Genomic DNA, 94,539 nt, shown 5'->3' with positions numbered 1-94,539 from the left:
ACAAGCACGCTCCCACACTTTTCGCCTGTTCAAGAATTCTCGCTTTGTCGAGCGGAGCCAAAGCAGGATTGTCACAACAACCGGAAGCGTTTTGCTGATCTGAAACATCCGCATGAACGCCCCCGTCACCATTTCCATCTGCATCGTCACCGCCATCGTTACACAGATCGCCCTGACCAAGCCCGCCGTCCTGCAACGACTCCTTTTCAAGCCAGAAGAGATTCTTCGAAAAAAGGAGTACGACAGACTCTTCTCAAGCGCCTTGATCCATGCGGACTGGATGCATGCAGGTTTCAACCTATTCGCCCTCTACTCGTTCGGTAGCGCGATCGAAGACATCTACGGCTGGAAAACGCTATTCGTCATCTACGCCTTCTCCGTTCTAGGTGGCTCTCTCCTCTCGCTCTACTTGCACCGCCACCACAACTACGCCGCGCTCGGAGCCTCCGGAGGGGTAAGCGGAGTCATTTTCGCCACCATTTTCCTGGTACCCGGCACCGGAGTTAGCCTGTTCTTCATTCCAATCGCCATTCCAGGAAACATCTTCGCCCTCATCTACCTGATCGGATCCTTCTGGGGGCTACGAAAAAAAGTCGGAAACATCGGGCACGACGCGCACTTCGGCGGAGCGATCGCCGGGCTAGTATTCGCCTACTCGATACGACCCCAGTTCTGCCTAGCAGACCCGCTCTACTTCTGGGGATCAGTCGCCGTTTCAATCATTTGCCTAGTCGTCCTTTACCTCGATCCGCAGAATCAAAGCGGTTCCCTATTCCCCAGCAAAAAGAGCGACTAGGACTTGAGCCTATCATAGAACGCCTCAGGCATTCGCACCGGTTTACCTGTTTGGTAATCCACCGCAGCCATCTCCGTTTTCGCGAGCACCAGCAGATCTCCCGCCGAATCAAATCCACGATAGAGCAGATCAAATCGAGTGGGACGCCTATTCGCCACCGCTATCTCCAACTTCATCGTGTCCGGATAAAAGGCTTGCTTGGTGAACTTAATCGCGAGCTCTGAAAGAATGAGAGAAGCACCCTCCACATCCATCTCCGTGTAGCCGAGGCTTTCGAGAAACTGGAAACGCCCTTCATGCAAATATTCCACAAACACATTGTTCGCCACATGATTGCCGTAGTTGTGGTCCGTAATCCGAAAACGGATACTCGCCGTGAAGTCGATACGCTCTAAGCTCTTGATCTCTTTAAACATACTCAAAGGCCGACAATCTACCCCCTGGCAGACAAGCAATTCAACTCAAGAGATTGCCTTGAGCCACTTAAACTGGCCGCTGGACAAAACGGCGCCACTCCCCTAGTCCTCCCGCAAATGCCATCTAGGGGACGACATCAAAGCACATCAAAGGAATGCCAGAGGGCGATCGAGAAGATCGAAGCGCTCGAGGGTGTGGTGGGCGTGATCATTGGCAGGTCCTACGGAGGCAAGTCCCTGGGAGGAAGCCGAACCGGAGCGATCAAAATCCAAAGACAACAACCGGGAGGATTCAAAGCCGTCACCCAGACAGCGAAAGGGCTTCAGGAGCTTTTCATCCGCATCGAAACCGGCTGCGAGGAACAAGTGGCCGACTCGATCGAAAAGTTAAAGTAGCTGGCGAGACAGGAGCTATCGCACAGGCTTTCAGTCCTCATCCCTGCCTAAGAGCCAATTCCAGACCTCCGGCCAGGTCATGCCACGAGCCTCCTCCGCAAGCGTCTCGCCTTTTACGACATCCTCGACCCGCATGATCCCAACCGGACCTGAATAGATGCCGCCCGCTCCAGCCGAATCGTGCACTCGAACAGCCAGCAGATTCTCCTCCCTCAACAAATGGGTCGGGAACTCGTAGACTCTGTTCCGACGCCAAAACTCGCTGTTTCGCTCTCGGTCCTTACCATCGAGCTTACCTGTTTGGCCAATGCGTTCCCCATTCAGGAACACCTCGTCCGTATCGTCGATTTTCCCCAAGACCAAAGCCAAGCGCTCCTCGTCTCCAACCGTCACCGCTCCAAAGCGTTTCTGATACCACGCGTAGCCGTCATAGTCCTCGAATCCGTTCGCTTCCCAGACCAGAGGAACTTGCACCTCCGTAAATCCTTCACCCATCTCCGACGCCCAACGCGAGTCGTCACCCGTACGAAACTGCCACAGCCCCGCGAGATCCAGCAACGGCTGCGGCAACTCCGAGGCATAGATTCCGACAGGCCCCTGCACAATGCCTCCGCTGAGCTGGTCGTCAAAAACACGTACCGCGATCACGTTCTCCTCGTCCGCCTTCAAAAGAAGCGGAGGCACCCGATAGATCCGGTTTTGATTCCAAGCCGTCAAATACTCAGGGTGCATTTTGCCGCGCCCATCGATACGAGTCCCGTTCACAAACACCTCGTCTACGTCGTCCACCCTCCCAAGAAACAAAAAGAGCGGGCGATACGTATCCTTCGCTTCAATACGAAACGCCTTCCGATACCAAGCGAAGCCGTCATAAGACTCGTACCCTTGTTCGTTCCAATCGCCCGGCACCGAAATCTGCTCCCAGCCCGAATCGTCAAACTCAGACGCAGCCCAGCTCGCATCATCCCCAAGGTTGAACTTCCACTCGCCTTTCAAACCGACGACCCGTTCCCGAGTATCCTTAGTGATGAACTGATGCGTTGCAGGAACGACTAAGCCCGCCTGCCCGCGATTCGAATGTTCATCACCAAAAATCCCGAACCAGCTCAACAATCCCGTGCTGGATGCCAGCGTGACGATGCCAGCGATTATCGCGGTCGAAGAATTTTCCTTTTTGCTCGAGGACTCCTCGCTCCTATTTTCTTGAGATTCAAACATACAAGCAGTGGTTAGGATTCATCGACTGTTGACGACTGAGTGTTCGACTTCCCCTTTCGCTTGCGCACCGCCTCGCGGAGGAGAAACTCGATCTGTCCATTTACGCTTCGGAAGTCCTGATGGGCCCACGCTTCAATCTCCTTAAACAAGGAGGGATCTATTCGCAACGCGAAGGACTTTCGATTGGGACAAGCCATGGCCTCTTTTAACGTATTACTTAAGGAGCTTAATGCCCACGCCGCTTTACGACCGTTTGCACAAACGAATTACTCGTCACAGCCACGCCGCCCAAAGGCTCCCACCCCTTGCGAATAGCATCGTTAACTCTATCGACCAGTCTTGTCTTCGCCTTCTTCTGAGAAAAAGCGAACCCCTCAGAGATTAGTTTGTACTCCATGATCTTACCCTCCTGCTTTACGTGTACAAAGTGCCTGTATTCACAACTGGATGCACTTCCTGATCACCACAGAGAACAACAAGAAGATTGCTCACCATCGTAGCCTTACGTTCGGAGTCCAGATCCACAACGTTGTGTTCGTCCAACTCCTTAAGAGCCATATCAACCATTCCCACAGCTCCCTGGACGATTTTAGAACGGGCCGCAACAATCGCTTCCGCCTGCTGGCGACGGAGCATCACTTGAGCGATCTCCGGAGCGTACGCCAAGTGGGTCAATCGAGCCTCCTCAATTTGCACGCCCGCTTTCGCCAAACGCTCTTGAAGTTCCTCCTGCAAGGCCAGATTCACCGCGTCCGCGGAAGAACGCAATGTCAGCTCCTCACCCTCTCCTTGATCATAGGCGTAGCTGCTCGCCAAATGACGAACCGCCGACTCACTCTGGACAGAGACGTAGTGCTCGTAGTTGTCCACATCGAAGCTCGCTTGGGCAGTGTCATCCACCTTCCAAACCACGACCGCAGCGATCTCGATGGGATTGCCGCGCATATCGTTCACCTTGAGCTTGTCCCCGTTCAAGTTGCGAGCCCGAAGAGAGACTTTCTTCTTAACCATCAGAGGGTTACGCCACAAAAACCCGCTTTCACGAACCGTACCTTTGTAGGAACCGAAAAGGATGAGAACGGCTGAGGTGTTTGGCTGGAGAGTGAAAACGCCACTCGCGACAAAAATAGCTGAGAGAATGGTCGGAATCGCCAAGATCCCGTAGAGCGGAACATGGCGGACAATAGAGGAAACGATCAATAGAACGCCTGCGATCAAAAGGAAGATGGCCAGACTGATCATAGTCCAACCACTCGCGGCGGAGGTGAGTTTCTCAGCGTTCGCTGAGCTTGGGGCTTTTTCGTTTTTCATGCTTGGATACCTTTCGTTGAATGATCTCAAAGTGATATCACTTTGAGATCATGTCAAGGGGATTGGAAAAACCAGGGATTTGTCGCGAAACTGGATTTCTGCCTTTAAACCCTTCCTCTCTTAAGCCAGCAAAGGGTATCAAACTATTTAAGACAGCCACCCCTGCCGTAGTTGGCATTCTCATCGTAAACGTTCTTCTTTTCGCCTGGAAGATGCTGAGCGAGCCTGCGAACCCACGCGTTGAAGCGAATCCCGTCGACGAGCTTCTTGCCCTGCACTTCCCCTACAATGACCGCCTGGGGTTTTGGCAATACGTCACGCACATCTTCATGCACGGACATCTGGCTCACATCGCCTTCAACATGTTCGGCGTCTTCACCTTCGGTTCCATCCTTGAACGCGTATGGGGCACCAAACGATTCCTCATCTTCTATTTCGCAGCTGGGATCGGGGCAGCCGTCATACACACCGGAGTCAATATCTACGAATTCGGGACATACGTGGACTATCTCGCAACAAAAGGAGTATCCGCCGAGTCAATACAAATGTTCCTCGATTTCAAAATCAACCTCCCGTACCTAACCGTCGAAGAGGCGAAAGCCTTCAGGGGAATCTACTGGGGCAGCATGCTTGGAGCATCTGGCGCGCTCTACGGCGTGCTCGTAGCCTTCGCTCTTCTATTCCCCAACGCGAAACTTGCCCTGATCTTCCTGCCGGTTCCGGTTGCCGCCAAATACTTCGTCCCCGTCCTTATCCTAATCGACCTGCTTTCAATCAAAACCGGTTTCTCGCTTTTTGGAGGCGGCATCGCTCACGTTGCCCACGTGGGAGGAGCCTTGATCGGCTTCCTTCTGATGCTGTACTGGAAAAAGTCCCTCCCCAGATACCGATACGAATAGAGACCAGGCAGATCGCGATCCGCTAAAACGAAGCGTACAAAGTCGCAAGACGACTGCGAAACTGCTTCAAGCGTTTGTGCGTCACAGGCTCAATCTCTATTGAGGCCCCATCCATCTTAACGCCTACAAAGAGAGCAAAAAGCGAGTTACCCACCGCAGCGGGCAATACAATAAGCGATTTAACGTCGCCCTTTTCATGTATCCAATCGGGAATCACAGATGCGATCTTTCCTGCTCCTGTATCCTGAATCAAAATGTCTTCTTTCCGATTAAGGCAAATCGCGAACAAGTCCTTGTTACGCGAGGAGATGATAGGCCGGTTCTTGATTCGCTCGTACAAAGCGCCTGTACCATGGCGAGCCGAGAACCGAAGATCCTGAGAGTTCTCGGTATCCTGCAAAAACGTCATGCAGCCTTCGAGTTTGAGTTCGTCGCTGATCGCCTTGTTCAAACTCGTGTAAACCTCGCCAAGTTGCCCGTCGCTCATTCCGCCGGAACCCCCTTCCATAAGCTCAAGCAACTCCGCCAGCGATTGAGCTCCCTCGATCTTCGGCTTCCCGATGCCGATCGATTCCCTCGCTTCACTAGTCGACTTTTTCGGACGCGTGACAGGACGCCCATTCAATCGGGCCCGCAAAGCGCGATTCGCATGAGAGTGCGACGCCTTTATCCCGACCACTTCATTCAGTTGACTCATAGCGGAGTCCACCTCTTCGAGTCCACCGACCACCATATCAATATCAACCGGCAAGCTGTCTCCAAACATGTGCACGATCGAGCGAAGTTCATTCTGGAAATCATCCGGACTCAAACTCTCGTCGAAGGCCAGCTCGCAAACCCGCACACAAAATTCCGACGCGATCAGGATCTCCTCGGACTCGGATTGAGCCGAACGATTCAGTTTCTCTTTTGGCACGCGTTCAAGCGACGCCATGATCAACTCCGGCAAATTCGTCCCGAGCAAGAGCGTGTGCCCCAGCTCTAGCGGAGTCATCCCGAAAACCTCATGGTAGGCCGAATCGCCCCCTCCTTGCTGGGCCAGCGAACGAGCTGCCAAGTACTCGTCCACAAAGAACGTAGACATCAGCAGCTTCCCATAATTTCGCAGCGAACCGCTCACGAAAGCAATATCCGGATCGGCCGAAAAGAGCTCGGAGCCTCCCACCAAATTTTGGGCCAGCATCCCGCTGCACACGGAGAGAGACGCCATTTCGCGCTGTTGCTCGTTGTCTATTCCCTTCCCGGCGTTTTGAGCCAGCATCACTGACAAGGTGAGGTTCCGTATACGTTCGAAGCCAACCGTATGGATCGCCTGTGAAATCGTCCCGATCTCCACCCCAGACGGATTATAGCCAAAGGTATTCGCCGCGCTGATCACCTTTTCCGTCACGCTCGGATCTCGCTCGATAATCTCAGACAAATCTTGGACTGAAACCGAGGCGATTTGCCCCGAAAGCTTGCGCACCGTCTGAACGATCTCCGGCATAGCTCCCGTTTGACCGCTCTCGAGAGCGTCGTTGAGACGTCGCAAGGTCCTTTTGGCGAGGGGGTTAAGTGTATCTGTGGAGGAGTCGGGCACGGGTGGGAACGGTCGATAGAGGGGAGCGCGAAGCAAGCACCCTAGCAAATAGCTGGAGATGAGCTCAGTCAGATATCGGCAAAACGCCCCAGCAAGTTTAGGGAATCGAAGAGAATCCACCTAGGAGGAACCGAATTAATCTTACGTTAAGGTTCCAAGCCGACCTAGGACCACCCCAGGAGTAAATCACCTAGCCCACCGTCAGCTGCCAATCGCACGCTTTACCACGATTGCCTACAACCCCAAGTACCGCCTAACAGGTTCTAGATCGAGATGAGATTCGATGCTCTCAGCCATCGAATCGTAAACGCCGAGCCGCTTACTCCGCCAATCCGCTCTAGACACCACAACACCCCCGATCCCAGCCTCTTCCAAAAGTCGCTCCCGAACAGACGGACTATCAAAGAGCCCATGCTGGTAACTCCCCCAAACCTTGCCAACCTTGAGCCCATCAGACTTCAACTTGCCGCTACCCATCGGGCCAGCTTCAAAGAGCGACTCAAATTCGGCTCCCTCATTGAGGCGACTCTGCCCAGTGTGAATCTCGAAAGTCTCCCACCGTTCGTCAGCCAGAACGGACTCGTTGCGAACCACCTGTTTCGCCTCGCAAAACTCGGTGTCAAAGGGCAATAGCCCCAAACCATCCGCCGTCTCTTTGCTTACCGGATCAAACAATCGCCTCCCAAGCATCTGCTTGCCCCCGCAAATGCCAACAACCGTAACGCCCTTGCTAGCGACCTCTATCACAGCCCTCCCCAAGCCGCGCTCTCGCAGCCAAGCCAGGTCCGAAAGAGTGTTCTTAGTCCCCGGCAAAACGATCGCCGCAGCGCCCCTCACAACTTCCGGATCCACCGTCCAAATATTTTGAATACCTTTATCCTGCAGCCACGGCTGCATGTCTTGAGAATTCGCGACCTGCGGATATTTGACCCAAGCGACATAGGGTCGATCCTTGGCCGGCAACCTGACAACCGAATTCAAACTGTCCTCGTCATCGATTCCCAATGTCGAATCAAACGGCAGGCACCCCAGATACGGCAGCTCCATCCTCTCCTCAAACTCATTGCGAGCGCCATCAAACAAGCTCAAATCCCCCCTGAATCGATTAACAATCGCCCCGAGCCCCCTTCGCTGCATCGCCGACGGCAACAACCCCCATGTGCCGAACACCTGAGCAAAAACGCCACCGTACTCAATATTGGATACAAGCACCCACCTGCCATCCGTGTATTCGATCGGTCGCAGATTCACGATATCCCGCGACATCAGGTTAAGCTCCACCGGACTCCCCGCCCCTTCCATCACCAAGACATCACACTCGCCACGCCATCGATCCAGCGTCTCGGCCACGATCCCCCAAGACTCCTCGATCGTCTCGTAATAGTCGCGAGCTAGCACAGTCTCCCCCGCCACGCCTAGCCTCACAATCTGAGAGCCGTTAGCCCCGTTTGGCTTGAGCAGGATCGGATTCATTTCAACAGCTGGAATCAAACCGCACGCTTCCGCCTGTACCGCCTGAGCCACTCCGATCTCCCCGCCCGTCAAAGTCGCAAAGGCATTGTTCGCCATGTTCTGAGCCTTAAAGGGAGCGACCTTCACTCCTTGCTTACGCAACCAAGCGCACACAGCCGTCGCCATCCAGCTCTTGCCAGCATTCGAAGAGGTACCAAGCAGCGAGATCGTTTTCATAGCTTCGAAGCCTCCATCGGAAGCGATAAAGCACCGCTGTCCCCGCTGGACCAGGAATGAACGATCCTCTCCCCCATCGCCTAGCTCTTGCTACGCTCCGGTTTAAACAAACGCCAACGCTCCTCAGTAAGCCCCTTGCGATGCGTTTCTTGACGAGCCAGTTTAAAGGCGAGATCCGACAAACGGTTCACAAATTTCAATACGCTCGGATTTACAGGATCGATCTTGTTCAAGGTCACCAAGCGACGTTCCGCTCTACGAGCCACCGTCCGCACCATATGACATTGAGCGCAAATCTGATTTCCTCCGGGCAACAAGAAATGTTCAGTCGTATCCGCAAGGCTTTCCTCGATCGCCTTCATCCACTCCTCCATCCAAATCGACGACTCTTCGGGTAGCGGAATCGTCGGCTGCTTCTTCGCGTACGAAGGAGTCGCGACATGCCCCATCAGATTCATCATCTCCGTTTGGATACGCTGCAGTCCCGATTCCCAATCGTGCTCCGCCGGCAAAACGCTCCGCAAAACACCGATCACACTATTTGTCTCGTCAAGGTCACCAAGCGCCTCGATACGAGCGTCGTCCTTATCGACGCGCTCACCACCACCGCCACCAATGGCCGTCTTTCCCTTGTCTCCTCCTCGTGTCGAAATAACACCTTTTCCCATATTACTAACTCTTTCTAGTGCTCTCTGTAGGGCGGGGCGTTGACCCGCCATTCTGTTGAAACCGATTGTCGCCTCAACGCGGCGACCTACAAACAAATAAGATCCTTCCAGACTAATCTTCGAAGCGGCCTTCCCACTTCAGCTCATAACCCACGACGAAACACCGTCGCACCAGCTCAACGAAACTTGCAGACTCCACACTAAGCTCAAGATCGCCTAACCGTTCCTGCAATGCGTCACGATCAATTGCCTTATTCGCAACCGCAGATGCCAACACCGCAGCATGCCCAAGCATGATTTCGTGGATACAATTAACTGGCGAGACCCCCCAAACAAACTGATCACGCACGTGCACAAGGGCCTGTACCGCAGCCACCGTCACCGGATCATGGTTAGCTGACAAAAAGTTAGCCTCAAAAAGAGCTCCCTGAGCCTCCGGCAACCTGGCCTTCACCTCAGCGGTAAAGCGCTCCTGCGTCTCTCCAAAACGCAATAGCTGGGCAACGCTAGACCGGCGGGCGTCAGGAGTCAGTCCCGATTGGAGATTCAACGCTTCTTGCAAGGATCGCCGCACAGCCTTACCAATCAACTCGCCTAGCTTCGAGTGCTTATTCGCATCCGTATGCCGGATACGAGTTCCCAGTTGGCAAGCGATTCCAATCTGATCCGTACCAGTACCTGTCGCAATCCCTTCCGAATACTTGGAAGGCGCCATCAACTCCTGCAGCACACTGGACTTCGCCTCGGTCATAACGGTGCTAGCAGACACCAACGCTCCCTGAGTCATCTCCTCGCTCACCAAAAGAATCGTGTTAATCGTACCTGCCTGCGGCGGCTTCCGACCGATGATCACAGTCCCCTCTTCCGACTGATAGTACGAAGCTGGGTCGCCCGCTCTTCCACCATTTCCGCCTACACCAGCAGTAGTTATAGCAATCACTTCAAGCCCCTCGAAATTTTCTCTGGCAACAACAGCGTTATTCACATTCGCCGCGGTTCCGAGAGAAGCGCTTTTCTCGTAATCGATCCCTGCCTTGTTCGCGATCCGTTTTTGATAGCGTTCGGGCTCCTTCGTCGCCACATGGCACAAGTCAATTCCGGAATGAGCACGCGGTTCACAGGATTGGTGATTATAAAGAAACTCCAAATCCTCCCGCATGCCTCCATTGAACCGACAAGTAGAGAGCACTCGGTGCGGCTTCAAAAAGCGAGCGAAGACAATCTTCTCCTCCCGGTGCAATTCTACAGCTTCGTAATATTGACCAATTTTCATCTTACACATTCGAGCCGAGCAATCGCTCCACTAGCTCCGATAAGCTACGGCACTCAAAGTTCTCCCCTTCAAAACTGACCCTCCAACAATTCTCAATAACCTGTATCGACAATTTGGATTCTTCTTCGTTGTCAACGACCTCGTAACCGATTCGCGACAACGCCCTACAGGTCCAGACACGCTCAGCACCCGTTCCGCCGACATAGACCTTAGCGCAAGCGTTGCGGTGCATTCTGAACGCACCTTGCTCCGGATCCCAGTCAACCTCGCCCGAAGCGAAAGTCGCCGCGATCTCCCCCTCCAGAGCAAGCTGCTCAGGCATACCAGTTTTCAAAGTCCCGTCTGAAGCGAGCAACCAAAGCTTGTCAGCGCTCCTCAAGGCCAGATCCAGATCATGCGTCGACAGTAAAATACAGAGTCCTTCCCTCCGAGCCAGATCCCTCAAGGTGCGCATAAGCTCCACCCGCCTCGGCAAATCCAGAAACGCGGTCGGCTCGTCCAGCAGCATGATCTGCGTCTCTTGCGCCAAAGCGCGGGCGATCATGATCTTTTGCCGTTCACCATCGCTCAACTCCGAAATTTGACGATGAGCCAGATGCCCAGCGCCAACAGCTTCCAGCACCCAGGAAATTCTCTCCTTGTCCTCAGCACCCAATCCCCCCGTCCAACTGGTATGAGGATGCCGCCCTAGAGCAACGACTGAATAGCCATCGAACATACCAACCGGCAAACTATCGGTAAGCACCACACTGACCGACCGCGCCTTCTCTTTCGGAGACATACTCGAGACATCTGTTCCCGAAATGTGGATACTCCCTCCTAAAGCTGCCTGCATCCCCGAAAGGCTCCGAATCAACGTCGACTTACCCACTCCGTTTGGTCCCAACAAGCAAACGAATTCACCCGGTACCAACTCAAGATCCAACCCCGAGGCAACGGTACGTGGCTCTTGCCCCTTGATCTTGTATCCGACTCGCAACGACTCGGTCTGCAAAGGCTTCACACTCATCCAAAAGCCTTTCGCAAATTCCTCTGCCGAATCAAAGCAGCTATTATCACAGGAGCCCCCACCAAAGCAGTCACTGCATTCAGAGGCAATGCTCCGTCGAACCCAGGAGCTTTCGCCACTAGATCTGCAGCCAAAGCGATCGCCGCTCCGCCTAGCAACGAAGCCGGAATCAGAACTCTGTGTTGGGCCGTCTTGAAAAGATAGCGGCAGAGATGAGGAGCCGCTATCCCAAGAAATCCGATCGGTCCGCAAAACCCCGTCACCGTTCCGGCCATCAAACTCGCTAATCCGAGCGCGAAAATCCGAACCGCCTTCACGTTCGTCCCCAAAGATTCAGCGAAACGCTCGCCCATCAGCATCGCATCAAGCGGCTTGCACAGGAACAAGCTGGCCACCGCTCCCGAAACGATACAAGTCCCAAACACCCTCATATGGCTCCACGCCACGTTGCCAAACGTCCCGTACGACCAAGCGAAAAACGACTGTATCCGCTCCGCCATACTATAAAACATCAAGATGCTGACAACCGCTCCTACCGCATAGCTCAGCATCAATCCAAGAATCAGCAGCGACATGACATCCACCCTTTGAGCAAACGACAGGACAATCGCCAATACGACCGCCGCCCCTCCTGTCGCGGCGATAACCGTCAAAAGGTGCCCACTCAACTCCAGCCCTTGCGTAAGCGTCACGCCCGCAGGAGCCAATACCAGCAACACGATTGCAACCCCCAAACTCGCCCCAGAGTTCACTCCGAGTACAAACGGGTCAGCCAACGGATTCCGAAATATCGTCTGCATCAGCAAGCCTGCCACCGCCAAAGCGCTTCCAGCCAACAAAGCGGTCAAAGCCCTCGGTAAACGGAAATCCAATACGATTTGACGCATCACCGACTCATCCGAGGAATCGCCAAAAAAAGCGCCCCAAACATCAGCGAGAGAGATCGTGGCCGAGCCTAAGCAAATATTCGCCAACAACAGAGCCAGCACTCCCGCCCCTAAAAGGGCGAAGAGCAAAACGGAGCGCGAACTGGAGGCTGGCTGGGTCATTGATTAAAGAGTCTCGGACATTCAAATAGGATTCCGATTCTTCAGCGCGTTCGACGGTTTGAAAACACCTATTTTAACCTCTCGTAAAATATGAACTCATGATCCGGTACGAGCTCTGGGTGAAAGATCTTGATCAAGTCCGCTAGCACTTCGTCAGGATGTGAAACGCCACGCTCGAAGATATCGTTCCCTCCATGCTCGTTTACCCGTACCGTGTTGTTGAATACACGCCCGTCTCTCAACGCTCGAAACCCCACGAATCGCTCATCCAAAGCCAGCAGTTCTCGACGAGTGGAAAAGTGGCTTGGATTCACCCAAAAGTCCGCTTCCGCTGCCCGTTGCAAAATCACCTCCACATCGAGAGGCACTCCCCCACGAGATTCGTTCCCCTTCCAGAGATAGTCCGCGCCCGCATGACGCAAAGCGGTAGCGGTATAGCTCTTTCCTCCGGGCACATGCCACGTGCCTGCAAATGGAGCGCTCGCGAAAACCGTTGGCCGATTTGCGACAGTCCTGGTAAGCGCCTCCAGATTCTCATAACGCTCCGCGATCCCATCAAAGATCCTTTCCGCCTCATCATCCTTGCCGTAAAACGCGGCCACAAACTTGATCCACTCCGTACGCGCCAGCGGATGCTCTTCCATATAGCTCGCAGTCACCACCACCGGCAAGCCCGCCCTTTGCATTTGTGGATGCACGTCGAAAGTCGGATTTCCAGTCGTACTCGTCAGAATAAGGTCGGGCTGCAGCATAAGCATAGCCTCCACGTCCATCGCCGCTCCTGATTGAATTTCCTTAGCAGCACCGCTCTCAACCAGTTCATGAGCCCGGAGGTCGTTAGCGAACTTCAAGTACGCGATCCCTACCAACGAGTCGTACAAATCGAGATCGCGCACAGGACCGAGAAAAACGGTGGCCATAACCGCAAGCCGCTTAACCGGGGTACGCACCACAATCGCCCCCTCCTCAAGCTGAGGAATATCAGACTCCCGCGGCACCAAAGCATAAACTTGCTCATGATCGCCCGCGCCCGCCCAGGTGTTGCGTACCACGATCTCCTTATGCGACTCGAAATCCTGAATCTCGAAATTTTTGGCATAACGGAGCTCCGCGGCCAACTCAAGGCAAGCCCAGCAGCATACAGCGACAAGTCCAACAATACGTTTCATCAAAAACAGAAAAAAACAGGGACAGGGCACTCGTCGATAAACGAATTCCCCGTCCCTGGTAACCTTTTTAGAAATTCATACGAACGCCGGCGTTCACATTCGCCCCAGCAGTTTGATAGCCTGCGATCTCCTCGTATTCAGTATCGAATACATTTCCGATTCGGATCCACAAAGAGTGAAGATCGTTCAGCTCGTAGTTAGCAGCGAGATTCATAACCTCATACCCTTCGAGCTTGGTTCCAGCGAAACGAGAGCCACCATCACTGTACTGGCTTGAAACGGCTAGAACATTGGCATTCAGAGCCAATCTCCCATCCAGCATCTGGTAGTTCACGCCCAGGGAAGTTACGTTGCGCGGCACACGCAGCGCCTCAACAGTGCCGTTTTCCTCCGCGTCGCTGTAGGTGTAGGCAACCTTGAAACGGAGGTCGTCAGTGGGATAGTAACGGATAGCGTTTTCGATTCCCACACTCTCGTACTTGCTTACATTTTTATAAACGCCATCCCAGTCGATCTTGTCATCGACCTTGTTGCCAAAAAGAGTCGAAGCGACTTGTACCTTGCCACCCGCGAAGTTCTTTTCGATCCCCAGGTCCCAACCTTCACCGGACTCGGGCTTTAGATCCGGGTTGCCGTACGTACCATTGAAGAGCTGATAAAAAGAGGGAGCTTGAAACGATGTCCCAAACGATCCTCTCACTCGAGCATCCACATCATCGATACGGTAGCTAAAAGTCGCACGGTAGGTCGTTTCGGAACCGTAAGCGCTGTTGTCGTCGTAGCGAGCGCCGAGAGTCACGTCAAGGTCCTCGCTCAGAGCCAGCACATTCTCCATAAAAATGGAGGTATCAGTTCGTGAACCTACATCGCTGATGTTATCCTCATCTTCGTATTCAACTCCTCCCACAAACGTCCAAGCATCATTCGCTTTAACAGTGTTCACCCAGTCATACTTGAAGCGTTCACCGATCGCATTGTATGGCCATCCATTCGTATAGGACATCATATCGACGTCCGAATAAGCGATATTGGCTGTGCTCGTCCAATTGTCTTGAATACGAAATTCGCTCCCTGCCCTCAGAAAGAGTTGTTCAGAAGTTGAATAACGATCTCCACCGTCGTTCGCGTTCCATGGCGATGGCACACCAGGATCAAACTCCGAATAGGTGTCCAAATACAAGGCCGACGCATAGAAGCTCGTCGTCTCGTCTAATTCGAAACGGACCGCACCACTAAGCGTCGTATTATCATAAGTGTCGTCGTCTGCCCACGCCCAGCCGTACTCTGGCGACTGAGCTGAAAAACCTTCCGACTCGTGACGCATCGCATCCACGGACCAACTGAAGCTACCCTGCGATCCTGAGTGACCCAAAGCGTAGTCATAAGTGTCATACGATCCGTAACCGAGCAACAAACGCCCCCCAGGAAGCGAGCCAGCTCCCAACGTATCCACAGAAATGACACCCGCCAAAGCGTCCGCTCCGTACAAGGAGCTTTGAGGGCCGCGCAACACTTCCACGCGTGACGCCGCGCCAGTAAAGAGATTGCCGAGGTTCATCACCTGCCCGTTGGATGGATTGCTAACTTCGATGCCGTTGACCAACACCGTCGGGCGATTCGAACTCATCCCTCGAGTCGTAATGCCAAAGGTTCCACCGGGACCTCCGTTGTTTCTCATCAACAAGCCGGGCACCTCACGAAGGGCATCGACTAAAAATAGCTCTTGGCCGTCCCTCAGGTCGTAGCTGTCCAGCACATCGACCGTGCTGCCCACTTGCTGCACGGGAATTTCTAGGCGAGACGCGGAAATGGAAAACGCGTCGAGTTCATATACGCCGTCGCTATTGGCATCCTGAGAGCGCGCAGGAGCCGCCAAGCAGGCGAGACCGAGTCCAGTCGCAACGAGCAAGCGACGGGTCGTGTTTGGTTTGTATTCAGTTTTATGGTTCATTTATCGGTGTGTAGTACGCCGCTCTCGAAAAGGCGCTACACACCGAACAAGCCTAGAGAGAGCCTCCCGTTTAATCAAAAATACAGGATGCTTCTGCTCTGTGCCTCCGGAGCATTTGCGTTACCCTCTTGCTCAAGCGACAAGTTGATTGCCCCTACGCGAAACGCAGCGGCGGGTACTATCCGTAGGCAGTGGTCGGACTCCAAGTTTGCATCTCGCTGATTGTCAGAGAGAAACCTTACCCTACTTTGCGACTGCGAAGCTTGAGCCATTACCAGAGACTCAAATGGGCTTGTGACTTGTTACCGTAGCGCGACTGTCGCCGATTCTAACGGCGTTTCCTGTCGACGGATTGTTAAAGAGTTTGAAAAGAACCCCCTCCTTAAGCCGCACTCGAATTTCCTTAGCAAGCCTAATTAAAGAGAAAACTGTAATTAGATTAGAGGCTGGCCAAAACTCCCCATGCCACCGCTATCAAAACTAGGCATTTCGCGTAGGCAGTCCCCATCAGCCGAGTCGCTCCAGCAATATCCGCACGAGTTGGCTGAGGCCTTCCCTCATTCATCTCCGCAGTCTGAACGAGTTGCCCGCGTTCGTACATCCGCCCCCCAATCACTACGCCTAATCGCTTCGCCATCGCGGCCTCCGGCCAGCCGGCATTAAAGCTTGGGTGCTTTTTCGCGTCCTTCCGAAGTTCCCTCCAATTCGGGGCTTCCCGAAAGGTCAAAAGCAACACGCAGCAAAGCCTAGCTGGAATGAAATTCAACACGTCGTCGACACGGGCGGAAACTTTGCCGAGCTTCTCAAAGCGCTCGGTCCGATGCCCCACCATCGCATCCAGCGTGTTCGATATCCTAAAAAGCAGTCCACCGATCGGGCCCAACACCGCGATCCAAAACAAGGGAGCGATCACCGCGTCATTCAGATTTTCCGCTCCACTCTCGATGGCAGCTCGACACACATCATCCTCCTCCATTCGATCCGTGTCGCGACCAACGATCCAAGAAACGCGCTTACGCCCCTGCTCGATCCCCTGCTCAAGCCCGCTCTTAACCGCCAGCACATGCTTAACCAAATCACGGTAGGCGATACATTGGAAAACCAAGATCCCGTCGAAAACCACTTTCGCCCAACTTCCGACCATCTCGAGCAACAGCGCCACCGCCCAATACCCGCCCAAACAAATCCCAACGATTCCCAGCCAGAGTATCATCCCGGCGAATACTCTTCTTCCGATTGACGAAACTAAAAGCGACTCCCCCTTAACAGCGAGAGCGCCCACGAAGCGAACCAAGTGCGGCATCTTCCGTGGGTCCCCGAAAACAAAATCAAGGGCGACGCCCAATCCTAACGCGATGGCGAAATCTACAATCACGCTTCGAGCATAAGCCAAAACCAATCCCAGAAGTCGAGCCTGAGACGCGCAACAACTTGTCTCATTCTACGAAAACCTGCCAATTGAACGGGTTTCGAAATCAGCAAATGGACACAATCCCCTCTCGCGATAAGCTACCTCCAATCCATCGCGCAAAACAGCCACACCAGAGCCATGCCTTTCCCAACCAAACTCTTTCTCATATCACTATTGGCCCCGCTTTCACTCCAAGCGGCCGAAGACCCCCTTTTTCAACTCTTCGAGGATCCACCCTCGGAGTATCGCCCCTTCGTGCGGTGGTGGTGGAATGGCGCTCGCATTGACGAACAAGAAGCGATCCGTCAGTTGGACGTACTTAAGGATGCAGGGTTTGGAGGAGTTGAAATCAATACCATCGCCATGCCCCACGAGGCCGACCCAAGTACCTTTGAGCACGCCCCTGCCATGACTTGGCTCGGCCCCGACTGGTGCAACACCGTTGAAGCGGTCGCCCTCGCAGCCAAACAACGCGATCTGACTCCAGACATAATTATCGGCTCCGGTTGGCCCTTCGGCGGAGAGTTCCTCGAAACCGATCACCAGATCCAGCGACTCCGCATAACCAAGACTCCACTACAAGGCCCCCTCGCAACAAGCATCGAACTAACCAAACTCGCTAACGCTAACTCGGGTAGCGAAGACCACGAATCCATTCACGACACCACCCCTTCTCGATCCGAGTACACGTTCCTGCGGCTAGTGAACGAAGATGCGTACGAAAACGAAGCTTCTGGGCAACTAGGAACCGAACTCCTCCACCAAACCTCCGACGGCAGCATAGACATAAAAATCCCCGAGGGAAACTTCACCCTCATTCTAGGAATCGTCGAAACTGGCTATACTCAAGTGAAGCTCGGCGCTCCCGGAGCAAAAGGTCGCATCCTAGACCACTTCAACGGTACAGCCGTATCCAAATACTTAGACTATATGTCTACGGAAATGGAGCGAAACATCGGCGAGAACTGGGGAGACCTCTTTCGAGCAACCTTTGTCGACAGCCTCGAGCTGGCCCACTGCAACTGGACGCACGACTTCCCCTCCCAATTCGAAAAACGCCGCGGATACTCCGCCACACCTTTTCTCCCATTCATTCTAGATCCCGAACGCCAAGACAAAACAACCCGCCGAGCTCGCTACGACTACTCGAAAACCATCATCGAGCTCTTCGATGAACGCTTCGCGACCACCTACGTCGAGTGGTGCGAGCGAAACAACCTAGGCTCACGCATCCAAGCTTATGGTCGGGAAACCCACCCTCTACACGGAAGCATGCGCCCCACCCACCCGGAGGGCGAATCTTGGCTGTGGCACGATGAAAGAGATCGCCCCAGAATCTTCGCCGACTCTTCCGCAATCAACAAATACGCGTCATCGGCCGCCCACCTCAGCGGCAAACGTACCGTCAGCTTCGAAGCAATGACCAACGCCGTCCCGGTTTTTCGAGAGACTCTCGGAGACTTCAAACGTACCTTCGACCTAACAGCCCAATCCGGGCCGAACCACCCAATCATCCACGGCTTCAACTACACGCCGCTCGAGGCCGGCTTCCCCGGCTGGGTTCGCTTTGGCTGCTATCTCAACGAACGGAACCCATTCTGGCAGCATATGCACCAGTTCAACGACTATGCAGCGAGAGTAGGAACCATTCTTAGAAACTCCGACTATCAAGCTCAAATCGCCGTTCTCGCCCCCCGACCAGAGGAATGGGAGCGATACGGCCTCCTCTACCAACCTTTCCCTGAAAAAGTGTACCCTTGGTACCAATACAGACTGCCAATCGCTCTCCAAAAACTAGGCTTCGGGGTCGACTTTGTCAGCGAGGAGATCATCGCCGAATCCACCATCGAAAACGGCATAATCAATTACAACGGAAGAAAGTACCAAGCCCTCGTCCTTGAGGAGGTTGCCGCGATCTCTCAATCAGCCGCCGAAAAAGTAGCTCAATTCTCGAACCAGAGCGGAAAGCTGGTAATCATCGGAGACCGCCCGAGCAGAAACTCCGGCCTTAGCCCGAACTGGGAGACAAACTCGGCATACATCAAGGAGATCTTCTCAACACTCCGAAATCACAATACGCTCGACGTTCCTCCTCCCGCACCGCCGGAAGGTTATACGAGCGAAACAGCCTCTGGAAAAAGAGGAGAACCATTCGACGATTCTCAGCTGATCCGTTCCCTCGCCCACATTTTCCAGAAGCTAGATCTGCAGCAGCCAGCCAAACTGAACGCCCCATCTCCATGGATTTCTCTCGTACACCATAAATCAGACGACGACAGAGATTTCCTTTTCCTCTCGAACTCCAACAACACCGAGTCCGTCGAATTCGAACTAACGCCCCAGATGCTAGCTCCCCACGCAGAACTCTGGTCACCTCACGACGGCTCTCGAATCCCCATCGCCCTAAGTCCTAAAGGAACCCTTAAATACACGCTCCAGCCAGCTGACTCCATTCTACTAGCATTCGCCAACACATCCAAGCCGCAAGCTACCCCAATCCCTCCGCCAACAAGGAGAACAGAAAGCACGACTCTTTCTGGCCAATGGACACTCCTCTTCCAACCCGCCGACGGAAGTCCAAGCTTCGAGCGCCAATCAAAAAAACTCGCCGACATCAGCCTATCAAGCGATCCAGCATTGGCCAGCTTCTCGGGAAAGATAACCTACCAAAAAGAGATAGAGCTCCCAGAGGCCATATCCGACGCGCTCCTCGACCTCGGAATCGTAAACGGAACGAGCACTCTAAAACTGAACGGCAAGACAATCGCCTGCAAATGGTATGGGGCACACGAATACAAATTGGGCGACATTCCAAGCGGCAGACATTCAATCGAGATCGAAGTTACGACCACCCTCGGAAATTACCTCAAGTCCCTAAAAGACAACAAAACCGCCCAACGCTGGACGCACTGGTACCGCCCCATCGAGTCGGGAATACTCCAACCGGTCGAACTTGTGTACTCCCCAAACTAGCTTTCGCTCCGTATCGACTCCATCGGCGATTCGCTCGCGATGCCAAGACTGTTAAGCATTCCAGTTAACCAGGTCATTCCAGCTACCACAAAAACCGTGGCAATCGTGACACCCCAAGGAATATAGAGCTCAACCTTGAGAGCATACTTGGTCACCGCCCAACCAGACGCCAGCGAGAGAGCGACGCCCGCGAGGCCGGCGATAACTCCGATCAACGCGTACTCTACCCCCATGATCCCACGTATTTGTTTCGCGGATGCGCCAATCGTTCGCAACAACGCACTCTCTCGTGCCCGCTGATATCGGCTTGTAATCACTGACGCCATCAACGCAATCAAACCGGTCACGATCGTAAACGAAGCCATAAAACGGATCACAAAGCTGATCTTATCGAAAATCTCTCCCAGCGTCTCTAGCAACATTGTCAGATTAACCGCCGACACATTGGGAAAACGCTTCACCACCCGACTTTGCAGGGCGACCATCGTCTCTTGATTTTCGGCATGAACAGCCGTCACAAAAAACGCAGGTGCGGCCTCAAGAACCCCTGCCGGAAAAACCACAAAGAAGTTAGGCTTCATTTCGCGCCAATCCACTTTTCGGATACTTTCCACAACCGTCTCAATCGGCAGGCCTTGCACATCCCACACGATCTTATCACCGAGCTCTAGCTTGAGAGCCTCCACGATTCGCTCCTCCACAGAAATCGGAATCGCCTCGCCACTATCTAAAGAAGCATTCGAGGTGAAGCTTCCCGCTATCAGCTCTTCATCCTCCCGGAGAAAGTCGCGGTACGTCGATCGATATTCACGCTGAGCCGCCCATCGTTCGATCTTTCGATTCGGGTCCTTCTTCAGCTCCTCAGCCGTCATACCGTTCAGGCTCTGCAGTCGCATCGTTACGATTGGAGCAGGATGGAGAGACTCCACTTCAAGCTCTTCCATAATCTCATTCACTCCCGCCAACTGGTCCGGCTGGATATCGAACATAATCACGTTTGGCTGGCCTTCGTCATCAGCCAACTCCCCCTGACGCAACATGCTTTGCTCGCTGATATAAATCGTGTAGATCAGGAACGCCCCCATCCCTAAGGTCACTACCAGCATGCCTGTCCGATTGTTAGGTCGATGCAAATTCGCCAAGCCCTGCCTCCAAACATACGGCAGCCCAGCTAGACTCATTCGTTTCAAGACAAAACGAAGCAGCCAGCCGATACTCGCGAGCAGGATGATCGCCGCTACGATCCCTCCAAAAAATCCAAACGCCTGACCAAGCGTCCTCGTCTGGGTAACCGTAAAAAAAGCGGCCAGCCCCACCAGCCCCGCATTCACGAGGAGAAAAGCAGGATCCTTCCAAGCCGAACCTCCCGTCTCTACCGACGCCCGGATCGCTCGCAGAGGCGTGATTCTCCGAAGAGGCAGCAACGGGAGAAAAGCAAACAGAGTCGTAAACAACCACCCAAACAGCAAACTGGAAAAAACGCTCCCCCAAGAGATTTCGACCTGCAGCTCCAGTGGCAAAAACGACTCCATCAACTTTGGTAGAAAAGACTGAATCGACATGCCAAGCGCCGCCCCGGCGACACATCCCACAAATCCAACCACTGAAATTTGGATACAATAGATCAAGGTTGCCTGAGAGGAACTAGCTCCCACACATCTTAAAGTAGCCACCGCATCCGTCTTCCCCTTGAGATAAACCTGAACCGCCCCGGCAATCGCGACACCTCCCAGGAGCAAAGCGACAAAGCCAACCATGCTCAGAAAGCTGTTCATGCCCTCCAATGTCCGACCGATCTGACGCCGCTGATCCGCAACCGTATCGACATCCACCTCGAGATTCTCCAGCTCTTCCCTGACCGCCTTCAAGGCCGCCAAACTGGACTCCGCAGAACTCTCCTCAAACTTCTGGTACTCAAAATAATGAAGGCGACTGCCATACTGAGCCAGCCCGGTAGCTTCCAGAAAACGCATCGGAATCAGAATTCTCGGAGCAAAGGACCCCGTAAACGAGCCTTCCCCTGGAATTCTCAAGACAGAGCCGAGGACCTCGAAAACCTGCTCCCCGATCTTCACCGGATCACCGACTTCCAGGTCAAACTGGATCATCAAACTCTCCTCCAAGAGCGCAACAGGCTCGTCGCTATCCGCCACTCTCAAGTCTTCAGGGACTGTATCCAGCTTTCCATACCACGGAAAACCACCTTCCATCGCATGAGCTCTGACGATACGCGTATCATCCATCGTCGGGAAATAAGCCATCGTAGCGAACTTCACCTCACGGGCTCGATCGAGCGCAGGCACCTTCTCGATGAGAGCATTTACCTCATCATTGAAAGGAACCTTCGCGTCATACTCGACATCGGCACCCAGCAAGCTTCGAGACTGCCGATCCATCTCGCTCTCAAGATTGTCTCTAAACGAGTTGATTGCCACCAACGCAGCGACCCCAGAAACAACCGCCAACGCAAAGAGCCCCAAACGCCTCTTGGCCCGCCGCATATCACGCCAAGCCATGAGCAATATCCAAGAAAAGCCTGCCTTACTCATTCGCGTCCGAAGAAGAAATCTCCCGCAATTGCCCGTGATCGATGCGCAACAATCGATCCGTCGTCTGAGCAAGCTCCAGATCGTGAGTCACCAACACCAAAGTCGTTCCCTCGGTCTTGTTGAGTCCAAAAAGCAAATCCACGATCGGCTCGCTCGTATCCGCATCGAGGTTACCCGTAGGTTCGTCGGCAAACAAAATACGAGGCTTGTTCACGAACGCTCTCGCCAGAGCGACACGCTGCTGCTCGCCCCCCGAAAGTTGAATCGGGTAGTGAGTCGTCCGATCCCCTAGACCGACCTTCTCCAACAGCTCCTTGGCTCGCGCCTTCGCCCCTCTCTCCCCACGCAGTTCGAGCGGCACCATCACGTTCTCCAGGGCAGTCAAAGTCGGAATCAGCTGAAAATTCTGAAAAACGAAGCCAACGCTTTCGCTTCGCACTGCAGCACGCTCATCCTCTCCCAAGCCCGAAATGTCCTGCCCGCACAGGGCCACTTCCCCCGAGCTCGGCTGGTCCAGACCGGCGCAAATCCCTAGCAAAGTAGTCTTACCACTTCCCGAAGGGCCAATAATCGAAACCGTTTCTCCCTCGTTCACCGAGAAAGAGATCCCTTTGAGAACCTCCAAGTCCTCTCTGCCGCTGTGGTAAGTCTTTTTCACCCCAGCCAATTTCAGGACCGCAAGTTTCTCACTCGTTTCTGTCATGCGGTCCGACCCAATAATCGTTTCTTGTAACATGCAACTCGTTAAGCTCTTCTAATCATTCATGAAGCCAACGCATCTGGTTACACTTTTGATTGCCGCCATATTCGCGACCTCGAGCCTGGTCGCGGAAACCGCCGCAAAACGAATTCTCTTCCTAGGCGACAGCCTCACCGCCGGGTACGGTATCGACCCGCAACTCGCCTACCCCTCTCTCATCCAAAAAAAGCTCCAAGCGGGCGACTACAATTTCGATGTGACCCCGGCCGGCCTCAGCGGCGAAACCAGCGCTGGCGGACTTCGCCGAGCGAGTTGGGTTCTGCAAAAGCCGGTTGATATCCTTGTCATCGCCCTCGGAGCGAATGACGGGCTCCGAGGTATCGACCTTTCAGATACAAAGAAGAATCTCCAAGGCATCATCGACCTAGCCCGCAAGAAGTACCCTGAAATTCAAATCGTGATCGCCGGCATGCAAATGCCACCAAACCTAGGCGAAGCATACACCACTCAGTTCCGCTCCATGTACCCCGAACTCGCTCAGGAAAACGAAGCCACTCTCATTCCATTCCTCCTCGAGGACGTAGGCGGACAACCGGAATTGAACATCGCCGACGGTATTCACCCGAACCCAGCGGGTCACGAGATCATAGCCGAAACTGTTTGGAGCGCCCTCAAACCGCTACTCTAGCCGGCTAGCGAGCATCAAATACTTCCAGCGACGCAGACCCGATGCTGCCTGAGAGGCTTTCCAAGATAACAACGTAACGCCCAGATCCGAGCATCAAAAGGATCCGAGCCTCCTCCCCGTTTCCGGCCAACTGCGCCGTCGCTCCCGTCTGAGACACAGCATCTTCGACTGTCACACTCGTTTCAGTCGGCCAATCCTGCCAATTATCGTTGGATGCGAGCACGAACGGCGCCCCTGACTCCGGCACTTCATACAGCGTCACTTGGAGGTTCTCAGCAGTCGGAGAAACGCCCTTGCGTTCCAACGTTTCCCCAACCCCTTGAATTAAGACCGGGATCTCGATCTCGCCCTCTATGTCAAATCCTACCGAAATAACCGAATCTCCAGCCAACAACTGCCCAAGCGCTCGGCCTCCCCGGGGATACGCCCTCCCTCCTGAGATTGACTTTGCAGCGTAGCGGACATTCTCCGAGTTCTCATCAAACCCATTCGCACCCAAGACCTCGGCGAGAGAAAAATGCGTATCCCAATCCATCTCTGGAACCTCCCCGATTGACGAAAACTGACTCGTATCTGAATCCAAATCGTAGCGAGCGCTTGGATACCTTCTTCCGAAGTTCAACTTTTCGAACTCCGTCCCCGCCCCTTCCAGCTGCAGGACGATCTCGCCATCACCGGCCAAAGAGATGCCAGCGCAAAACGCCTTGGTGAATCTCTCAGCCTCAACTCGCAGAGCGAAACTCGTCATATTTGATTCCGGTATCAAATCAGTAGTCGTCTTCACTTCATCCGACTCTCCAATCCCGTCAAAAGCCACCAGAGCGTACTCCACTCGCGTCCCTCTCGGGGCATCACGATCGAAGAAACGAGTGCTGCCCGCATCAAGCTCCGCCACCTCAACACTCCTCTCAGAGCCTACCACCTTGCGGCGAATCCGGAACCCAAGCTCATCATCCGACTGATCGAGCCACACGAGCTCGACCCCCAAATTCCCCACCGTAGCTCGAACCCACTCAGGTTCCATCACATCAGACTCAAGCGGTGGATCTTGAGTAATAGTAATCGCCTTGTCATTGACCAAAAGGTCCGTGCTCCGCACCTCACCCGTACCGTTTTCTTCAACCGAAAAGCTAACCGATCCATCACCGTTTCCAGAAGTGGTTTCACCCAAAGTAATCCACGAAACGGATACACTCGCAGTCCAATCTACATTGCTCGAAACACTCAAAGTCCCAGAGCCCCCCATCGAATCGAAGCGACTCTGATCGAGCTCCAAATCAAGCGTGGGAACCTTCCCAGCCTGCTCAATCGTATGAGCACGGGAGTCGAATGCGGGAGAGTTGATTGATAGCTCAGCGATCCGAGAATCGAACGCCTCGTTTGCATCGTAATTCACCACAACCGAGCCATGCCCGGATCCCGTTTCTCCTGAGCTAATTTCGATCCAATCCGAACTCTCGCTAGCGGACCAGTCCACATTCGACTCAATATCTATAATCGCCGTCCCAGCTTCCGCATCGACCTCAGTCAGCGACGGGCTCACATTCAAAAATGGAGGAGACCCTTCCTGCACCACCGTGTGCACCATTCCGCCCACAATGATCTCACCGGTCCGATCTTCTTGCGATTCGTTCAATCGAGATCGGTACACCACGCCTTCGTTCCCAGATCCTTTGCCATCGCTCGGGCCGGTAACGATCAGCCAATCAACTTCAGAAATGGCTTCCCAATCTTCAGTCGAAGTGACCGAAATGGTGTAACCACTCTGAGCTTCCGGATCAATCGTGCGAGAGGCGGGCGTGATCGTATCCACTGGGTTCGTACCTGTGATCGCTACCACAGAATTGCTGTAAGCCGACGATCCCGACTCGTTGTATGCCTGCAGCCGATAGGCATAGGTTGCTTGAGCATCCACCGATCGATCCAGATAGGTCGTCACGTTCTTATCGACGGCTGCCACCGTGCTCCAGACCGCTCCGAACTCGTCTTTCCGACGTACAATCAGAAAGCCGTCCTCAACAGCAGAACGATCCGACCAACGAAGCTCAACCCGATTGTAGTGCTCCTCTACCACGTTCAAGTTAACCGGCCCCTGCGGCACGTCGTCAAACGACTCGATCACCGCGTCATTCGACCAGAGCGAAGCATTCTCGTTTCGTTTGGCTCGAACACGATAGATGTAAGTGGTCGATGACTCCAAAGTCTCATCATCGTACTGTGATTGATTTTCAACTACGGTTGCCAGATTCGAAAATTCGCCTCCTGGCGAACGTCTTTGCACTTCAAAATTCGTCTCGTTGTCGCTCTCGTCGCTCCAAACCAGTCGGGCGGAATTGCTGGAAATGTCCAATGCGGTCAGGTCCAAAGGGGCGTTCACGACCACAGGAGGCAAAACCGTAAGATCCACCGCAGGACTTGTAAGCACTCCCCCCGGATTGCTCACCCGAATACTAAAGGTGCTGCCATCGTCTCCACTAGAGATATTGGGAAGCGTCAACACCGGCAAAGTCTCGCCTCCCATTGGCACCCCATCCCGCAACCATTGATAGCTCAAGTCAACGCCCTGAGCCAAGGCGTAGAAGGCAACATCCTCTCCCTCCTCGATCGATTGATCAGCCGGCTGCACAACTAGCTCCGGCGGATCTACGAGCACCTCCCGACGAAACGTCACTACCGAGCTCCCACTGAAACTCGCTCCCACGTACACATGCTCACCATCCGGACTCGTTCCGATCGCCAACGGCGCATTCATGCTCCACTCATCCCCTACCTCCGGGTGGATGCTCTGATAGTAAGTAGCCTGGCCAGTCTCGGAATTTCGCTCGAACGAGGTCACCGAGTCGCTGCCAAACGCAGCCACGTAAATGTAAGCTCCATCCGAACTCATCGAAATCGCATGCGGCCCATCCAGATCCGAAACGCCCCCATTCCCATCGGAGATATTTCCGTCCAAGGTCAACGCTCCCGTTTCAGCATCCCTGGAAAAAACGCTCATCGCGTCGTTATTGACCGACACGACATAGGCGAACTTACCGTCCGGACTAAACGTCAAATCCCTCGGCGACTCATCCTTCGACTCGCCCGTGAGGTAGGCGACTTTCGAGAGATAACTCAGTAGACCGGTAGAACTGTCACGGCTGAAAACCACGATTTCGTTGCTCCAAAGGGCCACATACAAGTGCTTCCCGTCAGGACTCAGAGCCAACACATGCGGATCCGTCAGTTCCTCCACCCCTTGATCGCCTTCTTCATAGACACCCAGAAAGCTCGCCACGCCCGTTGTCGTATTGCGGCTAAAAACGCTCAGCTTGTTATCGTCAAAGGCCGCAGCGTAGAGATTTTTGCCGTCAGGGGAAACAACCACCGAACGCGCCCCGTCAAGACCATCCACACCACCATCCGTATCATAAATCGCGTGCACAAAGCTCAACTCCCCCGTGGTGAGGTTTCTCGAAAACGAAGCCAAACTGTCAGAGAGCTGAGACACACCGTAAACAAACTCGCCATCCGGACTTACCGCCAAGGACTTCACGCCACGCAGGGCATCCTCGCCGATGGACTCCTCATTGGCCAATCCCACGTAACTCAACTCCCCATCCACCTCATTCCGAGAGAAATACGAAATCGCATGCCTAGAAAATGAAGCGACGTAAACATGCCCGCCATCCGGGGCAACCTCCACGTCATACGGAGCATTCAGCCCCTCCATGATCCCCACTTCCTCGAAGTGCTGCTCGATGAAAACCAACTGTTTGATCACTTCGACCTCAGGCTCTTCCTCCTCTTCGCCTCCCTCGCCCTCCTGGGCACTAGCAAGCCCCCCTGCGATCACCGCAAAAAGCAGACAGATCGCCGAGCGAAACCAAAATGGGCAAATAGGAAAAATTAGTCTCATCGAGTCGTGCGCGCATACAAAGCACCCCACATGCCCGAGGCATTGATTTCACATTTCATTTACCAAACTTCACCGTCTTCCCTCCCCCCCATTAGAAAGAACGCCACGAAGCGACCAAACCTAGTCCTCAGTCGCCCAAGCTTGGCTTCTCTCCACAGCTTTGGCCCACTTGCGCAGTCGCTTTTCACGCTCGTGAACAGGCATCCCAGGACCATAACGCCGGTCCGCCCTGACAAGCTCCTTCAAAACCTCCTTCGACTCCCAAAAGCCAACACCAAGTCCCGCCAAAAAAGCGGCCCCCATGGCCGTCGTCTCCAAAATCTTCGGGCAAGCCACTTCCGCTCCCGTTAGATCGGCCTGCGTCTGCATTAGCAACGCGTTCGCCGAAGCGCCGCCATCAGCTCGAATTTCCCCCAGTTCCCGCCCAGCATCGCTCGCCATTGCCGAAGCGACATCGCACACCTGATAGGCGATCCCATCCAAGGTCGCACGGGCGATATGCGCGGCGGTGCTGCCTCTCGTTAAGCCGAAAATCGTACCACGAGCATAGGGATCCCAGTAAGGAGCTCCCAACCCCGTGAACGCAGGAACCAGCATCACGCCATCCGAATCATCAACCGACCGAGCCAAGGCCTCGATTTCAGCGGCGGACTTGATCAAGCCCAGCTCATCCCGCAGCCACTGCACCGCGGAGCCCCCCACAAATACGCTACCTTCCAAGGCATATTCGGTCGTGCCCGCCATCCGCCAAGCGACCGTCCCCAGAAGCTTGTTTCGAGAAACCGCCGGACCTCGCCCCACATTCATCAGGATAAAACAGCCCGTGCCATAGGTGCACTTAACCATCCCTGGTTCGAAACACAGCTGTCCAAACAACGCCGCCTGCTGGTCTCCCGCGATTCCGGAAACCGCTATTTCACAGCCCCCCGTCACCTCGCCCGCGGTTTCAGCCAACGCTCCGCTCGAATCTACGATCCGTGCCAAGCACGAACTCGGCACGCCAAATACTCCCAGCAAGTCCCCATCCCACTCGCAGCTGCGCAAATCCATGAGCAAGGTACGGCTCGCATTGGAAACGTCCGTCACGAACGAACGCCCATTGCTCAGCTTCCAAATCAGCCAAGAATCCACCGTACCAAATCGGAGTTCTCCCTTGTCAGCGAGCACCTTCGCCTCAGGCCGATTCTCCAAAATCCAACGCATTTTGCTGGCCGAAAAATAGGGATCTAGCAACAGCCCCGTCCTCTCCTGTATCCAGGATTCCTTACCTTCTGCCTTCAAGCGATCGCAGTACCCTGCAGTCCTTCGATCCTGCCAAACAATAGCCTTCCCAACAGGTTCCCCAGTCTTGGCGTCCCAAGCGACAATCGTCTCGCGCTGATTTGTGATACCAATCCCAGCGATCGACTCCCAACTGCAGCCTGCCTTCTTCAAGGCCCCTTCTATCGCCCTTAATTGGGACTCCCAAATCTCGCTCGCATCGTGCTCCACCCACCCCGCCTTGGGGAAATACTGGGCAAACTCATGCTGATCGCTCGCAATAACCTTGGCATCCTTGTCAAAAAGGATCGCTCGCGAGCTGGTTGTCCCTTGATCGATCGCAAGTATGAATTCCACACCACAAAACTAGCGCAAAATCCCCAGCTGAAAAGTCAGAAAATCACAAGAAAAGTATCCAACGCCTGGGCACGATCAAGGCAACCATTCCGCTAAAGGTGTTTAACAACACATCCTGCAAGCTCGAATCTCGATGAACCAGATAGCCCTGCCCCCACTCGATCAGCATGCTCAAGCAGAACGAGGCCAGCCCCACCAGAACCAATTGAGCCACCAAGGAACTGACTCTTCTCCTCGTCGCCGCAGCGAAGCAAATCCCAACCGGAATAAATCCCAAGGCGTTGACCAACACATCGCTCTTATAGCTTTCCTTCTCGAAATTCGCTGAATCGATCGATCCAAAGAAATTTCGCTTCCCGAGCTCGTAGCGGTCGGGAATGGAAAGACCTTGCGGGTAAGTCCCCGGCCGAAAGTCAAAATCGTAAACCGGCGCCGCCGCAGCTAAGCCTGCCGACCCCGCTCGGTAAAACTGGGAATAGATTTTCAAGCGACGAATCTCGCCTGTGAATGGACGCGTTCCATCCGCACTGTTCCCGATCGCCAAACGCCCGAGAAACCGGTTGTCCGGGCCCAACAACGGGAAATCGCTGCGAGAAGAAACGATCTTCCCATCGACGTACACATGGGTGCGCTTTCCTTCAGAAGCGATTAAGAGCTCCACAAAACCACCTCTCGAAAAAATCTCCTTGTGCCCAATCTCTGAATACCCTCTCTCCACTTCTTCCGCCAAACGCTCGCTCCGCAAAGCCAGGTGCTGCTGCCATTGGGAAACCATCAAGGTCGGCAAGCCCTCGTCCCCCTCTTCGAAGAACTCCAAAAAGACGCCCAAACCACTCTTCCTCGGGCGTCCTCTCAATTCCAACTTTATCGTAACCCCCTCCCAAGCGCGAGTATCCAAAAGCTCCTCGCTGTAAGCGACTCCTCGGGACGAAAAATCACCTCTCTCGTGCAAGCCGTTGAAGCGGAGAGCCTGCTCCTGGGTCGCATAGCTCACGTCGTTTTCCGGTAGAAAACTGTAGGGCCACCACCCAAAAGACAGGGTCACCAGCACGAGCACGAAAAGGACGCTACGCCGAAATGTCGGTTGCAGACTCATCAGCTCCGCCCGAGCGATACGCCTCCCGCAAATTGCCTTTTCTCGTGTAGCTCCTTCATTTGGAACCGGCACGAAAACAGGTCACCCCCCGACGCGCAACCCTTCAAACAGAGTATTCCTCGCCCCCGATCCTCACCCCAGCCCACTCTCGCCGGGCAATGATTAACCCCAAAAAGAAGGCTAACAGCTCTTGCCGCTAGCCTTCCTCGTTAGGAAAGAACGAAGCCTAAAAGACTTCCTCCATCAAATTCTTCAAGCAGGGCTTACCGCTATAATCGAATTCGTGGTTCTCCGCGTCATGATTCACCGGATCATAGACCCAGTAGCGGCGCATCTTGAGCAAATCTTCCAAGGTCAGCTTCACTTCGACACTCGAGCTCGACCAATCAAGCGTTAACACCTGCTCCATATCCACCAGATACTTGCGTGACGGGATTCCATGCCTCGTATCCAAGACAAGATACGCGATCTTCCATTCGTCCACATCAAGAATGAGATCACCAATGATACCTAGATTTTCATCTTGGCCCACCACATGGTAGCCGATCACCGCTTTGGCGGAATGCAGATGTTCGCCCGCGATCTTGCCCATCTTGTCGAGATGCTCGCGGATCTCTTCCTCCGAATGATCGTACGCAGAAACGGAAGGCAAATAACCCGCGTATCCAAAACTTCCAAACAGCGGCCGCTCGTCATAGATCGCATGACGGAAGAACCGACGAAACTCCATTTCGTACATCTCTTCGGCTGGCAAGTGAGAGCCAAAGCCTTCGCAAGCCCCGACCTCATCCTTACTCAAAGTCGTAGGAATGATGCGGCGATCCACACCGCAGCTCGGCGCTTCCAGATCTTCAGCCTTTACCAAACGTCGGGTGACAATGGTTTTATCGTCTTCCGTTTCGCTGAGATATCTCAAATTCAGATGCAATCCGCGGCGGGTTTCCACGTCGAGGTAGCGCATTCTCCAGTGCCGGTCTCCGAACAACAAGTCCTTAACCTTACCGGCCTTTCCATCGTTGGCCATGACCGGGTATCCAAACAGGTCTTTTATACTGCGTAACATGATGAATCTCTCCTTTCCGAACGTTTCGTTTGGGACCAGGTTTCCCTAGTCCTCGCACACGCTTAAACTTATTGCTATCAGTTGCTTTCTCAAATGAGCACGCACGCTATTCGCGAAACTTATCGCTCGATTAGATTCGCTAAAGCATCGACCTCGCCTCGCCAATCCAGCAAGCTCTCCGCATGCCTCGCCTCAGCTTCACCCAAAACCTCAGGCGCCACGTTACCTGTCCTGAAATGCAGGTCGCAGGCTCAACCGTAAAAGACGCTCTAGAGCACGCATTTGCCGACTCCCCCAGGCTTCGCAGCTACATCCTCGACGATCAAGGAGGCTTGCATACCCACGTCGCCATCATGGTAAACGGCGAGGCCATAGTAGACCGAACGACGCTGGCTCATCCCCTTTCCGAACAGGATGAAGTCTACGTCATGCAAGCCCTCTCCGGCGGCTAGCCCTCCCCAACTCGAAATTCCAATGAACCAACTCCTGATCACCACCCGCAAAGGGCTTTTCATCTACACCCCCGCCGCCGACGGCAGCTATCAAGTCTCCCAAACCGCATTTCTCGGCGATCCCGTCACCCTGGCCCTATACGACAAACGCTCCGGCTACCTCTACGCGGCCCTCAAGCACGGACACTTCGGCTGCAAACTACATCGCTCCAAAGACAACGGAGCGTCCTGGGAGGAAATCGCCACCCCCGCCTACCCCGCTTTTCCCGAAGGACGCGCCCCCGATCGCTGCCCCATGCGTCAAATCGAGATCCCTTGGAAACTCGAACTCATCTGGGCCCTCACCCCAGGCGGCGACGACCAAGTCGGACGAATCTGGTGCGGTACCATTCCGGGCGGACTCTTCAAATCCGACGACCATGGAGACTCCTGGGAACTAGTGGAGTCGCTCTGGAACAACCCAGCCCGCCAAAAATGGTTCGGTGGCGGATACGATTTTCCGGGCATACACTCGGTTTGCGTCGATCCGCGCGACTCGGAGCACGTCACCCTCGGCATCTCCTGTGGAGGAGTCTGGAAAAGCAAAGACGACGGGACCACCTGGCAACAAGCCGGGCAAGGCCTCCGAGCCGCCTACCTCCCGCCAGACCAAGCTCACGACCCCGAAGCTCAAGACCCGCACCTCCTTACGCAGTGCAAAGCCGAGCCGGATAATCTGTGGACCCAACACCACAACGGCATCTTCAAGTCACAAGACGGCGGTCAAAATTTCACCGAAATCGAGGAAGCCGGACCAAGTACTTTCGGATTCGCCGTAGCCGTACACCCCAGCGATCCAGAAACAGCCTGGTTCGCCCCTGCAATCAAGGACGAGCAACGCTACCCGGTGGACGGAAAATTCGTCATAACCCGAACCCGCGACGGAGGAAAGAGCTTCGAAACGCTCCGCAAAGGACTACCGCAAGAACACTCCTACGACCTCATCTACCGCCACGCCCTCGCCGTCGATGATAGCGGCGAAAACCTCCTCACTGGCAGCACCACCGGAAACCTCTGGCTAAGCCCTGACCAGGGCGACACCTGGCAAACCATCAGCAATACGCTCCCCCCCATCTACAGCGTCGCCTTCATCTAAAACGCCAGCCATCATGGTAGCGTCCGCCATCAAGGTAGCGTCCGCCATCAAGGTAGCATCCGCCATCAAGGTAGCGTCCGCTGTCCCCGGCGGACACAAAACCGGGCCCCACCTTCTAAGCACAAAAAAAGCGGACGAGTCACACCTCGCCCGCTTTCTTGGAAACCACTCGGATTCGCTTACGCGAACCAAGCGCGTGTACCGCCCATCGGACGGGTTTCAAAAATCTTCGCTTCGATTCCGAACTTCTCTTGGTACTTCTCTTCAATCAGAGCAGTGAGCTCGGCCACGTTTTCGCCGCGAACCAGAGCAATGGCAGAACCGCCAAAACCGCCGCCAGTCATACGGCAACCCGCGACACCTTCCTGCCCCTGAGCGAGCTCAGCGATAAAATCGAGCTCCGGACAGCTAACGCGGTAATCGTCACGCAACGAAGCGTGGCTCGCATTGAGCAACTCGCCCGCCTTCGCGTAATCCCTGTTTCCAAGGGCCTCCACCGCATCAAGCGTGCGAACGATCTCAGTCACCGCGTGACGTACATAGCGAACCATGTCTTCCGTAAACTCCGGATTCTGCAGAACCTCGTCGAGCTTGCTTGGATCCACTTCACGAAGCGTTTCCACACCAAGAATCTTCGCCGCCGCGTGACACCCGTCACGACGCACCGCATAACCGCCATCGGAAAGCTCGTGGCTAACACAAGAATTGATAATCAAGAGGCTCCAGTCAGGATCCTCAAAAGAAGCGTGCTGGAAGCTGTCGTCCACGCAGTCGAGCATGAGAAGCTTGCCTTCCTCGCAGAGGATCACTGCAGCCTGGTCCATCAAGCCACAAGGAACTCCCGCAAAATCATGTTCGGCCTTCTGACAGAGACGCGCGAGATCGATATCCGTCATCGCTTCCGCCTTGCCTGTTACCGTCAAAAGCGTCTTGCCAAACACCGCCTCAAGAGCCGCGCTACTGCTAAGCCCGCCACCAACGGGTACCGTCGACGTCACCGCGGCATCGAAACCAGGAACGTCGAAGCCAGCCTTCAAAAGACCGACAACCACACCCTTGATGTAGTTGCCCCAGCTCTTCTCCTCCGGCTTGAGGTCCTCTGATATTTCAAACTCAGCCACGTTTCCGGGAGCCTGAGCGGAAACCAGACGCACCTTATTGTCCTCGCGACGACGCAGAGCGATGTGAACATAGCGGTCAATCGCAGCTGGGAGCACCAAACCACCGTTGTAGTCGATGTGCTCGCCAATCACATTTACACGTCCAGGAGCCGCACCGAAAATCTCAGGAGTGCCGAAACCGGCGTCCGAGAAAAGAGCCTTCAGCTCTTCCTGTACGTCTTCTTGCTCGAGGGAGTTGTCTAGTGTTTTCATTCTTAAAATATCTGATCGACAGGTTTACGGTATGTTAGCACGGGTTTTTGACTTGAACAACGATACCACAGGTCAATCTTTGTAGAAATCCGGTCATACCGTTAATGCCTAGTAAAAGCATAGCCATCCTCGTCGAAACCTCGCTCAACTCGGGCCGCCAGATCGTGCGCGGCATCTCCCGCTTCGCCCGAGAGCGCAACGACTGGTCCATCTACTATCATACCGGGCAGCTCGGAGCCATGGCCCCCGGATCGCTCGGAAACTGGCGCGGAGACGGTATCATCGCCCGAATCGCCAACGAGGAAACGCAACGCTACGTCCTCGCCGGACAGGTCCCAGTGGTGGACGTTCTCGGCAACGTCTCTTCAGCTGACTACCCGATGGTAACCTGCGACGAACGCGCCATATCCGACCTCGTGGGCAAACACTTCAGCAACCGCGGCTATCGCAACATCGCCTTTTTCGGCCTAGGCGACGAACATTGGTCCCTCAGCCGCCGCCACGCTCTTTCACAATTTTGCCAGCAAGAACTCGGCACCGAGCTAGCCAGTCTCGAAGTCAGCCACCGAGAGCGCGACTCGCACACTTGGCTCAACTACATCGCCCGCCTGCAAAACTGGGTGGAATCCCTTCCCAAGCCCGTTGGAATCATGGTCGCCAGCGATCAGTTCGGCCCCGACATTCTCACCGCCTGCCAAGAAGCCGGGCTCAGCGTCCCCGACCAGGTGAGTCTCGTGGGCGTCGACAACGACCTTCCATTCTGCGAGATTTGCCAGCCTCGCCTCAGCAGCGTGGAACCCAATCACGAACTCGTCGGCTACGAGGCAGCACGCATTCTCGACGGCATCTTAAGCGGAGAGGATCCAGCAAGCGGCCATCTACAAGTTCCGCCGCGCCTCCTCCACGTCCGCCAATCCAGCGACGCCACCGCCCTCGCAGACCCGGCCCTCGTCAAAGCCCTTCGCTACATCCGCAGCAATGCCTGCGACCCAATCAGCGTCGACGAAATAGCCCGAGCGGCCGGCGTATCACGCAGCGTGCTACAACGCCGCTTCAAGACCTCCCTCAACCAAACGGTACTGGAATCGATCCTCACCGTCCGCATTAATCGAGCAAAAGAGATGCTCTCCACCACTGACCTGCCATTACCAGACGTTGCGGAGCGATCTGGCTTCAAACACCAGGAATACCTCGGTTATGTATTCAAAAAACGGATAGGCTGCACACCAGGCCAGTACAGGACACAGAACGCGACCCCGATCTGAATCCAAACGCTGCCCCCTCACGTATTCCCTTTCAGGCCCTGTTACCCTCCCCCATGAAATACCTCTCCCTCATAGCGCTTGCAGGCTGTTTGTGTAGCGTTTGCTTCGCCGCCAACTCCAACTTCAAATCCCTCGCGAAATCCCTGTTCGCCCAACCCTCCGTTTCAGACGTACGAATAACGCCCGGCAATCGCGGCCTTAGCTACATAGCCAACAAGAACGGACGCTCCAAACTCTGCGTCCTCGACTTCGAGTCTCGCCGAACCTACGACACCTTCATCGAGGGAACTCCAGACGTCTACGACTACTACTGGATCGATCGGGACAACGTCATCATTTTCGTCCAGCAGCTCGGCAACCCGATCGGCGCTTTCACCGCCAGCTACAAACTGGGACGAATCGCTCCCACCGATTTCTATCGAGTCTACGACACCCTGCCCGACAAAAAGCGCATCTACATCGCCAAAGACGAGGACTTCGACAGCAAGTTCAACGACCTCTACCAGGTAAACGCCATCTCCGGTTCCCGGAAGAGAATCGAAAAAAACGATGGCTCCGTTATCGCCTGGCTGACCGACAAAGACGGCGTCACCCGGATCCGCTACACCATCGACGAAAACGAGAACGATCGCTACGCCTACCGCTCCGGTCCCGAAGACGCTTGGCGCGACATCCCCATCCATGGACACCCCTTGCTCGTCCTCTTCCTCAACGAGCCCGAGCAATTCGTGATCCTCATCCGACGCAAAGGCACCGACACGTTTTCCGTATACAAATACGACGCAGCATCCGAGCAATACACCGACACCCTTCTCGAACACGAAACCTACGACATTCTCTACACCGAGATCATGCACGATCCCGAAACCGAAGAAACGTATGGATTTGCCTACGATCTCGCCAAGCCCGCAACCTTCTGGTTCGACCCAACCTTCGCCGAAATCGAATCCCAAATCGATTCACTCCACCCCGAAGCCGAAAACCAGATTCTAGGCTACAACCACGACCGTAACGCCCTCGTGTATCATTCTTTTAGCGACACACGCCCCAGCCAGTGGCGGCTCTTTTCTCCAGCAAACTCAACCGACGAACTCTTGCTCGAGCACACGATCGATTTCGACACAAGCCAAACCCAAGCGTGCGAACCGATCACCTTTCCAAACCGAGACGGCACGCTCATCCACGGCTACCTGACTCGAACCCCAAATAGGGGCGAACCCCACGCAAAGACGCTCCTCATGATACACGGAGGCCCTCGGGCCCGCGACCGATGGGGTTGGGATGCCGAAGCTCAGTATTTCGCTGCCCTCGGCTACAACGTATTAAAAATCAACTACAGAGGCTCAGACGGATACGGCGTCGACTACAGTCCCTACTCCCACTTTAGCTCGATGCAAACCAGCGTGCGAGATACCATAGACGGAGCCAAGTGGCTCATCGAACAAGGCATCGCCACCAAGGGAAAAATCGGAATCTACGGCTCCAGCTTTGGAGGCCATGTCGCGCTCTCCTGCGCCGCAGAAGCGCCAGAGCTCTTTTTCGCATCCATCGGGTATGCTGGAGTCTACGACTGGCCGAAGCACCTAGACGCCGAGTTCAAAGAATATCCCGTCTTCGCTAAACTTAAGTTCAACACCTACTACCCGGGCTATGAGCAGGAAAAGGAGAAATGGCTCGCGAACTCCGCCATCGCCCGCGTCGATCAAATAACTTGCCCCGTCTACCTCCTCCACGGCGGGTCAGACGACAATGTCTCCCAAACGCAAAGCCGCCGCATGCACAAAGCCCTCAAAAAAGCGGGCAAGAATTCCCAACTCAAGATCTTCAGCTTTAACGGACACGGGCTGGTCCTCGAAAACAACCGCGTCAGCTTCTACTCAACCTTGGCTCAATTCCTAGCCAAGAACGCAAATTAACGCTTCAGCGCAACCACCTACCCGCATGGTCCGTCCCTAGTGCGTGAGTAGTCCAAAACTGATCAAGGCCATCTTCCCAGCAATCTGCCTCGCTCTCACGAGCACGCAACTCGCTTTCGCTTCTCTGAGCCTATCAGCTCCACCAGGAACCTTTGAGCAGGACAGCCAAGTCACACTTGCACGTCACCTCGTCGAGAAACGCACCACCACACAAATTCTCAAAGCGACCACAAACTCCGATGGCTCGCTCTCGCTCAACTACGATGGCGAACCTGGCATCCTTCTTTTAAAAATATCAGGAGAACCTGACCTCACTCTCGCTACGGCTGAAGGCGAATCGATCGCTCTCCAAAAAGCTGGTGACTCTCTCAAAACCGCTGGCTCCCCCGGAACCCTGATTCTAAACCAATACGAAAAGCTGCGAAAAGAGTCGCTCGCCCGTCTCGTGTATCCAACGCGCAACGACATCAGAAAAGCGAAAACCAATTCAGCGAACGACGAGGAAATCGCTCGTCTCACCCAGCTAGAAGTGGATGCCTACCTCGAGCACCTGCGCGAACTGAACGACTTCGTAATCGAGAATGCAGGCAACACCATGGCCCTGTACGGCAGTTCCCTCCGGTGGAACTTCGACTACCGAAATGACGAACTTGCAAAGCTCGTCTCCGAATTCGCTTCCATTCATGGAAACATAAACGCAAGCCAAAGCCTCATTGACCGTCTCGCTATAGCGAATTCAGTAAAACTCGGCTCCACCGCTCCAAACCTCTCAGCCGAGAACCTGAAAGGAGAAAGCGAGTCGCTCGAAAACTATCGTGGGCGGTACGTCCTGCTAGACTTTTGGGCGAGTTGGTGCCCTCCTTGCCGTGTTGAGAACAAGCATTATCAGAAATTGGCCGGTAAGGTTTCGCCGGAGACATTCACTATTTTCGCAGTCAATCTCGACACCCGCAAACAGCTCTGGTCCCAAGCAGTGTCACGGGACAAGGCCACCTGGGTAAACGTATCGGACCTCAAAGGCTGGCACTCTGATCTAGCGGCGACTTATGGCGTCAGCGCCCTGCCGAGCAGTTTTCTACTCGATCCTGAAGGCAAGGTAATCGCCAAAAACCTCAGAGGCCCAGTCCTCGACGCGAAACTCAAGGAACTAGGTCTCCTAAAGTAAGTCGGCCCCAGCCTAGCCGCCAAACGCCTCAAGAGCCTTCTTCGCTCCTTGGTGCTCTGGATTCAATTCCAGCGCCTTTTCGTAGGACGCTTTAGCCTCCATCATCTTCCCAGACGCTTGCTGTTGCTTGGCTAACTCAAAGTGAACCCACCCTTGCTTCGGATCGAGGGCTATCGCAGCCGCGTACTCAGCTTCCACATCCGCAAAACGGTTTTCCTTCTTGGCAATTTCAGCTGATTCGATGTGGCCTCGAAACGGATTAATGCGAGCCACTTCCGCGGCATGTTCCTTCGCTTTCACCATGCTGCCTCCGCCTATCGCAGGTGCGTTCATGTAGTAACGAGCCAGACCGATGTGAGCGCCCATATGATCCGGATTCACTTCGACCGCAGCCTTGTACTGGTCCATCGCTCGCAGGAACGTCGGCCCTGCTTGAAACATGTTCATCTCCTGGCCTCGCATAATCAAAGCGTATCCATAATCCGCTAGATAATCAGCATTGCCAGAAACAAGCTCATTCGCCCGCTTCAGCGCGACAACCGCCGCTTCGTTTTCCTTTAAACCAACCAGCGACTTTCCCAACAAGTAGAACGCTTCACCGTTTTCGGTTTCAGTCGCGGTCAGAGCTTCACCGATCGATTTGCCGCTCCCCCAGTCCGACTTTTCGACAGCAGAACGCAACTCCTCCATTTCTCCAGCAAAGCTGAAAAAAGGAAGAACCAAGGTCGCCACAGCAACCGCAACTGATTTAGGTAGCATTTTCATAACGTAGTCTTTTTTTGGATTCACAATTAAATTGATCTCAAAACCTCCTGAGGATTCGAACGGGTAATTCGATCTGACACGAACCAAGTAGTCGCTACGCTCGCCAGAACGATCACCGAGATGAGCAAGAAACTCGCTCCAAAGAACAAGATGTCCAATTCCCCGCCGAGGCGTCCGTGGAACTTGAAGCTCGCCGCGAACAAACCGATCCCCAGCAAGCAGCCAACCGAAAGCGGCACGACGAGGCGACGGATCACCAGCGCGTTCAATTGGCCGATTTTCGCCCCGAGGGCTAAGCGGATACCCCATTCCCTTGAGCGCTCAGACACATTGAACGCCATTTGAGAACCGATACCGAAAAGTGACAACAAAAGCGTAGCCGTGCCAAAGCCGACAAAAACGAGGTACATGAGAGTTTGGATAGAAAGCTGCCGTTCCAACACCGAATCAATCGACTCCATACTAATCCCCACTTCCGGGTAGCGTTGCTTCATTTCTGTTTCAAACTGAAGAGCATTGAACGTATCCAAGTTTCTAACACTCGTTACATAGGTTACAAATACCCATGGACTTTGCTCGTAAGGAACCAGAATCATTGGCTTGGGATCATCCGTCACATTAGTCTGCGCGTACTCTCCCACCACACCCACGATTTGACGGAAGTCGGGCACAAGCCACGGCATGATCTGCACCTGCTGACTCATCGGATCCTCTCCGGCTGTTAGGAATTTGTCTACGAACGCCTGATTTACCATCGCGACCTTCTGCGACTCGCGATTATCCCACTCATTGAAGCTCCGGCCTGCGACCAGCTTAATATCAAGCTTATCCAGGTAGTCGTTGCTCACCGTATTGTAGACAGCAGTAATGGCTTCCTCTCTTTCCGCCGCCAAATCCCGACCGTTCATCTGAAAACCGAACTCAAGGTCGAACCCCGCAAGAGGAGGACTTGAAGCGAGGACAGTACTACTGACTTCCGAGCGATTCTCCAGCCAATCATCCACCTCAGAGTAAAACGCCGCCAAGCCCGGCAAATCAAACATCCGCGCCTCACCGGGAGAAACAGTGATCATCATCAACTTCTCCTCGTTGAATCCCAAATCAAGATCTCGCAAGCGACGGTACTCGTGAACAACGAGCAACGCCGCCTGCAAGATGGCTACTGCTACCGCTATTTGACCGACCAGCAACGCAGTCCGACTCCGGCCACTTTCACGACTCAAGCCGTGGCGGTTTTCGCCACTCTTGATGATGTCGTTCGTGTTAGAGTGGATAACCTGCAAAGCTGGTAGTAGACCAAAACTGACACTGGAGAGCAACGCGATGACCCCAATCGTCCATCCCAGAGATCCCGACAGACCGATCTCATGCAAACGCGGCAAAAACAAGGCAGGCATGATCGAGTCCATATTGACGATGAACGCCCAAGACAGGAGCCAGCCAAGCCCGCACCCCACAAAACAAATCGCGCACGACTCCATGAAAGCTCGGGCCATCGCTTGCTTCGGGCTCTCTCCAATCGCTTGCCGAACCCCGTTTTCGCTACGGCGTTGAAGACCACTGATAAGTTGGATATTTGCCAGATTCAGACAAGTGGCGAACATAACCAAACTCACCGCCACCAAGATCAAAAGCAATGGCGTTGAGTAATCGCCAACAATAATCGTTTGCAACGTATCCATTGTGGCACCACGGCGACGGTTGGTCCCCGGAAATTGCTCCTCAAGATCGTTAGCGATCTGCCCAAGCTCTTGCTTGGCCGCAGTCTCCGTCACTCCCGGCGCTAATCGCGCCACCACATTCCAATAACGCGCGTCACGCACGAAATACTCTCCCGTCACGTCAGGGAACGGCGTCCATAAGTCGACAAACGACGGCTCGTTAAACGCCTTAGGCATGACTCCAACAACCTGATACGCAGCTTCGTCGAGCCAGATCGATTGCCCGATAGCGCTCGGATCGCTGTTGAATTCCTCTCTCCACAAGCGGTTGCTGATAACGACAGAACGCGCAGCTTCCGATGCGAAATCGTCATCGCTAAAGAAGTTTCCAAATTCAGTGTGGACCTTCAGCACATCCGCGAAATCGCGGGTCACTCGAGAGCCGAGTAGCTGGCGAGTATTGTCCGACTTGTCCTTGAAATTCAGGAACTGCATTCGGTAGCCAAACATCCCCGTGAACGATTGTTGACGCTCCCGAAAGTCACGAAAGTCAGCAAGAGCCATGAAGTTTACCACCTTACCAGTCTTCTCATCTACCGACTGGATTCCGTACAACTTATCGCTCTCCGGGAACGGGAGCGGTTGCCTCACCACCGTATCCGTGATCGTCCAAAGAACAGCTACCGCGGCAGAGCCAAAAGCAAGCAGGACAATTGAGAGAAGCGCTTGGAAGGGTTTACGTTTCCAATAGCGAGCCGAGTCGCGAACAAGAAGAGAGGGATAGATCGACATGATGGGAACAGAATAACAGGAGTTGCGAAATATGTGATGTGCCATTGGTCATGCGAATTCGAAGAAATCAGTCATGACGATTGTCACACTACTCCCTTACCCAGGGGGAGACTCAAGGTTGCGAGGAATCACGCGATGCCTCATGCAACACCGCGCTTTCAGATGAGCCCCAAATCCCGAGCCATCAAAGCCGCCTGCGTGCGGTCGAGTACACCGAGCTTTCCCAGAACGTTTGACACGTGATTCTTCACCGTACCCTCAGCAAGCGAGAGATTCGCTGCGATCTCCTTATTGCTACACCCTCGAGAAAGCCAAATAAGCACCTCTTCTTCGCGTTGGGAAAGCGGTTCTTGCAGACGAACTACAGGCCGCTGCGGAGTCGATGCCGCAGGAGTAGAGATACGATTAAACTCGGCGAGCACCTTCGACGCGATCGACGGCTGCAGAAAAGACTGACCCGAGCTCACCGCCTTGATCGCTTCCACGAGCTGTTGCGAGGGAGTATCTTTTAAAAGATAGCCAGATGCCCCCGCTTTCAGAGCTTCAAAAACGCGCTCGTCATCATCGAAAGTCGTCAAGGTCAGCACGTTCACTTCCGGCAGCTCCTCCTTGATGGCACGCGTCGCGGCCACTCCATCCATAATCGGCATGTTCAGGTCCATCAAGACGATGTCCGGACGTTGACCGCGACACGCCTCCAAAGCCTGCTGACCATCATGGCATTCGGCCACGATCTCCAGCGTTTCCTCAAGGGAAAGAAGCGTCTTAAGGCCCTCAAGAAACAAGGATTGATCATCTGCTAGAATTACTCGGATACGATCGCTCATCGTGGAATCGAAACACTGAGACGAAATCCTTCTCCTGGCGAGGTCGAAAACGTAACCGTCCCATCCAAAAGTTGGATACGCTCCCGAATCCCCATAATCCCAAACCCTCCAGCAACCTCGGAGCAGCCCTTGCCATCATCTGCCACAGACAGCGTCACCTTCCCTTCGTTGGCATAACTAAGCTCCAGCCCAACGCTCTTCGCCTCCGCATGCTTGCGCACATTGGTCAAAGCTTCCTGGGCCGAACGATAGAGAGCGGCTTCCTTGGCCGTGGGGAGCTTCTCCGGATCGCCTCTCAACTCGAAGCGAGTCTCCAAGCCTCCACTCTGGTTCGTCTCCAAAAGCTCTTCCACCGTATCCGCCAGGGTACGACCATCTAGCGGTGAAGAGCGAAGCGAAGCCACTGAGGAGCGAATATCCGACAAGCCTTTCTTCGTAACCTCCTGCGCTTTTTCCAAAAACTCAGAAGCCTTCGAGCTATCCTTCTCCATCAAAGCCCGTGCCGTCTCGATTTGCATGTTAACGACGGTGAGCGAGTGCCCGATCGTATCGTGGATCTCTCGGGCAATACGGTTTCGCTCCTGCGTCGCCGCCAATTCCTCAGCTTGACGATACGTCGCACGAAGCCGCTCGTTCGCCTCATCCAACTTCGACGAAAGCGCGAACGCCCTAGCTCGCGACCTACGCTCGCGCCGGAAGATATAAAACATCATGGCCGAAAACAAGTAGCCCGAAAACATGGTCACCGAATCGACGACTTCCCACCAGCCACCCCACATGAAATAGGCCAGCACCACCCAAGCCGCGCATTGGTAGACAAGGTAGAGAATCGCCGTCCCCAAATTGAAAATCAGAGTCGCAAAACCGGCTACGATGAAGAGCAGCACATAGTTAAACCCGAAATAGCCCGTATTGAGATGGGTCACGTAGATATAGGCGAAACAAACTGGACCAAAACCCAGCAGGTAAAAAACGATTTCCCCCAACTGTCCCCTGTCTTTCTCTTTATAAGGATCCTCCGGACCAAACCCAACTCCAGACTTCCCCAACAGAAATCCCTGATAGACCCAAGCTCCGGCAAACCCAAGCCAGAGAATAACCTGCAACACCGAAAGCTTCCCGCTCAGCTCACGCTCCGCCAAAGCAAACGGAAGAATAAGAGCCACAACAAGCAACAGCCCCCCGAACAGGGCGAACACCAGAGAGCTGTTTCGCTCTACGTTTCGCGCCTGCGTGGTCGGCCTTAAATCCGATCCAACTACCTCATCTTGAAGCACATTGCTCATTCGCCTGAAAGCTAGCGCAAATCCTTCCCCGCTGTCATGTGCCAAAAGTCACGCCTCAGACTCAGAACGGCGGATTTTTTCCAAAAGCAGTGAATAGGAGGCTGCCCGGCCACGTCTTAACCCGCGAACACACGAATTTAACCTCAAACGGACACGCATTTATGAAAACAATCGCAACCCTTACCCTCCTCGCGGCAATCGCCGCGTTCATGTCACCCCAACAAGCGGTCGCTGGAGACAAGGAGAAAGCCCTGATCGGCGGTCTCATCGGAGGCATCATTATCGGATCCGCCCTTGCCGACGACCACACCCACGTTTCAACAACCGTTTCCTATCATCATGGAAATCACGGCCACCACAGAAGCCATTGCAACCACGGACACTGGAAGTGGACCAGCACCAAACACTGGGTTCCAGGCCACTATAAATACAGCCGAGACTGCCACGGCCACTCCGTCAAAATCTGGGTTTCCGGATACTACGACTACCACAAAGAGAAAGTATGGGTAAAGGACTGCCGTTGCAGCCACTACACTCGCTCCAGCCGAGGGCACCACTATCGCTACGATAGCCACAAGAGCCATCACGACCACTACCGTCACCACGGCAAGCACGGCAGAGGCAGCCACCACGATCGCGGTCATCGAGATCATCGCCATCACAGCAGCACCCAAATCGTCAGAAACTACTAGTTGACCACACACAGCTGCAGGCGACCTCGCCTATCGGGGCCGTCCTCAAGCAATGAGAAAATTCCAAGCTTCCAATTTCCGCCAATTCAGCGCATGATTCACACCTAACTCCTTCAAGATGAAGCCGCTCCAAGAGATTTCCGACGCCCAAGCCCAGCAGCTAATGAGCCTGCTGCACGACGGCGAGCTATCCCCTGAGGGCGCTGAACGCTTGAATGAGTATCTCCAAAGCAATCCTGAAGCGATCGACTGGCTAGAAAATCTGGACGCTACAAGCGACTTGGAACAGTCGTGCCCCACACCTTCGCAGAAAGCCGAAGCAGTCACGACCATCCAAGAAAGCATCGCTGCCGAGGCGAAAGCTCCATCAGCCGGAGGAAACGTCCTCCTCAGATTCCCCACCCTTTTCCGCCCAATCGCCGCCGCCGCTGCCGTGGCGGTCATCGGGACCGTCACTTGGCTCGGGCTACGTCCTTCCGCCACCGCCGAATTCGAGCCCAACATCGTCGAGTTCGTAGCCTCGGACATCCCCGATTCCAGTACCTACGTCTATTCCGACGAAGAAAGCGGCTGGACCGTCGTTTGGGTGGACTCCGATAGCGGCGAATTCGATTCCCAAGGATAACCTCCCAGAAGGTAACGGCCATCGTCCTCGATGGCCCTTTTTATATCCTCAAGCGACCACCCACGATGATGGCCGCCAACTTTTCAAAGTTACTCGACCTCGATCGCAGGTTGGCTCTTCACCAAATCGTCGATCTGCTTCATCTGCGAAAGGAAACCTTCGAGGCGATTAAGAGGCAACGCGCAAGGCCCGTCGCACTTGGCATTTTCCGGATCTGGATGAGCTTCCAGAAACAGACCCGCCAAACCAACCGACATTCCCGCCTTCGCCAAATCGAACACCTGGCGTCGACGCCCTCCAGCTGCCGTAGCCGTGCCTCCAGGAATCTGAAGAGCGTGAGTCACGTCGAAAATCACCGGGCAATCGAACGCCTTCATGATTCCGAAGCCGAGCATATCAACCACCAGGTTGTTGTAGCCAAAGCTCGAACCACGCTCGCAAAGCATTACCTTGTCGTTCCCCGCCTCGTTCAGCTTCTTGATGATATGCCCCATCTCACGCGGAGACAAAAACTGAGCCTTCTTCACGTTAATGATGGCTCCAGTCTTCGCCATCGCCACCACAAGATCCGTTTGCCGGCAAAGAAAAGCAGGAAGCTGGATAATATCACAGACCTCCGCCACCGGAGCCGCTTGATACGGCTCGTGCACATCCGTGATAAGAGGCACGCCATAGGTCTCCTTGATTTCCGCCAAAATCTCCAAGCCCTTCTCCATCCCCGGCCCACGATAGCTAGTCACCGAGGAACGGTTCGCCTTGTCGAACGAAGCCTTGAAAACGTAGGGAATTCCCAGCAGATCCGTGACTCTTTTATACTCGGCAGCGATTTCGAGAGCGAGATCGCGGGACTCGAGCACATTCATACCAGCCAGAAGGGTAAAGGGCTGGGCGTTGCCACACTTGATGTTTCCGATTTCAATCACCTTGGACATGGCTTCGTTCTTCCCTGTTTGGTTGACTTCGCCAACTAAAAACAACACCGCTCCCAATATTTAAAACCTCCCAACACCCTTCGCTGTAAAAATCGCTCCATTCCAATGTCAAAACGCCGCTACTGCTGGATTGATCTCGAAATGACCGGCCTGGATCCGGAAACCGACCGCATCGTCGAAGCCGCCGTGATCATCACCAACAAACACCTCGAACCCGTATTCGAATGGGAGAGCCCAATCCGTCAGCCACAAGAGGTTCTCGACGGCATGAACGATTGGTGCAAACACCACCACGCGGCAAGCGGTCTGCTCGACCGTATCCAAGATGGAATTACCGAACAAGAGCTAGACGACAAACTCGCAGAAATAGCCCTACAGTACTTTAAGAAAAAGAATCCCTGCATAATCGCAGGAAATTCGATCGCCCAGGATCGCAAGTTCATCGATAAGTACCTTCCTCAATTCTCCTCCCGGATCCACTACCGCATGCTCGATGTATCGAGTTTCAAAATCGTTTTCCGCGAAATGCTAGGTCGCGAGTTCAAAAAAGAAAACACCCACAGAGCCTTGGACGACATCCGGGAATCGATTGCTGAACTCAAATACTACATGACTGCGATTGACGCCTCCAACCTGGCACCAATCGATAACACCCCTAAGGAGAAAAAAGCTGGCGAATGACGCGTTCTCGCTTCCTCAAAATTTTGCTCTGCCTCAGCTGTTACTATTCCATTAGCTTCGGCGGAGAGCTAAGCGAAACGCAAAAAAGGAAGCTCGTCGAAGCGGTCGGAAAACGTCTGGAACAGAAGGCTTACGCATTCGAAACCGATTTCTCCCTTTGGGAACAGTACGCTGCCCAAAGAGAAGAAGAAATCCGGCAAGCAAACAGCAAAGAGGAGTTAGCAAAAGTCCTTGGCGAGGCATTGGACGAATTCGACCTCTCGCACCTCGGAATATTCGCCCCCTCCACCGTAAAACTTCGCCGAGCAGGCAAACGGTCCGGCATGGGGATAACCATCCACCCGCTCGAACAAGGAGGCGGACTCATCAGCTACGTCCTCTCGGACAGCCCGGCAGAAAGATGCGGACTCCAAAAAGGAGACGTCTTGGAGACAATCGATGGCGACCCGCTTACCGATTTGAAACAGCTAGCCGGCACCATAGGACAAGAGAGAGCAATCGCTTGGAGACGGGGCGAGAACAGAATGTCCGGAAAAATTGTATACGCATCATTCTCGCTCTCCGAACCAAGCAGCATGAAGTGGATTACCCCCGACGTAGCGCTCATCCGAATACAAAGTTTTCAGTACCGATTCTACAAACTCGCTCGCATCAATCGGTTTTTCCGCGAATCAAAAAACGCCAAAGCCATCATAATCGACCTACGCAACAATCGAGGTGGGCTCTCGCTCTATTCGCGGCACTTGGCCTCAAAACTCTCATCCTCCCGCGACACCTTCGCCTTGCTAGCCAACAAAAGGTACAGCCAAAAGAAACTCCACCCACTCCCCTTTTCAAATCCCTACCAAGGGCAAGTCATCGTGCTCACCGACTCCCTCTCTGCCAGCGCTGCCGACATCGTACCCGCGTTCGTCTCCGAGAGCGGTCGAGGAACAGTCATCGGCGAAAAAACAAGCGGAGCCCTCCAATTAGCCCGCAGCTATCCTCTCCCCTACGGCTTTCGCATCTACTTACCGATAGCCGAGATGCTCACCCCAAACGGGAACCGACTGGAGGCTAAAGGGTTTCCCCCTGAGATTGAACTAAGCCTCGAAAACACAATCAACGACGATCAAATTATCCGAATCGCGCTAGATCAGATCGAAACAGTTCAGGCCTCTTCCGAGGAATAGAAACGATCGATCTTATTCGCGACATCCCGAAAGGAAATGTCGTTTGCGTAAATGAGCTTGTAGCGTCGAATCGCATCTTCCTTGTCACCGATCGCCTCGCAACATTCCGCCGAGGAATAGATGACGTCCTTTTTGAAATCGTCCATCCCAGGAGTTTCGGCGATTGCCTGATCAAACTGCTCCAGAGCCAAGTCGAACAGCCGCTTCTTCGAGAAGCTGCGACCAAGCATAACAAACGCACGCTGCTTCAAACTATTGCTTCGCTGAGCCACCTGAAATTCTCGGATCGCCTCATCCACTTGCCCCGCAGAAAGCAACAATTCGCCGAAGCTTAAGCGCTGCCCGTAATCGTTGGGAAACTGCTCAACCAATTTACGAGACTCCTCCAACTTCAAAAGCTCTAGATCATGCTCCAGCTTTTGGATACGCTCCACAGAATCTTCGTCTCCTTTCGACTCATTGAGCAGCTTCTGCAAATCCAACTCGGTCGCCTTAATCATGATCTCGCTACGAAGTTGCTTCAAAACAACATCAGCCGTCGCCTGAGGCAGTTGCGCAGCCTTGTCCAACCAAACGAGAGCCTCTCTGTACTCATCAGTGAAAAGGTATACTTTTACCAATTCCTTGTATAGATCCAGGTCTTGAGGGTCCCGATGGATCGCATCGACCAACTCCCTCGCCTTCCCGTGCAGATCGTCCGAATCCTGTATCAGACGGTTCTCCCGCTCCAAAGCTCCAGCAAGGTCCTCATCGCGCAGCTTCGAACGAAAATCCTGCTCCTCCTCCGCCCACTTGCCCTTGTTGATCGAGTGGGCAACTGAAGCGGATTTGACCAACTCCTGAATAATCGAATTTTCAGGTTTCAACTGCTTCAGTCGCTCGGCGATCGATACCGCTTGGTTGGTCTCTCCTATTTGGATCAACGCCTCGCAATAGCGTTTCATCAACGCGAAATCCTTCGTTTCGCTATCACAGATATTCTGCAGGCAAAAAACCGCAGTCTCGTACAAACCAAGCTCTTCGGCCCCTGCCGCGACCAAAGACAGAGCCCCCGCGTCAACCGGATTCCGAGACAAGGCACGTTCTCCGTATTGCATCGCCAATCCAGGGTTCTTCTTGATATACGGCTTCCCGTAAACAACGAGAGTCCGCACCTCCACGGCCAATTTCGACTTCAGAAGAAATCCACGTCCTTGTTTCGCAAATACACTTTGCTGCGCTTGACGCAGCAGATGACGAACCTCCAGGCATCCCGGATTTTCAGCGAGAATCGACGAGCAAATCTCGATCGTGTATTCAAAGTTTCCGCGCTCGACCGCGATTCGAGCATTCTCGAACTGCTTCCGCACTCTGCGGTCAAGCTCTTTGAGCGGAACTTCGGCCATGACAAAAGCTATACCAGATCGAGATCCTTCTCAACCGCAGTCTGCAATACTTCCATGGAAGCCGCCACAACCGTCGCAGTTCGAGCTTCCACAAGCAATCGAATCTTTGGTTCCGTACCCGAGTACCGAACAAGCAAGCGTCCTTCCTCGCCTAGCTCCTCGGTCAAACGGTTGATACAAGCCGTGATCTCAGGACAGCTCTCAAACGGGGGCTTGTCTGCAACACGCAACGCCTTCGACGACTTTGGATAGGCGGAGTAGACATTTTCCACACCGCCACGAACCTCAATCTCCGATACCGCCAGAGCGGAAACAAGACCGTCTCCCGTTACCGCGAAATCGCCGTAAACCAAATGCCCTGACTCTTCGCCACCCAGCGTGTAGCCTTCCTTCAACATCAAACGAGCAATATGCTTATCACCAACATCAGTGCGCTCGACCTTGATTCCACGTTCACGCAACGCAGCATCGAGCCCTAAATTGCTCTGCACCGTCGTCACCAAGGTATCTTCATGCAAGGTGCCTGCATTCTTAGCAGCGATCGCCAAGATAGCGAGAACAGCCTCTCCATCGATAGGCTCGCCGGACTTGTCAAAAACGACCAGACGATCCCCATCTCCATCGAAGGCGAACCCGAGGTCGTATTCAGCATCAGTATACATCGCCGCCATGGACTCCGGGTGTTCACTGCCAACGTTCGCATTAATGTTCGAACCATCAGGAGCATCGCCAACCACCGTAATATGAGCGCCGAGGGCTTTGAATACTTTCGGGGCAATCTCGAACATAGCGCCATTCGCGCAATCGAGAGCAACCCTCTTGCCCTCCAACATTCCAGCTGGAAAATGCGAAGCCACCGCATCCGAATACTGTTGCCGGAGCGCGGTTCCCTCCTCCAGGCGAACCGATCCCGCATCGGCCATACCGTCGAGCGTTGCTTCTCCTACAAAATCGTCCAGAGCCTGCTCCAAGGCCTCCGACGGCTTAACCCCCGTACCCTCGAAGAACTTTATTCCGTTGTCACAAGCCGGGTTGTGAGAAGCGGTAATAGAGCACGCCAGAGCGGCATCACTCTGTCTCGCCGCAAACGCGACACAAGGAGTCGGAGCCACGCCGAGATCGACCACGGTCCCTCCTTCCAGCGACACCCCCTTGGCAAAGGCCTGCAGGAGCTTTTCTCCAGACTCACGAGTGTCACGGCCGACCACAACTTTCGGAGCCACCACATTTTGCAGCTCGCGAGCAGCCCGAACCGCGGCCTTGCCCGCTCGAAACGCAATTTCATCGTTCAGGGTTTCGCCGCCATAAAGACCGCGAATCCCATCCGTTCCAAAAAACTTCAAACTCATAGAGCAGTATAAAAATCCTTAGTGTCACTCAGCTTCGCTTTCACAGCGCCGCCCAACAGCAAATCACGAGCCTCCTGAATCCCAGCCTCGATCGACTCCGCACGCCCTACGACATGCAGAGCAGCACCCACATTCAGGCACACAGTATTCTCCAAACCAGCTGGAGCTTTCCCGGCTAGCAGTTCGTCTAGGATCTTGAGATTATCCTCCAACTCGCCGCCCAAAAGATCAGAGACATCAGCCTCAGGCAGGCCAAACTCTCCAGCGTTCCAACTGGCATCGACCGTGTCCAAAGCTCCAAAGCCTCTTACGCGGTTGGTTCCCACCACGCTCATCTCGTCCATGCCACGTCCGTCAGCCAAAGAGGTGTGGGCAACCAATCCCGCCTTCAAATCGAGAGCATGCAATGTGCTCGCCAACATATCGACTACGTCGGCCGAGAATACGCCAAGCAACTGATGAGCTGGACGAGCCGGATTAATCAGTGGACCAAGGATATTAAATACAGTTCGCTGCCCTTTCGCCGCCAGTTCCTGGCGAACTGGCATGATCTCCTTGAACGCAGGGTGAAAAGCGGGAGCAAACATGAAGCAAAACCCCAGAGCCTCCATCGATTTGGCAAGCGTCGCATCGTCCGCCATCAAATTTACGCCCAAGGCTTCCAGCAAATTAGCGCTGCCGCATTTAGAAGTGATCGACTTGTTGCCATGCTTCAGCACAGGCACCCCCGCAGCCGCTAGGGCGAAGACAACCGTCGTACTAATATTAAAGCTGCCGATCTTGTCACCTCCCGTTCCACACACGTCGATCCCATCAGCCTGCCACTTCTCCAAGCCCGGGTTTCTCGCCAACTCGCGGAAGCGGCCAGCGATTCCAGCAACCTCCGAAGCGACTTCGCCCTTTTGGGCTAGAGAGGTCAAAAACTCAGCCTTTACGCCAGATGGCACATCCGCAGAGGCCAGAAGATCCGCTGAGGTTGCGGCTTGCTCGGCAGACAAATCGGATCCCTGCGAGACGAGAGAGGTAAGCTCGTTCAATTCCATATGACGGGAAGAACTAGGCAGCTCTTTCTTGTAAAACAATTCAAAATACACACAGGATAGCCTCCTAATTATATCGCTTCTCAATCAGGCGATACGGCTGCTCTCAGCCTCAGTTTGTTATTTTGAAACAATAACTTGACGGAGGTAGGGCCACGAGTTATCAAGCGCAGCTTTTCTTTAAAGCAGAAGAACACTGACCACGGAATTTACGTACAATGGCTAATCCAAAACGCAAGCAATCCAAGCGCCGCAGCCGCCTTCGCAGAGGCGCCAACCGTTTCGAGGCTCCCGAGCTCGCGAAGGATCCGATCGACGGATCAGCATTCCGCCCACACCGCGTGAATCCAAACAACGGCATGTACCGCGGCCGTCAAATTCTCGACGCTTCCATATAAGGAAGCTCAGACGACACGGCACTCGCCCGTTCTCTAGGTTATTACGCGCCACATGCTCGAACAAAAGAGCTCTTGCATCGCCATCGACGCAATGGGCTCCGACAAAGGGCCAGCAGAAATGGTCGCCGCTACCAAAATGGCGGTCGACAGCGTAAAGAACCTAAGACCCATAATTCTTGTCGGCAACGAAGCCGAACTGAAGCCCTTGCTTGAAAAAGAAGGGCTTTCTTCACATCCGGACATATCCATCTTCCACGCGTCCGAAGTCATCACTATGGATGACAAACCCTTGGTCGCGCTAAAGAAGAAGAAGGATGCAAGTATGCTCAGAGCCATCGAGCTCGTCAAAAACGGCGATGCGAGCTGCGTTCTCAGCTGCGGAAACACCGGAAGCCTCATGGCTGCTGGCACCATAAAGCTCCGCACTCTAGACGGAGTGGACCGTCCCGCGCTTGCCACCGTGATGCCACGCAAGCGAGGACACTTCGTTCTCATCGACGCGGGAGCCAACCCCTCCGCCAAAGCCGAACATCTAGTCCACAACGCCGTTCTTGGCAGCGACTACTGTCGACACGTCCTCGGTATCAACAAACCGAAGGTCGGCCTCATGACCATTGGCACCGAAGAAGGCAAAGGCACGGATCTAATCAACCAAGCCCACTCCCTTCTTAAAAAGATCGATGGCCAAATCGAGTACGCCGGTCTCATCGAAGGCTTCCAAACCTTCGAAGAAGGCGTCGACGTCGTAGTCTGCGACGGATTCACAGGAAATATTCTCCTCAAGGCATCCGAATCCCTGTTCATGCTGCTCAAAAACTTCGTCAGCGAAGAAATCCAGGCGAACATGGTCCGGAAAATGGGCTACCTGCTCTCCAAAGGGGCGTTCGACGCCATAAAGAACCAACTCAATCCCGACAACTACGGAGGCGCTCCACTCCTCGGCCTCAAAGGCAACGTTCTGAAAGCCCACGGCTCCAGCAACAAGCAAGCCGTCATGAACGCCATCCGGATCGCCAACGAGATCGTAAGCAACGATCTAACCCGCCACATCCTCGAAGATATCGAGGCCGCGAACAACATTATCTACGACGCCGACTGATTTGATCTGCATTTGCAGGTTGCATGAACAGTAAGGCTTCCCCATTGAGACATTCGCATGAGTACTGCGCCTAGATCCGTAATCGTAAAAGGAACCGGTTCCTACACACCGCAAAAAGCGCTTACCAACAACGATCTCTCGAAAATCGTCGACACCTCCGACGAATGGATTTTCACCCGCACCGGCATCCGCGAACGCCGGATCGCAGCCGAGGGCGAGACCTCTTCCACGATGGGAGCCGAAGCAGGAATTCGAGCCATCGAAAACGCTGGACTCTCCCCCGAAGACATTGACGTCGTGGTCGTCGGCACCATGACGCCCGACATGCCCTTCCCCTCCACCGCCTGCCTAGTTCAGGACAAGATCGGCATTCCAAACGCAATCAGCTTCGACGTTGAAGCCGCTTGCTCAGGCTTCCTGTATATAATGGAAGTCGCGGCTGGCCTCCTCGCGACTGGACGCTACCGAAATGCCCTTATCATCGGAGCAGAAAAGCTATCCAGCATACTAGACTGGGAAGATCGCACCACCTGCGTCCTCTTCGGCGACGGAGCAGGCGCTGCCGTCCTCGGACACGCTGAGCCAGGCGAAGATCGCGGCATCATCGATTTCAAACTCGGCTCCGACGGAAGCAAAGCGAACATGCTGCACCAACCCGGCGGCGGCTGCGCAATCCCCCCAAGCCCCACCTCCATCAACGACCGCCAGCACTTTCTGAAAATGCGCGGCCAAGAGGTGTTTAAGCAGGCTGTTCGAGTCATGGGGCAGGCCGCAGTAGAAATCCTTGAACAAAATGGAGTAGAAGCGGATCAACTAAAGTGCGTAGTTCCCCATCAGGCTAACATGCGCATTATCGACTCCCTTTCTTCACGACTCCATATTCCAATTGAACGCTTTTTCCTAAATCTCGACAAATACGGAAACACTTCCGCCGCATCCATCCCTATCGCGCTCGACGAAGCAGCTCGAGCCGGCAGACTGGAACGCGGAGACATCATTTTACTCGTCGCCTTCGGAGCCGGCCTCACCTGGGGCTCGACCCTTCTCCGCTGGTAGGCCAGACTCCCCCAAAAAACGACCTAAAGACGCCCATTTCCCGAATTACCCACAGATGAACCTAAGTTTTGCCAGAACCCTTTTCAGCAAGCGACTCACCCTACTTGCCAGCCTCGCCCTCGCTATTTTCGCATTCATTCAGAGCGCTCAGGCCGAATCGAAAATAACGTGGTCAGCAGAGACCGGCTACCAATCCGAAGAGGTCGATCTATCCGGCCTCCTCCCCGAGGAACAACAAAAGATCCTCAACTGGATGAACAACGCCCGAAAGGCAGAGGAAAAACGCAATTTCTCCACCGCGCTCCGCCTCTACAAAAGAGTCTACAAGAAGTACCCAAAGAACCAGTACTCCCCAGAGGCCTACCAACGCACCGCCCTCATCCAGCTCGAACGCAAGAAGATCGATAAAGCCTTCGAAGCCTTCAACACGATTGCTTGGGTCTACCCGAACTACGGCAGCTTCAACGAAACCCTAGGCGAGATGTACAAGATCGCCGTCGCCCGCCTCGAAACCCACCGCGACAAGATTCTTTGGGTGATCCCAGGCTTCAAAAACACGGACCGCGCAATCCAGTACTTCGAACGCGTCGTAGCGATCGCTCCTTATAGCGATTACGCCCCGCTCTCCCTGATGAATATCGCCAAAGCATGGTCCGACAAAAACAGCGACGCGATGACGATCTACGCTCTCGATCGACTCGTAACCAACTACCCCAACAGCTTCCTCACCTCCGACGCCTACCTCAAACTCGCACAAACTCACTACGGCCTAATCAAAGGCCCCGAGTACGACCAGCGAGCCACCGAAGACGCCATCACCTTCTTCGAAGACTTCCTAATTCAGTACCCGGAAAACCAGAACGTCGACCAAGCTGAAGAAGGTTTGGCCGGGGCTCAAAACGTACTAGCTCTCAGCAAGCTAAAGATGGGCGACTTCTATTACTTCAAGCGCTCCAAGTACGAGGCGGCTAAAGTCCTCTACAACGAAGCGATTACCATAGCGCCTCGCTCTCGAACAGCCGACACCGCTCGCACCCGTCTCGAGAAAATCGATACGATTCTAGCCAAGAACGAAGAAGCGATCGAAGAAGAAGCGCCAACCAACGAAGAGATCCAGCAGCGTGCCCGCAAACGCGCGAAGCGCCGCATCCTAGGAATCTTCTAGACGCCTAATTTCTCAGACATGAGAACATTCGCTCTCATCGGAGCCCTCGTCACGTTGCTTTTCACTGGCTGCGCCTCCTACCAAATGGGCGAGCCCACCGAGTTGCCGTACCGCACAATCTACGTCGCTCCTCCTCAAAACCTCTCCACGCTCGCCAAGCTCGAAGGCCCCCTAAACGCCGCCTTGCGCCAAGAGATCCTGCAGACCTCGTCTCTCGAACTCGCTCAGCCAGGAAGACAAGACGCCACACTCGATCTGACGCTCACCAAGGCAAAACGAGAAATCGCCGCGGTTACCACAGAAGATCTCGGCCGTGGACGAAAATTCGAACTCGTTCTGGACTTTGAGCTCAGCCTCAAACGACCAGGCAACAACGAGGACTATTTCGTTCAATCCCGAGAATTCACCATAAAACGCGACATCTTCACTGAAAGCGGGCTCGTGGACGCAGAGTATCAGGCCGGTCCAGAGATCTCCCGAGAAGCCGCAGAGAAGGCTATCCAAATCATAACGGACCTCTGGTGATCGTCCCCCTCTAGCTGTTTTACGGGAATTCTCGCCTCTAGACTTGAGCCCGAAAACCAAGGAAGGCTAATTATCCCACAATGGGTTCTCCAATTTTAGCACCATCCATGCTAGCCGCCGATCACACGCGACTAGCCGAAGACATCAAATGCGTCGAACAAGCAGGCTGCCAATGGCTCCACGTCGACATCATGGACGGGCACTTCGTACCCAACCTGACGTTCGGTCCGCAAACAGTCGCCGACCTTCGGCCGAAAACGAAGCTCTTCCTCGACGTGCACCTGATGCTCGACAACCCACAGGAGTTCGTTGAGCACTTCATCAAGGCCGGAGCAGACCAAGTTACGATCCACGTCGAGCCGGAATACGATATACCAGGCACGCTCGCAAAAATCCGAGAGCTCGGAGCTAAGTGCGGAGTCGTCTTCAACCCAGGCACCCCCGTAGCGGCGGTAGAGCCTTACCTAGAGCAAATCGACATGGTCCTCGCCATGACCGTCCAACCGGGCTTTGGCGGCCAAAGCTTCCAGGAAAGCGTTTTAGAAAAGACCAAGCAACTCGCAGCTTGGCGCGAAGAGCGGAATCTCGACTTCCGCATTCAAGTCGATGGCGGCGTCAACGCCGATAACGCTCCAATCTGCCGTAACAACGGCGTGGATACCTTTGTCGCCGGTACCGCATTCTTCAAATCGGAAGACAAGGTCGCATTCAGGCAAAAAGTCGAGGAATTGGTCTAGTCCATCCAATTGGGCGAGCGAGCATGATTACGCGTGCTCGAAAAAGAACTACGGGACAAAAGACCATCCCAATGCAAATTCGAACAAAGCAAAAGCGATACTCTCTGATCCAATGATTTTGGCTAACGACTGGGAAGACTACGAAATCCTCGAATGCGGAAACGGCATGAAAAAAGAGCGATGGGGCGATGTCGTACTCGTCCGCCCCGACCCTCAAGTCATCTGGCCACGCACCTCCTCCAGCTGGGGCAAATACGACGGGCTTTACAAACGAAGCACCAAAGGCGGAGGAACTTGGGATTTCCGCAGAAGCCTCCCAGAAAGCTGGATCATTCGCTACAAAGACCGGCGTTTCAAGATTCGCCCCACCAACTTCAAACACACCGGACTCTTCCCCGAACAGGCCGTAAACTGGGATTGGTTCGGAACTAAAATCGCCGAAAGCAAACGCCCAGTAAAAGTCCTGAACCTGTTCGGCTACACTGGCGGAGCGACCGTCGCCGCTGCGGCAGCTGGAGCAGAGGTCTGCCATGTCGACGCAGCAAAAGGCATGGTCGCCTGGTGCCGTGAAAACGCCGCCCTAAGCAACCTCGGCCAAGCCCCCATCCGCTACATCGTGGATGACTGCGTGAAATTCGTTGAACGCGAAATACGTCGTGGGTCCACATACCAAGGCATCATCATGGATCCGCCCTCCTACGGACGCGGCAGCAAAGGCGAAGTCTGGCAGTTCGAGCGCGACCTCTACGGGCTGCTTCAAAAGTGCGCCAAAATCTTCGACAAATCCGGCCTCTTTTTCCTCGTCAACGCTTACACGACCGGAGTCTCGCCAACAGTAGTTGGAAACCTGTTACGAGAGTCCATGTCGAGTTTCCCAGGTAAAGTCACCTCTGGCGAAGTGGGGCTCCCGATTTCAAATACGCTCAATACACTCCCCTGCGGCCTGTATGCCCGCTGGGAATCCTAGTCGTTTTCCCTAGGTCGTTTGTTACAATTGTCCTGAGCAAACGGTTCTGGGTTGCTTGACTAACGAGGGCTCTCAAGTTTCTTGGCACTCGCCACTCGTATAACTGGAAAATGCCGCGTCACGACTTCGTAAAGAGCAAGGTTTTTGATTTTTACCGCAACATCGACTACCCCACCTATAAACAGGAGAAGGAAGCTCTACAGATCGAGCTGCTCAAACTGCAGCATTGGGTCGTCGAAAACCAAAAACGAGTAGCCATTGTATTTGAAGGTCGAGACGCGGCAGGAAAAGGCTCTTCCATAAAGCGCTTCATAGAGTACATGATGCCCAAAAACCTCAGGGTCGTAGAACTCGGCATCCCTACCCCAAACGAATCAAAGTATTGGTTTCGCCGCTACGAGAAGCACTTCCCGGATCCTGGTGAAATCGTCTTTTTCGACCGTTCCTGGTACAACCGCGCCATGATCGAGCCAACCATGGGCTACTGTAAAAAAAGCCAGTACAAGTACTTCATGAGCAAGGTCGTCGAGTGGGAGGAAAAACACATCGATCAAGGGCTCATCCTCATAAAGCTGTATCTTTCCGTCGACAAGGAGACCCAATCAGTCCGCTTCCAGGAACGCATCGTCAATCCTCTCAAATACTGGAAGTACTCCGAAAACGACGAAAAGGTCAGAGAATTTTGGGACGTGCTAACCAATTACAAGGAACAGATGTTCGAACGCACTTCCTCCCCTAAAAGCCCTTGGGTGGTTATCGGCTCGAACAACAAGCTCGAGGCCCGTCTCACTTCCATGCTCTACGTTCTTTCCACCATCAGATACGACGAGTGGAAGCAGTTTAAACCGCTTGCGAAGAAAAAACCGCGTACCCGCTACAGCAAGACAATCGAAGGCGTCCAATTCAACAACCTGAACTACCGCCAGTTGAAACTGCTCGAAACCCTCGAAGCGATCTACAATGCATAAGCTCCGCACCATCGAGGCTGCCGGGGGGCTAACCCTAGACGCGAACGACCGCATCCTCTTTATCTTCAAAAACGGTCGATGGGACCTCCCCAAAGGACTTATAGAACGAGAAAACTCCGCTGCCAAAACAGCAGTCGCCGAAGTGTCCGAGGAAACAGGGCTAACAACCAGAGAGCTGCGCGTATTGACCGAGCTAATACCCACGATCCATGTTTCGAAATTCGCCAAGACAAAATCCCTCAAACAAACTCGATGGTTTTTGCTTAGATATTCCGGCGAAGACGAAGGATTCACTCCTCAGACCGAGGAAGGCATCGAACATTGCGCCTGGATCCCCCTCTGGGACCTAGAACGCCCGCTGCGCAACTGCCCCGCCCGTATCCACTATCTGGTGAGCTTCTGGCTCAAAGTCAGAAAAGAAATCGACTACTAGCCTCGTTCACTCTCGAATGAATCCAACATCCGAATACACAAACAGCGGTCTTCCTTTCGGAAAAACCGCTGTCTGAAGTGGCACGGGGTAAGGGAGTCGAACCCCTAACCTCCTGATTCGTAGTCAGGTGCTCTATCCAATTGAGCTAACCCCGCTTCAGGTCTTAACCGCCGGGTCGGCGATCAAGGCTCAGGAAGAAAGTAGCTTTGGTGCTTCCTGACAAGGACTTTTTTCAAAAAAAAGAAGCCGCCCGAAAATTACAGGCGGCTAAGGTTAAAATACAGTGGCGTGCCGAAGTTTAGACCTTCGGAAGGCTGGCCGGGATATCGACCTCATGAGTGTCTTTACGCTTCACTCGCTGGAGGCGCGAGCGACGACGCAGCATGCGATCAAGCTTGTCGACGAGTAAATCGACCGCTTTGTAGCAATCAGGGTCAGAAACAGAGACATTCATCGATGGGCCATTGATTTCAATATGGCCCTTGGCAATGAACTCGTGCTCGCTACCGCCCTTCCCATAAACGCATTCTAGTTCAACCTTGACCCGTATAATGCGGTCCTCATGCCTGAAGAGTCGCTCCACCTTATCCGTTACGGTCTGCTTGATAGCCTCAGTCAGATCCATGTGGATGCCGGTGATAATTAGGTCGTGGTTGTTCTCAGTGTACATGATACTCCTTTGGTTATTATTAGATTTTCGATGCATAACCCCAAACATCCAAAGCAAACGGTATGGGCTCTAGATACGACCTCGCTATCATTACAGGAGGCTCTTCTGGGATCGGATATTCAATCATCGAAGGATATTTGAAGTTAGAACCGGACGCTTCGATATTCAACCTTTCTCGGCGTAAACCGGCATCTTTTTCAAACGTCCCTGAACGCCAACACCTTGAGTGCGATCTTTCGGACAAGAATCAGCGCAAGAAGGTATTAGACGAACTCGAAAGGCGTATTCGATCCGCTAAAGGGCAAGGGAGGATTCTCCTCGTGAACAATGCCGGCTTCGGGCTCTACGGTGAAACCGGCGACACTCCTCCCGAAGAGCACCTCGAACTCCTCGAGGTAAACGTCTGCGCCCTAGTCGAAATAACCACCCGGCTCCTGCCTCTAATCAAGGAACGCGGAGGCTCGATTATGAACATCGCCTCGACTTCAGCGTTTCAACCTACCCCCCACCTCTCCACCTACGGAGCCAGCAAAGCGTTCGTGCTGAACTGGACCCTAGCCCTAAATGACGAGCTCAAGGGATCCGGAGTAAATGCCATCGCCGTCTGCCCCGGCCCCACAAAAACCGAGTTCTTCAAACGAGCCGGCTTCAAGGATCGCGTCGTCCCCGCCGGATACAGCCACGATCCCGAACAAGTAGCAAACATGGCCCTCCGCGCCCTAAACGCTGGAAAACCTTTCACCGTAACAGGGCTTTTAAACAAGCTCGCGTCCCTATTCTCGACTATGCTTCCACTTGCTCTCAGAACCCGAGTCGCCGGCCGAGTCATCCGCCGCTTTCGCCCAAACCCAGAGAATCAATAATAAATGCCTGCAACCGAATGGGGTTGGCTCGTCACCCCCGAAGAGCTGGAAAACTGGATTTTGCAAGACGACGATCACGTGCTTCTGGTAAACAAACCGGCATTGCTCGTTTGCCACCCTTCCAAAAATGGCCCGTGGTCCTCACTGGCGGGAGCTTGCCGCGAATATCTTCAGTCCGAACGCTCGCATCTCGTCTCGCGTCTGGATCGCGAAACCAGCGGCATCGTTCTTTTCGCCAAACACCGCCTCAAGTCCCGCCATCTCCAAATGGCTCTCGAACGTCGCAAAGTCTCCAAAACCTACATCGCGATCCTCGAAGGCGAACTCAAAGAGGAAACTCTCGTCGACGCCCCACTCGGCCCAGACACCCAAAGCATCGTTCACTCGAAAAATACAGTTCGCCACGACGGACGGCGCCAAGATGCCCAAACCCGCTACACTCCGCTCTACACCAACGGACGCTACACCCTCGCCAAAGTCGACCCCATCACGGGACGCAAGCACCAGATTCGAGCCCACGCCCTGCACATCGGCCATCACATCGTAGGCGACAAGCTCTACGGACCAGACGAAGGCCTCTTTCTTGATTTCATAGAAGACGGCTGGACCGAAGCCATAGCGAAGGTCCTCCCGATCAACCGCCACGCCCTCCACGCATACCGGATGGTTTTCGATCTTGAAGACGGCCCCGAGACCTACATCGCACCCCTCACTCAGGATCTCGTCGACTTTTGCAGCCAAAACCTCGGTCTTTCCACCGAGTCGCTAGAGGAAATCCTCCAAAAGCTCTAAGCCAACAGCGCCTACTCCACTCCCCGATCTGTAAACAGGTTGCTAATTTACACTTTATTTAACGAGTCACATGGGTTCTAATCCGAACCATGAGATTCAACATGTTCGGCATCATCTCCCTTATGATCTCCGCGATCTTCATCTGGATTTACGTGGTAGATTCCATTTGGACCCTTGCCCGAACGTTGGTCGCTTAAGAGAAAGATCAGCTATCCCAAACCTTGATTTTTAGCAAAAAAGGCCGCTCCCTCAAAGGAAGCGGCCTTTTTCTTTTTGCCTGAACAACAATCAAGTCGCCCGCCCTCCCGTAAGAAGCGGAAACACCAACGCCCACCAACGTGCCAGACCCATCCCCACCCGATCCGCTTTCCCTGCCGAACGTAAAACGATTCATCGCGTTCCGCGTTTTCTTCAACGCGAGATTCTACTATCCCGTTTTCACCATCCTTTTCCTCGATTTCGGACTTAGCCTCGAGCAGTTCGCCATTCTCAATGCCGTGTGGGCGATCACCATTGTGTTGCTGGAAGTCCCGTCCGGCGCTTTGGCAGATACGATCGGACGTCGAAATCTCGTCGTTCTTTCAGCCGTCATCATGGTGTTGGAGATGCTGCTGATCCTCTTCGCCCCTGTTGGAAACAGCCAAGTCGTATTCTACCTCTTCCTGATCAACCGAATATTAAGCGGAGCTGCCGAAGCCGCAGCCAGCGGAGCAGACGAAGCCCTCGCCTACGACTCACTCAAAGAAAAGGGCATTGAGGACCAGTGGGGCAAAGTCCTTGAGAGACAGATGCGTTTTCAGTCGATCGGCTTCGTCATCGCAATGAGCACCGGAGCGATCCTATACGACGTCGACAAGGTGAACTCGGTTATCGGATTGCTGAATTTAGATTACGAGATACCAAGCAAACTCGCAATTCGCCTCCCCATAATTGGCACCCTCATTCTCGGCTTCCTCGCTCTCATAACCACGCTTGGGATGAAAGATAGCTCGGAAAACGCCCCCACAGGGAGCTCATGGAAGACCATCAAGCAATCCTTCGCAAACACGATGGAAGCAGGGGCCTGGATCCTCAAAACGCCGCTAGCCCTCGTCGTCATCTGCTCCGGCATGCTGTTCGATCACATCGTCCGAATGGTCCTTACCCTCAACAGTGAATTCTACCGTCAGATCGAACTCCCCGAATACACCTTCGGATTCATCGGTTCCGGATTGGCCTTGCTCGGAACATTCATGCCGAAAATCGGCAAAGCCATGGCTGAAAACCGAAGCAAAACATTCAATTACATCGCACTCTCGCTATCGATCGGGAGCGGACTCTGGCTCATGTCACAATTCTTCCCCTACTGGGGAGCACTGCCGATGGTACTCGTCTACAGCGGAATTTTTCTCAACGGCTTCTTCGTGAGCCACTACCTCAACCAAATAACAGACTCGAAACACCGAGCAACCGTACTCAGCTTCAAGGGACTGTCCTTCAACTTAGCGTACGGAGCGATCGGATACGTCTACGCCACCGCCATCGGCAACCTGAGAAAACAAGAGCCCTACACCTCCCTCACAGACGACACCCTATCCGGAGAGCTTTTCAAAACCGCTTTTACCTGGGGTCCGCCCTATTTCGTAGTCTTGGCAATCGCAGTCTTCACATTCGCTGCGCTTCGACTTCGTAGCAGCAAATAGGCCTCTAGACGCTCTCAAGCTCAAAAGCCGCTTCTTCCTGGCCAGCAAGCTCGAGCTCGGAAAACCACTCAGGCAAAGAAGCTAAGATCCGCAGAACCGTCCCCACGTGGATCACTTGACTCAACGCAAGACCTGATTCGCTAACTCGCTGCGTGTTTTCGACCACTCCATCCGCGAGACGAGCCACAAGCTCAAGACGAACCCGCATCTGCTTAAAACGCTTATAGTACTCCGTATCAGAAATCTGAACACTGCGCGACTTCCGAGGACGCATCTCCGCATTGATCTTAACGATCTGCTCGTTCAGCCAAACCTTGCACTCCTCGTCAAAACGCGCCCCAAAATTCTCAACCGCCGCAAGCAGCTGCTCTTGCAAAAGGCGGACTTTGTCCTTCGGAACCACCCGCATCAATGCCACCAGTTCCTGCGATCTCAGCACCTCAGGACTCATATCCATGACCTCGTTATTTCCATGGCCATGACCATCAAGCATGCGATGGTTTACAAGGATGTGCCTTAGCACTTCGTTGATATCCATGTAGGAAACATAACCAATATCGTTCCTGATAGGCCCCCACTGTCGCTCGCAGACCGACAAGAACTTCTTGGAACGGACCGCATGAGTTTCCCCTTCATGACCAAAAGAGTTCGAAGCGTATCCGTCGGAAATCTGATTGAACGTATCATCCGACAGTCGAGCGAAATCATCGAGCTTCGTCCGCCCCGTTTCCACAATTTCGATCAAAAAGGATTCACAGTGCTTTTCGAGCTCCTGCTTCTCGTCAACTTCGACTTTGGGCTCTTTCTCCACCTCCTTTTCAGCCGATTCCCGGCAATAGTCCCCGAGACTAGAAGAGGCTGGCAATGACTTTTGCGAACTCCCCGTAAGCACCTGCAATCCGATGTAGCAAGCGATCGCGAAAAACGCGCACACCGCTACAATTCCCAACACATCTGTGATGGCATCGCCTGGATGGGTACCAGGAAGTGCGGCAAGCGATAGAAAGTTCATGGCCAAAAGAAATGCGAAGTCTTCGCACCCTAGTTACCTCGACCAAAAACAGCCTAGATTAACCCCTACTGAATTCAGTCCGCCTCGCTAGTCCCCCTCAGAGGGAGATTAGCAACTGTTTTACGAGATTTGTTAGAGCTTCAGACTTAGCTCTTCGCATCGAGCGTATTGCCCAACATCTCATAGTGAGCCTGGATCACTCGCGCATTAGCGCCGTACATGGTCTCAGCGTGAGACATTTCCAGAATCGGATTAGGGCCGAAGTCACCACGAGCGACCTGAGAGACCGCCTTGTTTAGCTTGCGGTTTCCTCGCTCCATCCCTTCTCGCGCCTTGTCGAAAATAGTAGAGCCACTCGTTGTTACTTCACGGATTGCCATACCACATTGTATCGTACTCCGTGCAAAAAAATCTATCGAGCAATGCGCTCAAATCGACATGAGCTCTTCACTCTATAGCGACCTTCCCCCTAACGCCATTCGTGCTTGGGATAACGCCCTTTCAGCTCCTTCTTTATCCCCTCGTACGAACCAGACCAAAACGCCTTCAAATCAGTCGTCATCTGAATCGGCCGCATATTCGGCGCAAGCAGTTCAATTCTCGGGGTAGCTCTTCCTTGGCAAAATTTCGGAGTATCCGGGATGTCATACAAGCACTGAATCTTAGCCGATAACGTCAACAGCCCCTCTGCATCAACACGCAAGCGGGCTGGTTTTCCGTTCTCCAATTTAATCTTTTCGGCCAATTCCTTCTCCACCATAGCAAGCGTTTCCGGCCCCACCCATTCGTGTAGAACTGGCATCACCTCCTTGCGCTTGAGATCCTTCATACTACGAATCCCCATACAACATTGTTCAAGAATTAGCGTGCGAGCATCTTCGTCAATCGCCTCAAATCCGTATTCAGAAAACGTAGACGCTACAAAATTCACCTTCCGGATAAAGTGCTCAACATCGTCATCCCATTTGGCCAACTTCGCTTTTCCATCCTCGATTAAACGCGCGAAAACCTCAGCCGCCTTTCCAGGGTCAGGCTCTAAACTCTCTTTCGAAGAAATTTCCAAATCCTGAAACCGAATCACACGCCGCTCCACGACTCGCTTCTGTTTCTCGTCAAAAGCAGTTTCCTCAGCATCCGAAAACAAATCAGGAAACAGTTCCTCCAACCACTCGACGTCAATAGCCGAGCAAAGGTTGAAAACTGTATTTACCTGCCCCCCTTGCCTTCCAATTTCGTTCACCTCGCAGGCAACGAACAACTCCGAACCATCGGCTAAACTCTCTCTCGCCAAGTTCCCCCGGCGACCTCCCACCATCGAGCATCGCAGCGTACCCGAATCGAGCCGCCTACAAACGCGATCTGGGAATCCCCAAAGCAAACACTTGCGAATATCAGCTTCGTCTGCAGCTACCTCTTTTCCTCCCTCAAGCAAACCGCTCGCTTCAGCGTATTGAGAAAGCTGATTCGCTACTTTCAAAACTTGCCGAGCGCTCTGAGCATGAATACCCAGCTCTTGGCAAAAACGCATATCAAAACGCTCCTTTAGCGCCGCCTTCCAAGCGAACATCTGAGCAATCAGATCACTCTTCCCCCCCTCTCCCCATAAGGCCTCACGCCGCTTCTCTACCGCCTTATCAACTTTCCGAAGTAGAATATTTCGCGATTGAGCAAGAGCCGCCGCTAGAGCCATTTCCTCCACGCAACCAAAACCCTTTGCAGCAAGGAGCATGGAAGCAAAACGTGGATGGAGCGGAAATCCGCTCATTTTCCGACCTCGCGCCGTGAGTCGCCCGTCGTCGTCGATCGCTTCCAGACCACGCAACAATTGCACAGCGTCAGCAAGTCGCTCTTCGTTTGGTCTCTCAAACCACTCGAACGCATCCACAGAACCGATACCTGTGGCAAGCAGCGACAACAGCATCTCCGAAAGATCGACTCGCCTGACTTCAGGCTCCTCAAACAGAGCCCGATTCGCATTCTCTCGTTCAGTCCAAAGCCTAATCGCCTTTCCAGGAGCCGTACGCCCTGCACGACCAGAACGTTGCTTCGCCGAAGCATTACTTATCCTTTCGATCCAAAGAGTATTAATGCCACGAATCGGATCATATCGAGCGATCCGAGCCTGGCCGCTATCAACAACGAGTCTCACGTTATCAATCGTAAGCGAAGTCTCAGCCACATTCGTGGCTACGATCACCTTCCTCCGATTTCCGCCCTCAACAGCACGATCCTGATCCTTCGCGCTCAGCTCACTGTGCAACGGCAAAAGCTCAAAACCCCGGGCGGACAAACGACGCCCCAAAGCTGCGATCGTTTTACCGATCTCGAACGCTCCGGGCATAAACACCAAAGCATGTCCCTCGCTCTGGGTCTTCAATCCTTCAGCCGTCGCATTCGCAGCAAGCTCCCAAATCGGCAAATCACTGTTAGCGGACCTGTTATCGATATAGCCCACTTCAACCGGGAAAGTCCGGCCCTCCGACTTCACAATTTCGCACGGTTCAAGATACGTGGACAGCTCCGAGGCATCCAAAGTCGCGGACATGATGATAAGCTTGAGGTCCGGTCGCTTCGTCCTCTGCAGCATCAAGGCACGAGCCAGAGTAAGGTCAGCATGCATGCTCCGCTCGTGAAATTCGTCGAACACGATACACGATACGCCCTTCAAATCCGGATCTGCGATCATTCGCCTCAGCAAGATCCCTTCGGTCACGAAGTGGACCCGCGTGTCACGGGACGATACTCGATCGTGCCTGACTTGGTAGCCGATCGTTCTTCCCGGCGACTCACCAATTTCCCAAGATACACGCTTGGCTAGCATGCGAGCCGCAATCCTGCGCGGCTGCAAAACGACGGCTTCCCCATTATCGAGAAAACCGCCTTTTAGTAAGAACTTGGGAACTTGTGTCGATTTGCCAGAGCCCGTTGGAGCTTCGAGAACCAGACGATTCGTATTCGCGAGTTTGCTACAAAACTCGTCCTCTATCTCCAGGATCGGCAGATCCATAATCTACAGAACCGCGACTTCGTTCGCCCAGACCTGCTCAAGCGGCTGACGTTCACGAATCACCGCGATACGGCCACCTTCTCGAAGCAAAACTTCAGCGGATTCGGGAAAGCTGTTGTAGTTCTTGGCAGCCATTGACGCGCAGTAAGCGCCGGCCCCACCCACAACAAAGTAATCGCCAATCTTCGCTTCGGTCAAACGCCGTGGAGACAGGGCCTCCGGATCTCCTGGAGCAGGTGTCAAAATGTCTCCAGACTCGCAGCAGTGACCAACCACGATGTAGTCTTCCTCGCCGCGCTCCGACTCGTCCGCAGGCAATACCCACATTGGATGCTGAGCGCCATACATTGAAGGACGGGTATTGTCGGTCATGCCGCTATCGAGCTTGAGGAATTTGTATCCATCTTCCCCTGTCGAAGTCTCGTCTTGAATTCGAGAGAGAATCGCCGTGCAGTTCGCCACCAAGTAAGTTCCTGGCTCCACCTCGAGGTGGATTTCACGTCCAGTACGGGCTGCGAACTCCTCGAACTCGACCTTCATCTTTTGGCCAATAACCTGAAGATCTGTCGTCTTCTCACCTTCAATGCGACCAATCTTATAACCACCCCCGAGGTTCAAATGAGTCACGTTCGGGAAAGCCTCAACCAAATCAAGATTCATGCTCACAACACGGATCCAAACCTCAGGATCGCTCCCGCTTCCAATATGTGAGTGGATTCTAAATACATCGAGTTCACACTTCTCGACGAGCTCTTGCACCTCTTCCAGATGCTCATGCCAAATTCCAAAGGAAGAAGCAGGACCGCCCACATTGGTACGTTGCGTGCCACCTGAGCCGAGACCTGGATTGAAACGCAGTCCAACCTTGCTGCCCGGCAGCGCTATGCCAAACCGCTTCAACTGGCTGAGCGAGCACACGTTCACAGTAATCCCCGCTTCAACGAGCGACACGAAATCTTCCGGCAACTCCTGAGTGCTAAGTGAAATGCGCTTCGGATCAATCCCCGCTGCGATCGCACGACGAACCTCGTACCCAGAACTGGCGTCGAAATGAAGCCCCATGGACGCAAACAAACGCAGAATATTCGAATTCGGGCTCGCTTTCATGGCATAGCGAGCAGTTAGGCCGAAGGCGTTGGGAAACGCTAAAACCTGAGCCGCGCTCTCGCGCAAGGCAGCTTCGCTATACACATAACAAGGCGTTCCAACCTTGCTCTGAATCTGTTCCGCGATCTCGCGGGTTATGAAATTCTCTGCGCTCATTTTTCTAAATCAGGCGGCTGATTCTGGGATCAGAAAAGCCACCTGCAAGCATGAAGCGCGATCGACAGCGACTACATCAGAGCCTTGAAATCCGCTGGCGGCTCAGCCTCCAGCTCCATTTCTTCGTTCGTGAGCGGATGAGTGAATTTGAGGTAACAGCTGTGCAACATCACACGATCCGGCTGTTTCGCCAGTCGTGGAAGCGGACGAAATCCATAAACAATGTCACCCAGAATGATGTGCCCGATACTCTTCAAATGGACACGAATCTGGTGCGTACGGCCCGTGTGGATGCGACAACGCAGCAAGCAATAGCCTTCTTCGTATGACTTGACCAGGGTCCAATCAGTCTTCGCTTCTCGCCCACGGCCCCTGCCTTCCTGGCACACCCGCATCTTGTGTCGCTGATTCGGATTTCGCTCAATTGGGCGTTCAACAGTACCGCTCAAAAGCTCCGGAGCGCCGCAGCCGAGAGCCAAATACTCCTTTACCAACGACCGCGATTGAAACAACTCGCTCAACGCTCTGTGGGCCACGTCGGTTTTGGCCGCCATGATCAATCCGGAAGTCTCACGGTCGAGACGATGCACAATCCCTGGCCGTTCGACTCCGCCGATACCGCTCAACTGCCCTTGGCAATGATGCAGAAGCCCGTGCGCAAGCGTAGGCTCGTCCGGTCCGGCGCCAGGATGGACCACCAGTCCTGCAGGCTTATTGACCACCACCATGTGCTCGTCCTCGAACACCACATCGAGATTCATCTCGATGGGCCCCATATCCAGCTTTTCGATACGTGGCATCGAAAACTCGACCGAGTCACCCTCAGTGACTTTACGGTTCTTCGCGATCGGCTTCCCGTTCAACAAAACGAGGTCCGCTTCAAACGCCCTTTGAAAATCCGACCGGCTATGCTCGGGAAATGCTTCTGACAACAGCTTGTCGATTCTCGTTTTATAGACGCCTTCTGGAACGTCCCACACTATCGCGTCACTCATTGAGCTAATACCTCATCAATTTGGCGGATGTATTCACTCTTAGACGATCGATCTAATTGAGAATGCTCGAAACCGTTCTTAGCAAATTGGGCGAGTTCCGACTTCGAAAACCCCAAACGCTGGGCAAGCGCCCTGTATTCGTCGAGAATGTCGTTCGCAAAACAAAGCGGATCATCCGTGTTAATCGTGCACGTCACTCCAGAGTCTACGAGCTCCCGCAGAGAGTGCTCTTCTAGACTCGGAAAGACTTGAAGCTTTTCGTTGCTCAAAGGGCAGACATCAAGCACCGCGCCCTCGTCCGCGAGTCGCTTAACCAAAGCCTTATCCTCAACCGCTCGCACTCCGTGCTGAATACGTTTCGACCCAAGCTGATCCAACGCTTCGTAAATCTTCTCCGGCCCTCCAAATTCGCCTGCGTGACACTTCACGATCTTTCCCGCGTCTCGGCAACGTTTCCAAATGGGTGGAGTCCAATTCTCTAGATCGAGCCACTCCTGACCGTGCAGATCGATACCATCCAGCTCGTCCCATTCATGCAATTTGTCCAAAATGGGTCGCATCACGTCGGTATAACCGTTTCGAACCATCCCACCAATCACTCGGACCTCGAGCCCTTCAGGAGCAGCCGATTTGATCGCTGAAAGGATTTCAGGACCATCAACTCCTATAAACTCGATCATGTGCAGATGGAAACTAGTCTCAACGTATTTAACATTTAGAGACACGAGCTTCTCGAACATCCGCTTACAAGCCAAGTGGTAGCGCTCCGCCGAGTTGAACCAAACCACGGCGTGGTCGATCAGTAAATTTTCGAACTCGACGAAATTCGGATACCGAAAGTCCGGTTTACGAAAGTGAGGAATCTCCGGAAACCGCTCCTCATCCATTTCGGTGAGCAACTCGTAGGGCAAAGCGCCCTCCACATGTAAATGCGTCTCCGTTTTCGGGATACGGTTGATAAAGTCTTCCAGCTCTTTAGCCAGTTCGCTCATTTTACTTAGCAACCAACTCGTCCGGGTTGAGGGACTTGAGCTCGTCCGTCACGAACAAGCCATCCTTTCTGATCAAGACATCGTCGAACCAGATTTCACCACCTCCGTATTCTGGACGCTGGATACAAACCATATCCCAATGCACCTGAGACTTGTTGCCATTGTTGGCATCTTCGTACGCTTGCCCTGGCGTGAAATGGAAAGATCCGGCGATCTTCTCATCGAACAAGATGTCGCGCATTGGCTCCTTGATATGCGGATTGAAGCCGATGGCGAACTCGCCGATAAAGCGGGCTCCATTGTCCGAATCCAGGATTTCGTTCAGACGCTTGGTATTGTTCGCCGAAGCGTTGACGATTTTGCCCTTCTGAAATTCCAGCCGAATATCGTCAAAAGACACTCCTTGGTAAACGGACGGCGCATTGTACTGAAGCACTCCCTCGACACTATCAATCACCGGACAAGAAAAGACCTCCCCGTCCGGGATATTGTGAGTCCCCACGCATGGAACCGCACCAATACCTTTAATCGAAAACTTCAGATCCGTCCCCACTCCCTTGATGTGAACGCGGTCCGTCCTCTGCATGAGAGAGGCAAGAGCGTCACTTCCCGCCTTCATGCGCGAATAGTCGAGATTACACACCTTGAAAAAGAAATCCTCAAACGCCTCAGAGCTCATCATCGCCTGCTGGGCCATCGCGGACGTCGGCCAACGCAACACGCACCACTTCGTCTTGTTCACACGCCAGTCAAGCACCGGCTTCATAACCTGAGAAACAAGCTGAGCCTGTTCGCTTGGAACATCAGACGCCTCGAAGATGTTGTTTGAGCCACGCAGAGCAATGTACGCATCCATATTCTTCATACGCTGAAGCTCGATTGCGCTTTGAATACGGAGCGACTCCTCGGTCGTTTCGAGAGAAAGCTCACGATTCACCCGGGCATGATTCAAATTCACATAAGGAATCGCTCCGATCTCACGGGCAGCCCGAATCAGCTCGACGATGATCTCGTCTGGCACATCGAACGCATCGATTAGAAGGCGCTCCCCCTCCTTGAGGTTCGTCGAGTACCGCGTTAAGTTTCTAGCCAATTGCGAGAGGCGTGGGTCGATCATACCCCTCTACGAATGCATTTCTGTGCAGGATGCAACGATTTAGCTGCGATTCAGCAAAGCTAGACAGTAAGTTTACGCTCTACTTTCTCGGTAAAGCAGACTCGAGACACCGCCTCTTCGAAATCCTCAGCCCCGCGCATGATGTCGATCTCCAAGCGAAGGTAGTAGAGAGGAATTGAAAACGAAATAGTATCCGGGATACGCACTGCATCCTTTTCGGTCGTAACGATGAAATCCAGTCCCGCCGCCTTGGCCTCATCCACGATCTCAAGCAACTCATTCGCATCGAATCTATGATGATCCATGAATCGACGCGTATAGAGCAGGTTCGCTCCGAAATTTCGCAAGAATCCCTCAAAACTCTGTGGCACCGCAATTCCGCTGAATGCACCTATCCGGCGGTTCTTCAATTCCGAGAGCTCGAGACGCCCCTCCCCATTCACCTCCTGCAAAAACTGAGGGCGGTGAGCGCATTCGATCACATCCACTCCTGGATTGTGCTTCTGAATCAACGCGTCGAGCTCCGGGTCTGGCCGGCCATCCGATTTCGTGAGAAAAACATAAGACGCTCGTTTCAGGTGCCGGATCGGCTCACGCAAAATCCCACGCGGAAGCATCTTGCCGTTTCCAAACGGATTGCTCTTGTCGACCAGCAAGAGGTTCAGCCTTCCCTTCAGAGGCAAGTACTGCATCCCGTCGTCGAGAATTAGCGTATCGCAGCCAAATTTCCGAATCGCGTAAGATCCGCTTTTCACACGGTCCTTGTCTACCAACACAACTACGCCGGGGAGATTCTTAGCCAACATAAACGGCTCATCGCCCGCATGCTCGGAATCAAGCAACAATCTTTGCCCATCACTGACCACTTTCGGAGGAGGCGGCTCCCCTCCCGTTACGTAGGTCCTCCAGAGCTTATCGCCGAACCCCTCCTTCCTGATGTCCTTGCTCTTGTAGCCGCGGCTCAAAATCGCCACTTTCCGTCCTCGGTTGTGAAGCGAACGGGCGAACTTCTCCACGACAGGAGTCTTTCCCGTCCCCCCGACGGTCAGATTTCCCACCACCACAACCAGACACCCCAATGGCTGGTCCTTCAGGATTCGGTTCCCATAAAGAAAGAAACGCAAATGTATCAATGAGGCGTAAATCATCGAGAGCGCTCGGAGGAAGATCTTGAAAGCCACAGCCCGCTTCCCGCGACGCCGGTCATTTACCACTTCGACCGCGAATTCCTCCAACTGCGTTAAAAGCCGCTTCGTGTTGCTGCTGCTCATTCGCCGAGGGAAAACTTCGAAGTTAAGAGGGGAAGAAATGACATAAACGAGCAATGCTTAGAGACCTGTCAGACGCTCGCCAAGACCAATCGCCAGCATTCCATTCTCGCCCTTTCCTGAGCTACGTAGTCAGAAGGGTTCACCAAAATTGTACTTGCAAGCTCCCAAATTTGTCCCCATCGACCCGAAATTGGCCGCCTTCCGGCAGGCTACGCCTCAAACAATCCAATTTCCCGTCGAGCCACCCAGCGGCCCGAGCACATTTATCAATCTACTCTATATATAATGAAGTCACTCGTCATCGCGGAAAAACCGAGCGTAGCTCGCGACCTTTGCAAAGCAGTCGGCGGAAAATTCGCCAAACACGACGAGTATTTCGAGAGCGACGACTACGTGATCACCTCCGCCGTCGGCCACATCGTAGAGCTCTGTATGCCGGAAGATTACGACAAGCGCGACGCGTTTTGGCGTTTAGCCAACCTTCCAATCATCCCCAAGACCTTCAAGCTCAAGCCAATCGAAAAGACCGAGTCGAAATTCAAGGCAATCCGCAAGCTAATGAAGCGGAACGACATCGGCACTGTCATCAACGCTTGTGACGCGGGTCGCGAAGGTGAACTCATTTTCTCCTACGTCTATAAGATGGCGAAGTCCAAGCTGCCGGTAAAGCGACTCTGGATGCTATCCATGACGACGACAGCCATCCGCAAATCCTTCGAGCAACTACGCGAAGGTGAAGAAATGCAGCAACTCGCCGACGCCGCTCAATCTCGCTCGGAAGCAGACTGGCTCATCGGCATCAACTGTACTCGCGGCGTCACCAAACGACTCTACGGATCCCGAGCAGGCAATGTCGCCGGAGTCGGACGCGTCCAGACACCGACCCTCGCGATCGTAGTCGAACGCGAAAAACTCATCCTCGCCTTCAAGCCTCGCCCGTACTGGCGCATCGTATCCGATTTCGGCATCACAAATGGCAGCTACCAAGGCGTCTACCAAAAGCCGAACTTCAAGAAAGGCGACGACGAGCACGACCGCATCGACCGTATTTGGACAGAAGAAGAGGCGAAGCAAATCGCCGCGACGCTCGAAGGGTCCCCTAGCGCCAATGTCTCCGAGGAAAAGAAAAAGTCGCGCCAAGCCTCACAACGTCTCTACGATTTGACCACCCTGCAGCGGGAAGCGAACAACCGATTCGGCTTCTCGGCACGCCGCACTCTTCAACTCGCCCAGTCTCTCTACGAAAAACACAAGATGATCACCTACCCGCGTACCGATTCGCGGGCACTCCCGGAAGATTATCCTGAAACGGTACGCACCACTCTGAGCAGCCTCGAAGACCTCTTCGGCGAAGTAGCGACCCGCCCTGTATCCAAAAACTGGGTAAACCCAGCGGACAAGCGAATCTTCAACAACAAGAAGATCTCCGACCACTTTGCAATCATTCCGACGGCTGATTCACGCAAGAAGCTTAACGACGACGAAGCCAAGATCTTCGACATGATCTGCCGTCGCTTCATTTCCATTTTCTACCCAAGCGCGGAATTCGACGTCACAACACGAATCAGTGAAGTCCAAGGGCATAACTTCAAAACAGAAGGTAAGGTTCTCGTCTCCCCAGGTTGGTTGGAAGTCTACGGCAAAAGCGTCACAGTCGCCGGCGTAGACGACACCCTTCCCGCTCTTTCGGATGCAGACGGATCACCCGCCACCGCACAGGTTGAGAGCTACGAAACTCTAAGCGAAGAAACCAAACCGCCCCCACGCTACACGGAAGCCACCCTCCTGTCTGCGATGGAAGGAGCTGGAAAACTGGTCGAAGACGACGAGTTGGCCGACGCGATGAAGGAAAGCGGACTCGGCACTCCAGCCACTCGAGCCCAAATCATCGAACGCCTCATCGCGGAACGCTACCTCGAACGCGACCACCGTGCCCTTTGCCCAACGCCTAAAGCCGAAACGCTCCTCGAGTTCCTGACCTGCATCAACGCGGAGGCCCTCACCAAGCCAGAGCTCACCGGCGAGTGGGAATATAAGCTCCACAAGATCGAAAACGGAGAGCTCGATCGAAAGATCTTCCTGAAGGAGATCGTCGACATGACAAAAACCGTCGTCGAAAGCATCAAAAGCTTCCAAGAAAACGACGAAGATCTACTTCCTAGCGATCTAAAGTCTCCCATCGACGGGCAGCCGCTCTTCGAATCCATGCGCGCCTACAAAACCAAAGGCGACAAGAAGCCTGAAGAAGGCGAGAAGGATACACGATTTGCGATCTACAAGATCATCGGCAATCGCAAGATGAAGATGGAAGAGCTACGCGAGCTTACCGAAAAGGGCCGAGTCGGCCCCATCGACGGCTTCCGCTCGAAATCTGGCAAACACTACAGCGCGAACCTCTACCTCGACCCCGACACCCACCGCGTCAAGTTCGACTTCGGCAATGGTGAAGGCGGTGAAAACGGAAGCGGATCCATCGACTTCTCAACGCTTGAGCCCGTCGCGAAATGTCCGCGAACCGGAGGGGATTTGTTCGAAACTCCTGCCGCTTACATCGTTCGCGTCGTCGATGGAGACAAGGAAACCACACCTATACGAGTCAGCCGAAAGATTCTCGATCGTGAGATCCCTAGGGAGCAGGTCATCAAACTTCTGACCGACGGAAAGACCGACCTACTCGACAAGTTCTGGTCCAAACGCACCAAACGCCCATTCGACGCCTACCTAGTCCTCCAAGCCAGCGGCCAAACCAAGTTCGAGTTCCCTCCTCGAGCTGCGAAAAAGGGCGCAAAAAAAGCGGCCAAAAAGGCCGCCAAGAAAGTAGCAAAATCGAGCTAGAAATAGCTCTAGCCGTTAGGCGGCAATGATCGGATCGATTGCGCTCGTCATAAACGTGACGATCGCGAGCACGGTTGTCAGAATCGCGAACTTCCAGTCTTGAGAGTGCTTTACCACCAGATAGGCAATTGCGGTGCCAAGCAATCCGTTGGCGAGCAATTGTGAACCTGCCAGCAGTCCGATCGTGTCGTAGCTTAGCTCGGACTCAGCTACGATGAAGAAGCAAGAGGAGATCGCCTTGAGCACGCCAAAGACGATCGCAGGCAGAACCACCTTTTTCGTCTGATAGGCAAGAACGGCGAGAATGATCAAGAAGAGGAGACTAAGTAGCATAGTGATAGGTATTAGGCGAGAGGCATTCGCTTCTGAACCTCATCGACTCACTATCGCGAAACCTAAGATACGTGGGACTATCTCCAGCCGATTTTACATTTCCTTTTACAATCCCCTGCCTAACCTCACAAAAAAAGACGAACCCTCCGAAAAGAGTTCGCCATCTAAAAAATAGGCTGAAGGAGAAGGGCTATTTGCCACCTATGGCAAAGACTTCGAATCCGATCTCCCGCAAAGCCTCGTGGTCGAGAATGTTTCGCCCATCAAAGATAAACGCGGGCTTATACATCCCCTCATAGATCTTCTTGTAGTCCAGGTCCTTGAACGAATCCCACTCGGTCATAACCGCCAAACCGTGCGCCCCCTTGGCAGCCTCGTAAGGATCGTCGCAAATATCGACAAGCGGATTGGGGTTACCCTCCGCATCCGTCTCGGACTCCTTCAAATCCTTGAAAATCTGCTCACGCGACACCTTCGGATCGTGAACCGCCAATACAGCTTGCTCGTCGAGCAAATCCCGCCCGACGTACATCGCCGCAGTCTCGCGAGTATCATTGGTGTCTTTCTTGAATGCGAAGCCAAGCATCGCAATACGCTTCCCGTTAACGGTGTTGAATAGAGTGGTAACGATCTTCTGCGAGAAACGGCTCTTTTGCCAGTCGTTCATAATGATCACCTGTTCCCAATACGCAGCCACATCCGGAAGGCCGAAATACTCGCAGAGGTAAACAAGGTTCAAGATGTCCTTCTGGAAACAGGATCCGCCAAACCCAACCGATGCCTTCAGGAACTTCGGACCAATTCGCGAGTCACGCCCGATCGCGTAAGCGACTTGGTCAACATTTGCCCCAGTGCGTTCGCAAAGGGCGGAAATCGAGTTGATGCTAGAAATACGCTGAGCCAGGAACGCGTTCGCCACCAACTTCGATAGCTCAGAAGACCAAAGATTGGTCGTGATGATGTTTTCGCGCGGCACCCAGTACTCGTAAACCTTGGCCAACGTTTCAATCGCAGCACGCCCCGCCTCGGTTTCCTCTTCACCCCCAATCAATACACGATCTGGATTCTCCAGATCCTCGATTGCGGTACCTTCAGCGAGGAACTCCGGATTCGAAAGCACCTGGAAATCGATACCTTCGCGAGTATTAGCGGAAAGAACCGTCTTCAAGCCTTGAGCCGTACGAACCGGGAGAGTCGATTTCTCAACAACGATCTTAGAGCGGTCCGAATGTTCCGCGATATCCCGAGCACAGAGTTCGATGTATTTGAGGTCGGCTGCCTTACCAGCCCCCGCTCCGTAGGTTTTGGTCGGGGTGCCAACGCTAACGAAAATGATGTCGGCCTCCTTGATGGCGGTCACTTTATCCGTAGTGAAAAACAAGTTACGACCACGAGCCGCCTTCACGACATCATCCAAGCCTGGCTCAAAAACCGGCAGTTCATCAGAATTCCAAGCGTTGATTCGCGCTTCGTTGATGTCGGCTACAGTAACGGTAATATCCGAGCACTTGTAGGCGATCATAGCCATCGTTGGGCCACCAACGTAGCCAGCTCCTAAGCAACAAATTTTCATAAGGGTGTAGAGTTGAGAAAGGGACCGTTTTTCAGATTCAGGCAGAAGTTTAAAGATTTAAATCCGGCCTAATCGCCGCATAAACCAAGCCTAAATCGTCTAAGCCCCGTGAAACCTTAAAAAACAACTGTGAAAAATCGGATTTCTCCATGATCGCTCCCTTAGAATTCCTTGAAGAAATCGAAGCTGCTGCAACCGCCGCCGGCTTCACTTCCACTCCCCTTGGCAAGGTCGAGTCATATCCGATCATCGGGCTGACACGCCCTTCTCAACAAACGCCCCCCCGCAACTTCCACCTCTACCTATCAACAGGCGTGCATGGCGACGAACCGGCCGGACCATTGGCTCTACTCGAGATTCTCAAAAGAGACCTGCTCCCCCGCGAAATCCAAATCAGCATCCTTCCCCTCGTTAATCCAACCGGATTCGTCACTCAAACACGTGAAAACGCGCAAGGCGACGACCTCAATCGAGAGTTCCGCACCCCCAAAAACCCGGAAACCCTAGCCGCTAAACAATTCATCGATACACTCCCCCCCTTCGACCTCAGCGTCGCCCTCCACGAAGATTGGGAATCTTCCGGATTTTACATGTACGCCGTCTCCCCTTCTCCAGATGATCCCGTGTTTCGCGACATTCTAGACGACACCCAAAACTCCGGTCCAATCGATTTAGCTCCCGAAATCGACGATTCACCCGCTCAAGACGGACTCATTAGTCGCCCCATCGAAGGCGCCATCGAGTCACGGGAAGATTGGCCCGAAGCCTTTCTCCTGTATTCGAAAAACAAACACATACATCTAACAACAGAAACTCCAAGCTCCTTGCCGATCAAGACTCGCATCGCCATGCACGTCACAGCGACCCTATCCGCAGTGAAACGCATCACCGCTCGCCGATTCTAACGAGCAGCGATGAATAAATTAGAAGAAGCGACGTCTAAACTCGCAAATGCCGGCGCAAACACACAAGACTCGCCCGCAATAACAACAGCGAGGTGACACCAGACGAAACGACAGATGTGCTTGTCATACAGGCGCAAGAAGGGGACAAAAACGCGTTCAACCAGCTCGTCTCCCTTCACTACGACAAAGTCTACGGACAAGCGCTTCGCATGACAAAGTCTGAAGAAGACGCCAAAGACGTCGCCCAACTCACATGGGTCAAAGTCTGGAAAAAGCTCTCCAGCTTTCGTGGGGATTCCGCTTTCACCTCCTGGCTCTACCGCATCACCACCTTCACCGCCCTCGATCTCATCCGCAAACGAAACAACAGCCGAGAATCCGCCTCGGAGCAAGAGTTCCTCGAAAACGCAGCGAACAACGAAGCTTCTCCCGTTGCATCCCCTGAGCAAGTTCGTAACCTTGAGAGAAAAGAACTCCAATCTCGAATCGAAGACGCACTAGCCAAGCTTCCCGAAAAACTCAGTACCGCTCTTCAGCTGCGGGAAATCGAAGGCCTCACCTACGAAGAAATAGCCACCGAACTGCAGGTAAAAACCGGCACCGTCATGTCCCGACTTTTCAACGCGAGAAAAACAATCCAGAAACACTTAGCCGACCTCGTCTCATGAAACACATCCGCATTCCAAAACTCGCAACACTAGCCATCGTCGTGCTCGCCACTTCACTCTTCTCCACTGTTTCCAGCGCCCAAGACGCATCGGTCAGCGCCACGCTCATCCTAGCCTCCAACGAAGGCCAAGGCGTCGACGCCTCGCTCAAACAATACGAACGCCGACTGATTCGCGCCTTCCCATTCGACACCTTCAAGCAACAAGGAACAGGAAATTTCAAGCTACGCCTAAACGGCACCCAAACAATATCCTTCCCCGGAGGCCAAAAGGTGACCGTTTCCTACCTCTCCAACGAAGGCGGCAAATACCGGCTTTCCGCCCAATGGAAAAAAGACTCCAAAACCCTCACCGACATGACAGTGCTAGCCAGCAAGGGACATCCAACCGTCCAAGCGGCCGGCAACTCAGGCGGCAAGCTGCCCCTGCTTATTCTCGTTGTAAACTAGCTCTTCGCTTTCTTGCCGTGGTCCGCACGCAAGAACAGCCATACACCCACCGTCTGATAAGCCAGGTTCGGTATCCAAAAAAGCAGTTCAGGCCTAAGCTCCGGCTTCCCATCCAGCCAATCGATCGAGATCATCGCGAGATAGTAGAGCAGCCCCATCCCTACCCCCAACCCTAGATTGGCCGAGGTCTCCTTGCGCGAGGTTTTCAAACCAAGAGGGATCGCAATACACGCGAACGACAGCACCGCAAAGCCCATGGCGAAATTCTTGTGGAACACCATTTTCGCTTTCAGCATGTTCCGTAGAGCCTCCTCGCGAACCTCCCCTGTCGAGCTCTCCGCAATCTCCTGGTAGCTCGCGACCTCGCGCTGCAACTCGTCAAACGTCATCCAAGTCAGCTTCCGAGCCAAGGTCTCACGCCCTAGGATCTTCTCCAAAGAGAAAGAGAATGGAAACCTCGCCGCCGAGCCCGGAAAGAAATTCTTGGTCCTGAAATTCTCAGGGTCCTCCTCATCGCGGTGCTCGATGGTCACCTGCTCCGCATCGAGCTGAAGCTCCGCGCTATTCTCCAAAAAAGCGAACTTCCCTTTTTCCGCTCTCGCAAAAGACGTCACCTGACTCTGCTCGTTCAGCTTCCAAATCCAAACGTCGTAGAGCATCTCCGCCTCCTTCTTTCCCACGTAGATTACCGATCCCGGAAAATCCCGCACAAACGTTTTCTCCACGATGAACCCTAGCGGATTCGTCTGGATCGTATTCTTCAGCTCCTGGCGGTACTGCGTCTTGGCCAGCGGACCGTAGTAGAAATTCACTACCAACGACGCAGTCGTGCCAAGGATCGCCAAAAGAAACGCCGAACTGGAAAGCCGAATCACGCTCACACCAGCCGCTCGCAACGACGTGATTTCATTCTCCGCCGACAAACGCCCCATCGTCAGAAGCACACCCGTGATAAACCCCATCGGTAGCGCGTAAACGAATACAAAAGGCAGCAACAGCCAAGTCAGCCTGAAAAACGCCCCAAACGTCAGCTGCCCTTCCGCCAACAAATTGAGCATGTCCTTCACCATGCTCATCGTCAGGATCAGAAACGCAAACATAGCCACCGACGCGAAGCAGGAGGCAAAAACGTTTTTAAAAATGTAGCGATGTATCAAACTCACCGCCGCCTACACTTATCCACCGCCCCCTATCCGCAAGCCGAAACCACTCCCCAACAAAACTCGCAACCCAGACTTCCCCTTTCGCCATTCCCCCTTCACCATCCACACCTTTCATGAAGTACCTTCCGGAAAAGCCACCCATCTACGGCGAAACGCTCGACAGCCTCCAAGCTCGCTTCGAAGAGCTCGGCGAACCCAAGTTCCGCGCCAAGCAAGTCCTCGAATGGCTCTACAAAAAACGGGCCAAGTCCTGGGACGCCATGAGCAACCTCCCCAAATCCCTCCGCGAAAAACTCGACAACACCTTCGAAATCGCTCCCTCCAAACGCGTCCTCGCCAAAGAATCCGCCGACGAGACCGAGAAGCTTCTCCTCCAGATGGGCGACAACGCAATGGTCGAAACCGTGGTCATTCGAGCCCCTCAGATCAGCGTCGGGCAAGAAAACTCCCGCAAAACCATCTGCATCTCCACCCAAGTCGGCTGCGCCTACGGGTGCAAATTCTGTGCATCCGGACTCGCTGGCTGGAAACGAGACCTCTCCATCGGCGAAATCGTCTCCCAGCTCATCCACGTCTGCCACCAAGAAGACGCGACCACAGAACGCGCCTCCGAAGAAATCGCCTCCTTCGACAACATCGTCGTCATGGGCATGGGCGAACCCCTGGCCAATTACAAAAACCTCCTGCCCGCCCTACGCATCCTGAACGCAAACTGGGGCCTCAATTTCGGAGCTCGCCGCATCACCATCTCCACCTCCGGAGTCGTGCCACGGATCGAGGAGCTCGCCGACGAGCCAGAGCAATTCCGACTCGCCGTCTCCCTGCATGGGGCAACCAACGCGGTCCGCGACCAGATAATGCCAGTCAACCGTAAGTACCCGCTCGAAAAACTCCTACCCGCCATCCAAAAATACGCCCAGACCAAGGGCCGCATGATCACCCTCGAGTTCATCCTCATCGAGGAAATCAACGACACCCTCGAACAAGCCGACGCCCTCATAAAGATCGCCCTCGACCTCAAGGCGCACGTCAATCTCATCCCCTACAACACAGTCGACGGACTCGATTGGCGACGGCCTTCGATCGCCCGCCAGGACACTTTCTACAACCGTCTCCGCAACCGAGGCGTCTCAGTCACCATTCGCCGCGAAAAAGGGCACGACATCGCCGCCGCCTGCGGTCAGCTAAAACTCAAAAACGAAAGCGACCTCGCCTCCTAGGGTCTACGCAATCCAGCCACCGAACCACGCGACTTACCTCCTCTTTCGTTAAACACCGACACATCCTCCCCGCAAATCGAGCGGCAGCGTCACAGAGTCGATTCTCGCGCTTGCCCTTGAGCCCAAGGCTGTTGCAATCTCTCGCTTCGCACCCATGAAGATCGGACTCGCTCAGATAAACACCACCGTTGGCGACCTCGCCGGCAACCAAAAACTCATTCTCGACGCCTACCAATCGCTCGTCTCGCAGGGCGCCGAACTCGTCGTCTACCCAGAACTCGCAGTCTGCGGCTACCCTCCGCGCGACCTGCTCTTCAAACGCCGCTTCGTGCCGGACCAACTTGCGAGCCTAGAGCAAATCGCCAATCAAATCGGCGACGCCCCCGCCGTCATCGGATTCGTCGAAGCAAACGAAACCCAGTCAGGCCGCGATTTCTTCAATTCCGCCGCCTTTTGCCAAAACGGAAAAATCCAGCAAATCGGGCGCAAGTCGCTCCTCCCCACCTACGACGTCTTCGACGAAGACCGCTACTTCGAGCCAGCAGACCTGCCTCTAGTTTTCACCTGGCAAGACCAGAAAGTCGGCGTCACCATCTGCGAGGACATCTGGGGAAACACGGATATCTCTCGCGAGCGCTATCCACACGCCCCCGTCGAATACCTCAAAGAGCAAAACCTCGACCTTCACATCAACCTCTCAGCCAGCCCTTGGCACTGGGGAGGCAAAGGAGAACAGAGAGAAGGCCTCGTCTCAGCCGCATCCAAAGCCTGCGGTTGCCCCACGGTATACGTGAACGCAGTTGGCGGAAACGATGAGCTCATCTTCGACGGCCGCAGCATGGTATCCAATTCTCAAGGACAAATTATCTCAGGCCTTTCCGCTTTCGCGGCCGACCAAGCAGTCGTCGACCTAGAATCAACGACAGCCAGCCTCGCCGAAACCTTCCGCCAGGAACTCATGCACAACATCGAGGACGCTCTCGTGCTCGGCCTACGCGACTACGTGCACAAAAGCGGCTTCAAAAAGGCCCTCATCGGCCTATCCGGCGGCATCGACTCCGCCGTGGTAGCCGCCATCGCCGCCAAAGCCCTCGGCCCCGAAAACGTCACCGGCGTAAGCCTGCCCTCCGCCATTTCCAGCGATCACTCCAAGAGCGACGCCAAGGATCTCGCGGAAAACCTAGGCATCGACTTCCATACCGTCGCCATCGCCGACATCGTCGCCTCCGCCGAAGACACCCTCTCCCCACTTACCGCCGGCTACGGTCGCGACGTCACCGAGGAAAACATACAAGCCCGCGCTCGCGGCCTGCTTCTCATGGCCCTCTCCAACAAGCTCGGAGCACTCCTCCTCACCACCGGCAACAAATCCGAACTCGCAGTAGGCTACTGCACGCTCTACGGCGACATGTGCGGCGGGCTCGCTGTGATCAGCGACCTTCCCAAGACTAAGGTTTTCGAGCTCTCGCGATTCATGAACCGCGACAAACCGACAATTCCGGTCAATACCATCGAGAAGCCGCCCAGCGCCGAGCTCCGCCCCGACCAGAAAGACGAAGACAGTCTCCCTCCCTACGACATTCTCGACGGCATCCTCGAAGGATACGTCGAAAAAGGAATGTCCACTAAGGACCTCATCGAGCAAGGATACGATCCCGACGTAGTCAAAGACATGATACGCAAGGTCGATCTCAACGAATACAAACGCAAGCAAGCCGCTCCCGGCCTCAAACTCACTCCTCTCGCCTTCGGCGTAGGCCGCCGCATCCCCATCGTGCAACGCTACGTCTCCTAGGCGTTCCGCCTCGGTAAATAGGAGTTAGGTGCATAGGCTTTAGGTCGAGCTTCCAGACTCCATCAACGTTTCTTCCTAAAGCCTAAATAGCTAAAACCTAAACACCTATCGAAATGACAATTTCGAACGATCTTTTCACCCGCGCCCAAGAACTCATTCCCGGCGGCGTAAACTCGCCCGTCCGCGCGTTCCGCTCCGTAGGCGGAGCCCCCTTCTTCACAAAAAAGGCAGAGGGAGCCACCCTCACCACCGCAGACGACAAAGAGCTCATCGACTTCGTCTGCACCTGGGGGCCAGCCATCCACGGGCACAACCACCCCGTCATCCGCGACGCCATTGCCGAAGCGCTCAACAACGGCACCAGCTTCGGCACACCAAATCCCTACGAAGTCGAAATGGCGGAGCTCATCATCAAGATGGTTCCCTCCGTCGAGAAGGTCCGCATGGTAAATTCGGGAACGGAAGCGACCATGACCGCCATCCGCCTTGCTCGCGGATACACAAAGCGAAACAAGATAATCAAGTTCGCTGGCTGCTACCACGGCCACGTCGACAGCCTACTCATCGCAGCCGGCTCAGGCGCGCTTACACTCGGCAAACCAGACTCCGCCGGGATTCCAGAAAAACTGGCGGAAGAGACCATAGTCCTCCCCTTCAACGACCTTTCAAAAGTCGAAGAAGCCTTTTCCAATTTTGGAGATCAAATAGCTGGAATCATCCTAGAGCCATTTCCGGCGAACGTCGGTCTGATTTTCCCAACCGACGGCTATCTGCAAGGGCTACGCGACCTCTGTACCAAACACGGCTCCGTCCTGATATTCGACGAAGTCATGACCGGGTTCCGCGTATCCGCAGGCGGCGTACAAGAGCACGTTGGCATCACCCCCGACATTACGACCCTCGGTAAGATAATCGGCGGAGGCCTCCCAGTAGGAGCGCTCGGGGGGAAAGCAGAGATAATGGACCACCTCGCGCCACTGGGTCCCGTCTATCAAGCCGGCACGCTAAGCGGCAATCCACTCGCCATGGCTGCAGGCATCGCCTCGCTCAAGCTCCTACTCGAGGGCGACGCCTACTCTCGCCTCGACAAGATGGGAAAACAGATCGCATCCGCGATCGCTTCGACCGCCAGCGAGATCGGACTCCCTCTCCAAGTGCCCCAAGTCGGCTCCATGTTCTGCGTCTACTTCAGCGAAAAGCGGGTCGACACGCTCGACGACGCAACGGCCACCGACACGGATCGCTTCAACAAGTACTTCCACACCTGCCTCGAGAAAGGCGTCTACCTGCCTCCTTCGAAGTACGAGGCGAACTTCATCTCGACCGCTCACGAGCAAGGAGCAATCGACAGAGCGAGCGAAATCCTCTGCGAAACGCTTCGCGAGCTCTAGGCGAGCTCATTGCTCGTGGTGAATTCCAAATTAGCATTTGATCCACCGCTGATTCCGACCGCTGTAAAATAGGACAAATCTTCGATTTGTATCATCTTTCTTTTGTTAGAGGTAGGTAGGGAACATTCCGATTTGCTCCGTGCCTAATTGGGCGCTACCTAGTCCGACAGAAATAACTGAATTACCCCCAAAAAGAAAGAATACGAATCGTGGAAAAATCAGGAATTAATCGTCGAAACTTCGTCAAGGGAGCGACCTCTGCAGCCGGGCTTTTTGCTCTGCCCCGCTTCTCGATCGCCAAAAGCAAGCAATCAGCGAACGGAAAGCTAAACATAGCGTTCGTGGGAGTGGGAGGAAAAGGAGCGTCTTCGATCGTCCCACTCCGCAACGAAAACATCGTCGCTCTCTGTGACGTCGACATGGCCAATGTCGAGGCTACCGTAACTCACCCGTGGACCCCAAAGGTTTTCGGTGAGGTACTCGAAGAGATAAACTCCAAGGGAGCGAAGTGGTACAGCGATTACCGCAAGATGTTCGAGGAAATGGCGGACAAGATCGATGGCGTGGTCATCTCGACGCCCGACCACATGCACTACCCGATCGCTCGCTCCGCCCTGAACCTCGGCATTCACGTCTACTGCGAAAAGCCACTCGTTCACACTGTCGAGGAAGCACGCTGGATCGATGCAGCCGCTAAAAAGTCCGGGCTCGTCACCCAGATGGGCAATCAAGGAAAGTCCAACGCAGGTCAAAGACTGGTCTACGAATGGATCCAAGCCGGCGTAATCGGCGACGTAAAAGAGATCGTCTCCTGGACCAACCGACCCATCTGGCCACAGGGCATCAAAGCTCCTGATCACTCAAAGGCGATTCCGGTCAAACCTGACTCCCTTGATTGGGACGTCTGGCAGGGAGTGGCGCCTCGACGAGCTTACGATCCCTCAATCCACCCATTTAATTGGCGCGGGATGTGGGACTACGGCTGCGGAGCGATCGGCGACATGGCTTGCCATATTATGGATGTACCCTACTGGGCGCTCAATCTGGGCATGCCGACTGCGATTTCCGCGACCACCACTGCGTTCAACGATTACAGTTCACCGAGCTCCGCCATGGTCACCTTCGAATTCCCACGCCGTGGTAAACTCTCACCAGTCACCTACCGATGGTACGAAGGCGGACTCATTCCACCGATCCCTGAGGGACTCGAAGCCTCAGTCTACGACGACAAGGGCGGAGGCACGATCATTTACGGCGAGCACGCCTACATCTACTCCGACACCTACGGAAAGGTCGTGCGCATTCTCCCAGACGCTAAGTTCCGTGCAATGAAGTCCAACCTACCACCACGCACCTTGCCACGTGTTAAAGGTACTCACCAAAAGAACTGGACCGATGGCATTCGCGGGGAACTCACACCGTGCTCAGACTTCGAATACGCCTCTGGACTCACCGAAATGGCGCTACTCGGAAATGTGGCCATGCGCGCCCAACGCCGTATCGAGTACGATGCCAAGGCCATGAAGATCACCAACGTTCCAGAAGCGAACCAGTATCTGACCAAGGAATACCCAGACGGCTGGATTTTAAGCTAGTCCTCCACACTCCCTTTCGAGCCGCTATCCCCCAAATGGGTAGCGGCTTTTTCATTTCGCGGATTCAAATAGACACTCTACGCCTCTTCGCTCAGTTGCTCGATTGGCGTGTCCACAAAAGGCTGCGAAAGGGGCACTCGTAAAATAAACCGCGTCCCTTTTTCGATTTCAGATTCCACCCGAATCTCACCCTCCATCAAATCGACCACACGCTTTACAATCGCCAAGCCCAGTCCAGTTCCCCGGTAGAGCCGTTTCTTTTCTCCGATTATTTTCCGAAACAGATTAAAGACCGAATTCAGCTTTTCCTGCGGTATTCCCACTCCTGTATCTTCGACAGCAATCATGAGCGTATCCGTAGCTCCCTTACTCACTTCATAGCTTAGGCTGATCGTACCGTGATCCGTGAACTTGATCGCGTTCTCAAGCAACTGGCCCATAATCTGATCCAAACGGGCACAATCAACCTCCACAAACGTCTCCGGATCCAAGTCTTCCTGAGGACTGAAAGATACCGTGATCTCTTGCTTGTCCTGTCTTTCCAGCTCGGTCAGCAAATACGAATTCCACTTCTCAAAGAACTGCCCCAAGTGAGTGGCGACAGGCATAAGAGCCACCTTCTGAGACTCCAGTAATGAGAGTTCAATGATGTTGTCGATCATCGTCGTCAAATACTCCCCGTTCTCTTCGATGATCTGGAGATATTCTTCTTTCTCTTCCTCTTCGCAAGCCCCACCCCGAAGCACATTCACAAACCCGATGATCGCATTCATCGGAGTCCGAATCTCATGTGAAATGTTCTCGAGAAAGGCCGACTTCAAGCGATCCGATTCCTCCGCCTTTTCCTTGGCTACCTGTAGCTCAAAAGTCCTCTGCGTGATCAACTCCTCCAAATTCTCCCGGTGATCGATCAACTCCAAATTCTGGTCCTCGGTCTGAGCCTTCTGGTATTCCAGAGCCTTTAGAGCATCTTCAAGATCCTTAGTACGCTCCGACACCGTGTTCTGAAGTCGCTCCTTCTGCCCCGCCAAGGTCGCTAGCCTCATCCGAACAATCCCAATCACCAAAAGTATCAGGGAAGCGACGACAGCGATCTTGAACCATAAAGTCTGCCAGAAAAAAGGCAACAGGCGCAGCGGCAGAGAAATGCCCGCTTCGTTCCAAACGCCATCGCTATTGCTCGCCCGAACTCGAAACAGATAGTCGCCCGGCGGCATATTCGTATAAAAACAGTCGGCTCGTTGCCCGTTCGCCACCCAATCCTCGTCAAAGCCTTCGAGCATATATTCGAACTCATTTCGCCCCGCGCTCAAATAATCCAGAGCCGCAAACTCAATCCCCAAGATATTGTTACCAGGAGGCAAAACGATTTCAGACGCAGTAAATGGCGTTCGAGGCAAAACGTCCCCCTCCCTCCCGTAGCTATCTTGATTAACGTGCTGAACGCTGATCCCCGTAATCACCAGTTCAGGGGCCTCGTTACTCACCTCAATCTCTTCAGGACGAAATTTCACGATCCCCTTTTCGCACCCAAAATAGAACAAACCATCGTCCCCAAGAAACTTCGACCGCTCGACAAATTGATCAGACAGCAATCCATCAAACTTATGAAAGGCTTTAAAAGAATCGGACGATTTTTGGTATCGAGCTAAGCCTTCTGAGGTCGCGACCCATAGCTCATTGTCTCTTGATTCATTTATTGAACGAATCGAGGCCCCCGGCAATCCCTCTGCCAAACTGTAGCGCTTAAACTCTCCGACTTCGCGGTTCATGGAACAGAGCCCATTTTTCGTTCCCACCCAAAGCGTATCCGAAGAATCGATATAGAGACAAACCACATGACCGTCGCTTAAGCTTGTTTCATCAGCAGCGTCGTGCGTGAAATCCACGAAAGTAGACGCCCCCTCCTTTAGCAGACTCAGTCCGTTCGCCGAACCAATCCACAAATCGCCATTCGCATCGAGAGCCAGATCCTCAACCCATTCGCTCAACGGATTCTCATAGTTCGTGAACTCGCCACTCTCCCGATCCAAGTAGTCAAAACCTCTCCCATGAACAGCTAACCACAAATTCCCTTTCCGATCCGGGAGAATGACTCGCACATCGTAGCCTTGGATCGAATTCCCCCCCTTCTCATCGGGCACGAATTTCTGAAATTTGCGTTGCCCGGGTTCTAATTTCGCTAAGCCATCCCGATTTGTGCCAATCCAAATGTGACCATCGGCCGTCTCAACGATGTCCCACACGGAGCCTCGCCCAAGACCTCCCGAAACGTCTTCATGCGGATCAAGATAGGTCCTAGAAGACAAAGAAAAATCCAAGACATCCACCCCCTCATTGTGGTACCCAACCCAAAGCCGCTCAGAAGAATCTTTCAGGATAGCTGTCACTTTCCGCTTGGAGAGAGGAATTGGACTATTCTGATCAATCCCCGAAAAAGCCTTGGAGTTACGCACGACACTCAAACCGCCGCGCGAAGTCCCTACCCACAGATTCCCCTGCCGATCAGTCGACAACGCATAGACCGTCCCCGGTTGAATTGACGCAGTACTGTAACCAACGTTTCGATACATCTTTTTCCGTTCACCTTCAGGTGAAAAAATAGTCACTCCCGCAGTCGTCCCAACCAACACATCGCCATTCTCATGGACCGTGACTGTCCCTACCAAATCTTCGTCTTTTCGCTTCGCTGGAACCTTCTGAAAGTCGCCAGATTCCAAATCCAAGATCCAAGACCCTTCCTGATTCGTACCAACCCAAAAGCTCGACGGCGAGACTCGTGCCAAAGCCCTCACAAACGATTTTCGCTGCTTCAAGAACTCAGCGCCTTCCCCAAACGAGCCCACGATGTTCAAGTCGTCATCCACGATCTGGATACCGCGTTCCCCACCGATCAAAAATCCCAGTTCGTCATCGAGCAACAAAACGCTGGCCCGCCCTTGAATCTCAAGATCAAGCCTACGGAAAACACCATCCTCCTCCAGACGCCCCAGTCCCAACGCCTCCCCCAGAACGAGAAGCTCACCCTTGGACGTTTCAGCGAATCCGCTCACACTCCCATTGTACCACTCGATCTCGCAAGGCACGAAAACATCCAAGTCCGGGTCGTAGAACACAACACCCCGCTGCAAGCCTACCCACAATCGACCGTTCGAGTCCTCGTAGAACGTATTGACCCGATTGTGCGGCAGTTCGCGACGCTCGTTGGCCCCCGAACGATACCGTAAAAACCGACGACCGTCGTAGCGGTATATCCCGTCCCGAGTCCCGACCCAAACAAACCCCCGATGGTCTTGAAGCACATCGATCACCGCGATGCTCGCGAAGGTCTCGCTTTCTTCGAACCAATCGAATTGCAACCTCTCGAGATCGAGATCAAGTGGCCGCGTTTTCGCCTGCAGCGAACAAAACGAGACAAGGAACACGACAAGTCCAAACAACCGAAAACGGTTTAGTCCTGTGAAACCGAACCGAAGCATGAGTAAATTTCTAGAAACTTGTCCTAGCACTTATTCAGCCTAATGGGCCTGCCGCTAAGATCAACCAAGCGAGCGAAGTTCTTCGAAAATCTTTACCTAAGTATTAACCTCGAATTTACGCGACTAGGCGTCTTCCTCATCCGCCTCTTCGTGGGCTTTACGTTTCCTTAGGAGAACTCCCGCAACGATTAGCGAAACCTCGTAGAGAACAATCATCGGCAAAGCCATCATGACCTGAGTCACGGGATCCGGCGGAGTAAGAACGGCCGCGAGAATAAAGAAGGAGATGATACAAATCCGGCGGAGCGAACGCAGCTTCTCCAAACTCACCACATCCAGATAAACCAGCACCACCGCGATCAACGGGAACTGAAAGGAAACGCCCATTCCGATCACGATCCATGTGATAAACCCGAAATAGCTGTCCGGCGACCAGATGATCTGGAAATCCATCATCTTGTTAAACGCCATCGTCACCTCTATCGCCTTGGGCAGCAGCAGGAAAAACGCGAACGAACACCCCATCAAGAACAGGCAGAAAGCGCTGAAACACCCTGGCAGGAGCAGTTTCTTCTCCTTCTTAGTAAGCGCGGGAGAAAGAAACTTACCGATGTAAAAGAGGAATACCGGAGAGGCGACCGTTATGCCCGTCAACAAACCGATGTGTAGCATCGCCGTGAATACGCCGGTCGGATTACGAGTCGCCAAGCCATTGAAAACCTCCATCTGCTCAGGCGAGTAGTTTTGGTTCAACGGGAACATCAGCACGTCCTTCACATGCTGGATGAATACGATCGTGAGCACGAAAGTGACAAAGAGAACCGCCAACGGTTTGATCAGCGTCCAGCGCAACTCCTCCACATGATCGAGGAAGCCCATCTTCTTCGGGTCGTCCGCCCAATCCATGTCTTCGTCATCCGAATCGTCATTGAAGAAGTCGAGATCGTCATCCACGGAATCTTCACCGTACATGTCGAGGTCATCCTCTTCGGGCTCTTTATCGGAATCTTTTGGAACGATGTCGCTCATGGAAAACTTGGGAAAACGGACCTTATTGCGCGACTGGATCGGCGTGGGCAATCGCAAATCGCTCCCACTTTTAAGCAATCGCAAGTTTAACGGTAAAGCCCCTCTGAATGCGTCCCTCTATCGTTCGAGCTCCTCCCTAGGCAGCATTCCCGTTGACACACGCTCCCCCATCACTATGTGAAACCCCTTTTCGAAACTGGGAAGAGGCAATTCAGCGTCTTTCATAATCAACATCGCAAAACCCAAGCTATCGAAGTATGGCATCCAAAAAGACAGCGAAACGCGCAACCGCAGCCAAGAAGGCTGTACGTAAGCCCGCTAAAAAGGCAGCTAAGAAAGCTCCTCGTAAGGCAGCGGCAAAGAAGAACGTAAAGTACGTATACTCGTTCGGTCAGAAGACTGACGGCGACGCTACTATGAGAAACCTCCTCGGCGGCAAGGGTGCGAACCTCGCCGAGATGGCCAACATCGGCCTCCCAGTTCCTCCAGGCTTCACTGTTACTACAGAAGTTTGTACTTACTTCTACGACAACGGCCGCACTTACCCAGAATCCCTCCAGTCCCAGATGGAAACTGCCATCGCTAAGATGGAAAAGGAAATGGGCACAAAGTTCGGCGCGACCGACGGCATGCCTCTCCTCGTAGCGGTACGTTCTGGTGCTCGTGACTCTATGCCAGGTATGATGGACACCATCCTCAACCTCGGCCTCAACGACGATTCCGTCGAAGCTCTCACCAAGGCAACTGACAACCCACGCTTCGCTTGGGATTGCTACCGCCGCTTCATCCAAATGTACGGAGACGTTGTTCTCGGCGTACAAGCTGGACCAGACGAAGACATCGAGCCTTTCGAAGGCGTAATCGAAGGCTTCAAGCACGAGAAGTACGGCAAGGACGTTATCGACTCTTCCCTCACAGCTGAGGACCAACAAGAGCTCGTTAAGCGTTTCAAGGAGCTCGTCAAGGTTCGCACTGGCAAGGGCTTCCCAACAGATCCATGGGAGCAGCTCCGTGGTGCAGCTGGTGCGGTATTCGGTTCTTGGATGAACGACCGCGCGATGGTTTACCGCCAGAAGTACGGCATCCCTGCTGAGTGGGGTACTGCTGTTAACGTTCAGGCGATGGTTTTCGGTAACACTGGCGAAACTTCAGGTTCCGGTGTTGCATTCACTCGTAACCCAGCGAACGGCGAGAACGAATTCTACGGTGAGTTCCTCGTTAACGCTCAGGGTGAAGACGTTGTTGCTGGTGTTCGTACACCAAACCCAGTTGCAGAGCTTCAGGAAGTAATGCCGAAGTCCTACAAGGAGCTCCTCCAGGTTCGCAAGAAGCTCGAGAAGCACTTCAAGGACGTACAGGACGTTGAGTTCACCATCCAGGAAGGTAAGCTCTACATGCTCCAAACTCGTAACGGTAAGCGTACAGCTGCTGCCGCTCTCAAGTTCTCCATCGACATGGTTAAGGAGCGTCTCATCAACTGGGAAACTGCGGTACTCCGCAACCCAGCTGACCAGCTCGACCAACTCCTCGCTCCTATCTTCGACCTCGCTGACGTAAAGAAGGCCAAGCAAATCGCTACTGGTCTCCCAGCTGGTCCAGGCGCGGCTTCCGGTAAGATCTACTTCAACGCAGAGCGCGCGGTTGACGCAGAAGCTCGCGGCGAAAAGGTTCTCCTCACTCGCGTTGAGACTTCTCCAGAAGACCTCCGCGGTATGATCGCTGCTGAAGGTATCCTCACCGCTCGTGGTGGTGTTTCTTCTCACGCTGCACTCGTTGCCCGTCAAATGGGTAAGGTTTGTGTTTGTGGCGCGGCTGAGCTCCAAATCGACTACGACAAGAAGATCCTCACAGTTGGTAAGCAGAAGTTCAAGGAAGGTGATTACCTCTCCATCGACGGAACTTCCGGTGCGGTTTACGCAGGCGAAATCAAGGCTGCTCCTTCAGAAATCATCGACGGCCTCCTCAACAACAAGAAGGCTGCTCAGAAGACTGAAAAGTACCAGAACTACGTGAAGCTCATGGGCTGGTGTGAAAAGGCAACTCGCCTCCAAGTTCGCACTAACGCCGACACTCCAGCTCAAACAAAGAACGCGATCGCGTTCGGTGCGGTTGGTATCGGCCTCACTCGTACAGAGCACATGTTCTTCGAAGGCGACCGTATCGACGCAATGCGTCAGATGATCCTCGCCGACTCTCTCGAAGGTCGTCAGAAGGCACTCAAGAAGCTCCTCCCTTACCAGCGTAAGGACTTCGCGGGCATCTTCCGCTCACTCAAGGGTCTCCCAGCGACAATCCGTCTCTTGGACCCACCTCTCCACGAGTTCCTCCCTCACACGAAGGAGCAGCAAATGGACCTCGCTCGCACGCTCGGCATCAAGGTTGAGACTATCATGCAGCGCGTTGCAGACCTCCACGAGTTCAACCCAATGCTTGGTTTCCGTGGTTGCCGTCTAGCTATCAGCTACCCAGAAATCGCTGAAATGCAGGCACGTGCGATCTTCGAAGCAGCCGCTCAGGTTGAGAAGAAGGGCATCAAGGCACGTCCAGAGGTAATGATCCCACTCGTCGGCTTCAAGAAGGAGCTCGATATCCAGACTGCGATCGTTCACCGCGTTGCTAAGGAAGTTGAAGAGAAGAAGGGCGTTAAGCTCACTTACTCTGTTGGTACAATGATCGAAGTTCCTCGTGGTGCCCTCACCGCTGACGAGATCGCTGAAACAGCACAGTTCTTCTCTTTCGGAACCAACGACCTCACTCAGACTTGCTTGGGCATGTCTCGTGACGACACAGGTTCTTTCCTCGGCAAGTACCAGGAAGAAGAAATTCTCTCCGCTAACCCATTCGCATCTATCGACCAAACAGGCGTTGGCCAGCTCGTCGAAACTGCGATTGAAAAGGGACGCAAGACTCGCCCAGACATCAAGCTCGGTATCTGTGGTGAGCACGGTGGTGACCCAGCATCCGTTAAGTTCTGCCACAACGTTGGCCTCGCTTACGTATCCTGCTCGCCATTCCGCGTACCAGTCGCTCGCCTCGCAGCTGCACAAGCAGCCATCGAGGAGAAGCGCGCCAAGTAAGTGCTTAGCGTACTAAAAGTTTAACTACACAGCCCTGCTTCCTAATCCAGGAGGCAGGGCTTTTGCTTTATTTGTGGGAGCGTGCTT

At 53.8% G+C, this 94,539-nt stretch carries 78 protein-coding genes and 1 tRNA gene; 35 read left to right on the top strand and 44 right to left on the bottom strand.

What is annotated here, in order from left to right:
• Positions 1 to 112 precede the first annotated feature (112 nt).
• Positions 113 to 796 carry a rhomboid family intramembrane serine protease gene (locus JIN87_RS17545; protein ID WP_200356900.1) on the top strand — a complete coding sequence of 228 codons (684 nt, stop codon included), beginning with the start codon at positions 113 to 115 and terminating at the stop codon, positions 794 to 796.
• On the opposite strand, the gene JIN87_RS17540 is transcribed toward JIN87_RS17545, so the two are convergent.
• Positions 793 to 1,212 carry an acyl-CoA thioesterase gene (locus JIN87_RS17540; protein WP_200356899.1) on the bottom strand — a complete coding sequence of 140 codons (420 nt, stop codon included), beginning with the start codon at positions 1,210 to 1,212 and terminating at the stop codon, positions 793 to 795. The genes JIN87_RS17545 and JIN87_RS17540 overlap by 4 nt on opposite strands.
• Positions 1,213 to 1,329: 117 nt before the next feature.
• On the opposite strand from JIN87_RS17540, the gene JIN87_RS17535 reads away from it, so the two are divergent.
• Positions 1,330 to 1,608 (top strand): hypothetical protein, encoded by a 279-nt coding sequence (locus tag JIN87_RS17535; protein WP_200356898.1) that lies wholly within the window; start codon positions 1,330 to 1,332, stop codon positions 1,606 to 1,608.
• 30 nt (positions 1,609 to 1,638) lie between these two features.
• Here JIN87_RS17535 and JIN87_RS17530 read toward each other — a convergent pair whose 3' ends face one another.
• The 4 genes from JIN87_RS17530 to JIN87_RS17515 are packed head-to-tail and all read right to left on the bottom strand — an operon-like array spanning position 1,639 to position 4,137.
• Positions 1,639 to 2,826, bottom strand: coding sequence for a beta galactosidase jelly roll domain-containing protein (locus JIN87_RS17530; RefSeq protein WP_200356897.1), 1,188 nt, complete (start codon positions 2,824 to 2,826; stop codon positions 1,639 to 1,641).
• A gap of 11 nt (positions 2,827 to 2,837) precedes the next feature.
• Positions 2,838 to 3,023 (bottom strand): type II toxin-antitoxin system antitoxin, encoded by a 186-nt coding sequence (locus JIN87_RS17525; protein ID WP_200356896.1) that lies wholly within the window; start codon positions 3,021 to 3,023, stop codon positions 2,838 to 2,840.
• 29 nt (positions 3,024 to 3,052) lie between these two features.
• Positions 3,053 to 3,223: a DUF1737 domain-containing protein gene (locus tag JIN87_RS17520; RefSeq protein ID WP_200356895.1), complete on the bottom strand. Its 171-nt coding sequence runs from the start codon at positions 3,221 to 3,223 to the stop codon at positions 3,053 to 3,055.
• A 17-nt stretch (positions 3,224 to 3,240) separates the two neighbouring features.
• The gene (locus tag JIN87_RS17515; RefSeq protein ID WP_200356894.1) at positions 3,241 to 4,137 is read right to left on the bottom strand and encodes an SPFH domain-containing protein; all 897 of its coding nucleotides are present in this window, start codon (positions 4,135 to 4,137) and stop codon (positions 3,241 to 3,243) included.
• A 50-nt stretch (positions 4,138 to 4,187) separates the two neighbouring features.
• Between JIN87_RS17515 and JIN87_RS17510 the strand changes: the two genes are divergently transcribed.
• Positions 4,188 to 5,036 carry a rhomboid family intramembrane serine protease gene (locus tag JIN87_RS17510; RefSeq protein ID WP_200356893.1) on the top strand — a complete coding sequence of 283 codons (849 nt, stop codon included), beginning with the start codon at positions 4,188 to 4,190 and terminating at the stop codon, positions 5,034 to 5,036.
• Positions 5,037 to 5,058: 22 nt separating this feature from the next.
• On the opposite strand, the gene JIN87_RS17505 is transcribed toward JIN87_RS17510, so the two are convergent.
• From JIN87_RS17505 to cbiB, 9 genes are all read right to left on the bottom strand, one after another.
• Entirely contained in the window at positions 5,059 to 6,615 is a 1,557-nt protein-coding gene (locus JIN87_RS17505) for an HDOD domain-containing protein (protein WP_200356892.1), read from the bottom strand.
• 234 nt (positions 6,616 to 6,849) lie between these two features.
• A complete protein-coding gene (locus JIN87_RS17500) occupies positions 6,850 to 8,304 on the bottom strand; it encodes a cobyric acid synthase (RefSeq protein WP_200356891.1) in 1,455 nt (484 codons plus the stop codon).
• Between the two features lie 80 nt (positions 8,305 to 8,384).
• On the bottom strand, positions 8,385 to 8,972 hold the full coding sequence (locus JIN87_RS17495) for a cob(I)yrinic acid a,c-diamide adenosyltransferase (protein WP_200356890.1): 588 nt from the start codon (positions 8,970 to 8,972) through the stop codon (positions 8,385 to 8,387).
• A gap of 112 nt (positions 8,973 to 9,084) precedes the next feature.
• Positions 9,085 to 10,245 carry an adenosylcobinamide amidohydrolase gene (locus JIN87_RS17490; protein ID WP_200356889.1) on the bottom strand — a complete coding sequence of 387 codons (1,161 nt, stop codon included), beginning with the start codon at positions 10,243 to 10,245 and terminating at the stop codon, positions 9,085 to 9,087.
• A gap of 1 nt (position 10,246) precedes the next feature.
• Positions 10,247 to 11,254, bottom strand: coding sequence for an ABC transporter ATP-binding protein (locus JIN87_RS17485; RefSeq protein ID WP_200356888.1), 1,008 nt, complete (start codon positions 11,252 to 11,254; stop codon positions 10,247 to 10,249).
• Positions 11,251 to 12,303: a FecCD family ABC transporter permease gene (locus JIN87_RS17480; protein ID WP_200356887.1), complete on the bottom strand. Its 1,053-nt coding sequence runs from the start codon at positions 12,301 to 12,303 to the stop codon at positions 11,251 to 11,253. The genes JIN87_RS17485 and JIN87_RS17480 overlap by 4 nt, the downstream gene beginning before the upstream one ends.
• Before the next feature lie 68 nt (positions 12,304 to 12,371).
• A complete protein-coding gene (locus tag JIN87_RS17475; RefSeq protein WP_200356886.1) occupies positions 12,372 to 13,472 on the bottom strand; it encodes an ABC transporter substrate-binding protein in 1,101 nt (366 codons plus the stop codon).
• Positions 13,473 to 13,539: 67 nt separating this feature from the next.
• Entirely contained in the window at positions 13,540 to 15,423 is a 1,884-nt protein-coding gene (locus JIN87_RS17470) for a TonB-dependent receptor plug domain-containing protein (protein ID WP_200356885.1), read from the bottom strand.
• Positions 15,424 to 15,862: 439 nt separating this feature from the next.
• Complete coding sequence (cbiB, locus tag JIN87_RS17465) at positions 15,863 to 16,798, bottom strand: adenosylcobinamide-phosphate synthase CbiB (protein WP_200356884.1); 936 nt, start codon at positions 16,796 to 16,798, stop codon at positions 15,863 to 15,865.
• A 174-nt stretch (positions 16,799 to 16,972) separates the two neighbouring features.
• On the opposite strand from cbiB, the gene JIN87_RS17460 reads away from it, so the two are divergent.
• Positions 16,973 to 19,807, top strand: coding sequence for a glycosyl hydrolase (locus JIN87_RS17460; protein ID WP_200356883.1), 2,835 nt, complete (start codon positions 16,973 to 16,975; stop codon positions 19,805 to 19,807).
• Here the strand turns inward: JIN87_RS17460 and JIN87_RS17455 are convergent.
• The gene (locus JIN87_RS17455) at positions 19,804 to 22,356 is read right to left on the bottom strand and encodes an ABC transporter permease (RefSeq protein WP_200356882.1); all 2,553 of its coding nucleotides are present in this window, start codon (positions 22,354 to 22,356) and stop codon (positions 19,804 to 19,806) included. The two genes, JIN87_RS17460 and JIN87_RS17455, sit on opposite strands and share 4 nt — an antisense overlap.
• Complete coding sequence (locus JIN87_RS17450) at positions 22,349 to 23,092, bottom strand: ABC transporter ATP-binding protein (RefSeq protein WP_234033469.1); 744 nt, start codon at positions 23,090 to 23,092, stop codon at positions 22,349 to 22,351. Before JIN87_RS17450 ends, JIN87_RS17455 begins: the two co-directional genes overlap by 8 nt.
• 28 nt (positions 23,093 to 23,120) lie before the next feature.
• On the opposite strand from JIN87_RS17450, the gene JIN87_RS17445 reads away from it, so the two are divergent.
• Positions 23,121 to 23,744 (top strand): arylesterase, encoded by a 624-nt coding sequence (locus JIN87_RS17445; protein WP_200356881.1) that lies wholly within the window; start codon positions 23,121 to 23,123, stop codon positions 23,742 to 23,744.
• A gap of 4 nt (positions 23,745 to 23,748) precedes the next feature.
• Here JIN87_RS17445 and JIN87_RS17440 read toward each other — a convergent pair whose 3' ends face one another.
• From JIN87_RS17440 to JIN87_RS17425, 4 genes are all read right to left on the bottom strand, one after another.
• A complete protein-coding gene (locus JIN87_RS17440) occupies positions 23,749 to 27,639 on the bottom strand; it encodes a beta-propeller fold lactonase family protein (RefSeq protein WP_200356880.1) in 3,891 nt (1,296 codons plus the stop codon).
• A 120-nt stretch (positions 27,640 to 27,759) separates the two neighbouring features.
• Complete coding sequence (gene glpK, locus JIN87_RS17435; protein ID WP_200356879.1) at positions 27,760 to 29,256, bottom strand: glycerol kinase GlpK; 1,497 nt, start codon at positions 29,254 to 29,256, stop codon at positions 27,760 to 27,762.
• A gap of 43 nt (positions 29,257 to 29,299) precedes the next feature.
• Positions 29,300 to 30,352 (bottom strand): VanZ family protein, encoded by a 1,053-nt coding sequence (locus tag JIN87_RS17430; RefSeq protein ID WP_200356878.1) that lies wholly within the window; start codon positions 30,350 to 30,352, stop codon positions 29,300 to 29,302.
• Positions 30,353 to 30,578: 226 nt separating this feature from the next.
• Complete coding sequence (locus JIN87_RS17425; protein ID WP_200356877.1) at positions 30,579 to 31,415, bottom strand: PRC-barrel domain-containing protein; 837 nt, start codon at positions 31,413 to 31,415, stop codon at positions 30,579 to 30,581.
• Positions 31,416 to 31,597: 182 nt separating this feature from the next.
• On the opposite strand from JIN87_RS17425, the gene JIN87_RS17420 reads away from it, so the two are divergent.
• Both JIN87_RS17420 and JIN87_RS17415 read left to right on the top strand, forming a co-directional pair.
• Positions 31,598 to 31,867 carry a MoaD/ThiS family protein gene (locus tag JIN87_RS17420; protein WP_200356876.1) on the top strand — a complete coding sequence of 90 codons (270 nt, stop codon included), beginning with the start codon at positions 31,598 to 31,600 and terminating at the stop codon, positions 31,865 to 31,867.
• 22 nt (positions 31,868 to 31,889) lie between these two features.
• Positions 31,890 to 33,002 (top strand): WD40/YVTN/BNR-like repeat-containing protein, encoded by a 1,113-nt coding sequence (locus tag JIN87_RS17415; protein ID WP_200356875.1) that lies wholly within the window; start codon positions 31,890 to 31,892, stop codon positions 33,000 to 33,002.
• A gap of 179 nt (positions 33,003 to 33,181) precedes the next feature.
• On the opposite strand, the gene galK is transcribed toward JIN87_RS17415, so the two are convergent.
• Positions 33,182 to 34,375, bottom strand: coding sequence for a galactokinase (gene galK, locus JIN87_RS17410; RefSeq protein ID WP_200356874.1), 1,194 nt, complete (start codon positions 34,373 to 34,375; stop codon positions 33,182 to 33,184).
• Positions 34,376 to 34,479: 104 nt separating this feature from the next.
• Between galK and JIN87_RS17405 the strand changes: the two genes are divergently transcribed.
• From JIN87_RS17405 to JIN87_RS28835, 3 genes are read left to right on the top strand one after another with little or no spacing between them, the layout of a single operon-like run.
• Positions 34,480 to 35,640, top strand: coding sequence for an AraC family transcriptional regulator (locus JIN87_RS17405; protein WP_200356873.1), 1,161 nt, complete (start codon positions 34,480 to 34,482; stop codon positions 35,638 to 35,640).
• A gap of 53 nt (positions 35,641 to 35,693) precedes the next feature.
• Positions 35,694 to 37,556 carry an alpha/beta hydrolase family protein gene (locus JIN87_RS17400; RefSeq protein WP_200356872.1) on the top strand — a complete coding sequence of 621 codons (1,863 nt, stop codon included), beginning with the start codon at positions 35,694 to 35,696 and terminating at the stop codon, positions 37,554 to 37,556.
• 43 nt (positions 37,557 to 37,599) lie between these two features.
• A complete protein-coding gene (locus tag JIN87_RS28835) occupies positions 37,600 to 38,721 on the top strand; it encodes a TlpA family protein disulfide reductase (RefSeq protein ID WP_200356871.1) in 1,122 nt (373 codons plus the stop codon).
• Positions 38,722 to 38,733: 12 nt separating this feature from the next.
• On the opposite strand, the gene JIN87_RS17390 is transcribed toward JIN87_RS28835, so the two are convergent.
• From JIN87_RS17390 to JIN87_RS17375, 4 genes are all read right to left on the bottom strand, one after another.
• Positions 38,734 to 39,486 carry a tetratricopeptide repeat protein gene (locus JIN87_RS17390; protein ID WP_200356870.1) on the bottom strand — a complete coding sequence of 251 codons (753 nt, stop codon included), beginning with the start codon at positions 39,484 to 39,486 and terminating at the stop codon, positions 38,734 to 38,736.
• 26 nt (positions 39,487 to 39,512) lie between these two features.
• Positions 39,513 to 41,939 carry an ABC transporter permease gene (locus tag JIN87_RS17385; RefSeq protein WP_200356869.1) on the bottom strand — a complete coding sequence of 809 codons (2,427 nt, stop codon included), beginning with the start codon at positions 41,937 to 41,939 and terminating at the stop codon, positions 39,513 to 39,515.
• 158 nt (positions 41,940 to 42,097) lie between these two features.
• Positions 42,098 to 42,766 carry a response regulator transcription factor gene (locus tag JIN87_RS17380; protein ID WP_200356868.1) on the bottom strand — a complete coding sequence of 223 codons (669 nt, stop codon included), beginning with the start codon at positions 42,764 to 42,766 and terminating at the stop codon, positions 42,098 to 42,100.
• Entirely contained in the window at positions 42,763 to 44,052 is a 1,290-nt protein-coding gene (locus JIN87_RS17375; protein ID WP_200356867.1) for a sensor histidine kinase, read from the bottom strand. The genes JIN87_RS17380 and JIN87_RS17375 overlap by 4 nt, the downstream gene beginning before the upstream one ends.
• 161 nt (positions 44,053 to 44,213) lie before the next feature.
• On the opposite strand from JIN87_RS17375, the gene JIN87_RS17370 reads away from it, so the two are divergent.
• On the top strand, positions 44,214 to 44,744 hold the full coding sequence (locus JIN87_RS17370) for a hypothetical protein (protein ID WP_200356866.1): 531 nt from the start codon (positions 44,214 to 44,216) through the stop codon (positions 44,742 to 44,744).
• A 118-nt stretch (positions 44,745 to 44,862) separates the two neighbouring features.
• The gene (locus tag JIN87_RS17365) at positions 44,863 to 45,369 is read left to right on the top strand and encodes an anti-sigma factor (RefSeq protein ID WP_200356865.1); all 507 of its coding nucleotides are present in this window, start codon (positions 44,863 to 44,865) and stop codon (positions 45,367 to 45,369) included.
• An 89-nt stretch (positions 45,370 to 45,458) separates the two neighbouring features.
• Here the strand turns inward: JIN87_RS17365 and kdsA are convergent, their stop codons facing one another.
• Positions 45,459 to 46,301: a 3-deoxy-8-phosphooctulonate synthase gene (gene kdsA / locus JIN87_RS17360; RefSeq protein WP_200356864.1), complete on the bottom strand. Its 843-nt coding sequence runs from the start codon at positions 46,299 to 46,301 to the stop codon at positions 45,459 to 45,461.
• Positions 46,302 to 46,406: 105 nt separating this feature from the next.
• Between kdsA and orn the strand changes: the two genes are divergently transcribed.
• Entirely contained in the window at positions 46,407 to 46,982 is a 576-nt protein-coding gene (gene orn / locus JIN87_RS17355; protein WP_200356863.1) for an oligoribonuclease, read from the top strand.
• Positions 46,979 to 48,154 carry a S41 family peptidase gene (locus JIN87_RS17350; protein ID WP_200356862.1) on the top strand — a complete coding sequence of 392 codons (1,176 nt, stop codon included), beginning with the start codon at positions 46,979 to 46,981 and terminating at the stop codon, positions 48,152 to 48,154. The genes orn and JIN87_RS17350 overlap by 4 nt, the downstream gene beginning before the upstream one ends.
• Here JIN87_RS17350 and JIN87_RS17345 read toward each other — a convergent pair.
• From JIN87_RS17345 to trpD, 3 genes are read right to left on the bottom strand one after another with little or no spacing between them, the layout of a single operon-like run.
• Positions 48,133 to 49,539 (bottom strand): tetratricopeptide repeat protein, encoded by a 1,407-nt coding sequence (locus JIN87_RS17345; RefSeq protein ID WP_200356861.1) that lies wholly within the window; start codon positions 49,537 to 49,539, stop codon positions 48,133 to 48,135. The genes JIN87_RS17350 and JIN87_RS17345 overlap by 22 nt on opposite strands.
• 8 nt (positions 49,540 to 49,547) lie before the next feature.
• Complete coding sequence (locus JIN87_RS17340; RefSeq protein WP_200356860.1) at positions 49,548 to 50,888, bottom strand: phosphohexomutase domain-containing protein; 1,341 nt, start codon at positions 50,886 to 50,888, stop codon at positions 49,548 to 49,550.
• Entirely contained in the window at positions 50,885 to 51,931 is a 1,047-nt protein-coding gene (gene trpD / locus JIN87_RS17335) for an anthranilate phosphoribosyltransferase (protein ID WP_200356859.1), read from the bottom strand. The genes JIN87_RS17340 and trpD overlap by 4 nt, the downstream gene beginning before the upstream one ends.
• 215 nt (positions 51,932 to 52,146) lie before the next feature.
• Here trpD and rpmF point away from each other — a divergent pair, with 215 nt between their 5' ends.
• The 9 genes from rpmF (at position 52,147) to JIN87_RS17290 (ending at position 59,276) form a co-directional block, all read left to right on the top strand.
• Positions 52,147 to 52,326: a 50S ribosomal protein L32 gene (gene rpmF / locus JIN87_RS17330; RefSeq protein WP_200356858.1), complete on the top strand. Its 180-nt coding sequence runs from the start codon at positions 52,147 to 52,149 to the stop codon at positions 52,324 to 52,326.
• A 52-nt stretch (positions 52,327 to 52,378) separates the two neighbouring features.
• Positions 52,379 to 53,425, top strand: a complete 1,047-nt coding sequence (gene plsX / locus JIN87_RS17325; protein WP_200356857.1) for a phosphate acyltransferase PlsX — start codon at positions 52,379 to 52,381, stop codon at positions 53,423 to 53,425.
• A 57-nt stretch (positions 53,426 to 53,482) separates the two neighbouring features.
• A complete protein-coding gene (locus tag JIN87_RS17320) occupies positions 53,483 to 54,481 on the top strand; it encodes a beta-ketoacyl-ACP synthase III (protein WP_200356856.1) in 999 nt (332 codons plus the stop codon).
• A gap of 55 nt (positions 54,482 to 54,536) precedes the next feature.
• Positions 54,537 to 55,646: a tetratricopeptide repeat protein gene (locus tag JIN87_RS17315; RefSeq protein WP_200356855.1), complete on the top strand. Its 1,110-nt coding sequence runs from the start codon at positions 54,537 to 54,539 to the stop codon at positions 55,644 to 55,646.
• Positions 55,647 to 55,664: 18 nt separating this feature from the next.
• Entirely contained in the window at positions 55,665 to 56,171 is a 507-nt protein-coding gene (lptE, locus tag JIN87_RS17310) for an LPS assembly lipoprotein LptE (RefSeq protein ID WP_200356854.1), read from the top strand.
• A gap of 80 nt (positions 56,172 to 56,251) precedes the next feature.
• A complete protein-coding gene (gene rpe / locus JIN87_RS17305; RefSeq protein ID WP_200356853.1) occupies positions 56,252 to 56,908 on the top strand; it encodes a ribulose-phosphate 3-epimerase in 657 nt (218 codons plus the stop codon).
• A 112-nt stretch (positions 56,909 to 57,020) separates the two neighbouring features.
• Positions 57,021 to 57,875: a class I SAM-dependent methyltransferase gene (locus JIN87_RS17300; RefSeq protein WP_200356852.1), complete on the top strand. Its 855-nt coding sequence runs from the start codon at positions 57,021 to 57,023 to the stop codon at positions 57,873 to 57,875.
• 110 nt (positions 57,876 to 57,985) lie between these two features.
• Positions 57,986 to 58,843, top strand: coding sequence for a polyphosphate kinase 2 family protein (locus JIN87_RS17295; protein ID WP_200356851.1), 858 nt, complete (start codon positions 57,986 to 57,988; stop codon positions 58,841 to 58,843).
• Positions 58,836 to 59,276 (top strand): NUDIX hydrolase, encoded by a 441-nt coding sequence (locus JIN87_RS17290; protein WP_200356850.1) that lies wholly within the window; start codon positions 58,836 to 58,838, stop codon positions 59,274 to 59,276. The genes JIN87_RS17295 and JIN87_RS17290 overlap by 8 nt, the downstream gene beginning before the upstream one ends.
• Before the next feature lie 78 nt (positions 59,277 to 59,354).
• On the opposite strand, the gene JIN87_RS17285 is transcribed toward JIN87_RS17290, so the two are convergent.
• A tRNA-Arg gene (locus tag JIN87_RS17285) sits at positions 59,355 to 59,431 on the bottom strand.
• A 143-nt stretch (positions 59,432 to 59,574) separates the two neighbouring features.
• The gene (gene hpf, locus JIN87_RS17280) at positions 59,575 to 59,946 is read right to left on the bottom strand and encodes a ribosome hibernation-promoting factor, HPF/YfiA family (RefSeq protein ID WP_200356849.1); all 372 of its coding nucleotides are present in this window, start codon (positions 59,944 to 59,946) and stop codon (positions 59,575 to 59,577) included.
• Positions 59,947 to 60,008: 62 nt separating this feature from the next.
• On the opposite strand from hpf, the gene JIN87_RS17275 reads away from it, so the two are divergent.
• The 3 genes from JIN87_RS17275 to JIN87_RS17265 all read left to right on the top strand — a co-directional run bounded on the left by JIN87_RS17275 (position 60,009) and on the right by JIN87_RS17265 (position 63,283).
• Positions 60,009 to 60,809, top strand: a complete 801-nt coding sequence (locus JIN87_RS17275) for an SDR family NAD(P)-dependent oxidoreductase (protein WP_200356848.1) — start codon at positions 60,009 to 60,011, stop codon at positions 60,807 to 60,809.
• A 3-nt stretch (positions 60,810 to 60,812) separates the two neighbouring features.
• Positions 60,813 to 61,601 carry an RluA family pseudouridine synthase gene (locus JIN87_RS17270; RefSeq protein ID WP_200356847.1) on the top strand — a complete coding sequence of 263 codons (789 nt, stop codon included), beginning with the start codon at positions 60,813 to 60,815 and terminating at the stop codon, positions 61,599 to 61,601.
• Positions 61,602 to 61,939: 338 nt separating this feature from the next.
• Positions 61,940 to 63,283 (top strand): MFS transporter, encoded by a 1,344-nt coding sequence (locus JIN87_RS17265; RefSeq protein WP_200356846.1) that lies wholly within the window; start codon positions 61,940 to 61,942, stop codon positions 63,281 to 63,283.
• A 4-nt stretch (positions 63,284 to 63,287) separates the two neighbouring features.
• Here the strand turns inward: JIN87_RS17265 and JIN87_RS17260 are convergent, their stop codons facing one another.
• The 8 genes from JIN87_RS17260 to lpxK all read right to left on the bottom strand — a co-directional run bounded on the left by JIN87_RS17260 (position 63,288) and on the right by lpxK (position 72,940).
• A complete protein-coding gene (locus JIN87_RS17260; RefSeq protein WP_200356845.1) occupies positions 63,288 to 64,295 on the bottom strand; it encodes a hypothetical protein in 1,008 nt (335 codons plus the stop codon).
• Between the two features lie 146 nt (positions 64,296 to 64,441).
• Positions 64,442 to 64,675 carry a hypothetical protein gene (locus tag JIN87_RS17255; protein WP_200356844.1) on the bottom strand — a complete coding sequence of 78 codons (234 nt, stop codon included), beginning with the start codon at positions 64,673 to 64,675 and terminating at the stop codon, positions 64,442 to 64,444.
• A gap of 89 nt (positions 64,676 to 64,764) precedes the next feature.
• The gene (gene hrpB / locus JIN87_RS17250; RefSeq protein WP_200356843.1) at positions 64,765 to 67,302 is read right to left on the bottom strand and encodes an ATP-dependent helicase HrpB; all 2,538 of its coding nucleotides are present in this window, start codon (positions 67,300 to 67,302) and stop codon (positions 64,765 to 64,767) included.
• 3 nt (positions 67,303 to 67,305) lie between these two features.
• Complete coding sequence (locus JIN87_RS17245) at positions 67,306 to 68,565, bottom strand: diaminopimelate decarboxylase (protein WP_200356842.1); 1,260 nt, start codon at positions 68,563 to 68,565, stop codon at positions 67,306 to 67,308.
• 71 nt (positions 68,566 to 68,636) lie between these two features.
• Positions 68,637 to 69,560: an RluA family pseudouridine synthase gene (locus tag JIN87_RS17240; protein WP_200356841.1), complete on the bottom strand. Its 924-nt coding sequence runs from the start codon at positions 69,558 to 69,560 to the stop codon at positions 68,637 to 68,639.
• Positions 69,557 to 70,552 carry an adenosine deaminase family protein gene (locus tag JIN87_RS17235; protein WP_200356840.1) on the bottom strand — a complete coding sequence of 332 codons (996 nt, stop codon included), beginning with the start codon at positions 70,550 to 70,552 and terminating at the stop codon, positions 69,557 to 69,559. Before JIN87_RS17235 ends, JIN87_RS17240 begins: the two co-directional genes overlap by 4 nt.
• Position 70,553: 1 nt before the next feature.
• A complete protein-coding gene (locus JIN87_RS17230; RefSeq protein WP_200356839.1) occupies positions 70,554 to 71,669 on the bottom strand; it encodes an aminopeptidase in 1,116 nt (371 codons plus the stop codon).
• Between the two features lie 59 nt (positions 71,670 to 71,728).
• Positions 71,729 to 72,940, bottom strand: coding sequence for a tetraacyldisaccharide 4'-kinase (gene lpxK, locus JIN87_RS17225; RefSeq protein WP_200356838.1), 1,212 nt, complete (start codon positions 72,938 to 72,940; stop codon positions 71,729 to 71,731).
• A gap of 285 nt (positions 72,941 to 73,225) precedes the next feature.
• Between lpxK and JIN87_RS17220 the strand changes: the two genes are divergently transcribed.
• Complete coding sequence (locus tag JIN87_RS17220; RefSeq protein WP_200356837.1) at positions 73,226 to 75,775, top strand: DNA topoisomerase III; 2,550 nt, start codon at positions 73,226 to 73,228, stop codon at positions 75,773 to 75,775.
• A gap of 15 nt (positions 75,776 to 75,790) precedes the next feature.
• Here the strand turns inward: JIN87_RS17220 and JIN87_RS17215 are convergent, their stop codons facing one another.
• Positions 75,791 to 76,108: a hypothetical protein gene (locus tag JIN87_RS17215; protein WP_200356836.1), complete on the bottom strand. Its 318-nt coding sequence runs from the start codon at positions 76,106 to 76,108 to the stop codon at positions 75,791 to 75,793.
• Positions 76,109 to 76,298: 190 nt separating this feature from the next.
• Positions 76,299 to 77,681: a UDP-glucose 6-dehydrogenase gene (locus JIN87_RS17210; RefSeq protein WP_200356835.1), complete on the bottom strand. Its 1,383-nt coding sequence runs from the start codon at positions 77,679 to 77,681 to the stop codon at positions 76,299 to 76,301.
• 149 nt (positions 77,682 to 77,830) lie between these two features.
• Here JIN87_RS17210 and JIN87_RS17205 point away from each other — a divergent pair, with 149 nt between their 5' ends.
• From JIN87_RS17205 to JIN87_RS17195, 3 genes are all read left to right on the top strand, one after another.
• Positions 77,831 to 78,586 carry a M14 family metallopeptidase gene (locus JIN87_RS17205; RefSeq protein ID WP_200356834.1) on the top strand — a complete coding sequence of 252 codons (756 nt, stop codon included), beginning with the start codon at positions 77,831 to 77,833 and terminating at the stop codon, positions 78,584 to 78,586.
• Between the two features lie 92 nt (positions 78,587 to 78,678).
• Positions 78,679 to 79,254 carry a sigma-70 family RNA polymerase sigma factor gene (locus JIN87_RS17200; protein WP_200356833.1) on the top strand — a complete coding sequence of 192 codons (576 nt, stop codon included), beginning with the start codon at positions 78,679 to 78,681 and terminating at the stop codon, positions 79,252 to 79,254.
• On the top strand, positions 79,251 to 79,703 hold the full coding sequence (locus JIN87_RS17195; RefSeq protein ID WP_200356832.1) for a hypothetical protein: 453 nt from the start codon (positions 79,251 to 79,253) through the stop codon (positions 79,701 to 79,703). The genes JIN87_RS17200 and JIN87_RS17195 overlap by 4 nt, the downstream gene beginning before the upstream one ends.
• Here the strand turns inward: JIN87_RS17195 and JIN87_RS17190 are convergent.
• A complete protein-coding gene (locus tag JIN87_RS17190; RefSeq protein ID WP_200356831.1) occupies positions 79,700 to 80,866 on the bottom strand; it encodes an LptF/LptG family permease in 1,167 nt (388 codons plus the stop codon). The genes JIN87_RS17195 and JIN87_RS17190 overlap by 4 nt on opposite strands.
• A 113-nt stretch (positions 80,867 to 80,979) precedes the next feature.
• On the opposite strand from JIN87_RS17190, the gene rlmN reads away from it, so the two are divergent.
• The 4 genes from rlmN to JIN87_RS17170 all read left to right on the top strand — a co-directional run bounded on the left by rlmN (position 80,980) and on the right by JIN87_RS17170 (position 86,867).
• Positions 80,980 to 82,086: a dual-specificity RNA methyltransferase RlmN gene (gene rlmN, locus JIN87_RS17185; RefSeq protein ID WP_200356830.1), complete on the top strand. Its 1,107-nt coding sequence runs from the start codon at positions 80,980 to 80,982 to the stop codon at positions 82,084 to 82,086.
• A gap of 154 nt (positions 82,087 to 82,240) precedes the next feature.
• A complete protein-coding gene (locus JIN87_RS17180) occupies positions 82,241 to 83,881 on the top strand; it encodes an NAD+ synthase (RefSeq protein ID WP_200356829.1) in 1,641 nt (546 codons plus the stop codon).
• 113 nt (positions 83,882 to 83,994) lie between these two features.
• Positions 83,995 to 85,272, top strand: a complete 1,278-nt coding sequence (gene hemL, locus JIN87_RS17175) for a glutamate-1-semialdehyde 2,1-aminomutase (RefSeq protein WP_200356828.1) — start codon at positions 83,995 to 83,997, stop codon at positions 85,270 to 85,272.
• A gap of 209 nt (positions 85,273 to 85,481) precedes the next feature.
• On the top strand, positions 85,482 to 86,867 hold the full coding sequence (locus tag JIN87_RS17170) for a Gfo/Idh/MocA family protein (protein ID WP_200356827.1): 1,386 nt from the start codon (positions 85,482 to 85,484) through the stop codon (positions 86,865 to 86,867).
• Between the two features lie 77 nt (positions 86,868 to 86,944).
• Here JIN87_RS17170 and JIN87_RS17165 read toward each other — a convergent pair whose 3' ends face one another.
• A complete protein-coding gene (locus JIN87_RS17165) occupies positions 86,945 to 90,346 on the bottom strand; it encodes a ligand-binding sensor domain-containing protein (RefSeq protein WP_200356826.1) in 3,402 nt (1,133 codons plus the stop codon).
• A 123-nt stretch (positions 90,347 to 90,469) separates the two neighbouring features.
• Positions 90,470 to 91,375 (bottom strand): twin-arginine translocase subunit TatC, encoded by a 906-nt coding sequence (gene tatC / locus JIN87_RS17160; RefSeq protein WP_200356825.1) that lies wholly within the window; start codon positions 91,373 to 91,375, stop codon positions 90,470 to 90,472.
• Between the two features lie 257 nt (positions 91,376 to 91,632).
• On the opposite strand from tatC, the gene ppdK reads away from it, so the two are divergent.
• Positions 91,633 to 94,452, top strand: a complete 2,820-nt coding sequence (ppdK, locus tag JIN87_RS17155) for a pyruvate, phosphate dikinase (protein ID WP_200356824.1) — start codon at positions 91,633 to 91,635, stop codon at positions 94,450 to 94,452.
• Positions 94,453 to 94,539 lie beyond the last annotated feature (87 nt).

The organism is Pelagicoccus mobilis, assembly GCF_016595505.1.
Classification (GTDB): Bacteria; Verrucomicrobiota; Verrucomicrobiia; order Opitutales; family Opitutaceae; genus Pelagicoccus; species Pelagicoccus mobilis.
Note: the sequence above shows the minus strand (reverse complement) of the source record. Positions and strands in the feature narration are given on the sequence as shown.

Coding starts and splice junctions, on each gene's coding strand:
- JIN87_RS17545 (WP_200356900.1), top strand. CDS start 113: ATGAACGCCCCCGTCACCATTTCCATCTGCATCGTCACCGCCATCGTT.
- JIN87_RS17540 (WP_200356899.1), bottom strand. CDS start 1,212: ATGTTTAAAGAGATCAAGAGCTTAGAGCGTATCGACTTCACGGCGAGT.
- JIN87_RS17535 (WP_200356898.1), top strand. CDS start 1,330: ATGCCATCTAGGGGACGACATCAAAGCACATCAAAGGAATGCCAGAGG.
- JIN87_RS17530 (WP_200356897.1), bottom strand. CDS start 2,826: ATGTTTGAATCTCAAGAAAATAGGAGCGAGGAGTCCTCGAGCAAAAAG.
- JIN87_RS17525 (WP_200356896.1), bottom strand. CDS start 3,023: ATGGCTTGTCCCAATCGAAAGTCCTTCGCGTTGCGAATAGATCCCTCC.
- JIN87_RS17520 (WP_200356895.1), bottom strand. CDS start 3,223: ATGGAGTACAAACTAATCTCTGAGGGGTTCGCTTTTTCTCAGAAGAAG.
- JIN87_RS17515 (WP_200356894.1), bottom strand. CDS start 4,137: ATGAAAAACGAAAAAGCCCCAAGCTCAGCGAACGCTGAGAAACTCACC.
- JIN87_RS17510 (WP_200356893.1), top strand. CDS start 4,188: ATGTCAAGGGGATTGGAAAAACCAGGGATTTGTCGCGAAACTGGATTT.
- JIN87_RS17500 (WP_200356891.1), bottom strand. CDS start 8,304: ATGAAAACGATCTCGCTGCTTGGTACCTCTTCGAATGCTGGCAAGAGC.
- JIN87_RS17495 (WP_200356890.1), bottom strand. CDS start 8,972: ATGGGAAAAGGTGTTATTTCGACACGAGGAGGAGACAAGGGAAAGACG.
- JIN87_RS17490 (WP_200356889.1), bottom strand. CDS start 10,245: ATGAAAATTGGTCAATATTACGAAGCTGTAGAATTGCACCGGGAGGAG.
- JIN87_RS17485 (WP_200356888.1), bottom strand. CDS start 11,254: ATGAGTGTGAAGCCTTTGCAGACCGAGTCGTTGCGAGTCGGATACAAG.
- JIN87_RS17480 (WP_200356887.1), bottom strand. CDS start 12,303: ATGACCCAGCCAGCCTCCAGTTCGCGCTCCGTTTTGCTCTTCGCCCTT.
- JIN87_RS17475 (WP_200356886.1), bottom strand. CDS start 13,472: ATGAAACGTATTGTTGGACTTGTCGCTGTATGCTGCTGGGCTTGCCTT.
- JIN87_RS17470 (WP_200356885.1), bottom strand. CDS start 15,423: ATGAACCATAAAACTGAATACAAACCAAACACGACCCGTCGCTTGCTC.
- JIN87_RS17460 (WP_200356883.1), top strand. CDS start 16,973: ATGCCTTTCCCAACCAAACTCTTTCTCATATCACTATTGGCCCCGCTT.
- JIN87_RS17455 (WP_200356882.1), bottom strand. CDS start 22,356: ATGAGTAAGGCAGGCTTTTCTTGGATATTGCTCATGGCTTGGCGTGAT.
- JIN87_RS17450 (WP_234033469.1), bottom strand. CDS start 23,092: ATGTTACAAGAAACGATTATTGGGTCGGACCGCATGACAGAAACGAGT.
- JIN87_RS17445 (WP_200356881.1), top strand. CDS start 23,121: ATGAAGCCAACGCATCTGGTTACACTTTTGATTGCCGCCATATTCGCG.
- JIN87_RS17440 (WP_200356880.1), bottom strand. CDS start 27,639: ATGAGACTAATTTTTCCTATTTGCCCATTTTGGTTTCGCTCGGCGATC.
- JIN87_RS17430 (WP_200356878.1), bottom strand. CDS start 30,352: ATGAGTCTGCAACCGACATTTCGGCGTAGCGTCCTTTTCGTGCTCGTG.
- JIN87_RS17425 (WP_200356877.1), bottom strand. CDS start 31,415: ATGTTACGCAGTATAAAAGACCTGTTTGGATACCCGGTCATGGCCAAC.
- JIN87_RS17420 (WP_200356876.1), top strand. CDS start 31,598: ATGCCTCGCCTCAGCTTCACCCAAAACCTCAGGCGCCACGTTACCTGT.
- JIN87_RS17415 (WP_200356875.1), top strand. CDS start 31,890: ATGAACCAACTCCTGATCACCACCCGCAAAGGGCTTTTCATCTACACC.
- galK (WP_200356874.1), bottom strand. CDS start 34,375: ATGAAAACACTAGACAACTCCCTCGAGCAAGAAGACGTACAGGAAGAG.
- JIN87_RS17405 (WP_200356873.1), top strand. CDS start 34,480: ATGCCTAGTAAAAGCATAGCCATCCTCGTCGAAACCTCGCTCAACTCG.
- JIN87_RS17400 (WP_200356872.1), top strand. CDS start 35,694: ATGAAATACCTCTCCCTCATAGCGCTTGCAGGCTGTTTGTGTAGCGTT.
- JIN87_RS17390 (WP_200356870.1), bottom strand. CDS start 39,486: ATGAAAATGCTACCTAAATCAGTTGCGGTTGCTGTGGCGACCTTGGTT.
- JIN87_RS17385 (WP_200356869.1), bottom strand. CDS start 41,939: ATGTCGATCTATCCCTCTCTTCTTGTTCGCGACTCGGCTCGCTATTGG.
- JIN87_RS17380 (WP_200356868.1), bottom strand. CDS start 42,766: ATGAGCGATCGTATCCGAGTAATTCTAGCAGATGATCAATCCTTGTTT.
- JIN87_RS17375 (WP_200356867.1), bottom strand. CDS start 44,052: ATGAGCAATGTGCTTCAAGATGAGGTAGTTGGATCGGATTTAAGGCCG.
- JIN87_RS17370 (WP_200356866.1), top strand. CDS start 44,214: ATGAAAACAATCGCAACCCTTACCCTCCTCGCGGCAATCGCCGCGTTC.
- JIN87_RS17365 (WP_200356865.1), top strand. CDS start 44,863: ATGAAGCCGCTCCAAGAGATTTCCGACGCCCAAGCCCAGCAGCTAATG.
- kdsA (WP_200356864.1), bottom strand. CDS start 46,301: ATGTCCAAGGTGATTGAAATCGGAAACATCAAGTGTGGCAACGCCCAG.
- orn (WP_200356863.1), top strand. CDS start 46,407: ATGTCAAAACGCCGCTACTGCTGGATTGATCTCGAAATGACCGGCCTG.
- JIN87_RS17350 (WP_200356862.1), top strand. CDS start 46,979: ATGACGCGTTCTCGCTTCCTCAAAATTTTGCTCTGCCTCAGCTGTTAC.
- JIN87_RS17345 (WP_200356861.1), bottom strand. CDS start 49,539: ATGGCCGAAGTTCCGCTCAAAGAGCTTGACCGCAGAGTGCGGAAGCAG.
- JIN87_RS17340 (WP_200356860.1), bottom strand. CDS start 50,888: ATGAGTTTGAAGTTTTTTGGAACGGATGGGATTCGCGGTCTTTATGGC.
- trpD (WP_200356859.1), bottom strand. CDS start 51,931: ATGGAATTGAACGAGCTTACCTCTCTCGTCTCGCAGGGATCCGATTTG.
- rpmF (WP_200356858.1), top strand. CDS start 52,147: ATGGCTAATCCAAAACGCAAGCAATCCAAGCGCCGCAGCCGCCTTCGC.
- plsX (WP_200356857.1), top strand. CDS start 52,379: ATGCTCGAACAAAAGAGCTCTTGCATCGCCATCGACGCAATGGGCTCC.
- JIN87_RS17320 (WP_200356856.1), top strand. CDS start 53,483: ATGAGTACTGCGCCTAGATCCGTAATCGTAAAAGGAACCGGTTCCTAC.
- JIN87_RS17315 (WP_200356855.1), top strand. CDS start 54,537: ATGAACCTAAGTTTTGCCAGAACCCTTTTCAGCAAGCGACTCACCCTA.
- lptE (WP_200356854.1), top strand. CDS start 55,665: ATGAGAACATTCGCTCTCATCGGAGCCCTCGTCACGTTGCTTTTCACT.
- rpe (WP_200356853.1), top strand. CDS start 56,252: ATGGGTTCTCCAATTTTAGCACCATCCATGCTAGCCGCCGATCACACG.
- JIN87_RS17300 (WP_200356852.1), top strand. CDS start 57,021: ATGATTTTGGCTAACGACTGGGAAGACTACGAAATCCTCGAATGCGGA.
- JIN87_RS17295 (WP_200356851.1), top strand. CDS start 57,986: ATGCCGCGTCACGACTTCGTAAAGAGCAAGGTTTTTGATTTTTACCGC.
- JIN87_RS17290 (WP_200356850.1), top strand. CDS start 58,836: ATGCATAAGCTCCGCACCATCGAGGCTGCCGGGGGGCTAACCCTAGAC.
- hpf (WP_200356849.1), bottom strand. CDS start 59,946: ATGTACACTGAGAACAACCACGACCTAATTATCACCGGCATCCACATG.
- JIN87_RS17275 (WP_200356848.1), top strand. CDS start 60,009: ATGGGCTCTAGATACGACCTCGCTATCATTACAGGAGGCTCTTCTGGG.
- JIN87_RS17270 (WP_200356847.1), top strand. CDS start 60,813: ATGCCTGCAACCGAATGGGGTTGGCTCGTCACCCCCGAAGAGCTGGAA.
- JIN87_RS17260 (WP_200356845.1), bottom strand. CDS start 64,295: ATGAACTTTCTATCGCTTGCCGCACTTCCTGGTACCCATCCAGGCGAT.
- JIN87_RS17255 (WP_200356844.1), bottom strand. CDS start 64,675: ATGGCAATCCGTGAAGTAACAACGAGTGGCTCTACTATTTTCGACAAG.
- hrpB (WP_200356843.1), bottom strand. CDS start 67,302: ATGGATCTGCCGATCCTGGAGATAGAGGACGAGTTTTGTAGCAAACTC.
- JIN87_RS17245 (WP_200356842.1), bottom strand. CDS start 68,565: ATGAGCGCAGAGAATTTCATAACCCGCGAGATCGCGGAACAGATTCAG.
- JIN87_RS17240 (WP_200356841.1), bottom strand. CDS start 69,560: ATGAGTGACGCGATAGTGTGGGACGTTCCAGAAGGCGTCTATAAAACG.
- JIN87_RS17235 (WP_200356840.1), bottom strand. CDS start 70,552: ATGAGCGAACTGGCTAAAGAGCTGGAAGACTTTATCAACCGTATCCCG.
- JIN87_RS17230 (WP_200356839.1), bottom strand. CDS start 71,669: ATGATCGACCCACGCCTCTCGCAATTGGCTAGAAACTTAACGCGGTAC.
- lpxK (WP_200356838.1), bottom strand. CDS start 72,940: ATGAGCAGCAGCAACACGAAGCGGCTTTTAACGCAGTTGGAGGAATTC.
- JIN87_RS17220 (WP_200356837.1), top strand. CDS start 73,226: ATGAAGTCACTCGTCATCGCGGAAAAACCGAGCGTAGCTCGCGACCTT.
- JIN87_RS17215 (WP_200356836.1), bottom strand. CDS start 76,108: ATGCTACTTAGTCTCCTCTTCTTGATCATTCTCGCCGTTCTTGCCTAT.
- JIN87_RS17210 (WP_200356835.1), bottom strand. CDS start 77,681: ATGAAAATTTGTTGCTTAGGAGCTGGCTACGTTGGTGGCCCAACGATG.
- JIN87_RS17205 (WP_200356834.1), top strand. CDS start 77,831: ATGATCGCTCCCTTAGAATTCCTTGAAGAAATCGAAGCTGCTGCAACC.
- JIN87_RS17195 (WP_200356832.1), top strand. CDS start 79,251: ATGAAACACATCCGCATTCCAAAACTCGCAACACTAGCCATCGTCGTG.
- rlmN (WP_200356830.1), top strand. CDS start 80,980: ATGAAGTACCTTCCGGAAAAGCCACCCATCTACGGCGAAACGCTCGAC.
- JIN87_RS17180 (WP_200356829.1), top strand. CDS start 82,241: ATGAAGATCGGACTCGCTCAGATAAACACCACCGTTGGCGACCTCGCC.
- hemL (WP_200356828.1), top strand. CDS start 83,995: ATGACAATTTCGAACGATCTTTTCACCCGCGCCCAAGAACTCATTCCC.
- JIN87_RS17165 (WP_200356826.1), bottom strand. CDS start 90,346: ATGCTTCGGTTCGGTTTCACAGGACTAAACCGTTTTCGGTTGTTTGGA.
- tatC (WP_200356825.1), bottom strand. CDS start 91,375: ATGAGCGACATCGTTCCAAAAGATTCCGATAAAGAGCCCGAAGAGGAT.
- ppdK (WP_200356824.1), top strand. CDS start 91,633: ATGGCATCCAAAAAGACAGCGAAACGCGCAACCGCAGCCAAGAAGGCT.